104 protein-coding genes, 4 tRNA genes and 1 riboswitch (1 of these 109 cut by a window edge) are annotated in these 112,681 nt (G+C 71.2%); of the genes, 57 read left to right on the forward strand and 51 right to left on the reverse strand.

The window, feature by feature from the left end; all coding sequences use genetic code 11:
- Positions 1–483 precede the first annotated feature (483 nt).
- The gene (locus ABZ454_RS25250; RefSeq protein ID WP_359541112.1) at positions 484–1,272 is read left to right on the forward strand and encodes a S16 family serine protease; all 789 of its coding nucleotides are present in this window, start codon (positions 484–486) and stop codon (positions 1,270–1,272) included.
- A gap of 149 nt (positions 1,273–1,421) precedes the next feature.
- Here the strand turns inward: ABZ454_RS25250 and ABZ454_RS25255 are convergent, their stop codons facing one another.
- The 7 genes from ABZ454_RS25255 to ABZ454_RS25285 all read right to left on the reverse strand — a co-directional run bounded on the left by ABZ454_RS25255 (position 1,422) and on the right by ABZ454_RS25285 (position 6,579).
- A complete protein-coding gene (locus tag ABZ454_RS25255; protein WP_359541114.1) occupies positions 1,422–1,622 on the reverse strand; it encodes a hypothetical protein in 201 nt (66 codons plus the stop codon).
- Positions 1,623–1,637: 15 nt separating this feature from the next.
- Complete coding sequence (locus ABZ454_RS25260) at positions 1,638–2,246, reverse strand: winged helix-turn-helix domain-containing protein (protein WP_359541115.1); 609 nt, start codon at positions 2,244–2,246, stop codon at positions 1,638–1,640.
- Positions 2,247–2,329: 83 nt separating this feature from the next.
- Positions 2,330–3,310 (reverse strand): glycine betaine ABC transporter substrate-binding protein, encoded by a 981-nt coding sequence (locus ABZ454_RS25265; protein ID WP_359541116.1) that lies wholly within the window; start codon positions 3,308–3,310, stop codon positions 2,330–2,332.
- A complete protein-coding gene (locus tag ABZ454_RS25270; RefSeq protein WP_359541119.1) occupies positions 3,307–4,191 on the reverse strand; it encodes an ABC transporter permease in 885 nt (294 codons plus the stop codon). Before ABZ454_RS25270 ends, ABZ454_RS25265 begins: the two co-directional genes overlap by 4 nt.
- Positions 4,188–5,450 carry a betaine/proline/choline family ABC transporter ATP-binding protein gene (locus ABZ454_RS25275; protein WP_356320196.1) on the reverse strand — a complete coding sequence of 421 codons (1,263 nt, stop codon included), beginning with the start codon at positions 5,448–5,450 and terminating at the stop codon, positions 4,188–4,190. The genes ABZ454_RS25270 and ABZ454_RS25275 overlap by 4 nt, the downstream gene beginning before the upstream one ends.
- Positions 5,443–6,090 carry an ABC transporter permease gene (locus ABZ454_RS25280; protein ID WP_356320195.1) on the reverse strand — a complete coding sequence of 216 codons (648 nt, stop codon included), beginning with the start codon at positions 6,088–6,090 and terminating at the stop codon, positions 5,443–5,445. Before ABZ454_RS25280 ends, ABZ454_RS25275 begins: the two co-directional genes overlap by 8 nt.
- A gap of 15 nt (positions 6,091–6,105) precedes the next feature.
- Positions 6,106–6,579, reverse strand: a complete 474-nt coding sequence (locus ABZ454_RS25285; protein WP_356320193.1) for an Lrp/AsnC family transcriptional regulator — start codon at positions 6,577–6,579, stop codon at positions 6,106–6,108.
- Between the two features lie 132 nt (positions 6,580–6,711).
- Here ABZ454_RS25285 and hppD point away from each other — a divergent pair, with 132 nt between their 5' ends.
- On the forward strand, positions 6,712–7,857 hold the full coding sequence (hppD, locus tag ABZ454_RS25290; protein WP_356320192.1) for a 4-hydroxyphenylpyruvate dioxygenase: 1,146 nt from the start codon (positions 6,712–6,714) through the stop codon (positions 7,855–7,857).
- Between the two features lie 81 nt (positions 7,858–7,938).
- Here the strand turns inward: hppD and ABZ454_RS25295 are convergent, their stop codons facing one another.
- Positions 7,939–9,678 carry a tetratricopeptide repeat protein gene (locus ABZ454_RS25295; RefSeq protein ID WP_359541123.1) on the reverse strand — a complete coding sequence of 580 codons (1,740 nt, stop codon included), beginning with the start codon at positions 9,676–9,678 and terminating at the stop codon, positions 7,939–7,941.
- A gap of 97 nt (positions 9,679–9,775) precedes the next feature.
- On the opposite strand from ABZ454_RS25295, the gene ABZ454_RS25300 reads away from it, so the two are divergent.
- The gene (locus ABZ454_RS25300) at positions 9,776–11,143 is read left to right on the forward strand and encodes an FAD-linked oxidase C-terminal domain-containing protein (protein ID WP_359541126.1); all 1,368 of its coding nucleotides are present in this window, start codon (positions 9,776–9,778) and stop codon (positions 11,141–11,143) included.
- Between the two features lie 16 nt (positions 11,144–11,159).
- Here ABZ454_RS25300 and ABZ454_RS25305 read toward each other — a convergent pair whose 3' ends face one another.
- Complete coding sequence (locus tag ABZ454_RS25305; RefSeq protein ID WP_356320187.1) at positions 11,160–11,636, reverse strand: SsgA family sporulation/cell division regulator; 477 nt, start codon at positions 11,634–11,636, stop codon at positions 11,160–11,162.
- A 245-nt stretch (positions 11,637–11,881) separates the two neighbouring features.
- Here ABZ454_RS25305 and ABZ454_RS25310 point away from each other — a divergent pair, with 245 nt between their 5' ends.
- Complete coding sequence (locus ABZ454_RS25310) at positions 11,882–13,519, forward strand: RDD family protein (protein WP_359541129.1); 1,638 nt, start codon at positions 11,882–11,884, stop codon at positions 13,517–13,519.
- A gap of 137 nt (positions 13,520–13,656) precedes the next feature.
- Positions 13,657–14,316, forward strand: a complete 660-nt coding sequence (locus ABZ454_RS25315; RefSeq protein WP_359541130.1) for an RDD family protein — start codon at positions 13,657–13,659, stop codon at positions 14,314–14,316.
- A gap of 298 nt (positions 14,317–14,614) precedes the next feature.
- Here ABZ454_RS25315 and ABZ454_RS25320 read toward each other — a convergent pair whose 3' ends face one another.
- Both ABZ454_RS25320 and ABZ454_RS25325 read right to left on the reverse strand, forming a co-directional pair.
- Positions 14,615–16,945 carry a S8 family serine peptidase gene (locus ABZ454_RS25320; protein ID WP_359541132.1) on the reverse strand — a complete coding sequence of 777 codons (2,331 nt, stop codon included), beginning with the start codon at positions 16,943–16,945 and terminating at the stop codon, positions 14,615–14,617.
- A 156-nt stretch (positions 16,946–17,101) separates the two neighbouring features.
- Entirely contained in the window at positions 17,102–18,700 is a 1,599-nt protein-coding gene (locus ABZ454_RS25325; RefSeq protein WP_359541134.1) for a phospholipase A2, read from the reverse strand.
- A 210-nt stretch (positions 18,701–18,910) separates the two neighbouring features.
- On the opposite strand from ABZ454_RS25325, the gene ABZ454_RS25330 reads away from it, so the two are divergent.
- Entirely contained in the window at positions 18,911–19,546 is a 636-nt protein-coding gene (locus tag ABZ454_RS25330; protein WP_359541136.1) for a hypothetical protein, read from the forward strand.
- A gap of 332 nt (positions 19,547–19,878) precedes the next feature.
- Here the strand turns inward: ABZ454_RS25330 and ABZ454_RS25335 are convergent, their stop codons facing one another.
- Positions 19,879–20,220, reverse strand: coding sequence for a hypothetical protein (locus tag ABZ454_RS25335; RefSeq protein WP_359541138.1), 342 nt, complete (start codon positions 20,218–20,220; stop codon positions 19,879–19,881).
- 370 nt (positions 20,221–20,590) lie between these two features.
- Here ABZ454_RS25335 and ABZ454_RS25340 point away from each other — a divergent pair, with 370 nt between their 5' ends.
- Both ABZ454_RS25340 and ABZ454_RS25345 read left to right on the forward strand, forming a co-directional pair.
- The gene (locus ABZ454_RS25340) at positions 20,591–22,990 is read left to right on the forward strand and encodes an immune inhibitor A domain-containing protein (RefSeq protein ID WP_359541139.1); all 2,400 of its coding nucleotides are present in this window, start codon (positions 20,591–20,593) and stop codon (positions 22,988–22,990) included.
- A gap of 125 nt (positions 22,991–23,115) precedes the next feature.
- Entirely contained in the window at positions 23,116–23,448 is a 333-nt protein-coding gene (locus tag ABZ454_RS25345; protein WP_356320179.1) for a hypothetical protein, read from the forward strand.
- Positions 23,449–23,464: 16 nt separating this feature from the next.
- On the opposite strand, the gene ABZ454_RS25350 is transcribed toward ABZ454_RS25345, so the two are convergent.
- Together ABZ454_RS25350 and ABZ454_RS25355 are read right to left on the reverse strand one after the other, a co-directional pair.
- Entirely contained in the window at positions 23,465–24,049 is a 585-nt protein-coding gene (locus ABZ454_RS25350) for an isochorismatase family protein (protein ID WP_356320178.1), read from the reverse strand.
- A 268-nt stretch (positions 24,050–24,317) separates the two neighbouring features.
- Positions 24,318–25,646, reverse strand: a complete 1,329-nt coding sequence (locus ABZ454_RS25355; protein ID WP_359541141.1) for a nicotinate phosphoribosyltransferase — start codon at positions 25,644–25,646, stop codon at positions 24,318–24,320.
- Positions 25,647–25,757: 111 nt separating this feature from the next.
- Between ABZ454_RS25355 and clpS the strand changes: the two genes are divergently transcribed.
- From clpS to ABZ454_RS25395, 8 genes are all read left to right on the forward strand, one after another.
- The gene (gene clpS, locus ABZ454_RS25360; protein WP_136201957.1) at positions 25,758–26,063 is read left to right on the forward strand and encodes an ATP-dependent Clp protease adapter ClpS; all 306 of its coding nucleotides are present in this window, start codon (positions 25,758–25,760) and stop codon (positions 26,061–26,063) included.
- 55 nt (positions 26,064–26,118) lie between these two features.
- On the forward strand, positions 26,119–26,748 hold the full coding sequence (locus ABZ454_RS25365) for a DUF2017 domain-containing protein (RefSeq protein ID WP_359541143.1): 630 nt from the start codon (positions 26,119–26,121) through the stop codon (positions 26,746–26,748).
- 318 nt (positions 26,749–27,066) lie between these two features.
- Positions 27,067–28,503 carry an amino acid permease gene (locus tag ABZ454_RS25370; RefSeq protein WP_359541145.1) on the forward strand — a complete coding sequence of 479 codons (1,437 nt, stop codon included), beginning with the start codon at positions 27,067–27,069 and terminating at the stop codon, positions 28,501–28,503.
- A gap of 90 nt (positions 28,504–28,593) precedes the next feature.
- Entirely contained in the window at positions 28,594–29,025 is a 432-nt protein-coding gene (locus tag ABZ454_RS25375; protein WP_359541147.1) for a M67 family metallopeptidase, read from the forward strand.
- A 133-nt stretch (positions 29,026–29,158) separates the two neighbouring features.
- Positions 29,159–29,284 (forward strand): putative leader peptide, encoded by a 126-nt coding sequence (locus ABZ454_RS25380; protein WP_359541149.1) that lies wholly within the window; start codon positions 29,159–29,161, stop codon positions 29,282–29,284.
- Positions 29,285–29,406: 122 nt separating this feature from the next.
- Complete coding sequence (locus ABZ454_RS25385; protein WP_356320167.1) at positions 29,407–29,685, forward strand: MoaD/ThiS family protein; 279 nt, start codon at positions 29,407–29,409, stop codon at positions 29,683–29,685.
- Complete coding sequence (locus ABZ454_RS25390) at positions 29,685–30,635, forward strand: cysteine synthase (RefSeq protein ID WP_356320165.1); 951 nt, start codon at positions 29,685–29,687, stop codon at positions 30,633–30,635. Before ABZ454_RS25385 ends, ABZ454_RS25390 begins: the two co-directional genes overlap by 1 nt.
- A gap of 322 nt (positions 30,636–30,957) precedes the next feature.
- Positions 30,958–31,710 carry an MBL fold metallo-hydrolase gene (locus ABZ454_RS25395; protein ID WP_359541152.1) on the forward strand — a complete coding sequence of 251 codons (753 nt, stop codon included), beginning with the start codon at positions 30,958–30,960 and terminating at the stop codon, positions 31,708–31,710.
- Positions 31,711–31,787: 77 nt separating this feature from the next.
- On the opposite strand, the gene ABZ454_RS25400 is transcribed toward ABZ454_RS25395, so the two are convergent.
- Together ABZ454_RS25400 and ABZ454_RS25405 are read right to left on the reverse strand one after the other, a co-directional pair.
- Positions 31,788–33,053: a PTS transporter subunit EIIC gene (locus tag ABZ454_RS25400; RefSeq protein ID WP_356320161.1), complete on the reverse strand. Its 1,266-nt coding sequence runs from the start codon at positions 33,051–33,053 to the stop codon at positions 31,788–31,790.
- Between the two features lie 265 nt (positions 33,054–33,318).
- On the reverse strand, positions 33,319–34,629 hold the full coding sequence (locus tag ABZ454_RS25405; RefSeq protein WP_356320160.1) for a PTS transporter subunit EIIC: 1,311 nt from the start codon (positions 34,627–34,629) through the stop codon (positions 33,319–33,321).
- Between the two features lie 222 nt (positions 34,630–34,851).
- Between ABZ454_RS25405 and ABZ454_RS25410 the strand changes: the two genes are divergently transcribed.
- The 4 genes from ABZ454_RS25410 to rdgB all read left to right on the forward strand — a co-directional run bounded on the left by ABZ454_RS25410 (position 34,852) and on the right by rdgB (position 37,100).
- Entirely contained in the window at positions 34,852–35,085 is a 234-nt protein-coding gene (locus tag ABZ454_RS25410; RefSeq protein WP_018517946.1) for a PTS glucose/sucrose transporter subunit IIB, read from the forward strand.
- Between the two features lie 131 nt (positions 35,086–35,216).
- Entirely contained in the window at positions 35,217–35,954 is a 738-nt protein-coding gene (gene rph, locus ABZ454_RS25415) for a ribonuclease PH (RefSeq protein ID WP_356320159.1), read from the forward strand.
- A gap of 118 nt (positions 35,955–36,072) precedes the next feature.
- Positions 36,073–36,465 (forward strand): hypothetical protein, encoded by a 393-nt coding sequence (locus ABZ454_RS25420; RefSeq protein WP_356320158.1) that lies wholly within the window; start codon positions 36,073–36,075, stop codon positions 36,463–36,465.
- Positions 36,466–36,497: 32 nt separating this feature from the next.
- On the forward strand, positions 36,498–37,100 hold the full coding sequence (rdgB, locus tag ABZ454_RS25425; RefSeq protein WP_359541156.1) for an RdgB/HAM1 family non-canonical purine NTP pyrophosphatase: 603 nt from the start codon (positions 36,498–36,500) through the stop codon (positions 37,098–37,100).
- A 49-nt stretch (positions 37,101–37,149) separates the two neighbouring features.
- On the opposite strand, the gene ABZ454_RS25430 is transcribed toward rdgB, so the two are convergent.
- From ABZ454_RS25430 to bcp, 5 genes are all read right to left on the reverse strand, one after another.
- A tRNA-Leu gene (locus tag ABZ454_RS25430) sits at positions 37,150–37,224 on the reverse strand.
- 15 nt (positions 37,225–37,239) lie between these two features.
- Positions 37,240–38,082 carry an HNH endonuclease gene (locus ABZ454_RS25435; protein ID WP_359541158.1) on the reverse strand — a complete coding sequence of 281 codons (843 nt, stop codon included), beginning with the start codon at positions 38,080–38,082 and terminating at the stop codon, positions 37,240–37,242.
- Complete coding sequence (locus ABZ454_RS25440) at positions 38,079–38,705, reverse strand: HNH endonuclease (protein ID WP_359541160.1); 627 nt, start codon at positions 38,703–38,705, stop codon at positions 38,079–38,081. Before ABZ454_RS25440 ends, ABZ454_RS25435 begins: the two co-directional genes overlap by 4 nt.
- Positions 38,706–38,860: 155 nt before the next feature.
- Positions 38,861–40,357 (reverse strand): glycine betaine/L-proline transporter ProP, encoded by a 1,497-nt coding sequence (gene proP, locus ABZ454_RS25445; protein ID WP_359541162.1) that lies wholly within the window; start codon positions 40,355–40,357, stop codon positions 38,861–38,863.
- A gap of 159 nt (positions 40,358–40,516) precedes the next feature.
- The gene (gene bcp / locus ABZ454_RS25450) at positions 40,517–40,984 is read right to left on the reverse strand and encodes a thioredoxin-dependent thiol peroxidase (RefSeq protein ID WP_356320151.1); all 468 of its coding nucleotides are present in this window, start codon (positions 40,982–40,984) and stop codon (positions 40,517–40,519) included.
- Between the two features lie 127 nt (positions 40,985–41,111).
- Between bcp and ABZ454_RS25455 the strand changes: the two genes are divergently transcribed.
- The 3 genes from ABZ454_RS25455 to ABZ454_RS25465 all read left to right on the forward strand — a co-directional run bounded on the left by ABZ454_RS25455 (position 41,112) and on the right by ABZ454_RS25465 (position 42,323).
- Positions 41,112–41,432, forward strand: a complete 321-nt coding sequence (locus ABZ454_RS25455; protein WP_356320149.1) for a DUF3618 domain-containing protein — start codon at positions 41,112–41,114, stop codon at positions 41,430–41,432.
- A gap of 45 nt (positions 41,433–41,477) precedes the next feature.
- Entirely contained in the window at positions 41,478–41,816 is a 339-nt protein-coding gene (locus ABZ454_RS25460; RefSeq protein WP_356320147.1) for a co-chaperone GroES, read from the forward strand.
- 84 nt (positions 41,817–41,900) lie between these two features.
- Positions 41,901–41,966, forward strand: a riboswitch (guanidine-III (ykkC-III) riboswitch).
- Between the two features lie 36 nt (positions 41,967–42,002).
- Entirely contained in the window at positions 42,003–42,323 is a 321-nt protein-coding gene (locus ABZ454_RS25465) for a multidrug efflux SMR transporter (protein ID WP_359541166.1), read from the forward strand.
- A gap of 16 nt (positions 42,324–42,339) precedes the next feature.
- Here ABZ454_RS25465 and ABZ454_RS25470 read toward each other — a convergent pair whose 3' ends face one another.
- A complete protein-coding gene (locus ABZ454_RS25470; protein ID WP_359541167.1) occupies positions 42,340–44,763 on the reverse strand; it encodes a transglycosylase domain-containing protein in 2,424 nt (807 codons plus the stop codon).
- Positions 44,764–44,934: 171 nt separating this feature from the next.
- Here ABZ454_RS25470 and ABZ454_RS25475 point away from each other — a divergent pair, with 171 nt between their 5' ends.
- The 4 genes from ABZ454_RS25475 (at position 44,935) to ABZ454_RS25490 (ending at position 48,328) form a co-directional block, all read left to right on the forward strand.
- Positions 44,935–45,735 (forward strand): ABC-2 family transporter protein, encoded by an 801-nt coding sequence (locus ABZ454_RS25475; RefSeq protein ID WP_356320214.1) that lies wholly within the window; start codon positions 44,935–44,937, stop codon positions 45,733–45,735.
- Positions 45,728–46,597: an ABC transporter permease gene (locus ABZ454_RS25480; RefSeq protein ID WP_359541169.1), complete on the forward strand. Its 870-nt coding sequence runs from the start codon at positions 45,728–45,730 to the stop codon at positions 46,595–46,597. Before ABZ454_RS25475 ends, ABZ454_RS25480 begins: the two co-directional genes overlap by 8 nt.
- A gap of 29 nt (positions 46,598–46,626) precedes the next feature.
- On the forward strand, positions 46,627–47,601 hold the full coding sequence (locus ABZ454_RS25485; RefSeq protein ID WP_359541171.1) for an ATP-binding cassette domain-containing protein: 975 nt from the start codon (positions 46,627–46,629) through the stop codon (positions 47,599–47,601).
- A gap of 61 nt (positions 47,602–47,662) precedes the next feature.
- Positions 47,663–48,328, forward strand: coding sequence for a DUF1707 domain-containing protein (locus ABZ454_RS25490; RefSeq protein ID WP_359541360.1), 666 nt, complete (start codon positions 47,663–47,665; stop codon positions 48,326–48,328).
- A 40-nt stretch (positions 48,329–48,368) separates the two neighbouring features.
- Here ABZ454_RS25490 and ABZ454_RS25495 read toward each other — a convergent pair whose 3' ends face one another.
- A complete protein-coding gene (locus ABZ454_RS25495; protein ID WP_359541173.1) occupies positions 48,369–49,613 on the reverse strand; it encodes an SGNH/GDSL hydrolase family protein in 1,245 nt (414 codons plus the stop codon).
- Between the two features lie 98 nt (positions 49,614–49,711).
- Here ABZ454_RS25495 and ABZ454_RS25500 point away from each other — a divergent pair, with 98 nt between their 5' ends.
- On the forward strand, positions 49,712–51,127 hold the full coding sequence (locus tag ABZ454_RS25500; RefSeq protein ID WP_359541175.1) for a DUF445 domain-containing protein: 1,416 nt from the start codon (positions 49,712–49,714) through the stop codon (positions 51,125–51,127).
- 183 nt (positions 51,128–51,310) lie between these two features.
- Here the strand turns inward: ABZ454_RS25500 and ABZ454_RS25505 are convergent, their stop codons facing one another.
- Entirely contained in the window at positions 51,311–51,613 is a 303-nt protein-coding gene (locus ABZ454_RS25505; protein ID WP_356320136.1) for a hypothetical protein, read from the reverse strand.
- A gap of 198 nt (positions 51,614–51,811) precedes the next feature.
- Between ABZ454_RS25505 and ABZ454_RS25510 the strand changes: the two genes are divergently transcribed.
- Together ABZ454_RS25510 and ABZ454_RS25515 are read left to right on the forward strand one after the other, a co-directional pair.
- On the forward strand, positions 51,812–53,323 hold the full coding sequence (locus ABZ454_RS25510) for an MFS transporter (RefSeq protein WP_359541176.1): 1,512 nt from the start codon (positions 51,812–51,814) through the stop codon (positions 53,321–53,323).
- Positions 53,320–53,898 (forward strand): TetR family transcriptional regulator, encoded by a 579-nt coding sequence (locus ABZ454_RS25515; protein ID WP_359541178.1) that lies wholly within the window; start codon positions 53,320–53,322, stop codon positions 53,896–53,898. The genes ABZ454_RS25510 and ABZ454_RS25515 overlap by 4 nt, the downstream gene beginning before the upstream one ends.
- Positions 53,899–54,054: 156 nt before the next feature.
- On the opposite strand, the gene ABZ454_RS25520 is transcribed toward ABZ454_RS25515, so the two are convergent.
- Together ABZ454_RS25520 and ABZ454_RS25525 are read right to left on the reverse strand one after the other, a co-directional pair.
- A complete protein-coding gene (locus ABZ454_RS25520; protein WP_359541181.1) occupies positions 54,055–55,953 on the reverse strand; it encodes a protein kinase in 1,899 nt (632 codons plus the stop codon).
- A 194-nt stretch (positions 55,954–56,147) separates the two neighbouring features.
- Positions 56,148–57,311 carry a MarR family transcriptional regulator gene (locus tag ABZ454_RS25525; RefSeq protein WP_359541184.1) on the reverse strand — a complete coding sequence of 388 codons (1,164 nt, stop codon included), beginning with the start codon at positions 57,309–57,311 and terminating at the stop codon, positions 56,148–56,150.
- A gap of 587 nt (positions 57,312–57,898) precedes the next feature.
- Between ABZ454_RS25525 and ABZ454_RS25530 the strand changes: the two genes are divergently transcribed.
- Positions 57,899–58,519, forward strand: a complete 621-nt coding sequence (locus ABZ454_RS25530; RefSeq protein ID WP_356320126.1) for a dihydrofolate reductase family protein — start codon at positions 57,899–57,901, stop codon at positions 58,517–58,519.
- Between the two features lie 335 nt (positions 58,520–58,854).
- Here ABZ454_RS25530 and ABZ454_RS25535 read toward each other — a convergent pair whose 3' ends face one another.
- Entirely contained in the window at positions 58,855–60,459 is a 1,605-nt protein-coding gene (locus ABZ454_RS25535; protein WP_359541364.1) for a cellulase family glycosylhydrolase, read from the reverse strand.
- Between the two features lie 476 nt (positions 60,460–60,935).
- On the opposite strand from ABZ454_RS25535, the gene ABZ454_RS25540 reads away from it, so the two are divergent.
- From ABZ454_RS25540 to ABZ454_RS25555, 4 genes are all read left to right on the forward strand, one after another.
- Positions 60,936–61,436, forward strand: a complete 501-nt coding sequence (locus ABZ454_RS25540) for a GNAT family N-acetyltransferase (protein ID WP_359541186.1) — start codon at positions 60,936–60,938, stop codon at positions 61,434–61,436.
- Between the two features lie 220 nt (positions 61,437–61,656).
- Positions 61,657–62,298, forward strand: a complete 642-nt coding sequence (locus tag ABZ454_RS25545; RefSeq protein WP_359541188.1) for an HAD family phosphatase — start codon at positions 61,657–61,659, stop codon at positions 62,296–62,298.
- Between the two features lie 323 nt (positions 62,299–62,621).
- The gene (locus tag ABZ454_RS25550) at positions 62,622–63,188 is read left to right on the forward strand and encodes a GNAT family protein (RefSeq protein ID WP_359541190.1); all 567 of its coding nucleotides are present in this window, start codon (positions 62,622–62,624) and stop codon (positions 63,186–63,188) included.
- 797 nt (positions 63,189–63,985) lie between these two features.
- Entirely contained in the window at positions 63,986–64,741 is a 756-nt protein-coding gene (locus ABZ454_RS25555) for a DUF5919 domain-containing protein (RefSeq protein ID WP_359541192.1), read from the forward strand.
- A 152-nt stretch (positions 64,742–64,893) separates the two neighbouring features.
- Here ABZ454_RS25555 and ABZ454_RS25560 read toward each other — a convergent pair whose 3' ends face one another.
- The 3 genes from ABZ454_RS25560 to ABZ454_RS25570 form a co-directional block, all read right to left on the reverse strand.
- A complete protein-coding gene (locus tag ABZ454_RS25560; RefSeq protein ID WP_359541193.1) occupies positions 64,894–68,037 on the reverse strand; it encodes a DUF3427 domain-containing protein in 3,144 nt (1,047 codons plus the stop codon).
- Between the two features lie 177 nt (positions 68,038–68,214).
- Positions 68,215–68,727, reverse strand: a complete 513-nt coding sequence (locus ABZ454_RS25565; RefSeq protein ID WP_359541195.1) for a GNAT family N-acetyltransferase — start codon at positions 68,725–68,727, stop codon at positions 68,215–68,217.
- Between the two features lie 95 nt (positions 68,728–68,822).
- Complete coding sequence (locus ABZ454_RS25570; protein WP_359541197.1) at positions 68,823–69,824, reverse strand: SEC-C domain-containing protein; 1,002 nt, start codon at positions 69,822–69,824, stop codon at positions 68,823–68,825.
- An 87-nt stretch (positions 69,825–69,911) separates the two neighbouring features.
- Between ABZ454_RS25570 and ABZ454_RS25575 the strand changes: the two genes are divergently transcribed.
- The 6 genes from ABZ454_RS25575 to ABZ454_RS25600 all read left to right on the forward strand — a co-directional run bounded on the left by ABZ454_RS25575 (position 69,912) and on the right by ABZ454_RS25600 (position 74,856).
- Complete coding sequence (locus tag ABZ454_RS25575) at positions 69,912–70,733, forward strand: class E sortase (RefSeq protein ID WP_359541198.1); 822 nt, start codon at positions 69,912–69,914, stop codon at positions 70,731–70,733.
- A gap of 62 nt (positions 70,734–70,795) precedes the next feature.
- Positions 70,796–70,954 carry a DUF3311 domain-containing protein gene (locus ABZ454_RS25580; protein WP_356321379.1) on the forward strand — a complete coding sequence of 53 codons (159 nt, stop codon included), beginning with the start codon at positions 70,796–70,798 and terminating at the stop codon, positions 70,952–70,954.
- Positions 70,951–72,453, forward strand: a complete 1,503-nt coding sequence (locus ABZ454_RS25585) for a sodium:solute symporter family protein (RefSeq protein WP_356321359.1) — start codon at positions 70,951–70,953, stop codon at positions 72,451–72,453. The genes ABZ454_RS25580 and ABZ454_RS25585 overlap by 4 nt, the downstream gene beginning before the upstream one ends.
- Positions 72,454–72,625: 172 nt before the next feature.
- On the forward strand, positions 72,626–72,961 hold the full coding sequence (locus tag ABZ454_RS25590; RefSeq protein ID WP_359541200.1) for a DUF6412 domain-containing protein: 336 nt from the start codon (positions 72,626–72,628) through the stop codon (positions 72,959–72,961).
- A 127-nt stretch (positions 72,962–73,088) separates the two neighbouring features.
- A complete protein-coding gene (locus tag ABZ454_RS25595) occupies positions 73,089–73,859 on the forward strand; it encodes a YidC/Oxa1 family membrane protein insertase (protein ID WP_359541202.1) in 771 nt (256 codons plus the stop codon).
- A gap of 136 nt (positions 73,860–73,995) precedes the next feature.
- Complete coding sequence (locus tag ABZ454_RS25600) at positions 73,996–74,856, forward strand: fumarylacetoacetate hydrolase family protein (RefSeq protein WP_356321353.1); 861 nt, start codon at positions 73,996–73,998, stop codon at positions 74,854–74,856.
- Positions 74,857–74,907: 51 nt separating this feature from the next.
- On the opposite strand, the gene ABZ454_RS25605 is transcribed toward ABZ454_RS25600, so the two are convergent.
- The gene (locus ABZ454_RS25605; protein ID WP_356321351.1) at positions 74,908–75,387 is read right to left on the reverse strand and encodes a heme-degrading domain-containing protein; all 480 of its coding nucleotides are present in this window, start codon (positions 75,385–75,387) and stop codon (positions 74,908–74,910) included.
- Positions 75,384–76,541 (reverse strand): Gfo/Idh/MocA family oxidoreductase, encoded by a 1,158-nt coding sequence (locus ABZ454_RS25610; RefSeq protein WP_359541204.1) that lies wholly within the window; start codon positions 76,539–76,541, stop codon positions 75,384–75,386. Before ABZ454_RS25610 ends, ABZ454_RS25605 begins: the two co-directional genes overlap by 4 nt.
- Positions 76,542–76,597: 56 nt before the next feature.
- Here ABZ454_RS25610 and ABZ454_RS25615 point away from each other — a divergent pair, with 56 nt between their 5' ends.
- From ABZ454_RS25615 to ABZ454_RS25635, 5 genes are all read left to right on the forward strand, one after another.
- A complete protein-coding gene (locus tag ABZ454_RS25615; protein WP_359541206.1) occupies positions 76,598–77,761 on the forward strand; it encodes an ROK family transcriptional regulator in 1,164 nt (387 codons plus the stop codon).
- Positions 77,762–78,045: 284 nt separating this feature from the next.
- Entirely contained in the window at positions 78,046–79,041 is a 996-nt protein-coding gene (locus tag ABZ454_RS25620; RefSeq protein WP_359541366.1) for a hypothetical protein, read from the forward strand.
- 236 nt (positions 79,042–79,277) lie between these two features.
- Positions 79,278–80,084, forward strand: a complete 807-nt coding sequence (locus ABZ454_RS25625) for an HAD-IIA family hydrolase (RefSeq protein WP_356321345.1) — start codon at positions 79,278–79,280, stop codon at positions 80,082–80,084.
- Positions 80,085–80,211: 127 nt separating this feature from the next.
- The gene (locus ABZ454_RS25630; RefSeq protein ID WP_359541208.1) at positions 80,212–80,769 is read left to right on the forward strand and encodes a hypothetical protein; all 558 of its coding nucleotides are present in this window, start codon (positions 80,212–80,214) and stop codon (positions 80,767–80,769) included.
- A gap of 1 nt (position 80,770) precedes the next feature.
- Positions 80,771–81,523, forward strand: coding sequence for a class F sortase (locus tag ABZ454_RS25635; RefSeq protein WP_359541211.1), 753 nt, complete (start codon positions 80,771–80,773; stop codon positions 81,521–81,523).
- A gap of 514 nt (positions 81,524–82,037) precedes the next feature.
- Here ABZ454_RS25635 and ABZ454_RS25640 read toward each other — a convergent pair.
- Positions 82,038–82,111 (reverse strand) — tRNA-Lys (locus ABZ454_RS25640).
- Between the two features lie 183 nt (positions 82,112–82,294).
- Here ABZ454_RS25640 and ABZ454_RS25645 point away from each other — a divergent pair.
- From ABZ454_RS25645 to ABZ454_RS25660, 4 genes are all read left to right on the forward strand, one after another.
- On the forward strand, positions 82,295–83,623 hold the full coding sequence (locus ABZ454_RS25645; protein ID WP_359541213.1) for a peptidoglycan-binding protein: 1,329 nt from the start codon (positions 82,295–82,297) through the stop codon (positions 83,621–83,623).
- A 25-nt stretch (positions 83,624–83,648) separates the two neighbouring features.
- A complete protein-coding gene (locus ABZ454_RS25650; protein WP_359541216.1) occupies positions 83,649–86,096 on the forward strand; it encodes an SPFH domain-containing protein in 2,448 nt (815 codons plus the stop codon).
- 158 nt (positions 86,097–86,254) lie between these two features.
- Positions 86,255–86,845: a lytic polysaccharide monooxygenase gene (locus ABZ454_RS25655; RefSeq protein ID WP_356321335.1), complete on the forward strand. Its 591-nt coding sequence runs from the start codon at positions 86,255–86,257 to the stop codon at positions 86,843–86,845.
- Between the two features lie 26 nt (positions 86,846–86,871).
- On the forward strand, positions 86,872–88,548 hold the full coding sequence (locus ABZ454_RS25660) for an AMP-binding protein (RefSeq protein ID WP_359541217.1): 1,677 nt from the start codon (positions 86,872–86,874) through the stop codon (positions 88,546–88,548).
- Here ABZ454_RS25660 and ABZ454_RS25665 read toward each other — a convergent pair.
- The 8 genes from ABZ454_RS25665 to ABZ454_RS25700 form a co-directional block, all read right to left on the reverse strand.
- Positions 88,528–90,030 (reverse strand): MFS transporter, encoded by a 1,503-nt coding sequence (locus ABZ454_RS25665; protein ID WP_356321331.1) that lies wholly within the window; start codon positions 90,028–90,030, stop codon positions 88,528–88,530. The two genes, ABZ454_RS25660 and ABZ454_RS25665, sit on opposite strands and share 21 nt — an antisense overlap.
- A gap of 130 nt (positions 90,031–90,160) precedes the next feature.
- Positions 90,161–90,234, reverse strand: a tRNA-Lys gene (locus tag ABZ454_RS25670).
- Positions 90,235–90,335: 101 nt separating this feature from the next.
- On the reverse strand, positions 90,336–91,094 hold the full coding sequence (locus ABZ454_RS25675; protein ID WP_356321329.1) for an IclR family transcriptional regulator C-terminal domain-containing protein: 759 nt from the start codon (positions 91,092–91,094) through the stop codon (positions 90,336–90,338).
- A 173-nt stretch (positions 91,095–91,267) separates the two neighbouring features.
- Positions 91,268–92,119 (reverse strand): ectoine/hydroxyectoine ABC transporter ATP-binding protein EhuA, encoded by an 852-nt coding sequence (ehuA, locus tag ABZ454_RS25680; RefSeq protein ID WP_359541222.1) that lies wholly within the window; start codon positions 92,117–92,119, stop codon positions 91,268–91,270.
- Positions 92,109–92,753, reverse strand: a complete 645-nt coding sequence (ehuD, locus tag ABZ454_RS25685; RefSeq protein WP_359541225.1) for an ectoine/hydroxyectoine ABC transporter permease subunit EhuD — start codon at positions 92,751–92,753, stop codon at positions 92,109–92,111. Before ehuD ends, ehuA begins: the two co-directional genes overlap by 11 nt.
- Positions 92,750–93,484, reverse strand: coding sequence for an ectoine/hydroxyectoine ABC transporter permease subunit EhuC (gene ehuC / locus ABZ454_RS25690; protein ID WP_359541228.1), 735 nt, complete (start codon positions 93,482–93,484; stop codon positions 92,750–92,752). Before ehuC ends, ehuD begins: the two co-directional genes overlap by 4 nt.
- A gap of 19 nt (positions 93,485–93,503) precedes the next feature.
- Positions 93,504–94,406 carry an ectoine/hydroxyectoine ABC transporter substrate-binding protein EhuB gene (gene ehuB, locus ABZ454_RS25695; protein WP_359541231.1) on the reverse strand — a complete coding sequence of 301 codons (903 nt, stop codon included), beginning with the start codon at positions 94,404–94,406 and terminating at the stop codon, positions 93,504–93,506.
- A gap of 259 nt (positions 94,407–94,665) precedes the next feature.
- Entirely contained in the window at positions 94,666–95,622 is a 957-nt protein-coding gene (locus ABZ454_RS25700; protein WP_359541233.1) for a D-2-hydroxyacid dehydrogenase, read from the reverse strand.
- A 216-nt stretch (positions 95,623–95,838) separates the two neighbouring features.
- Between ABZ454_RS25700 and ABZ454_RS25705 the strand changes: the two genes are divergently transcribed.
- Entirely contained in the window at positions 95,839–96,618 is a 780-nt protein-coding gene (locus tag ABZ454_RS25705; protein WP_359541234.1) for a decarboxylase, read from the forward strand.
- A 92-nt stretch (positions 96,619–96,710) separates the two neighbouring features.
- The gene (locus ABZ454_RS25710) at positions 96,711–97,808 is read left to right on the forward strand and encodes an LLM class flavin-dependent oxidoreductase (RefSeq protein WP_359541236.1); all 1,098 of its coding nucleotides are present in this window, start codon (positions 96,711–96,713) and stop codon (positions 97,806–97,808) included.
- A 33-nt stretch (positions 97,809–97,841) separates the two neighbouring features.
- Here the strand turns inward: ABZ454_RS25710 and ABZ454_RS25715 are convergent, their stop codons facing one another.
- Positions 97,842–99,707 carry an EAL domain-containing protein gene (locus tag ABZ454_RS25715; RefSeq protein ID WP_359541237.1) on the reverse strand — a complete coding sequence of 622 codons (1,866 nt, stop codon included), beginning with the start codon at positions 99,705–99,707 and terminating at the stop codon, positions 97,842–97,844.
- Between the two features lie 420 nt (positions 99,708–100,127).
- On the opposite strand from ABZ454_RS25715, the gene ABZ454_RS25720 reads away from it, so the two are divergent.
- Positions 100,128–101,342, forward strand: coding sequence for a M6 family metalloprotease domain-containing protein (locus tag ABZ454_RS25720; protein ID WP_359541239.1), 1,215 nt, complete (start codon positions 100,128–100,130; stop codon positions 101,340–101,342).
- Positions 101,343–101,396: 54 nt separating this feature from the next.
- Here the strand turns inward: ABZ454_RS25720 and ABZ454_RS25725 are convergent.
- The 7 genes from ABZ454_RS25725 to ABZ454_RS25755 all read right to left on the reverse strand — a co-directional run bounded on the left by ABZ454_RS25725 (position 101,397) and on the right by ABZ454_RS25755 (position 107,805).
- Positions 101,397–101,470 (reverse strand) — tRNA-Lys (locus tag ABZ454_RS25725).
- Positions 101,461–102,177, reverse strand: coding sequence for a bifunctional DNA primase/polymerase (locus tag ABZ454_RS25730; protein WP_359541242.1), 717 nt, complete (start codon positions 102,175–102,177; stop codon positions 101,461–101,463). The genes ABZ454_RS25725 and ABZ454_RS25730 overlap by 10 nt, the downstream gene beginning before the upstream one ends.
- A 171-nt stretch (positions 102,178–102,348) precedes the next feature.
- Positions 102,349–102,690: a hypothetical protein gene (locus ABZ454_RS25735; protein ID WP_356321310.1), complete on the reverse strand. Its 342-nt coding sequence runs from the start codon at positions 102,688–102,690 to the stop codon at positions 102,349–102,351.
- A gap of 142 nt (positions 102,691–102,832) precedes the next feature.
- Entirely contained in the window at positions 102,833–104,167 is a 1,335-nt protein-coding gene (locus ABZ454_RS25740) for an AAA family ATPase (RefSeq protein WP_359541243.1), read from the reverse strand.
- Complete coding sequence (locus ABZ454_RS25745) at positions 104,164–105,771, reverse strand: hypothetical protein (RefSeq protein WP_359541244.1); 1,608 nt, start codon at positions 105,769–105,771, stop codon at positions 104,164–104,166. Before ABZ454_RS25745 ends, ABZ454_RS25740 begins: the two co-directional genes overlap by 4 nt.
- Positions 105,762–106,928: a hypothetical protein gene (locus tag ABZ454_RS25750; RefSeq protein WP_356321304.1), complete on the reverse strand. Its 1,167-nt coding sequence runs from the start codon at positions 106,926–106,928 to the stop codon at positions 105,762–105,764. The genes ABZ454_RS25745 and ABZ454_RS25750 overlap by 10 nt, the downstream gene beginning before the upstream one ends.
- Entirely contained in the window at positions 106,834–107,805 is a 972-nt protein-coding gene (locus tag ABZ454_RS25755) for a phosphatase PAP2 family protein (protein ID WP_356321302.1), read from the reverse strand. The genes ABZ454_RS25750 and ABZ454_RS25755 overlap by 95 nt, the downstream gene beginning before the upstream one ends.
- Before the next feature lie 308 nt (positions 107,806–108,113).
- Here ABZ454_RS25755 and ABZ454_RS25760 point away from each other — a divergent pair, with 308 nt between their 5' ends.
- Positions 108,114–108,710: a histidine phosphatase family protein gene (locus tag ABZ454_RS25760; RefSeq protein ID WP_359541246.1), complete on the forward strand. Its 597-nt coding sequence runs from the start codon at positions 108,114–108,116 to the stop codon at positions 108,708–108,710.
- Between the two features lie 173 nt (positions 108,711–108,883).
- On the opposite strand, the gene ABZ454_RS25765 is transcribed toward ABZ454_RS25760, so the two are convergent.
- Positions 108,884–110,248, reverse strand: a complete 1,365-nt coding sequence (locus tag ABZ454_RS25765; protein WP_359541248.1) for a tetratricopeptide repeat protein — start codon at positions 110,246–110,248, stop codon at positions 108,884–108,886.
- Between the two features lie 241 nt (positions 110,249–110,489).
- Here ABZ454_RS25765 and ABZ454_RS25770 point away from each other — a divergent pair, with 241 nt between their 5' ends.
- Positions 110,490–110,969 (forward strand): hypothetical protein, encoded by a 480-nt coding sequence (locus ABZ454_RS25770; protein WP_359541250.1) that lies wholly within the window; start codon positions 110,490–110,492, stop codon positions 110,967–110,969.
- A gap of 107 nt (positions 110,970–111,076) precedes the next feature.
- Positions 111,077–112,003 (forward strand): fused MFS/spermidine synthase, encoded by a 927-nt coding sequence (locus ABZ454_RS25775; RefSeq protein ID WP_356321290.1) that lies wholly within the window; start codon positions 111,077–111,079, stop codon positions 112,001–112,003.
- An 18-nt stretch (positions 112,004–112,021) separates the two neighbouring features.
- Here the strand turns inward: ABZ454_RS25775 and ABZ454_RS25780 are convergent, their stop codons facing one another.
- The gene (locus ABZ454_RS25780; RefSeq protein WP_359541253.1) at positions 112,022–112,573 is read right to left on the reverse strand and encodes a hypothetical protein; all 552 of its coding nucleotides are present in this window, start codon (positions 112,571–112,573) and stop codon (positions 112,022–112,024) included.
- A 90-nt stretch (positions 112,574–112,663) separates the two neighbouring features.
- Between ABZ454_RS25780 and ABZ454_RS25785 the strand changes: the two genes are divergently transcribed.
- A protein-coding gene (locus tag ABZ454_RS25785; protein WP_356321285.1) for a response regulator transcription factor crosses the window boundary here: on the forward strand, positions 112,664–112,681 show its 5' portion. Its footprint extends 693 nt past the window's final position; only the first 18 of its 711 coding nucleotides appear in the window; it begins with the start codon at positions 112,664–112,666; its stop codon lies off the right edge, out of view.

The following is a 112,681-nucleotide window of genomic DNA, read 5'->3' on the forward strand; positions in this document are numbered from 1 at the left end:
CCGGGGCGTCTCCTCGGACGACGAACGTTCGGCGGGTACGCAGCGGACCCGGGTCGATGTTCGTCGTCCTGCGGGGACTCCCCTGCACGCCCCCGGCCCCGGCCGTCTCGCGTCTGCGACGGTCGTGTGGCCGGTGTGCAGACGCGGGCGAGAGCGGGTGGGGGCGTGCAGGGCAGTCCCCGCAGAAAATGGCGTACGACCCGGGTACTAGTGCGTCGTCGGGTGCACACGCCATTTTTGAGGAGTCTGCCCGGAGGGCCCCCACCCCCACCCACCGGACAGAAGCGCCCCGCAGGGGACCCCGCGGGGAACCCGCGCCCAAGCCCGTCCGGCGATTGAGGACGGAACCCGGCACCACGGAACCCCGCACCCCGCAGGGAACCCCGCACCCCGCAGGGGACCCCGCACCCCGCAAGGGGACCCCGCACCCCGCGGGGGACCCGGGGGCCGGGGCCCGGGCGTGGGGCCCGTTATGTTGGGTGGGTGTTCACACCTCGCTCGCGCCCCCGCACCCTCGCCCTGTGCGCCCTCCCGGTCCTCGCCCTCTTCGGCGCCGCCGCCTTCGCGCCGCTGCCGTTCACGCTGGCGCAACCGGGCACCACGGCGAACGTGCTCGGCGACGACCACGGCACCCCCGTGATCAGCATCGAGGGCACCCCCACCCGCCCCGTCAAGGGCCAGCTGAGGATGACGACCATCGTGGCCACCGGGCCCTCCGCCGACGTCGGGATCGGTGACGTGATCGACGGCTGGTTCCGTACGGACCGGGCGGTCATGCCGCGCGACTCCGTCTACCCCTCCGGTGGCTCCGAGAAGGAGATCGAGCAGCACAACCTCGACGACATGACGAAGTCGCAGGACTCCGCGGTCGACGCCGCCCTGCACTACCTCGGCAAGAAGCCGGGCTCGGTCGACGTGACCCTGCACCTCGCCGACGTGGGCGGCCCCAGTGCAGGCCTGTTCTTCGCCCTCGGCATCGTCGACAAGCTGGACGGCGACGGCTCCGGCGGTGATCTCACCGGCGGCCGCACCATCGCCGGCACGGGCACCATCCAGGCGGACGGTAATGTCGGCGCGGTCGGCGGTGTCTCGCTCAAGACGCAGGCGGCCCGGCGGGACGGGGCGACCGTCTTCCTCGTGCCGAAGGCGGAGTGCAAGGAGGCGAAGTCCGAGCTGCCGAAGGGGCTCCGGCTGATCCCGGTCACGACTCTGCAGGGCGCGGTGTCCTCGTTGCGGGCGCTGGAACACGGGGGGAAGATCCCGAGCTGCTGACCGGTTCGTGCGGGTGGTCGTCCGGCTCCGCCGACGACACGTCGTCGATGGTCCGCCAGGCCGTGAAGACCAGCGGGCTCAGCGTCGCGACGAGGTGCACAGTACGGAGATGAGCGCGCGCCCGGTCGTGTTCTTCCCCCCGTCCACGGCTACGCCGTTCGCGGTGCGAGCGGCGGCAGCGCGGTCCGGTCCGGCAGGACGCGCAGGCCGAGTTCGACCATGGTCCATCCCACCTTGGTCCGCAGGGCCCCGCGGGCGGTGCGGCGGTGCGCGAGGCGGAACTCGTCGGCCTGGGCGCGCAGTTCGGCGGAGCGTATGCGGAACAGGTCGAGGTGCGTCTCGGGATGCATGGCGTGGTGGTCCCTTCAGTCGGTGGGGCGCGGAAAGACGTGCAGATGGGTGCGGACGACGGCGGATCCCTCGGTGCCTTCGGGGACGCGTCCGCGGTAGCTGTTGACCAGGTCGTGGACCTTGTCGGCGAGTTCCCTGGAGAGGTCGGGGGTGAGCCGCACCTTGAAGTCGCTGAGGTCGGAGCCCGCGTACCACTCGCGGGACCACTCGTGCAGCGTGCCGAGCCAGGTGTTCAGCTCCTGCGCGTGCATCGTCGCGACCTCGTGGAGGACGACGCCCATGGCGCCGCGTACCTCGGGGTCGGGGTCGTGCAGGAACTCGGGGTCGAACGCGGCGCCCGCGTGCACGGACCGCCACCAGCGCTCCCGCCCCTTGCCGCGCTCCGGGTCGTCCTCGACGAAGCCGTACGCGGCCAGCTGCCGCAGGTGGTAGCTGGTGGCGCCGCTCGACTCGCCGAGCCGGTCGGCGAGGCCGGAGGCGGTGGCGGGACCGAACTCGCGCAGCGCGCTGAGCAGCCGCAGTCGCAGCGGGTGGGCGAGGCCGCGCAGGCTGCGGGCGTCGATGCTGAGGACCTTCGGGTCCGGTGCGGTCGCGGCGCTGTCGTCGCCCTCTGTCTTTGGCATGTCTCAACCATAGAGTTGCAAAGCTCCCTTTGCAACGGGGTTTTGCAAAAACTCTTTGCAACTCGCGCGGCGCGCCGCGTCACTCACCCCTCCTTGATGAACCCCTCCCCGATCAGCCAGTCCTTCGCCACGTCGTGCGGGTCGTCCCCGTCGACGTCCACCCGGGCGTTCAGCACCTGGGCGACCTCCGTGGTCAGCCGTGCGCTGAGCGGGTCCAACAGGTCGGCGATCACCGGGTACTTGTCGAACGTCGGGGTGTGGATGACAGGCGCCGCGTTGTAGTTGGGGAAGAAGTGCTTGTTGTCCGCCAGCACGTCCAGGTTCATCGCCTTGATGCGGCCGTCCGTGGTGAACACCTCGCCCAGCAGGCAGGAGTTGGACTTCGACACCTGGGTGTAGATGATGCCCGCGTCCATCTTCCTGATGTTGGCGGCCGGGAGCGACATCCCGTAGGCCTTCTCCATGCCGGGCAGTCCGTCGTCGCGCGAGGCGAACTCGTTCTCCACGCAGACCGTCACCGCCGACGGGTTCTTCTTCGACAGGGCGGCGACGTCGGAGAGTGTCTTCAGGTGGTACGTGGCGTTGTTCTTCTTGCTGATGGCGAGCGCGTAGGTGTTGTTGAGGGTGGACGGCCGCAGCCACGTCACCCCGTTCTTCCGGTCCGCGTCGCGCACCGCCTTCCACTGGGCCAGCGGGTCGGTGATCGGCTTCGCGTGGCCGAGGTAGGTGATCCAGCCGGTGCCGGTGTACTCGTACTCCGCGTCGGCGTCGCCCTGGATGATCGCCTCGCGTGCGCTGATCGAGCTGGGCAGGTTCGTCCGGTCCAGGACCTCCGCCCCCGCGGCCTTGAAGATCAGGCCGATCATCTGGCCCAGGATGATGCTTTCGCTGAAGTTCTTCGAGGTGACGGTCAGCGAGGCGCCGTCCAGCGGCTGCCCCTGCCCGACCGAGCCGGGCACCACGTCGTCCACCATCGGCGAGCCGCTCTTCAGCCCGCACCCCGCCAGCGCGAGCGCCAGCGCGGCGGCGCCCGCCAGGGCCGTACGCCCCTGTCCTGTCCTCATTGCCCCGCCTCCAGTCCGCGCGGTGTCAGGGCCACCTCGACGAGCGAGGCCAGCCAGTCCACCAGCAGCGCCAGCACCACCGTCAGCACGGAACCGAGGACCAGCACCGGCATGCGCTGCGTCTGGATGCCGGAGGTGATCAGGTCGCCGAGCCCGCCGCCACCGCCGAAGGTCGCCAGGGTCGCCGTGCCCACGTTGAGGACCAGGGCGGTGCGCACGCCGGCCAGGATCAGCGGGACGGCGAGGGGGAGTTCGACCCTGGTGAGGGTGCCCATCGCCGACATGCCGATACCGCGCGAGGCCTCCACCAGGGTCGGCTCGATCGCCTTCAGCCCGGCCACCGTGTTGGAGAGCACCGGCAGCACCGCGTAGATCACCATGCCGGTGATCGCGGTGGACGGGCCGATGCCCAGCCAGATCACCAGCAGCGCCAGCAGGCCGATCGCCGGTGTCGCCTGGCCGATGTTGGCGATCGCGGTGACCACGGGTGAGGCCTTGGTCAGTCCGCGCCGGGTCAGCGCGATGCCCAGCGGGATGGCGATGATCAGCACCCAGAACGTCGAGATGGCCGTCAGCCGCACGTGCTGCCACCACCGCAGCTGGACCGTGTCGCCGGCCAGGGAGTTCTCCGCGATCGAGTCGAGGTCGACGTGGGTGATCCACACGTACGTGACCACCAGCACCACCGCGAGGGCGGCCGGGACCAGGACGAGCTTGCGCCAGGTGAGGCGGCGCGCCGGTCCGGCCGCCGGCCGGGCCGGCTCCTCCTCCTCGTCGCGGAAGGCGTGCCCCTCGACGTCGTGCTCGCCCGGCGGCCGGTCCCGGTCGTACGCGGGGGCCTTCTCGGACGGGCGGCGGCCGGACGGCGGGTCGGTGCTCATGCGCCCGGGCCCCCCTCCAGCTCCTGGACGGTCTGGTGGGCGCGCAGCTCCTCCAGGTCGTGCTGGTGCTCGATGGCGGCGAGCCGGTCGGCCTCCAGGAGCTCGTGCACGGAGTTCATCAGGGTGTGCATGTCCACGACGCCGATGAACTCCCCGCGCCGCCCCGTCACCGCGACCCGCCCGCCGCTGTCGGTCAGCACCGCCTCCAGCGCGTCGTGCAGCGTCGCGTCCCTGGTCACCGTGTCGTGCACCAGCTGACCGGCGCGCGCCAGCGAGCCGCGGGCCCGCATCAGGTCGCCGCGCCGCAGCCACTTGTACGGGCGGTTCCTGCGGTCCAGCATGAGCAGTTCGTTGTGCGACCCGGCGCGCAGCTTGTTGAAGATCGACTGGAGCGGGTCGTCCACCGTCACGGTCGGGAAGTCGGCGATCTCCACCTCGCGCACCCGGGTGAGGTTGAGCCGCTTCAGCGCCGCGCCGGCCCCGACGAAGCCGGAGACGAAGTCGTCCGTCGGATTGGTGAGGATGGCCTCCGGGGTGTCGAACTGCGCGATGTGCGAGTGCTCGCGCAGCACGGCGATCCGGTCGCCGAGCTTGATCGCCTCGTCGAAGTCGTGCGTGACGAAGACGATCGTCTTGTGGAGCTCGTGCTGGAGCCGGATCAGCTCGTCCTGGAGGTGGTCGCGGGTGATCGGGTCGACCGCGCCGAACGGCTCGTCCATCAGCAGCACCGGCGGATCGGCGGCCAGCGCCCGTGCCACGCCCACGCGTTGCTGCTGACCGCCGGAGAGCGCGCGCGGATAGCGGCCGTGGAACTCGCGGGGGTCGAGCCCCACCAGGTCGAGCATCTCCTCGACCCGGTCCTTCACCCGCGACTTCGACCAGCCCACCATCTTCGGTACGAGGGCGATGTTCTCGGCGACCGTCATGTGCGGGAAGAGCCCGGACGACTGGATCGCGTAACCGATCTTCCGGCGCAGCTTCACCGGGTCGATGTCCGTGACGTCCTCGTCGTCGATCCTGATCCGGCCGGACGACGGCTCGATCAGCCGGTTGATCATCTTCAGGGTGGTCGACTTCCCGCAGCCGGAGGGACCGACGAAGATGACCGTCTCGCCCGCCTTGATGTCCATCGACACGTTGTCCACGGCCGGGCTGGGATTGCCCGGATAGACCTTGCTCAGCTCCTCCAGCTGGATGGTGGCGCCGGAGGTGGCGTGGGCGGCCGGTCCCGGTTCGGCCGGCGCCGTCGTCTCAGACACGGGTCCCCCTCGGGATGGTGAGCCGCCCCAGCAGCACGTAGGCGGCGTCGAAGAGCAGGGCGAGGATGACGATGCCGAGCGTGCCCGCGAGCACCGAATTGATGGCGTTGGCGCTGCCCAGCGAGGCGATGCCGCGGAAGATCTCGTTGCCGAGGCCGGGCCCGGAGGCGTACGCGGCGATGGCGGCGATCCCCATCAGCATCTGCGTGGAGACCCGGATCCCCGTGAGGATCGGCGGCCAGGCGAGCGGCAGTTCCACCTTGCGGAGCCGGGTGACCCGGGACATCCCGATGCCCTTTGCCGCGTCCACGAGCGAGGGGTCGACGCCGCGCAGGCCGACGATGGCGTTGCGGACGATCGGCAGCAGCCCGTACAGCGTCAGGGTGATCACCGTCGGCGCCACCCCGAGCCCGACCAGCGGGATCAGCAGACCGATCGCGGCGAGGGACGGAATGGTCAGGACCGTCGCCGTCGAGGTGATCGCCACCGAGGAGCCCCAGCCGCTGCGGTAGCTGACCACCCCGATCAGGACGCCGAGCACGGTGGCGATGACCATGCACTGGAAGACGGCGCTGGCGTGCTGGTACGCGTCGGTGAGCAACTGCTGGTGCCGGTTTCCGAGGTACTCCCAGAAGCTCACACGTCACTCCTCGGCTCAGTCGGTGTCCTGGGCGGCCTGCTCGACGAGCGGGATGACGCGCAGGGGTACGGGGTTCTCCATGACGATGGCCGTGGAGGCGCGGACGATGCCATCAAATCCGACAACCCGGTCGATCACCCGCTGGAGATCGGCGTTGGAACGGGCCACCAGCCGGCAGAGCATGTCACCGTGCCCGGTGGTGGTGTGCAGCTCCAGGACCTCCGGTACGCCGCCCAAGTGGGCCCGTACGTCGGCTCCTTGGCCCTGCTTGATCTCCAGCGTCGCGAAGGCGGTCACCGGATATCCGAGGGCCGCGGGGTCGACGTCGGGGCCGAAGCCGCGGATGACGCCATTCGACTGAAGGCGGTCGAGCCGCGCCTGCACCGTCCCGCGCGCCACGCCGAGCCGGCGCGACGCCTCCAGGACGCCGATCCGGGGCTCGCGCGCCAGCAGCACGATGAGGCGTCCGTCCAGGTGATCGATTGCCACGGTCGGCCTCCGGGGGTGTGGTGATGGTCATCATGTACAGATGGCCCGGCCATCATGGCGAGGTGCTGGACAGATTGACCAGCGAATACGCGAACTGTTGCGCACCTTGCGAACCGGCGGGAACCTTCGGACATGACTGAGACGATGCACAGCACTCCCGGGACAGCGCGGCAGGCCGATCCCTTCCCGGTCAAGGGAATGGACGCGGTCGTCTTCGCCGTCGGCAACGCCAAGCAGGCCGCGCACTACTACTCGACGGCCTTCGGCATGAAGCTGGTCGCCTACTCCGGACCGGAGAACGGCAGCCGTGAGACCGCCAGTTACGTCCTGACCAACGGTTCGGCGCGTTTCGTCTTCACCTCCGTCATCAAGGCGTCCACGGACCACGGCCGCTTCCTGGCCGACCACGTGGCCGAGCACGGTGACGGCGTCGTGGACCTGGCCATCGAGGTCCCCGACGCACGGGCCGCGTACGCCTACGCCGTCGAGCACGGCGCCCTCGGCCTCGCCGAGCCGCACGAGGTGAAGGACGAGCACGGCACGGTCGTCCTGGCCGCCATCGCCACGTACGGCAAGACCCGCCACACCCTCGTCGAGCGCACCGGCTACGAAGGCCCCTACCTCCCGGGCTTCGCCGCCGCCGACCCGATCGTCGAACCCCCGGCCAAGCGGTTCTTCCAGGCCGTCGACCACTGCGTCGGCAACGTGGAACTCGGCCGGATGAACGAGTGGGTCGGCTTCTACAACAAGGTCATGGGCTTCACCAACATGAAGGAGTTCGTGGGCGACGACATCGCCACCGAGTACTCCGCGCTCATGTCCAAGGTCGTCGCCGACGGCACGCTCAAGGTCAAGTTCCCGATCAACGAGCCGGCCGTCGCCAAGAAGAAGTCCCAGATCGACGAGTACCTGGAGTTCTACGGCGGCGCCGGCGTGCAGCACATCGCGCTGGCCACCAACGACATCGTCGCGTCCGTGAAGGCGATGCGCGCGGCCGGCGTCCAGTTCCTCGACACCCCGGACTCGTACTACGACACCCTGGGCGAGTGGGCGGGGGAGACCCGGGTGCCCGTGGAGACCCTGCGCGAGCTGAAGATCCTCGTCGACCGCGACGAGGACGGCTATCTGCTGCAGATCTTCACCAAGCCGGTCCAGGACCGGCCGACCGTCTTCTTCGAGATGATCGAGCGCCACGGCTCGATGGGCTTCGGCAAGGGCAACTTCAAGGCCCTGTTCGAGGCGATCGAGCGCGAGCAGGAGAAGCGCGGCAACCTCTGATCCCTCCTTGACCCCGGGAGCACTTCGACGGGCGGGCCGGACATCCGGCCCGCCCGTCGCGGTGTGCACCCGTGCGAGCTGTCAGCGGCCCGCGGGTGACGGCGCGGCCGACGGCTTCGCCGTGGCGCCCGCGGGCACGGCCTTGGGCGGGACCGCCTCCGCCTGCCGCCCTGTCGGGCCCGCCGCCGGGGCCGCACCCGGGCCCTGCGCGGCCTCCCCGGCGCCGGCCCCGGGCGCCCCCGGGCCGGTCTCAGGACCGGCCGCCGGCGGCGCCTCCTGCGACGGCTCCGGGGCGGGCGGCGCGGCCGGCCGCATGTCCTGCGGCCCGCCCGCCGGGGGCTGCCCCAGCGTGTCCAGCGCCTCCTGGGCCCGGGGGGCGTCCAGCGGCGAGAACCGCGGGTTGGTGCGCAGGGCCTCCTCCAGATGGCGGCGGGCCGGACCGAAGTCCTGCAACGCCCGCTGGACCATGCCCAGGTGGAACTCGTACGCCGCGTTCCGGCCACCCGAGTCGACCGCCCGCTGCGCGTACTCCAGCGCCGCGTCCGGATCGCCCGAGCGGTGCAGCGCCCAGCCCAGCGCGTCGGCCACCGCCGCGCTGTGGTGGCCGCGGCCCCACTCGGCCCGCAGCAGCTCCACGGCCGCGTCCGCGTCGCCGTGGGCGGCCTCGAAGCGGCCCAGCAGCAGGGAGTCGTCCACGCCCCGCGCCTTGCTCAGGGCGAGGGCCTTGCGCAGCTTCGTGTACTGGTCGGCCGAGTCGCCGTCCAGGCCGAGCGACTCGTACAGCTCGCCCAGCTCCAGCAGATAGGCGGGGCGCGGCGACTTCTTCAGCGCCGCCTGGTAGTCGCGCTGGGCCTCGTCGGTCCGCCCGAGGGCCGCCAGCGCACGGGCCCGGCCGGCGAGCGCCGGGTGGTGGGCGGGGTCGGTGCGCAGCGCGGCCCCGTACTGGGCCACCGCCTCCTGCGGCTCGCCCCGCTCCCAGGCGAGCTCGCCCAGCCGGGACAGGCAGGCCGCCTTCTCCGCCGGTGTCCTCGCCCGGTTCGCCGCGTCCTGCGCGGTCGCCAGCGCGTCCTCCCGCCAGCCCCGGTCCCGGTACATCTGCGCCGTCAGCCCCAGCGACGGCACACCCGCACGCAGCTCGGCGAACTTCTCCACCGCCTTGGCCGCCGACGCGGAGTCGCCGAGGCCGTTGTACGCGTCGGCCAGTTCCGGGTACACGGTCCACTGCCCGGGCTGCCGGGACCGTACCGTCTCCCCCCACTTCTTCGCCGTGACGAAGTCGTGCCGGGCGTTGGCGAGCGAGGCGAGACCCACCCAGGCCGCCGCGTTCCCGCGCTCTCCCGGCTGCACGTCCAGGGACCGCTTCAGCGCCTGCTCGGCCCGGGTGTAGTACGCCGCGTCCGAGACCCGCTGCCCCCACTCCACGTACGCCGACCCGAGGACCGCCCACGACCGGGCGTCCGAGGGATGCGTGCCCACCCACTTCCGCCGGTCCCCGATGAGCGCCGTCAGATCGGAGAGCGAGGCGGGGGAGCCCGCGGCCGTCGCGCTCATCGCCCGCGAGACCGCGCCCGGCAGGGGCGGAGCCGCGTCCTGGTCGTCGTCGGGCACCGCGACCACCGCCCCCGTCACCAGCACCGCCCCCGCCACGACACCGAACGCGGCCCTGCGCAGGGCCGTGCGCAGCGAGGCGGGCGGCGGCTCGGTCAGGGACACGGGGTCCGGTGGCAGGTGTGGCGGGGACTCGTAGGGCGGGGCGCAGTCGGTCTCGGGGGAGCGGTCCGGCCGGGGGGCCGTCGGTGGCTGCTGTGGCGTGACGTCCATGCCGATCACTCTGCGTCAGTAATACGAGCACACCGCGCCTTGCGATCGCTGCCGCATACGGGTTCACACCAATGGGCCCGGGTGCCAGTCTTGGATCATGGACGATCTTCTCGAGCTACTGCGCGCGGGCCTGCCGGCCGAGGCCCTGATCACCGATCCCGACATCACCGCGTCCTACGCCAACGACATGGCGAGCTTCTGCGAAGCGGGTGCCCCCGCCGTCGTCACGCTCCCCCGCACCGTCGAGCAGGTGCAGCACATCATGCGCACCGCCACCGCGCTGCGCGTCCCGGTCGTCCCCCAGGGCGCCCGCACCGGCCTGTCCGGCGCGGCCAACGCCTCGGACGGCTGCATCGTGCTCTCCCTGGTGAAGATGGACCGGATCCTGGAGATCAGCCCCGTCGACCGCATCGCCGTCGTGGAGCCGGGCGTCATCAACGCCGTCCTGTCCCGGGCGGTCAACGAGCACGGGCTGTACTACCCGCCGGACCCCTCCAGCTGGGAGATGTGCACCATCGGCGGCAACATCGGCACCGCCTCCGGCGGCCTGTGCTGCGTGAAGTACGGCGTCACCGCCGAGTACGTCCTCGGCCTCGACGTCGTCCTGGCCGACGGACGCCTGCTCACCACCGGCCGCCGCACCGCCAAGGGCGTCGCCGGATACGACCTCACGCGGCTCTTCGTCGGCTCGGAGGGCAGCCTCGGCATCGTCGTCAAGGCCGTGCTCGCGCTCAAGCCGCAGCCGCCGCGGCAGCTCGTCCTGGCCGCCGAGTTCCCCAGCGCGGCGAGCGCCTGCGACGCCATCTGCCGCATCATGGAGCGCGGTCACACACCGTCACTCCTCGAACTGATGGACCGTACAACAGTCCATGCCGTCAACACGATGGCGAACATGGGTCTCCCCGACTCCACCGAGGCGCTCCTGCTCGCCGCCTTCGACACCCCGGACCCCACCGCCGACCTCGCCGCCGTCGCCGCCCTGTGCACCGCCGCCGGAGCCACCGAGGTCGTCCCGGCCGAGGACGCGGCCGAGTCCGAGATGCTGCTCCAGGCCCGGCGGATGTCGCTCACCGCCCTGGAGACCGTCAAGCCGGCCACGATGATCGACGACGTGTGCGTACCGCGCTCGCAGCTCGGCGCCATGCTCGAGGGCACGGCGGCCGTCGCACGGAAGTACGACCTCACCATCGGTGTCTGCGCGCACGCGGGCGACGGCAACACCCACCCCGTCGTCTGCTTCGACCCCGCCGACGCCGACGAGTCCCGGCGGGCCCGCGAGTCCTTCGACGAGATCATGGCGCTCGGCCTCGAACTCGGCGGCACGATCACCGGCGAACACGGCGTGGGCGTGCTGAAGAAGGAGTGGCTCGCCCGGGAACTCGGCGAGGTGAGCGTGGAACTGCACCGGGGCATCAAGCAGGCCTTCGACCCGCTGGGGCTCCTCAACCCGGGCAAGGTCTTCTGAGCCGCCGGCCGGCCCCTCAGCCCTCCCCGTCCTGCGACTCGTCCGCCGGCCACGGGTCGCTCATCCACAGGTCGTCGGCCGGCAGCGGCGCGAGCAGCTCCGCGAGACCCTCGTCGATGCCGAGCCGCCCGGTCTCCGTACCCGGCGCGACGACGCACAGGGTCCGCTCCACCCAGACGGCCACCACCACGGACTCCACCTCCAGCAGGGCGTTGCCGTCGGGCGAGGTCAGCGCCACGCAGATGACGCCGCGCCCCTCGACCTTGGTGGGCCAGATCCGCACGTCCCCGTGCCCGGACGGCCGGAACATGCCCTCGACCAGCAGATCGCGGGCGAACGTCCAGTGCACGGGCGCGTCGGAGCCGATGTGGAAGGCGATGTGCACGGCGTAGGGGTCCTCGGTGCGATACGTCAGCCGGGCGGGCACGGGGATGCTGCGCTCGGGCGACAGGACCAGCTTGAGTTCCAGCTCGCGTTCCACGACGGTGTCCATGAGGTGCGTCCTTTCGGTGCCTGTGGGCCGGTCCCACGACCGCCCGCACAGGGAGAGAGCGCCCTCCCCGCCATCCATTACGCGACTCGGGGAAAAATATTTCGCGGTGACCGGAAAGTGGCCCAAACGCCAGGACCGGCCCGGGGGTACGCGCCTGTCTGATAGATGTGGTCCCTTGTATCGGGACCGACCATCCCCCCATCGCCGGTCGGTCTGAGGCCTCGAAGAGATACGGGACCACGGTGATGAGCGCCCCAACCCCGGCACCCGGTGACGAAAGCCCCCGCGAGGGGTACTACCCCGACCCGTCCATTCCCGGATACGTCCGGTACTGGAACGGCGCTTCGTGGGTGCCCGGCACCAGCCGGCCCGCCCCGCAGCAGGGCGAGCCCCTGCCCGCCTCACCCCCCGAGGAGGACGCGCCGCACGCACCCGCGCCCGTCCCCGCCGCGGTGGACGAGACCGGCCCGGTCTTCTTCGACGAGGAGCCGTACGGGACGAGCCGCCCCGAACCCGCCACCGCCTGGCAGGCCGACGCCTCCCGGCAGACCGGCTTCGGCGGCGAGCGGGACCGGAGGGTCTCCTGGGGCGGCGCGCCGGAACCCGAGGACGGGCCCGCCGACGCCGGTCCGCGGACGCCCGCGGGCGGCTCACCGGACGTCCACGCCGTCGGCGGCGCCGGTCCCTCGGACCGGGCCCCCGCCGACCCGCGCCTCCCCGCACCCGCACCCGCGGACCCCACCGCAGGCGCGCTTCCGGGCATGCGCGACGGCGGCGGCCGGACCCCCGAGAACACCGTCGCCATCCGCGTGAACCGCTCCGGCCGCTCCGACGGCCCCGACCGCTCGGGCGGCGCACCCGGTGACACACCGCGCCCGTCCGCCGACGGCACCGTCGCGATCCGCGCCGCGGGACCGGGCGGCAGGCCGCCGGGCCCGCGCGAGCCGCAGCAGCAGCCCGCCGAGGGCACGATGACGATCCGTGCGATCACCCCCGGCACCGCCCCGGCCGCGCCCGCCGCACCGCACTCCGCCGCGCAGCCCGCCGCGCCCGCCGCCCCGCAGCCTTTCGCGCCCGTCCAGCAGCCCCCTGCGCCCTCCCCTGCGCCCTCCCCGGCCCCGGCCCCGCAGTCCGCGCCCTCCCCGGCCCCGGCGGAGCTCAACAGCCCGCTCACGCCCGGCCCCGGCGGCGGCTCCGCCTCCTGGGCGCAGCAGGTCCATCAGCTGGCCCGGCCCGAACAGGCCGCCCCACCGCAGCCGCAGCCGCCCGCCCACCGGCAACGGCCCGCGTTTGCGCAGCAGTCCCTTCAGCCTCAGCAGGCGCCGCAGCCCGATCAGCCGGTCGTGCCCTGGAAGCCCCCGGTCGACGACCACTTCCAGCAGCTCGCCGCGGCCAGGACGGCCGCCCGCCCGGCGGCCCTCGGCAAGCGGTTCGCCGCCCGGCTCATCGACACGGTGGTGCTCGGCGCACTCGTCGGCGCCGTCGCGGTGCCGCTCGCGGCCAAGGCGACGGACCACGTCAACGAGAAGATCGACGCCGCCAAGCTGTCGGGCGAGACCGTCACCGTCTGGCTGCTGGACTCCACCACGGCCTCGCTGGCCGGCGTGGTCCTCGGCGTCTTCCTGGTGCTGGGCGTCCTCCTGGAGGCGCTGCCGACCGCGAAGTGGGGACGTACGCTCGGCAAGAAGCTGTGCGGTCTCGACGTGCGGGACATCGAGTCCCACGACACGCCCGGCTTCGGCGCCGCTGTGCGCCGCTGGCTGGTCTACGGGGTGCTGGGCCTCCTGGTGATCGGCGTGGCCAACGTGGCCTGGTGCCTGATCGACCGGCCGTGGCGCCAGTGCTGGCACGACAAGGCGGCCCGCACCTTCGTCGCCGGCTGACCGGCGGGCCCCCGGCCTCCCTCCCGGCGCACCCGCACGGCTGACGGCCCATCGGGTGAGGGCCGTCGGGCGGACCCCGTTCCCCCGAACGCACCTGAGCCGTTGCGGGCGCCCACGGGGCGGGGTGCACTGCCCGCATGAGCAACGATCAGCCGACGTCCGGTGAGCCGCCCGAGGACGACCCGTTCCGCAAGAAGCCGCACGGGCCCCAGCAGCCGCCGTCATCCGGCTCGCCCTACGACAGCGCGCCCCCGCCGCCGCCGTACGACCCGGGCCCCTACGGCGGCGGCGGTTACGGCGGGGCGGACCCGCTGGCGGGCATGCCGCCGCTCGCGGAGCCCGGCAAGCGGATTCTGGCGCGGCTGATCGACCTTCTGATCATCTCGATCCCGCTGTACCTGATCTCGCTTCCCTGGGGCGGCGCGGTCGACGTGGCCGACGGCAACAACGACGACAACGTCGGGGACGTCTTCGCCCAGACCTACAGCGGGCATCAGTTGCTCTGGTCGCTGATCGGCCTGGTCTGCTACGTCGCGTACGACACGTACTTCACGCACAAGGACGGCCGCACCCTGGGCAAGCGGCTGCTGAAGCTGCGCGTCGCGATGCTCAACGACGGCAGGGTGCCGGACACCGGCAGCGCGTTCCTGCGGGCCGTGGTGCTGTGGCTGCCGGCGCTGCTGTGCTGCCCGTGCCTGTGGTGGCTGATCAACATCGTGCTGATGTTCACGGACAAGCCGTACCGGCAGGGGCTGCAGGACAAGGCGGCCAAGACGGTCGTGGTGGTCACCAACTAGGGCTTGCAGGCGCCCAGCTCTCATCATGGCCGTGGCTCCTACGGTCTGAAGCGAGGAATGTGGTGGGGGTGGCTGGTGCGCGTAAGTGGCAGCAGACGCCGGGGAGCAGGATTCCGCACCACCGCAGGTGCTGGCCGACACGTCCCGTTGCCGTACGCCCTGTCAGCTGCGACGCCGTCCGGCTTCTCGGGGGAACCGCCCGAGCCACTGGCAAGGAACCCGGATTGGCCTCATTCCTGCGCAACGAGGAAGGGGCGCAGCCCGCGCCGGGGCGGGCTGCGCCGTCAGCTGGGCTGGGTTAGAACTTGAGTGTCCAGCCCTTGAGTGTTCCGGTGGAGCCGGGGGCGGTGTCGGTCACGCGTAGCTGCCACCTGCCGGAAATCGAGATTGGCTCGAGAGTGGTGGCGAAGACCTGGTTCGTGTTGGTGCCAGCAACGTGATCGGCCGCCTTCAGTTGGTAGGAGATGCCCTCTTTGGCAACCAGGTCGAGTTTTAGGTCGCCGACGTTTCCGTGCGTCAGGTTCACCCACACCTGAATCCGGTTCGGCGCGGTGGAGTCGGCGTCGGACGTGATGACCATGTCGGATTCAACAGTGGCGTTGTCCGGGATAGCGACGGCCGTCTGGTTCTGGTAGGTAGGGAAGGCAAGCGTCCACGCCTTGAGGGCGGCGGTCTTCCCGGTGAATGAGTCGGTGACCTCGAGCGTCCAGATGCCGTCGGCTACGTCGTCGGCGGCGTCGATGGTATACGTCTTGTTGAGGGAGGTCTCGTTGTTGATTGTGCCGTCGAACTGCACAGGATAGATCGCGCCGCTTGGGCTGGTTGCGGTAATTCGGAGGTTGCCGACTCTCGGGTGGGTGAGGTACACGGAAACCCGAGTAGCGCTGGAGGCGTGGCCGCCAATGCTCGACACTGGCAACGTGGATTTGGTGGTTGCGGAGTCAGGGAACGAGACGCTGGTGACACTGCTGAAGGGGAAGGCTATTGACCAGTTCAGCAGTGTGCCGGTGGCGTCGGAGTAGCCGTTCTCCAGCTTGAGCTTCCACGTACCCGTAGCGGGGGAGGCGGAGGCATCAGCGTAGTAGGTGTAGCGGAAGGATTCGGAGGTTTGTGGTGCGGCGAGGTTGCTGCTGGCGGGCGAGGCCGCGGGCAAGGCGGATGCATCCAGGCGGTACGTCTTGCCTTGGGGGTCGATAAGGTCGACGTTCAAGTTGCCGCGGCCGAGGCCGGCCACGTCGAACTCCACGCTCATCCGGGAAGGAGCGTTGCCGGGGACAGCTGAGGTGAGGGAACGGGTGACGAAGCCCTTGCCCTTTGCGGGGATGGAGGAGTCCTTCTCGTCCCGTATCTGGTACGGGCGAGGCTTGTTGGGGTCGGGCCTGGGCGCGACGGCCGCTACTGCCCCATCCAGTTGGAGGCGGGGGTTGGGGCCTTCCGTGTAGGTGATGGTCTTCCCGGTGCCGGTGAGCGCCTTGATGAGGTCGCCGAGTGGGGCGGTGGGATTGGCCTGGCGCAGCACGGCCAGGGCCCCGGCAACGTGTGGGGCGGCCATGGATGTGCCGTTCTTGGCGCCGTAGGTGCCACCCAGCAGTGAGCTGGTCACGCCATTGCCGGGGGCGAAGATGTCGACCAGGGACCCACGATTGGTGTACGTGGTGAGCTGGTCGTCGTCAGTTGTAGCACCCACCGTGACAGCGTTAGGGACGCAAGCGGGGGAGTTCACGGCGCTGGTGTAGCCCTGGTTGCCCGCGGCGGCGACAGTGGCGACGCCTTCGCTGTAGAGGATGTTGATGGCGGCGGCGCGAGGGTCGGCGTCGCAGGCGGAGGTGTAGCGTCCGCTGCCGAGGCTTATGTTGGCGGAGATGATGGGCCTGCCGGACTGTTTGTATGCATCGACTTTCTCCAGGGCTGCGAGTTGATCCGAAGCAAACGACAGCGCGCACGAGGCTTCGGATCCGCAGTAGTCGGCAGAGTCGAAGCGCGAGAAGACTTGGATGGCGATGATCTTTGCGCCTGGGGCGACCCCTTGCTTGGGGGCTCCGAATAGGCTCGTGCCGTTGCCTGCGGCTATTCCGGCGACGTGGGTGCCGTGCTCGCAGGCTGTGCCCATGGCGGCGCAGGGTCCGCTTTCGGCGTCGGCGGAGCCGGGGCCTTCTTGGGCGTCAGTGCCGTCGGGGCACAGACTGGTGGAGCCGTAGGTTTCGTCGGTGGAGCTGAAACACGCTTCGTCGGTGACGCGTCCGCCGAGGAAGGGGTGCTTAACGGCGACGCCAGTATCGAGGATGGCGATGGTGGCTCCGGCGCCGGTGGTGCCTGATGCGGCGGTTTTGTCGGCGCCGATGAGCGGGATGGTGGAGTCCAGCGATGGTGGCATGGGAATGTCTTCTGTGACGGACAGGACCCCAGGGGCGGCGGAGAGCTTGGCCAGTCCGACAGTGTCGACGCGGAGTGTAGTGACCGGCGCCTTATTGAAGGAGTGGATCACTTCGCCTGCTTCGGAGGCGGTGGCAAGGTCGCTGCGCGCTGCAGCGACGACGTTGACGCGGATCTCCTTGCCGCCTTCAGCCGCCTTGTAGGTAGCGGAGGAGACGGGGTCGATGTCGCTGGCAGGGTCGAGGCCGTCGGCCACGGCGGGTATGGCGACGAGGCTGAGTGTGGTGACGGCTGAGGCAAGGACGGCAGCCCATATGGGTCTTTTCAAAGCGAATGCTCCTGGTTTGAGGGCACAAAAGGGCCAGCCCGGGGGCGGCGGGGATGCTCCCCGGGCTGGCGCTCAGAGGGCGATTCAGGTGGCGTTGGCGCCGTTCTTCGGGTTGCCGCCACGCTTGACTGCCTGGAGGTAGGTGTAGGCGACGGAGCGGCAGGTGCTCTTGTAGCGGTAGGCGGAGCAGGTGTATGTGGCCATGGTGGTATGGAAGGCGTTGTCTACGTTCGACTTCTTGGAGCGGTCGAAGTAGTACTTGTAGCCCTTATACGTGTTGCCGATGAGGCCGTAGCCGTAGTCGTGCATGTCGCAGGCGCCACGGAAGTCGTAGCCGAACGGCTTGTCCGGGGCGTTCGTGCAATGATCGTGATTGATACCTACGACCCAGTAGCCGGTAGGGAGCTTCTTCCAATAGGGCTGATGCCAGCCGTAGTGGGCAGCCCAAGCGGCGCAGCCGCTTTCGAGGTACCAGAGCCAGTCTGTGGCGCGGTTGCAGTGGCGCGGGTAGGCCTGAGGATCGCTGATCTCGCCAGTGGTGATGTCGGATGCGGGGGGCCGGGTGGCAGTGGGGTCGGTAATCCCCTCGGCGCCGTTGAAGATGGATTCCGAGGCGGGACGGTCGGGGCCGATGGGTTCGACGTTGGGGGAGCCATCGTCGCTGGAGGAGAAGTCGATCTCCCAACTCCCGTTGATGGGGGAGGTGATGTCGGTAACGCGGCCCGTGGAGTCGTAGCTGTAGGAGGCGCCCACATCCGCGGATTCGACCGGGTTGGTCACGTCGCGGAGCAGGCCCGTGGAGTCGTAGGTGTAGCGGGCGACAGTCTGGACGGTGGTACCGGTGGTGAGGTCGATGGACTTGATGCGGCCGGTGTAGTCACCCTTGGTGGTGGAAGTCGCCGTGGTGGAGGCCGCGTAGGTGACTTGGAGTTCTTGGGCGGCTTCTTCGGCGCCGGCGGGGGCGCTGACGGTGGAAACGCGCCCCCTGGAGTCGTAGGTGACGGTGTCGGTGCCGGTGGAGGCAGTGCCGACACCCGTGACGCGCCAAGTGTCGGTTCCGGGGGATTTCTGAGCCCACGTGTAGGTGGGCTTGAGGTCGGCCGATGGGGCGCTGAACGTGTCGTCGCCCTCGGTTGTGGACTTGAGGTCGGCGTTGACGACTTCTTTCATGGTCGTGACCATGACGCCGAGGTGGTCGTTCCACTTGGACGTTTCAGTAAGGGTGGAGCCGTTGGGGGCGGTGTACCTATTGATGCTGCCGCCGTCGGGGGTGGAGAGAGTATCGGTGAGGGCATACTCGGTGTCTTCGTCGACGTTCAGGTCGGTGATGGTGAAGGCGCCGGAGGAGCCGACAGCCTTGCGATTGAGTTGCCCGCCGAGGAATTCGGCTTCCCACCCGTCGCCGTAGACACCGAGGTCGGCGCGAGCGACCGGCGCAGACTGAGGCTTGGCTACACCGTCGACTTCAGTGACGGTGTGTCTTCGGCCCATGAGCCCGGCTGCGGAGTCCGTCTCGTTGATCTGGAACGAGTTGGTTTCCGTGAAGAAGAGCCCGGGGCCGACTTGCTGAACGGTGCCGTCGGCGAGTGGTTGGTCGATGGTGGTGGCGGCGCCGGCGGGTGCCTGCGGAAGCAGAACGGCCGCACTGAGCACGGTCACCAGTAGTAGTGCGCTTTTGCGCATGGGTGCCCCTCGTTGCTAGTCGAATTCGACCATCGGGGTCGGACACTAATGTGACAAAGGCGATTACCACAAGTAGTGAAAAGGGGAGTCAATCAGTCCGTTTTGCAGGCCTGTTGAGTGCTCGTCAACGCACATATCTGAGTACCGAGATGGAGTGCATGAGTACGCGTACTCATGTGTGGTGGCAGACCGCTCCGTGAAAATGTGCTCATGACGCTGAACAGAGTTCTTGCGGGCGCGGGGGTGTCAGCGCTCGCGGTGGTGGCGCTGGCTGCATGTGGCAGCGAGCAGGCCGAGGGAGGTCGGGAGAACGCCGCGAGCCGGGCGGGGGCGCAAGTGCCGGTTACCAGCCACGGCCCGGAAAAGCAGGTGGTGTTCATGAAGATGCTGGAGCGAGTGGGGGCGCCGTGCGTGCCGGACGCGCCGACGACGGCGGATCCGGGTGCCCCGAACCCTGGTGAGCATCCGCCCACGCGGCCAGGTGACCTGTTGCCGGTGGACGAGAATCCGCCCACGGACTTGCCTGCACCCACCGTAACGTCTGGGGAGCCGAAGCTGAATGGGGTGGAGGCGTGCGAGGGGCGTGAGCACGGCAAACGTATTACTCAGGCGCTGAATGGCCTGAATAAGCCCACCGCAGTTCAGGTGAGGCAGAAGCTGAACAAGCTCGGCTACATCGACTCCCGCATCCACGGCCTGAAAGCCGAGCAGGGTGTGGTGCGCTTCTACCTGGACTTGCGAGCTATGGGTGGCCAGCTCGCGATCGAGGGGACTTCGGCTGGTAAGAAGACTACGCTCGACGCGTTTGCGTACCCTGCGGAAGGAACGTTCAAGCCGGGCAAGTAGCGGCACCCGATGGGGCAGCGACGGCTTGGCTGTGCTGATTTCCGCACCTTCGCCCCGTAAGCGCTGGCGCGCTGGTGGCTGCCTCCGCCAGCGAGCCCTGTCGGCCTGCAGGTGCTGGGCGAGCGCTTTTGTTCGAAGTCAGTTGACCATTCGCGCCCGGTCGGCGACAGACCGGACCGGTGCGCGGTCAGGAGCCAGTTCTTGGACGCGCCTCGGGCGGCCCCCGGCCGAAGCTCGTTCGGTTGCAGACCCTGTGCACCCCCCCCATGGGTCACGGTCTCAGACGAACCGGACGGGAAAGCGCGCCAGCATTTTCCCGTCCGTGCCAGCCGTCAGCGCCTCAGCGAATGCTCGCCCACCCGCTCGGACGCGGCGCGTGCGGCAGGGATCCTGGACTGTGCGGTGTCGAGGGTGCGGCCCCCGGGTTCGGCAGCGGCGGGGACGGTGTCGCGGTGTGCGGACACCGCGGCCCTCGTCTTCGCCGCTTTCGCTGTGTTCCTGCGGGTCGGCAGGGGGACGGTGACGGCCACCAGCAGGCCGAGCGCGAGCGCGGCCGTACCGATGACGGCGATGCCGATGCCCGATTCGGTACGGGACAGCAGCAGCATGGCGAGGGTCGAGAAGACGACGGTCACCGAACCGTAGGAGAGCTGTGCAGCAGTAGGTCGCGGCATGGCAATATCCGTCCTCGGGACGTCGGATGGGCAGTCTCTCGACACGCTCTCGCTGTCAAGTGACTCTACGACGGTGAATGCCCGAGCGGAACAGGTAGTAAGCGTAACCTAACCCACGGTACCGGTGCACGGGGGGCGCACGGAGTCACGCCGCGCACCGATGGGGGGTTTGAGCGCGCCGGTCGGGCGGGGAGCGGTCGTCCGGATAGCGGAAACGCGCTCCTGCATAGTGCACTTGGTCTGTTCAAGTCAAGGTCTGTCTTTTATTCCGTAACTCCGGTCGAATGTCGTCACTTGTGACGCGTTACCGCGCGCGGCCCCTTCACACCTCCAAGGCCGTAGCCGCGGGCGCCGGGGAGGACTGCATCACGTGATCATTAAAAGACGGGCGCTTCGCACCGGGGCGGTTGTCGTGGCCATGGCCGCGACCGCCGCCACCGCATCCGCCTTCGCCACCGCTCAGGCGGATGACCAGGCGTCAGGCGCCGCCGCCTCCGCCGTCGACCGCCGGGACCCGGGGTCGGCCAAGGGCGACGCGCACAACCTGGAAGGCCCCTTCAGCAAGCAGCAGGACGCCCAGCGTCAGGCCGCCCTGGAGAAGGTCATATCCGGCGACAAGAAGGTGCTGGCACGCAACGGCTCCAAGGTCGTCAAGCTCGACGACAACAAGTACTCCGAGGTCCAGCGCCAGAAGACCGACAAGATCTTCACCGTCCTGGTGGAGTTCGGTGACCAGGTCGACAACACGACCATGTTCGACCCGGACGGCGCCGGCCCCAAGCCCGCCGTCAAGAAGTACGGGGGCACGCCCGGACCGGCGCACAACAAGATAGCCAAGCCGGACCCCGCGAAGGACAACAGCACCGCCTGGCAGGCCGACTACAACCAGGCCCACTTCCAGGACCTGTACTTCGGCGAGGGGGCCGGCAAGAACTCGCTCAAGACGTACTACGAGAAGACGTCCTCCGGGCGCTACTCGGTCGACGGCGAGGTCTCCGACTGGGTCAAGGTCCCGTACAACGAGGCCCGCTACGGCTCGAACTACTGCGGTTTGACCAACTGCGCCAACGCCTGGGACATGATCAAGGACGGCGTGAACGCCTGGGCCGCCGACCAGAAGGCCAAGGGCCGTACGCCCGAGCAGATCAAGGCGGATCTCGCCCAGTACGACCAGTGGGACCGTTACGACTTCGACGGTGACGGCAACTTCAACGAGCCCGACGGCTACATCGATCACTTCCAGATCGTGCACGCCGGCGAGGACGAGTCCGCGGGCGGCGGCGTCGAGGGCACCAACGCCATCTGGGCGCACCGCTGGTACGCCTACGGCACCAACGCGGGCGCGACCGGCCCGGCCGACAACAAGGCCGGCGGCACCCAGATCGGTGACACCGGCATCTGGGTCGGCGACTACACCGCGCAGCCCGAGAACGGCGGCCTGGGCGTCTTCGCCCACGAGTACGGCCACGACCTCGGCCTGCCGGACCTGTACGACACGACCAACACCGCCGAGAACTCGGTCGGCTTCTGGTCGCTGATGTCGGCCGGTTCCTGGCTCGGCACCGGTAAGAACAGCATCGGTGACCTGCCCGGCGACATGACCGCCTGGGACAAGTTCCAGCTGGGCTGGCTGGACTACGACGTGGCCAAGGCCGCGACGAAGTCCACCCACAAGCTGGGCGTGTCCGAGTACAACACCAGCAACAAGCAGGCGCTCGTCGTCGAGCTGCCGGACAAGGCCGTCACCACCGCCGTCACGACGCCCGCCGAGGGCGCCAAGCAGTGGTGGAGCGACATGGGCGACAACCTCAACAACACCCTGTCGCGCTCGGTCGACCTGACCGGCAAGTCCGCCGCGTCCCTGGACCTCGCGGGCTGGTGGGACATCGAGAAGGACTACGACTACCTCTACACCGAGGTGTCGGACAACGGCGGCACCAGCTGGACCGCGCTCGACGGCACCGCCAACGGCCAGGCCATCCCGCGCGACGCCAGTGACAAGCCGGCCCTGACCGACGTCTCCGGCTCGTACCAGAAGCTGTCGTACTCGCTGAACGCCTACGCGGGCAAGAAGATCGACATCCGCTTCCGCTACACCACCGACGGCGGCGCGGGCGGCGTCGGCTTCGCGGCCGACACCATCGCGGTCAACGCCGACGGCGCCGTCCTCTTCTCGGACAACGCCGAGGGCGACGACAACGGCTGGACCGCCAAGGGCTTCTCCCGGGTGGGCTCGTCCTTCACCAAGGACTACCAGCAGCGCTACATCGCGGAGAACCGCCAGTACGTCTCGTACGACCAGACCCTCAAGGTCGGCCCGTACAACTTCGGTTTCGCCAACACCCGTCCGGACTGGGTCGAGCACTACCCGTACCAGAACGGCCTGCTGATCTGGCTGTGGGACGGCTCGCAGAAGGACAACAACGTCTCGGCCCACCCGGGTCAGGGCCTGATCCTGCCGATCGACGCGCACGCCAAGCCGCTGAAGTGGGCGGACGGCTCGGTCATCCGCAACAAGATCCAGCCCTTCGACGCTCCGTTCAGCTGGTACCCCACCGACGGCTTCACGCTGCACAACGGTGACGTGGCCACGAAGATCAAGCCGCAGCTCGGCGTTCCGGCCTTCGACGACCACAAGGGCACCTACTGGTACAAGGAGAACAAGACCGGAAGCGTGCAGGTTACTGACACCAACACCCGGATCTCGATCATCAGCGAGCCGCTCGACGGCTCCACGATGACCGTCCAGGTGGGTCCCTCGCACAAGTAATTCGGTAAAACAGCAGGTCAAAGCATGATCGGCCGTCGCCCTCTAGCGGGCGGCGGCCGATCGTGTTTAGGTGCCTCTTGTTCGGACTCTTATTGACACGACGTCTCACGGGGGGAGCGCGGAGCATGGCCGGCGGAGGATTCAGCAAACTGCCGAACGGCAGTGTGGTCGTCGCGATCACACTGTCGAGCCCGGCGGGAGGCGTAGGGCCGGACACCCCGGTGCGCGTCCTGGTGCACGCGGCCAACCGGGCCCGCGCACTGACCCGGCTGCGCAATCTGGGCCTGCGCGCCGTCTACCTCCGCGGCAACGCCGAGCCGCCCACCCCGGACGAGATCACCGCCGTCCTGCACCACCCGGACGGCCTGCTGTGGCGCGCGAGACCCGAGCGGGCCCAGGAGCTCTGGCACCCCATACGGGCGCTGCTGAGGCCCGCACAGCCGGCCCCGCAGGGCTGAGCGCCGGGCCGGCGGCTCAGAGCGCGGGCTTGCCGGAGAGCACGACGCCCGCGTCGCGCAGCTCGGCCAGCGCCCGGTCCGTGCTCGCCTCGGCGACGCCCGCGGTCAGATCCAGCAGTACGTGCGTGGCGAAGCCCTCACGGACGGCGTCGAGCGCGGTGGCCCGGACGCAGTGGTCGGTCGCGATGCCGACCACGTCCACCTCGGTGACCCCGTGGTCACGCAGCCACTCGGCGAGCCCCGTCCCGTTCTCGTCCTGGCCCTCGAAGCCGCTGTACGCGGCGGCGTACGCACCCTTGTCGAAGACGGTGTCGATCGCCCCGGAGGCGACCGCCGGGGCGAAATTCGGGTGGAAGCCCACCCCCTCCGTACCGGCGACGCAGTGCGCGGGCCAGGAGTGCTCGAAGTCCGGCTCCGGCGAGAAGTGGTCGCCGGGGTCGATGTGGTGGTCGCGGGTGGCCACCACGTGCCGGTAACCCGGCTGGGCCTCACCGATCAGGTCGGTGATGGCGGCGGCCACATCGGCGCCCCCGGCCACGGCGAGGCTCCCGCCCTCGCAGAAGTCGTTCTGGACGTCCACGACGATCAGGGCGCGGTGCATGGCGGGTGTCCTTCGGTGGGGGAGTGGGCGAGCGGTGGTCACGGGGTGACGGGGGTGACATCGAGCCTAGAGAATGCGGCCCGGCTTAGGGAGGGGGAGCGCCGATCCGGGCGAAACCGAGCGCGCGGGAAAACCATCCTTCGGGGGCGGCCCCGAACCGGACCGGCCGGGCTTCGTCGAGCCCGTGCGGCGACCGAGGACGGGACGACCGCGCCCCGGCCCCCGCACCGGACCGCACCCGCTCACCCCCGTACCGGACCGCACCCGCTCATACGTACTCCGTGGGAATCACCGGCTCTCCACGCGACAGCTGCCTCGCGGACATCGGCAGCCCCGCCCGCGCGGCGATGTGCCGTTCCCGTGCCGCGTCCAGCGGCTCGCGCGCGACCACCTCGCCGCCCCTGACCAGCTCGACCAGCAACTGCCGGCCGGCCAGCTCCGCCGGGACCGGACCGGTGCCGATGACCTCGGCCTCGGCCACCCCGTCCTCGTCCAGCCGGCGGGCCGCCCACTTGCGGCCGCCCTTGGAGGACTTCGCGCCCAGCGACTTCTTCGCCACCGGCCGCAGCTCGTCGGCCGGATCGGCCGAGGCAGCGCGGGCGACCAGCTTGTAGACCATCGAGCAGGTGGGGTGCCCGCTGCCGGTCACCAGCTGCGTGCCCACCCCGTACGCGTCCACCGGCGCGGCGGCCAGCGAGGCGATGGCGTACTCGTCCAGGTCCGACGTCACCACGATCTTCGTCCCGGTGGCGCCCAGCTCGTCCAGCTGCTGGCGCACCCGGTGCGCCACCAGCAGCAGGTCGCCCGAGTCGATCCGTACCGCCCCCAGCTCCGTGCCGGCGACCTCGACCGCCGTACGGACCGCCGTGGTGACGTCGTACGTGTCGACCAGCAGCGTCGTGTCCCGCCCCAGCGAGTCGACCTGGGCCCGGAACGCGTCGCGCTCGGAGTCGTGCAGCAGGGTGAACGCGTGGGCGCTCGTGCCGACCGTCGGGATGTTGTAGCGGAAACCCGCGGCGAGGTCGGACGTGGTGTCGAAGCCGCCGATGTACGCGGCACGCGCCGAGGCCACCGCCGACAGCTCGTGCGTGCGCCGGGCGCCCATCTCGATCAGCCCGCGCCCGCCCGCGGCCGCCGACATCCGGGAGGCCGCCGCGGCGATCGCCGAGTCGTGGTTGAGGATCGAGAGGATCACCGTCTCCAGCAGCACGCACTCGGCGAAGGAGCCCTCGACCCGCAGGATCGGCGAGCCCGGGAAGTAGACCTCGCCCTCCGGGTAGCCCCAGATGTCGCCGCTGAACCGGTAATCGGCCAGATAGGCGAGCGTGGGCCCGTCGACGACGTTCTGGTCGCGCAGGAAGGTGAGCATCTCGTCGTCGAAGTGGAAGTTCTCCACCGCGTCCAGGACCCGCCCGATGCCCGCGACGACGCCGTAGCGCCGCCCCTCGGGCAGCCGGCGGGTGAACGCCTCGAAGACCGAGCGCCGGCCGGCGGTGCCGCCCTTCAGCGCGGCCTGCACCATCGTGAGCTCGTACTGGTCGGTGAAGAGCGCGGTCGACGGCACACCGACCCGTCGCCCAAGGTCCGCTGAGTTCATGCCGGGGATGCTACCCCTATTTCGTCAAAGTGACGAGATGGGGGTGCCGGGCCCGCCGCGCCACCGGCCCCGTTTGTGCGATGCACCCTCCCGGGTGGCAGCATGGGGTAGGTGAGCGTCGCCCCCGTAGAGATCGAACGTCCCGAATCGGCCGAGGACAGCCTCGTCGTCCCCGAGCCCGACGTCCCCTGGGTGACGCTGGTCCACAACGACCCGGTCAACCTCATGAGCTACGTGACCTATGTCTTCCAGGCCTACTTCGGCTACTCCAAGGACAAGGCCCACAAGCTGATGCTGGACGTCCACCAGAAGGGCCGCGCCGTCGTCTCCAGCGGCAGCCGCGAGGAGATGGAACGCGACGTCCAGGCCATGCACGGCTACGGACTGTGGGCCACCCTCACCCAGGACCGCAACTAGCACTCCCGCCCCGCACCCGCTCCCCGCACCGCCCGACCACCATCGGAGAGAACCCATGGCCGGCCACTTCGAGGCCACCCCCGGCGGCGGCGCGGCCGTCGCGCTCGACGAGGTGGAGATCGCGATCCTGCGCTCCCTCGCCGTCCAGCTGCTCGAACTCATCGGTCCCGGCGACGAACCCGCCGAGGGCGCCGACCCGCTCGCCGCCCTCTTCGCCGAGGGCCCCAGCGAACCCCCCTCCGACCCCGCCCTGGCCCGCCTCTTCCCCGAGGCCTACGGCGACGACGACACCGAACTGCGCGAGGCGTCGGCCGAGTTCCGCCGCTTCACCGAGAACGACCTGCGCACCCGCAAGCGCGACGACGCCCTCGTCGTCGTCCGCACCCTCGACGCGCTCACGCCGCAGCCGGAAGGGGCGTCACGCGGCGACTCCGGCAAGGGCGGGCGAGGGGAGGGCGGCACCGCCGTACTCACGCTCACCGCCGACGAAAGCCGCAACTGGCTGGGCTCCCTCAACGACCTCCGGCTCACCATCGGCACCCGGCTGGAGGTCTCCGGCGAGGACGGGGGCGAGGACGGCTCCCTCTACCGGCTGCCCGACAGCGACCCGCGCAAGCCGATGGTCATGGCCTACCTCTGGCTGGGCGCCCTCCAGGAAACACTCGTCGAAACACTGATGCCGTAACGCCACGCGCTCGCGGGACTGCTCCGTGTTCGCTCAACGGACGCTCAAATCCGAATAACGATCGCGTCACCTGATCGGTCTTTTTTGCAGCACCCGGCCCCCGTTGTCCGCTTTTTCCTGTGGTGTGCGCCACATAATGTCCGGTGGATCACCGATGTGTCCGTGATAAATCTTCACGACCACTCGGGGACGCCACCCCTGTTCCCGGGTAGGCGCTACGAGTCGGCGACCGCCGACGGCACTCCATCCGTATCCGGGGGGATCAGGACCTGATCCGCGGCCGAAAGGCGCGGATCAGCGTGGAGAAAGGCGCACCACATGACATCGGCGCAGGTCGACGACAAGGGACAGGGCCCGCACGCGGCAGCCGCGGATGCCACCACTTCCTCCGAGGGCTACCAGCGGGCCCTCGGAGCCCGCCAGATCCAGATGATCGCGATCGGCGGGGCCATCGGCACCGGCCTCTTCCTCGGCGCGGGCAAAGCCATCGCCAAGGCCGGGCCGAGCCTCATCCTGGCGTACGCCATCGCGGGCCTGGTGATCTTCTTCATCATGCGGGCGCTCGGCGAACTCCTCATGTACCGCCCGGTCTCGGGCTCGTTCTCCGAGTACGCACGCGAATTCGTCGGCCCCTTCGCGGGCTTCGTCACCGGCTGGACCTACTGGCTGTTCTGGGTGGTCACCGGAATCACCGAAGTCACCGCAGCGGCCCAGTACATGACCTTCTGGTTCGACATTCCGCAATGGGTGTCCGCACTGATCTTCACGATCATCCTGTACGGCGTGAACCTGATCTCCGTGAAACTCTTCGGTGAACTCGAATTCTGGTTCTCGATGGTCAAGGTCACCGCGATCGTCGGCATGATCCTCATCTGCGCCGGAATTCTCACCCTCGGCTTCTCCGACGCCGGCGACACCGCGTCCGTCACCCACCTGTGGTCCGACGGCGGATTCTTCCCGCACGGCATCAAGGGCACCTTGATGACCCTGCAGATCGTGATGTTCGCCTTCCTGGCCGTCGAGCTCGTCGGCGTCACCGCGGGTGAGTCCAAGGACCCCAAGACCGTCCTGCCCAAGGCCATCAACACCGTGCCGTGGCGCATCGCCGTCTTCTACGTCGGCGCCCTCATCATGATCCTCTCGGTCGTCCCCTGGACCGAGTTCTCACCGGGCGTCTCCCCGTTCGTCGAGGCCTTCGAGAAGATGGGCCTCGGGCTCGGCGCGGGCATCGTCAACTTCGTCGTCCTGACCGCCGCGCTCTCCTCCTGCAACTCCGGGATGTACTCCACCGGCCGCATGCTGCGTGACCTCGCGCTCAACGGCCAGGGCCCGAAGTTCTTCACCCGGCTGACGAAGAGCGGCACCCCCCTCGTCGGCACCACCGTCTCCGCGGCCCTCATGCTCGTCGGCGTCTGGATCAACTACCAGTGGCCCGGAGACGCCTTCACCTACGTCGTCTCCTTCGCCACGATCTCCGGCATGTGGGCCTGGATCATGATCCTGGTCAGCCAGATCCGCTACCGCCGCCTCGCCGACCGCGGCGTCCTCCCGCAGTCCACCTTCCGGGCCCCCGGCGCCCCGTACACCAGCGTCTTCGCCCTCGCCTTCATCGGCATGGTCATCGTCATGATGGGCGTCGACAAGGACGCCAGGATCTCGCTCTACTGCGCCCCGCTGTGGGCCCTGATCCTCGGCGTCTCCTATCTGGTCCTCAAGGCCCGCAACCCCGAGAACAAGGCCTTCACCGGCCGCTGAGCCGCGCGCCCCGAGCCGGCGAGTCCACGATGCGGGCCCCCGCGTACCACTCCTCGGTACGCGGGGGCCCGTCGTCCTATCCTGGGCGCCATGCTGACCCTCACCCAGGCGCTGTACGACCAGATCGTCGCCCACGCCCGCGCCGACCACCCCGACGAAGCGTGCGGCGTGGTCGCCGGGCCCGCCGGGACCGGCCGCCCCGAACGCTTCATCCCCATGCTCAACGCGGCCCGCTCGCCCACGTTCTACGAATTCGACTCGGCCGACCTCCTCAAGCTCTACCGCGACATGGACGACCGCGACGAGGAGCCCGTGATCGTCTACCACTCGCACACGGCGACCGAGGCCTACCCCTCCCGCACCGACGTGACGTACGCCAACGAACCCGGCGCCCACTACGTCCTCGTCTCGACCGCCGACGCCGACGGGGCGGGGCCCTTCCAGTTCCGCTCGTACCGCATCGTCGACGGCGAGATCACCGAGGAGGACGTCGAGGTCGTCGACGCGCTCCCCGCGCCCTGACCCCGTCCACGGCGCCCGCCCGCAGCGGCCGGACAGGGCCGGATACCCGGCCCTGTCCACCTGCCGAACGCCGTCCATCCACCAGGTGAGATCACCTACCGGACCCCGGACCGGGAATCGATACGATGAGCGCATGGTTCCCCATGACGTGAGCGAAAAGACGCCGGGCATGCTGCTCGTGGCGCGCCTGCACGTCGACCTGTGCCGGCTCGCCAGCGCGATCTGTACGAACCACCGGACCGCCCGCCGCGAGGCCTGAGCCGGGCCGAGGCCCGGCGCCGCCCCACCGGACGCCCGCTCCACGCACCGACCCCTGCGCGGGGGCCGAGCCGCACGCCCCACGCCCACCGCCACCACTCCGCTTCGACAGGAGCCCACGCCATGGCCATCGAGGTCCGCATCCCGACCATCCTCCGCACCTACACCGACGGCGCCAAGGCCGTCGAAGGCAACGGGGACACCCTCGCCGACCTCTTCACGGACCTGGAGAGCCGCCATGCCGGCATCCGTGAGCGCATCGTCGACGGCGGCCAGCTCCGCCGCTTCGTGAACGTCTACCTCAACGACGAGGACGTCCGCTTCCTCGACGGCATCTCCACCAAGCTCAGCGACGGCGACAACATCACCATCCTCCCGGCCGTCGCCGGCGGCATGAACTGATGCGCTATGACAGCCCGCTCGCCGCAGTGGGCAACACCCCGCTCGTCCGCCTGCCGCGGCTGTCACCGTCGGACGACGTCCGCATCTGGGCCAAGCTGGAGGACCGCAACCCCACCGGCTCGATCAAGGACCGCCCCGCGCTCCACATGGTCGAACAGGCGGAGAAGGACGGCCGGCTCACCCCCGGCTGCACCATCCTCGAACCCACCAGCGGCAACACCGGCATCTCCCTCGCCATGGCGGCCAAGCTCAAGGGCTACCGCATCGTCTGCGTGATGCCGGAGAACACCTCCCAGGAGCGGCGCGACCTGCTCGCCATGTGGGGCGCCGAGATCATCTCCTCCCCGGCCGCCGGCGGCTCCAACACCGCCGTCCGCGTCGCCAAGGAACTCGCGGCCGAGCACCCCGACTGGGTCATGCTCTACCAGTACGGCAACCCCGACAACGCGGGCGCCCACTACGCGACCACCGGCCCGGAGATCCTCGCCGACCTCCCCTCGATCACCCACTTCGTCGCCGGCCTCGGCACCACCGGCACGCTCATGGGCGTCGGCCGCTACCTGCGCGAACACGTCGACGGCATCAAGATCGTCGCCGCCGAGCCCCGCTACGACGACCTCGTCTACGGCCTGCGCAACCTCGACGAGGGCTTCGTCCCCGAGCTCTACGACGCCTCGGTCCTCACCACCCGCTTCTCCGTCGGCTCCGCCGACGCCGTCACCCGCACCCGCGAACTCCTCCAGCAGGAGGGCATCTTCGCGGGCGTCTCCACCGGCGCCGCGCTCCACGCCGCGATCGGCGTCGGCAACAAGGCGGTCAAGGCCGGAGAAGCGGCCGACATCGTCTTCGTCGTCGCCGACGGCGGCTGGAAGTACCTGTCGACGGGCGTCTACACCGCGCCCACGACACAAGCGGCCATCGAAACGCTGCAGGGCCAGCTCTGGGCGTAGCCGCCCGCGCACCGCACCCGCCCCGGACGCCGGGGGCCAGGACCGACACCGGTCCCGGCCCCCGGCGTCCGCCGTTCCCGGAGGGGCCCGCGGGGGCGGAGGTGAGGACAGCCCGCCCGCCGCGGACGCACCCCGCACACACACCCGAACCCCCCCGCCCGAGGCGCGCGCCCTTCCATCGAACCGGTGACAGGGCAGGTGAGTTCCCCCACAACGACACACTCCGAAGGAGCGACCAGCTCTTTCGCGCCTTACGCTCGACGAACCGCTCAACAGACCGCACGAACCCTCCCCGTTCCCACGTCTCGGAGGTTCACGCTCCATGAAGCTCACCGTCGTCGGCTGCTCCGGCTCGTTCCCGTCCGCGGGATCGGCATGCTCGAGCTACCTCGTAGAGGCCGACGGCTTCAGGCTGCTCCTCGACATGGGTAACGGCGCCCTCGGCGAGCTGCAGCGCCACGTCGGTCTCTACGACCTCGACGCCATCTTCCTCAGCCACCTCCACGCCGATCACTGCATCGACATGTGCGCGTACTTCGTCGTGCGTTACTACCCGCACGACGGCGGACGCCCGGCCCGCATCCCGGTCTACGGCCCCGACGGCACGGAGCAGCGGCTCACCACCGCCCACGCCGACACCCCGTCCGACCACGCGATGAGCGAGGTCTTCGACTTCCACACCCTGAAGCCCGGCTCGTTCGACATCGGCCCCTTCTCGGTGCGTACGGAGAAGCTCCGCCACCCCGTCGACACGTTCGGCATCCGCATCGAGCACGGCGGCGGCTCGCTCGCCTACTCCGGCGACACCGGCACGTGCGAGGCGCTGGACGAGCTGGCGGAGGGCGCCGACCTCTTCCTCTGCGAGGCCTCCTTCGTCCACGGCAAGGAGGACATCCCGGACCTCCACCTCAACGGCCGCGAGGCCGGCGAGCTCGCCGCCCGTGCGCGGGTGGGCCGGCTGGTCCTCACCCACATCCCGCCGTGGACCGACGCCGGCCGCAACCTGACCGACGCCCAGGAGGTCTTCGACGGCCCCGTGGAGCTGGCGGTACCGGGCGCGGTCTACGAGATCTAGGACGCGCTCGCCCCACGCACGACGAAGCCCTCACCTTCCGCCGGGAAGGTGAGGGCTTCGCGCCGTCGTCGTACGGACTACTTGGCCTCGGCCTTGAGGAGCTCCGCGAGCTCCTCGTCGGACTCACGGCCCGGCGTCGGCAGGTTGAACTTGGTGATCGCGAAGCGGAAGACCACGTAGTAGATCACCGCGAAGCAGAGACCGACCAGGACCAGCAGCCACGGCTTCGACGCGATGCCGAGGTTCAGCAGGAAGTCGACCAGCCCCGCGGAGAAGCCGAAGCCGTCCTTCATGCCGAGTGCCCAGGTCAGGGCCATCGAGACACCGGTCAGGACCGCGTGGATCGCGTACAGCACCGGGGCGATGAACATGAACGTGAACTCGATCGGCTCGGTCACACCGGTCACGAACGAGGTGGCGGCGAGCGAGAACATCATGCCGCCGACGACCTTGCGGCGCTCGGGGCGGGCGCAGTGGACGATCGCGAGGCAGGCCGCGGGAAGCGCGAACATCATGATCGGGAAGAAGCCGGTCATGAACTGCCCGGCCTGCGGGTCGCCCGCCAGGAAGCGGGCGATGTCGCCGTGCTTGCCGTCGAAGTCGCCGGCCTGGAACCACGGGAAGGAGTTCAGCAGGTGGTGCATGCCCACCGGGATCAGCGCACGGTTGGCGACACCGAAGATGCCCGCGCCGACCGCACCGGAGCCGACCAGCCACTCACCGAAGTTGTGCAGGCCCGCACCGAGGACCGGCCAGATCAGACCGAAGACGATGCCGATGACCAGGCCCGCGAAGGCGGACAGGATCGGGACCAGGCGGCGGCCGCTGAAGAAGCCCGCCCAGTCGGGCAGCTTCGTCCGGTAGAACTTCTGGTACAGCAGGGCCACGACTATGCCCATCACGACGCCGCCGAGCACACCGGCGTTGACCGGGGCGTCGTTCATGACGATCTTGCCGTCCACGACGCTCGCGACCTGCGGCAGGTTGCTGTCGGTGAAGGTGGCGAGCACCTTCTGGAAGACGAGGTAGCCGGTGACCGCGGCGAGGGCGGTCGAGCCGTCCGACTTCTTGGCGAAGCCGATGGCGATGCCCACGGCGAACAGCAGCGCCATGTTGTCCAGGAGCGCGCCACCGCCCGCGGCCATGTAGCCCGCGAGCTTCGTGATGACGGTCGGGAACGATTCGCGGCCGAGCATGTCGGCGTTGCCGAGCCGGACCAGCAGCGCGGCCGCGGGCAGCACCGCGACCGGCAGCATGAGGCTGCGGCCGATGCGCTGCATGACCGCCATCACGCCGGCGCCCTTCGATTTGGTGACCGCGGGAGCGGTGCCAGCCGTGGACATCAACTTCCTCCATTGGACAAGGCGCCGCCAGGGATACGGGGGTTTCTGGTGGGCGGCGACTCGAGAAACGCGCCGCTGCGGCGGCGCGTGGTCTGGACCACTGAGTGGTGTAGACCAGTTGTAGCACGGTGAGGGTTAGATAAGGAACCTGCAATTTCCGACTACTTCGCAGGAGCCATCACCCACGCACGGTGACATGGCGAAGGCCCCCGGACCGGACGGTCCGAGGGCCTTGGCCGAGCGGGGCGCGCACCCCGCCGAACAGCTACTTCGTGAGATCCCTCTCGATCTCCTCCTCCACCTCGTCGGGCTCACGGCCCGGCGTCTGGAGGTTGAACTTGGTGATAGCGAACCGGAAGATCGCGTAATACAAGGCCGCGAACCCCAGCCCGACCGGGATGATCAGCCAGGGTTTCGTCGCCAGGCTCCAGTTGATGACGTAGTCGATCAGGCCCGCCGAGAAGCTGAAACCGTCCTTCACCCCGATCGCCCACGTCACCGCCATCGACACACCCGTCAGCACCGCGTGGATCGCGTACAGCAGGGGCGCCACGAACAGGAACGAGTACTCGATCGGCTCCGTGATTCCCGTCACGAACGACGTCAGGCCGACCGACACCATCATGCCGCCGACCGCCTTGCGGCGATGCGGCTTCGCGCAGTGGTAGATCGCCAGCGCCGCCGCCGGCAGCGCGAACATCATGATCGGGAAGAAGCCCGTCAGGAACTGACCGGCCGTCGGGTCCCCCGCCAGGAACCGGTTGATGTCACCGTGCACCATCGTCCCGTCCGGCTTGGTGTAGTCGCCGAACTGGAACCAGACGAACGTGTTCAGGAACTGGTGCAGGCCGATCACCAGCAACGCGCGGTTGGCCACGCCGAAGATGCCCGAACCCGCCCAGTCCAGGTCCACCAGCCACTTCGAGAAGCTCGTCAGACCGTCGCCGATCGGCTGCCACACCCACGCGCACAACGCCGCGAAGAGCAGACCGACGAACGCCATGATGATCGGCACGAGCCGGCGCCCGTTGAAGAACCCCAGCCAGTCCACCAGCTTCACCCGGTGGTACCGCTGCCAGAACCACGCCGACATCAGACCCATCACGATGCCGCCGAACACCCCCGGGTTCTGGTACTCCGCCGCCGTCACCTTCGCGTCGCCCGTGACGCACGTACCGAACCACGTACCGCCCGTGGTGAACGTCGAGCCGCTGGCACAGTCCACCGGGAACGCGTGCAGCACCGCGTAGTAGACGAGGAAGCCCGTCACCGCCGCCAGCGCCGTCGACCCGTCCGACTTCTTCGCCATACCGATCGCGACACCCACGCAGAACAGCAGCGGCAGGCCCAGACCCGAGTCCAGCAGCGCACCACCCGCCGCCGCGAACACCTTGGCGATGTTGTCCCAGCCGAGACCCTCGTCACCGAACACGTCCGGCTGGCCGAGCCGGTTGAGGATGCCCGCCGCCGGCAGGACGGCGATCGGGAGCTGAAGGCTGCGCCCCATCTTCTGGAGACCCTGGAAGAGACCGTTCCACCACTTCTTCTGTGGGATCGCTGCGCTGCTTGAGCTCATCGGCGTCCTCCCGGAACAGGCCTCGTTTGGCGGCTGTTGCAAACTGGTGTAGACCAGTTGCGGTACGGTGCGGAGCCCGCCCGGAAGACAGGGCGCCGGTGATCGTCATCATTGGTGATGGTTCGGACACTCGCTCGCGAAGTTGGGCCAACCGTGCGTTACCGTGACGAAACGGACCCAGGGTGGGCCGTCGCACGAACGTGAAGAACCAGGGAGAAGGCCATGGCCAGCAAGGCTGAGAAGATCGTCGCCGGGCTCGGCGGAATCGAGAACATCGAAGAGGTCGAAGGCTGCATCACCCGCCTCCGCACCGAGGTCATCGACCCGAGCAAGGTCGACGAAGCCGCGCTCAAGGCCGCAGGCGCGCACGGCGTCGTCAAGATGGGCACCGCGATCCAGGTCGTCATCGGCACCGACGCGGACCCGATCGCCGCCGACATCGAAGACATGATGTGACCCACCGCTGAACCCGGCCGGACCAACCGCCCGGCCCCCCACAGGCCCCGCCCCACCAGGACGGGGCCTGCGGTCTACCCGGCCCCGCACACCGCGACGACCCCCACCCCGCACCCGATAAAGTCGACGCCATGTCTCGTATCGACGGCCGCACCCCCGACCAGCTCCGCCCCGTCACCATCGAACGCGGATGGAGCAAGCACGCCGAAGGATCCGTACTCATCTCCTTCGGCGACACCAAAGTCTTCTGCACCGCCTCCGTCACCGAAGGCGTGCCCCGCTGGCGCAAGGGCAGCGGCGAAGGCTGGGTCACCGCCGAATACTCCATGCTGCCCCGCTCCACCAACACCCGCGGCGACCGCGAGTCCGTACGCGGCAAGATCGGCGGCCGCACCCACGAGATCAGCCGCCTCATCGGCCGCTCCCTGCGCGCCGTCATCGACTACAAGGCCCTCGGCGAGAACACGATCGTCCTGGACTGCGACGTCCTCCAGGCCGACGGCGGCACCCGCACCGCGGCCATCACCGGCGCCTACGTCGCCCTCGCCGACGCCATCACCTGGGCCCAGGGCAAGAAGATCATCAAGCACGGCCGCAAGCCGCTGACCGGCACCGTCTCCGCCGTCAGCGTCGGCATCGTCGACGGCACCCCCCTCCTCGACCTCTGCTACGAGGAGGACGTCCGCGCCGAGACCGACATGAACGTCGTCTGCACCGGCGACGGCCGCTTCGTCGAGGTCCAGGGCACCGCCGAGGCCCAGCCCTTCGACCGCGAGGAGCTGAACGCCCTCCTCGACCTCGCCACCACCGGCTGCGTCGACCTCACCCGGTTCCAGAACGACGCCCTCGCCCGCACCCTCGGCGAGTAGGAACGCGGGCGGGTAAAGAAGCAACCAAGTCCCCCCGCACCGCGTCGATACGCATACGGGCGCACGGGTCGAACCGTGCGCCCGTCCGCGTATCCGCACCCGGGGAGGGACCCACACCATGGCCGCGCGTCACCGGCACCACCGCACCGCCCTGACCATCACCGCCGCACTCCTCACCGTCACCGCCGCGGCCGGCTGCGGCGCCCTCGACAAGACGCTCGACTGCGTCCGCACCGCCGACGCCATCGCCACCAGCGTCGACAACCTCCGACAGGCCGTCGCCAACGCCTCCAGCGACCCCACCCAGGCCTCCGAAGCGCTCGACGAGATCCAGAAGGAACTGGGCAACCTCGGCGACAAGACCGACGACGCCGACCTCAGCAAGGCCGTCGACGACCTCCAGTCCGGCGTCGGCAACGTCCGCGACGCCATCGACAAGGGCGACGCCACCCCCGACATCACCCCGGTCACCGACGCGGCGACGGAGATCGGCAAGGTCTGCACCCCGTAACCGCCTCACCCCGGCGCGGCGATAATCGACCCATGACCCGCCTCATCCTCGCCACCCGCAACGCCGGGAAGATCACCGAACTCCACGCGATCCTCGCCGACGCAGGCCTCACCCACGAACTCGTCGGCGCGGACGCGTACCCGGAGATCCCCGACGTCAAGGAAACCGGCGTCACCTTCGCCGAGAACGCCCTCCTCAAGGCCCACGCCCTCGCCCGGGCCACCGGCCACCCCGCCATCGCCGACGACTCCGGCCTCTGCGTCGACGTGCTCGGCGGCGCCCCCGGCATCTTCTCGGCCCGCTGGTCCGGCACCCACGGCGACGACCAGGCCAACCTCGGCCTGCTCCTCGCCCAGCTCTCCGACATCGACGCCCCCCACCGCGCCGCCCACTTCGCCTGCGCCGCCGCCCTCGCCCTCCCCGACGGCACGGAACGCGTGGTCGAGGGCCGGCTCCTGGGCACCCTGCGCCATGTCCCCGCCGGTACGCACGGCTTCGGCTACGACCCGATCCTCCAGCCGGAGGGCGAGACCCGCACCTGTGCGGAACTGACCCCGGCGGAGAAGAACGCGATCAGCCACCGGGGGAAGGCGTTCCGGGCGCTGGTGCCGGTGGTGCGGGAGTTGGTGGGGTGACGCGAAGATGCCCGACCCCTCGGGAGGGGCCGGGCATCTCACTGTCGGGTACGCCCGGTCGGATTCGAACCGACAGACACGGCCACCTAAAGGCCGCCGCTCAAACCAGTTGGCGTGCGGGCGCATACCGTTGACTAGCTTACCGCTTCGGGGAGGTCGAGCGGGTGCGATTGGAGAAAGTAGCTGTTTGGCTGTGGCATGAAGGGCAGAGATAGCGAAGGTTCTCGAGCCGGTTGTCCAATCTGTCGCCACTGATGTGATCGATCTCCAGGACGAGCCGGCCTCCCCGCCATGTCTCGCCAGTTCCGCATCTCGCGCATTCCCGAGGAACCCCGACGTCGTCAAGTGCTCGTCTCAGGAACTGCGTACGCGTTCGGTATGCCCCGTCCTCCAGGCGGACGAGGATGCTGGCGGCGGATTTGCGGTGCGAAGAGCGTGTGCCGGCCGAATGGCCTTGGCCGGTGAAGTGGTCGATTGACAGGCCATACGCCTCAATATCCCGTTTCAGGCGGGCGCGAGCGCCGCCGTTGTCTACTTGGCCCAGAGCGCTCAGCACACCGGCGAGGCTTTGTGACTCGACTACCGCGGCGGCCAACTCGTGACGCGGCGTGGAAGGAGTCCCGTATCGGCGCCCGCTGGTGAAGTGGGACGTATCTATCCCGAGTCGATCGAGCTTCCTGCGTACATAGCCGTAGGGGCTGTCGCTTGGTGGCAGGCCCATGTACTCGAACATCTCCCGGATGCTGTGGGAGTGGGCGGCGGCTTCGGCAAGGACCTCTTCCGGGTACGCGTGGTGCTCTCGATCCGGTAAGGCCTCCTCGACGAAGTGGGACGTGTCGATGGCGTAGTGCTGGAGCCGGTCGTGCACGTAGCGGCACGACCTGGTGCCCAGCGGCGCGTCGAGGCGGCGCAGGACGTCGACGAGGCTGGTTGCGGCGGCGGCGGTTCGTGCGAGCAAATCACGGGGGTACTTGCCGCTCATAGCGCCTTCCTGCGCTTGCGGCCGCGGTAAGTATCGGTCGCGGCATGGCAGTTGGGGCACAGGATCCGGAGATTCTCCGGGCGGTTGTCCCACCAGTCGCCATTGATGTGATCCACTTCGAGTCGGAGTGGCTCGTCTTGCCACTCGCCCTTGTTGCCGCAGGCGGCACATTCATCGCCCATCCCCGTTCGGACGAGCTCCCGACGTAGTCGTTGGCCGGGAACCCGCCCGTCCGAGGGGGAGCCGAGCGTCAGGCGGTTTCCCAGCGCCCCTTTGGGGCGACGAGGCGGTGTGCGCACGAAGTGCGATGTGTCGATCCCGAGCGCTGTGATGCGGCGGCTGATATGTGCGTGATTGCCGCCCACCGGATTGATGCCCAGGCGACGCACGACCTCGGCCACGCTCCCGGAACTGGCGGCGAGTTCGCGCAGCTTCTCTTTGGTGTGGCGCCCCCTCGTGTCGGCGAAGTGCGAGATGTCGATGCCCCACTCCGCCATCTTCCTCCGCAGATAGCTCCGGCTCCCCGGCGTAGGCGTCCCCCCGCACCACCGCACAGCATCATTCGCGTTCATCGTCTCGCGCGCTGCCTCTTCGAGCAGTTCGCGGGTATACCGAATCGGCATGTTCCCCTCTGCATCCGGCCGCTCGTTTGCGGCCTCGTACGGAGTAACGAACCGTTTATCGGAGAGTCACGTCCGATATCCGACAAGATGCGGAATGGCCCGCCCCGCTTCGGCGGCAACCGAAGCGGGGCGGGCCATTCTCCGTGCGGGACGGTTCAGAACTTCGGGTCCGGTGTCTGGGCCGCGACCAGGTCCTCCGCCTCCTGGCTCGTCTCCACCGACGGGGGCGAGCCCGCCAGCGGCTTGTTGGCGGTCTCCTTCATGCAGGCCACCGCGATCACGCCGACCAGGGCCGCCGCCATCGCGTAGTACGCCGGCATCAGGTTGGTGCCCGAGACGCTGATCAGGGCCGTGATGACCAGCGGGGTCGTACCGCCGAAGAGCGACGCCGACAGGTTGTAGCCCACCGACAGGGACCCGTAGCGGACGTTGGTCGGGAACAGGGCCGGGAGCGCCGCGGACATCGTGCCGAGCATGCAGACCAGGGAGAGGCCCAGCAGGAGCATGCCGATCGTGATCGCCGGGATGCTGCCCTGGCGGATCAGGAGGAAGGCGGGGAGGGAGAAGATCAGGAAGCCGAGCATGCCGGTCATGAGGAGCGGCTTGCGGCCGAAGCGGTCGGAGAGCTTGCCGACCTGGCTGATGATCAGCATCAGGAAGACCATGACGGCGAGCAGGATGAGCAGGCCGTGGGTCTCGCTGTAGCCGAGTTCGTCGGAGAGGTACGTCGGCATGTACGACAGCAGCATGTAGTCGGTGATGTTGTACGCGCCGACCAGGCAGATGCAGAGGATGAGCGTCGGCCAGTAGTCGCGGAAGATCTTGGCGAGGTCGCCCTTGGCGGTCGTCTCCACGCCGTCGGCGGCCTCGGTGGCGTGAGCGGTGCCCCCCTCCAGTTTCTGGAAGGCGGGGGTCTCGTCGAGGCGCAGTCGCAGGTAGAGGCCGACGAGGCCGAGGGGTCCGGCGACGAGGAAGGGGACGCGCCAGCCCCACGCCTCCATCTGGGTGTCGTCGAGGAGCGCGTAGAGCGCGGTGACCAGGCCGGCCGCTCCGACGTATCCGGCGAGGGTTCCGAATTCGAGGAAGCTGCCGAAGTAGCCGCGTCGTTTGTCGGGGGCGTACTCGGCGATGAACGTGGAGGCGCCGCCGTACTCGCCGCCGGTCGAGAAGCCCTGGAGCATCCGGAAGAAGATGAGGAGGACCGGGGCCCAGACGCCGATGGCGTCGTGGGAGGGGATGACACCGATGGCGAAGGTGCCGATCGCCATCATGATCATGGTGAGGGCGAGGACCTTCTTGCGGCCGATCTTGTCGCCCATGGGGCCGAAGAACATGCCGCCGAGGGGCCGTACGAGGAAGGCGACGGCGAAGGTGGCGAAGGAGGAGAGGAGCTGGGTCGTGTCGTTCCCGGAGGGGAAGAAGACGTGGCCCAGGGTGGCGGCGAGGTAGGAGTAGATGCCGAAGTCGAACCACTCCATGGCGTTGCCGAGGGATGCGGCTTTGACGGCCCTCTTGACCGCCTGGTCGTCCGTGATGGTGATGTCCGTACGGCGCAGCTTGGGGTTCTGGCGTTTGCGGATGGCACGGAAGAGGGCGGGGTGGCGTTTGACCGCGTCGGGGTCGGCCGCCTGGTGGGGGTCGGAGGCCGCCATGGCCGGGGTCCTTTCCTCAGTGGGTGTTCCAGGAAAGGCTTCTGCGCGGACATGGCGGTCGCAAACCGATTCGGCGAAGGATTGGGATGTCCATCACATGATTTCGGCCGTTCGGCCTAGGGCATGGGTGGGGTTTCGGCCGTTTTTCCGGGGATCGGGTCAGATGCCGAGGTCCTTGATGATCTTGGCGACATGGCCGGCGGCCCGCACGTTGTAGAAGGCGTGCTCGACCTTGCCGTCCTCGTCGACGACGATCGTGGAGCGGATGACGCCCTGCACCGTCTTGCCGTAGTTCTTCTTCTCGCCGAAGGCGCCGTACGCCTCCAGGGTCTGCTTGGCGGGGTCGCCCACCAGGGTGACCTTGAGGTTCTCCTCCTCGCGGAACTTCGCGAGCTTCTCCGGCTTGTCGGGGGAGACGCCGATGACGTCGTAGCCGGCGGCGGCGAGGACGTCGAGGTTGTCGGTGAAGTCGCAGGCCTGCTTGGTGCAGCCGGGGGTGAGGGCGCGGGGGTAGAAGTAGACGATGACCTTCCGGCCCTTGTGGTCGGCGAGCGAGACGTCGTTCCCGTCGGCGTCGGGGAGGGTGAAGGCGGGGGCGGTGTCGCCGGGCTGGAGTCGCTCGCTCATGGTTCTCCTCGTTGGTACGTGGGGTGTACGGGACCGAGGGTAATAGGGGTGCCGCCGGGTGCGGGAGCGGTGGAACTGACAGACTGTCGATGAAGGTTTACCGGACGAGGACCACGGAGGCGGCGCAGTGTCGGATGCCAGGACCCCTGCGCAGATCGAGGCGGACATCATCACCAGGCGTGAGCAGCTCGCGGTGGTGCTCGACGAGATCGGAGTGCGGGTGCACCCGAAGACGATCATCGGTGACGCGAAGGCGAAGGTGGCCGGGACGGTGGACCGGACGGCCGGGCGGGCGTTCGTCGCGGTGAACCGGACGGTGTCGGACGTGAAGGCGCAGTTCGTGTCGGAGGAGGGTGCGCCGCGTCTGGAGCGTGTGATTCCGGTGGTGTTGCTCGCGGTGGGCGTGGTGGGCCTGCTCACCGTGTCGGGGCGGCGCAAGAAGCGCTGACCCCGAGGGCGCGCGGTGCGCGGTCGGCCAGGTAGGTTGCGGGGCGTGAGCGAGAACACCGACGACAAGCTGCCCATCCGGATGCTGCACGACCGTGTGCTGGTCCGGTCCGATTCACCCGAGGGCGAGCGGCGTTCCGGCGGCGGCATCCTCATTCCGGCGACGGCCGCGGTGGGTCGCCGGCTGGGGTGGGCCGTGGTGGTCGCGGTGGGGCAGAACGTGCGCACGGTGGAGCCGGGGGACCGGGTGCTGTACGACCCCGAGGACCGTGCCGAGGTGGAGGTGCGGGGCGTGGCGTACGTGCTGATGCGGGAGCGGGATCTGCATGCGGTGGCCGCGGACCGCTTCGAGGGTTCGTTGGACTCGACCGGCCTGTATCTGTAGCCCGTCCGGGCTGGGGCCGTGTGCCGGGGCCCGGATGGCGGTGTGTGAGGCCTGGTGACTGCGGTCACCAGGCCTTTTGCTGTCCCTTTGCTACGGTGGTGTGACCCCGACGAGACGCGCCGTACCGGGATTGCGCAAAGACGACGCACCGTGTTGTCCGTGTGCTGTGTCGTCGGAGGTGCTGTCGTGGCGTGGGTTCTGCTGGTGGTCGCGGGTCTGCTGGAAGTGGCCTGGTCGATCGGGATGAAGTACACCGAGGGGTTCACGCGGCTGTGGCCGAGTGTGTTCACGGGGCTGGGGATCGTGGCGAGCATGCTGTTGCTGTCGCATGCGGCGCGGACGCTGCCGATCGGTACGGCGTACGGGGTGTGGGTCGGTATCGGGGCGGCGGGTGCGGCGGTGATGGGCATGGTGGTGCTGCACGAGCCGGTGACCGCGGCGCGGATCTTCTTCGTCTGTCTGCTGCTGGTGGCGGTGGTGGGGCTGAAGGCGACGTCGGGTCACTGACGTCGCGGGGCGTGCTCTACCGGCGGGTGGGGGCGCGGGTGCCGGGGGAGCCTTCGAGGAGGCCTGTGCCGCTTCCGTTGTCGCGTCCGTCGTTGTCGCCGGCTCCGCCTCCGGCTCCGTCGTCCGCGTCGTCCGTGTCGCCTGCGTCGTCGCCGCCGGTGTCCGTGCCGCCGTTCCCCGTGGTGCCGGCGGGGCCCTCGGTGATGCCGGGTGTGGTCGCGGGGGCGGGCGGGGCGGTGGGCGGAAGGCTGGACGGAGTGTCCAGGGGCGACGCGGCGGACGGGCTCGGCGAGGGCCGGCCGGTGCGGCCGGGTGCGGTGGTGTCCGCGCTGGGCAGTTGGGTCTCGTCCGTGCCGCTCTCGAGTTCGAGGTCGAAGCTCTTGACGGGTGCGCCGAGCAGGGCGGCTTTGGTGTACTGCGCCCAGGTCTGGGCGGGGGCGCCGCCGCCGTTGATGCGCCGCTGGCCGAGGGCTCCGTAGAGCGATTCGTGTGCCCCGGTGGTGGGGTCCTGGCCCATGACGGCGATGACGGTGGCGAGGTCGGGGGTGTAACCGGCGAACCAGGCCGCGGTGTCCTCCTCGGCGGTGCCGGTCTTTCCGGCGGCGGGGCGGCCGGCGCCCTGGGCCGCGGTGCCGGTGCCGCCGTCGACGACGCTCCGCAGGATCGAGGTGGTGGTGTCGGCGGCTTCGCGGCTGACGGCCTGCTCGGTGGTGCGGTCGGGGAGCTTGATGGTCTCGCCGTCCTTGGTGACGTGGTCGACGAGGGTGTGGGCGCCGTGCTCGCCGTGGTTGGCGAGGGTGGCGTAGGCCTCGGTCATGTCGAGGACGCTGGCGGTGGAGGGGCCGAGGGCGATCGACGGGGAGGCGGTGAGGTCGGGGGTGTCTTCGGGGATGCCGAGGTCGGTGGCGGTGGTGCGGACCTTCTCCGGGCCGACGTCCTCGGCCATCTGGGCGTAGACGGCGTTGACCGACTTGTCGGTGGCGGTGCGGACGGGGATGGGTCCATAGCTGACGTCGTCCTCGTTGGCCGGGGCGTATCCGGTGGGTCCGCCGGGCCCCTGGACCATGCGTTTGTTGGTGCCGTCGTACACGGTGTCGGGGGTGATGCGCCGGCCGTCCTGGGTGGTGGAGCGGTTGGCGACGGCGGAGGTGAAGACGAAGGGCTTGAAGGTGGAGCCGACCTGGTAGTCGCGGCGGGTGGCGTTGTTGACGTACTGCTCGGTGTAGTCGATGCCGCCGTACAGGGCGAGGACGCGGCCGGTGGCGGGGTCGATGGAGGCGCCGCCGACGCGGACGTTGCGGTCGGCCTTGTTGCGGGTGCTGGTCTTGGACATGACGTTGGCGTCGACGGCTTCGACGAGGGCGTCCTGGTTCTTCTTCTCCAGCGTGGTGGTGATGCGGTAGCCGCGGGTGGCGAGGGTCTTCTCGTCGAGGATGTCGTTGCGGACGAGGTAGTCCTCGACGGCCTGGACGATGTAGCCGCGCTGCCCGGAGAGGCTGTTGGCGGGCTTGACCGGGCCGGGCACGGGGAAGGCGAGGGCGGCGCGTTCGCCGGGGGTGAGCCAGTCCTCCTTGACCATGCCGCCGAGCACGTAGTTCCAGCGGGCGACGGCCGCGGGCCGGTTCTCGGGGTGGGTCACGACGTCGTAGGCGCTGGGGGCGTTGAGCAGGGCGGCGAGGTAGGCGCCTTCGGCGGTGGTGAGGTCGCCGACGTCCTTGCTGTAGTAGGCCTGGGCGGCGGCCTGGATGCCGTAGGCGTTGCGGCCGAAGTAGCTGGTGTTGAGGTAGCCCTCGAAGATCTGGCCCTTGGACTCTTCGCGGTTCAGCTTGATCGAGATGAAGAATTCCTTGATCTTGCGGACGACGGTCTGTTCCTGGCCGAGGTAGTAGTTCTTGACGTACTGCTGGGTGATCGTGGAGCCGCCCTGTCTGCCCTTGCCGGTGAGGGTGTTCCAGCCGGCCCGGAACATCGCTTTGACGTCGACGGCGCGTTCGGAGTAGAAGTCACGGTCCTCGGCGGCGAGGACCGCGTGCTGGACGGTTCGGGGCACCTGGGCGAGTCTGATGTTCTCCCGGTTGACCTCGCCGTCGCGGGCGATGACGCTGCCGTCCTTGTAGAGGTAGACGTTGGACTGGGCCGTGGCGCTGGCGTTGGCGGGCGGGATGTCGACGAGCTGGTAGCCGGCGATGAAGCCGCCGGCCAGGACCAGGGCGATGAGGAGGATGCCGCCGAGGACCATGCGCCAGGTGGGCAGCGCGCGGCGCCAGCCCGTGCGCTTGGGGCGCTTGGCCTTCTTCTGCTTCTTCTGCTTCTTCGCGCCCGGGTCTCCCGGGGCCCCGGCGCTCTGCTCCGCGGGAGCGGCGGCGTCGGCGGACGGGTCTCGGGGGGTCCAGCCCTGGGGGGTGGGGTCTCCGTTCTGCTGCTGTGGCTCGTCGCTCATGTCGGTGCAGACTCCTCGGCCGCGGTCAGTTCCCCCATAGTGCCCCTTTTCGGGAGATATCCACCGGATCGACCTCCGTAAAGCGGTCGCGGCGGCTGCCCCGGCTGGACTAGGCTCCTGCGCTTTGGTGTCCGCGTGCGGCGGGGCACCCGGATCGTGGGGGGTGGTGGGGTGCGGCTCTATGCGGTGGTGGCGGCGGGAGGGTTCCGGCGCCATGCCACGTACCGGATCGAGACGGCCGCGGGGGTGTTCACCAACACGGTCTTCGGCTTCGTCCTGGCGTACACGTACGCCGCGTTGTGGGACGAGCGCCCGCACCTCGGCGGTTACGACATGGCGCAGGCGCTCACGTACGTGTGGCTGGGCCAGGCGCTGCTGATGACGTGCGTGATGATGGGCGGCGGCTTCGAGGACGAGCTGATCGAGCGGATCCGTACGGGCGATATCGCGGTCGACCTGTACCGGCCGGTCGATCTGCAACTGTGGTGGATGGCCGGCGACTTGGGCCGCGCGGCCTTTCATCTGCTGGGGCGCGGCATCCTGCCGATGGCCCTCGGCTCCCTCGCGTTCGACCTGGCGATGCCCACGTCGCCGGGTGTCTGGGCGGCCTTCCTGGTCGCGGTGACGCTGGGGGTCGTGGTGAGTTTCGCGATCCGCTATCTGGTCGCGCTGTCGGCGTTCTGGCTGATGGACGGGGCGGGGGCGGCGCAGATCGCGTTCCTGGCGGGGATGTTCTTCTCGGGGATGCTGCTGCCGCTGAATCTGTTCCCGGGACTGCTGGGCGAGGTGGCCCGGGCGCTGCCGTGGTCGGCGCTGCTCCAGGTGCCGGCCGACGTGTTCCTCGGCAAGCACACGGGGTGGGGGCTGGTGCGGGTGTACGCGTTCCAGGCGGGCTGGGCGCTGGCGCTGCTGCTGGCGGGGCGGCTCTTGCAGTCGGTGGCGACGCGGAGGGTGGTGGTCCAGGGTGGCTGAGGCGGTGGACGGTGCTGTGGTTCCGGGGCCCGCGGTGGTGTTCGAGCCGCGGTCGCGGGTGGCCGAGGGGGTCCGGGCGTACGGGCTGATCGTGGCGATGTGGCTGCGCTCGACGATGGCCTACCGGGCGTCGTTCGTGATGACGACGTTCGGGAACTTCGCGGCGACGGCGTTCGACTTCGTTGCGATCCTGCTGATGTTCTCCCACATCGACGCGCTGGGCGGTTTCACCCTGCCGGAGATCGCCTTGCTGTACGGGGCGGCGGGTACGTCGTTCGGCCTGGCGGACCTGCTGATGGGGTCGATGGACCGGCTGGGCCGCCGGGTGCGGGACGGCACGCTGGACACGTTGCTGGTGCGGCCGGTTCCGGTGCTGGCCCAGGTGGCGGCGGACCGGTTCGCGCTGCGCAGGCTGGGCCGGGTGAGCCAGGGGGTGCTGGTGCTGGGCTACGCGCTGGTGACGCTGGACATCGACTGGACGGTGGCCAAGGTGGTGCTGGTGCCGCTGATGGTGCTGAGCGGGGCGGCTATCTTCGCGGCGGTGTTCGTGGCCGGTGCGGCGTTCCAGTTCGTCGCGCAGGACGCCTCGCAGGTGCAGAACTCGTTCACCTACGGAGGCGCGACGCTGTTGCAGTACCCGCCGACGGTCTTCGCGACGGACCTGGTGCGCGGGGTGACGTTCGTCGTCCCGCTGGCCTTCGTGAACTGGCTGCCGGCCCTGTACGTGCTGGGCCGGGACTATCCGCTGGGCCTCCCGGACCAGGCGGCGTTCCTGCCTCCCCTGGTGGCGGGTGTGTGCGGGGCGGTCGCGGGCCTGGCCTGGCGCGCGGGCCTGCGGGCGTACCGGAGCACGGGAAGCTGATGGAGCGCGAACGAGAAGGGGCGACGGGCATGGACACGGACTTCATCGAACTCGACGGCGTCGAGAAGGTCTTCGACGTCCGCCGCAGGACGGGATTCCTGCGCCGCGAACGGCGTGAGGTGCGGGCCGTCGACGGGATCAGCTTCCGTGTGGCGCGCGGGGAGATGGTCGGATACATCGGCCCGAACGGGGCCGGGAAGTCGACGACGATCAAGATGCTGACCGGGATCCTCACCCCGAGCGCCGGTGCGCTGCGGGTGGCGGGCATCGACCCCTCCCGGGAGCGTACGAGGCTGGCTCACCGGATCGGTGTGGTCTTCGGGCAGCGCACCACGCTGTGGTGGGACCTGCCGCTGCGCGACTCCTACCGGCTGGTCCACCGGATGTACCGGATCCCCGATGCGCGCTTCCGCGCCAACATGGACCGTTGCATCGAACTCCTGGACCTGGGCGAGTTGTTGGACGTGCCGGTGCGGCAGCTGTCGCTGGGGCAGCGGATGCGCGGTGACATCGCGGCGGCGCTGCTGCACGATCCGGAGGTGCTGTACCTGGACGAGCCGACGATCGGCCTCGACGTGGTGTCGAAGGCCAAGGTCCGTGGTTTCCTGCGGGACTTGAACGCCGAACGCGGTACGACGGTGCTGCTCACCACTCACGACCTGACCGACATCGAGCAGTTGTGCAAGCGGGTGATGGTGATCGACCACGGCCGTCTGATGTACGACGGTGCGCTCGCCGGGCTGCACGAGGTGGGCGGGAGCGAGCGCATGCTCGTCGTGGACCTGGAGCGTGAACTCCCGCCCATCCGGCTGGAGTCGGAGCCTTCGGTGCGTACGGTGAAGGTGGAGGGGGTACGGCAGTGGCTGGCGTTCCCGGCGTCCGCCTCGGCGGCGCCGCTGGTGGCGCGGATCGCCGCGGAGTATCCGTTGGTGGACCTGTCGGTGCGGGAGCCGGACATCGAGGCCGTGATCGCCAAGATGTACGCGTCGGCCCCCGGCCGGTAGAGCGGTGACGTGAGCGTACGCGTTCAATAGGCTGCTCGGTATGACAAGCGAACTTCCGGATATGCGCGCCTCCGACACCGAGCGTGAACGCATCGCCGAGATCCTGCGCGAGGCCGTGGCCGAGGGCCGGCTGCGGATGGAGGAGTTCGAGCAGCGTCTCGACGCCGCCTACAAGGCCCGCACGCACGGTGAGCTCGAACCGCTCGTCCGCGATCTGCCCGCCCCCGGCGCCCCGCCGGCGCCGGTGGCCGCGGGGCAGCCGCGGACGGGCTCGGTGGCCCGCTGGTCCGACCGCGTCGGCATGCCGGCGACGTCCAGCGGCGGCTTCGCGCTCTGGGGCGGGTTCCGGCGCCAGGGGAACTGGACCGTGGGCCGGGTGTTCACGGCGTTCGCGATGTGGGGCGGCGGCCACATCGACCTGCGCGAGGCGAACTTCGAGGACCGGGAGGTGGTCGTCCGCTGCTTCACGATCATGGGCGGCATCCAGGTGACGGTCCCCCCGGACCTGAACGTGGACGTCCGTGGCATCGGCATCATGGGCGGTTTCGGGGAGCACACGAAGGACGACGGGGACCCGGCGCCGGACGCGCCCCGGGTGCGGATCACCGGCCTCGCGCTGATGGGCGGCGTCGGCGTGGAGCGCAAGCGGAGCAAGGCGGAGAAGCGGCGCCTGCGGGACGCCGAGCGCAGGCGGGGACGGCTGGAGAAGGGCGACGGCGGGCGGTAGGACGCGCCGTCAGTCCTTCACCACGCCCGGGCCCTTGCTCTCACAGCGCGTCGGACGACGGCCGGGCGCGCAGCAGGGCGCTCAGGTCCACGAGGGAGCCCAGGCCCTGGTATCCGGCGTCGTTCAGATGCAGGTGGTCGCCGGAGTCGTAGGCGGGCCGCAGCCGTTCCGGCCGCGCCGGGTCGCGGGCCGTGCGGTCGAAGTCGAGGACCTGGTCGAAGATCCCGCCGGCCCGGATCGCCTCGTTGACCCGGGCGCGTACGGCGTCGCGTGCGGGGGTCCAGTTGCGGTGCCCCTCGTACGGCATCAGCGTCGCGCCGATGACCCGCAGTCCGCGGGTGTGCGCGCGCCGCGTGAGGGTGCGCAGGGCCTGCGTGATCCGTGCGGGGTCCGCCTGCTGCGGGGAGGCCTGGATGTCGTTGATGCCGAGGGCGAGGACGACGGTCTTCGCTCCGGCGACGCCCAGGACGTCGCGTTCGAAGCGGTCGAGCCCGCGTGGCCCGGTGCCGTCGCGCAGGAGGCGGTTGCCCGCGATGCCCTGGTTCACCACCGCGTAGCGCCCGTGCAGCCGGTCGGCGAGGACGTCGGGCCAGCGGCTGTTCTCGTCGGTGGTGGAGCCGCTGCCCGCGGTGAGCGAGTCGCCGAACGCCACGAGCGTTCCGGTGGCGGCCCGGCCCCGTACGTCGACGGCGGTGAGGTAGCGCCAGTCCGTGGTGCGGTGGGTGCCCAGCGGGTCCTCGGTGAAGGACGTCTGGTGGCTGTGGGGGTGGACGGTGACCGGGCCCCGGGCGGTGGGGGTGCGCAGGGTGACGACGAGATCGGCGTCGGCGGCGACCGGGACGACGACGGGGTCGCCGACGGTCTGCCGGCCAGGGGCGACGGTCACCGACGGCGCGCCGCGGAACGTCACCGGGCGGCCGTTCACGGTGACGCGGTCGATGAGCAGCGGATGCGTACCGAAGAGGTTGGAGAAGGTGAGGCGGGCCGCGTCGCCGCCGATGCTGGTGTGCACGACGTTACGGATGGTCCGCACGCCCGGGTCCGCGCCCTGCTGCGGGGCCGGCTCGCCGCGGACGGGGGCCGCCGCCCAGGTGGCGAGCCAGAGGCCGGTGGAGTGGGCCGGTGCGGCGGGGGCCCGGACCGCGCCCTGCGGGACCGGGGCGGCCACCCCTTTCGTCCGGGGCCCGGTGAACAGCAGGGAGCCCGCGAACGCCACGAGGGCGGCGAGCGCGGCGGTGCCCGCCACTAGGGCGATGAGCAGGGCGTGACCCTGGCGCCTGGGCATGGACGGTGTGTCTCCTCGTATCTTCGTGGGCCGGACCCATGATGCGGCAGGGCACGGGGAACTCGACGTGCGGCCCGGGAGTAGGTCAGGTAAGGACAATGCGTACGGCTTGCCGGGGGCGACGGTTACGCGGACGGGTGGAGCGGATGGAACGGATCGAAGGCACGACCGAGGACGCGGCGGCCGGCGCGGGCGGTTCGGGGGCGGGGCCGGGGCGACGCGCGGGCGGCCGCCCCTCGGCCCCCCTCGCCTCGTTCGCGTACACCGCGGCGGACGAGGAGAAGCGTCGTGGCGTACGGCGTATGAAGACCACGGCCACCGGCCTCCTTCTGCTGGTCGCGCTCGTGTACGTCCTCGCCACCTGGGCGAAGAACGAGGGGGTGGGCGGCTGGCCGGGCTTCGTCGCGGCGGCCGCCGAGGCGGGCATGGTGGGTGCGCTGGCCGACTGGTTCGCCGTCACGGCCCTCTTCAAGCGTCCGCTCGGACTGCCGATTCCGCACACCGCCATCATTCCCACCAAGAAGGACCAGTTGGGGGCCTCACTCGGTTCCTTCGTCGGCGAGAACTTCCTGTCGGGCGGGGTCGTGCGCGACCGGATCCACTCCCTGGCCATCGGCGGCCGGCTCGGCGCCTGGCTCGCGGAGCCGGCGCACGCGGACCGGGTCACGGCCGAGGCGGCGACCGCGCTGCGGGGTGCGCTGACCGTGCTGCGTGACTCGGATGTGCAGGCGGTGGTCGGTGAGGCGATCACCCGGCGGGCGAACGCGGCGGAGGTCGGCCCCGGCCTCGGCAAGATGCTGGAGAAGGTCGTCGCGGACGGCGGCCACCGCAAGGTGGTGGACCTGGTGTGCGTGCGGGCGCACGACTGGCTGGTGCTGCACGGCGACTCGGTGATGGACGCGGTGCAGGGCGGTGCGCCGGGCTGGACCCCGCGGTTCGTCGACAAGCGGGTCGGCGAGCGCGTCTACAAGGAGCTGCTGCGGTTCGTCACCGAGATGCGCGACATGCCGGGGCATCCGGCGCGCGGCGCGATCGACACGTTCCTGACGGACTTCGCGGCGGATCTCCAGACGGACGCGGAGACCCGGGCCCGGGTGGAACGGCTGAAGTCGGAGATTTTGGGACGCGCCGAGGTCCAGGACGTCATCGCCTCGGCCTGGTCGTCCGTCCGCACGATGGTGATGGCGGCCGCGGAGGACGAGCGGAGCGAGCTGCGGCTGCGGGCCCGTTCCTCGCTGATGGCGCTGGGCGCCCGGCTGGCGACGGACGGGCGGCTCCAGGCGAAGCTGGAGGGCTGGCTGGAGGACGCGGCGGTGTACGTCGTGACGACGTACCGGACGGAGATCACCTCGCTGATCACGGACACGGTGGCCGGCTGGGACGCGGACCAGACGTCGAAGAAGATCGAGGCCCACATCGGCCGTGACCTGCAGTTCATCAGGATCAACGGCACGGTGGTGGGCGCGCTGGCGGGGTTGTTGATCTATTCGGTGTCACGGGCGCTGGGCGGCTAGTGCCGTGACCGGGGAGGTCCGGCCGGTGGGGACACCCGGGGGCCTCGGAGGGAAGCGCTGAGGGGGCCGGGTGCGTATCCGCCCTGTCGATGGTTCGGATACGCACCCGGGTGATGCGGGGGAGTGCCCCTCAGTACGCACCCCGCGCCGCCCGCGTTCAGGCCGCGCGGAAAAACCTTCCGCTCAGGCGGCGCGACGGGTGACGGCCCACGAGGCGGCGGCCATCGTGCCCGCCACGGTGAACACCGCGGGCCAGGCGCCGACCTTCTTCGCCAGGGGGTGCGATCCCGCGAAGGCGGCCACGTAGGCGGTGCTCAGCGCGGCGGCGGCACGCGGTCCTGCCTGCCGGTTCCACTCGTACGCCGCGACCCCGCCCGCGGCGGCGAGGGCGACCCCGCCCAGCGGCCGCTTCCTGGTCCACCGCGCGACGGCGTAGCCGCCGACCAGTCCGCCCGCCGCCACCGCCGCTGCCGGAACCTTCGCCATCGCCGCCACCTCAGCCTTCTCGTAGATCGTCGCCGTGCGCGCGGCGCACCGCCCGTACCGGCTCTCGGCTCCGAGGCTAACGCGGTGTTCCGGCCTCCCGTCGCCGAGGGGGTGCACATCCGTTTACCCTGGGGGTGAACAGGCGTACACCCCCGTCGCCCCGCGCCCTCCTCGCCGCTGAACACCGTACGGAGACACATGCCCGCGGACCTGCCGGACCCAGCCGCCCCCGCGACCCCCGAGGTCCGGGCCCCGCACCCCCGCTTCGCCGTGGCCGTGCTGGCGTTCTGCGGGGTCGTCGTCGCGGTCATGCAGACGATCGTCGTACCGCTGCTCCCGCACATCCCCGAGCTCACCGGCGCCACCCCCGCCGCCGCGAGCTGGCTGGTGACCGTCACCCTCCTCACCGGAGCCGTCTTCACCCCGGTCCTCGGCCGGGTCGGCGACATGTACGGCAAGCGCCGGGTGCTGGTGGCCTCGCTCGCGGTGCTGGTCGTGGGATCGGTGCTGTGCGCGGTCAGCTCTCACATCGAGGTGCTGATCACCGGCCGCGCCCTGCAGGGCGCCGCGATCGCCGTCGTCCCGCTGGGCATTAGCATCCTGCGCGACGAGCTGCCGCCCGAGCGGGTCCTGTCCGCCGTCGCGCTGATGAGCTCCACGCTCGGGATCGGCGCCGCCGTCGGCCTGCCGGTCGCCGCCCTCGTCGTGGAGAACTTCGACTGGCACACCATGTTCTGGGTCTCCGGCGTGATCGGTCTCCTCGACATCGCGCTGGTGCTGCGCTGCGTACCGGAGTCCCCGCTGCGCTCCCGCGGCCGTTTCGACGCGCTCGGCGCACTGGGCCTGTCCGCCGCCCTCGTCTGTCTGCTGCTCGCGGTCACCCAGGGCGCCGGCTGGGGCTGGGGCTCGGCCCGGACGGTCGGCCTGCTGGTGACGGCCGTGGTGGTGGCGCTGCTCTGGGGCGCGTACGAGCTGCGCGTGCCGACGCCCATGGTCGACCTGAGGATCTCCGCGCGCCCGGCCGTCCTGCTCACCAACGTCGCCGCCCTGCTGATCGGCTTCGCCTTCTACGCGAACTCGCTGGTCACCGCCCAGATGGTGCAGGAACCGAAGGCCACGGGGTACGGGCTCGGCGCCTCGCTCGTCGTCAGCGGACTGTGCCTGCTGCCGGGCGGGGTGGCGATGGTGGCGCTGTCACCCGTCTCGGCCCGGATATCCGCCAAGCACGGCCCGAAGGTCAGCCTCGCGCTGGCGGCCGGGATCATGGCCGCCGGATACGGGGTGCGGTACTTCACCAGCCACAGCCTGTGGCTGGTGATCGCGGGCGCCACGGTCGTCGCCGCGGGCACGGCCATCGCGTACTCCGCCCTGCCCGCCCTCGTGATGCGCGGGGTCCCGGTCAGTGAGACCGGGGCGGCCAACGGCCTGAACACCCTCATGCGGTCGATCGGACAGGCCTTCTGCAGCGCGACGGTCGCCGCCGTCCTGGCCAACCTCACCTTCCAGGCGGGCGGCAGAACGGCTCCGACGCTCCACGCGTACCAGCTGGTCTTCGTGATCGCGGCGGGCGCGGCACTCGCGGCCCTGGCCGTCACGCTGTTCCTGCCGGGCCACCGGCCGGCCCGGCCGGGTACGGTCGAGGAGAGCCGCAAGGCGCCGGGCACCCGTACGGCGGGTGTGCGGACGGAAGAACTCCAGGAGGGCGCATGACCGGCGGCCGGGCCATCGCCACGGCCCCCGTCCCCGCCGAGGCGGGCAGCGGCCGGGACGCGATCCTGCGCGCCGCGCGACGGGCGTTCACCCAGCGCCCCTACGCCGAGGTGACGATCCGCAAGATCGCCGCGGACGCCGGCGTCAGCCCGTCCCTCGTGGTCAAGCACTTCGGCCGCAAGGAGCAACTGTTCAACACCGTGGCCGACTTCGGCCCGGAGGCCGCGGAACTCTTCGACGCCCCGCTGGACGTCCTGGGCCGCCACCTGGTCGTCACCCTGGTGACCCGTCGCCGCGCGCTCAAGTCCGACCCCCTGCTGCGGGTCGTCTTCTCCCTCGGCAACCAGGACGAACGCTCCCTGCTGCGCGACCGCTTCCACGAACAGGTCACCGACGCCCTGACCGCCCGGCTGCCCGGCCACGACCGCGCCCTGCGCGCCGAACTCCTGGCCGGCCACCTCCTCGGCCTCGGCGCGACCCTCAGCCTCCACCGCGAGGGAGCGGGCGCGCTCGCCTCTCCGGAACACATCGCCGACCTCTACGCGCCCGCGCTCCAGAAGCTGATCACCGGCTGACCGGGTCTGACCGCCGACCGAGCCGAGCGGCACGCGCGACCGCGCCGACCGTCCGGCCGCCGCTCAGCGCACCGGTCTGACGGAGGCCGGGCCTGCGGTCGGCAGAAGGACGGCGGCCGGGGTGGGAGCCCCGGCCGCCGTCCGTGAAAGGCCCGGTCAGCCCGCCGCGTTGCGCCAGACGGTCACGTCCACGGTCATGTACGTACTGGGGGAGTCCTCGGGCGACTGGCCCTGGTACGTCAGGAGGGCCACGTGCCCGGAGCCCGTGGTGATGCAGACCTGGCGGCCCTTGGAGAGCTTGTTCACGTAGATGCTGTCGGTGAACCGGGTCTCCGCGCGGCAGACGGCCAGCGACCCTTCCTGGCCCGGGTCGAGCCGGACCAGCGTCCCGTCGGTGCCTGCCGCGTCGAGGTGCCCGCCGGTGCTGTAGTAGACCAGTTGGTCACCGCCGCCGTCACCGTCCTGAGGCTTGAGGCCGTCGTCGCCGAGCGTCAGGTTGTATCCGGAGGTGAGGTTGATGCCCGGATACTCGATGGGCTCGGGGTCCGGCTTGGCGGACGCCGCAGGATCGGTACCGGTGTCCGTGCCCCCCTCCCCTTCGCTCGGCGACGAACCGGCCTGCTTCGGCGTGCTGTCACCCTTCGGCGTGCTGCCGCCCTTGGGCGACTCGCTGCCCTGCGAGGACTTCGCGTCGTCCTTTTGGAGGAAGTACGCCGTGCCGCCGCCCGCGACGCCGACGACCAGCGCGACGGCGATCGCGATGGCGGCGACCCGGCCACCGCGCCGCTTCGCGGGCGGCGGCGTCGCAGGCCCCTGGGGCGACAGATGCCCGGGGTGTGTCTGGGCGGCCTGCGCGGGGTACGCGCCGGGGTACGGGCCAGAGGCATGCGCCTGCGACGGCGGAACCGGCTGATAGGGCTGAGCGGCCTGAGCGGGCTGGGTGGGCGCCGCCTGGTGCTGAACCGGGTACGGGGTGTGCGGAGCCTGCGGCGTCTGCCCGGGCGGCGGAGTGACCGGCGGGCCGAACCCCGGAGGCGGCGTGCTCGGGGCCGCGGGGGTCGTGGGCGAGTAGGCGACCGGGGGAGCGACGGCCGGGGCGGCGGTCGGCGGCGGCGGCGTCTGGGCCGGGGCGGGAGCGGCCGCCCGTACGGTGATGTCGGCGGCGACCGGGCTCGGCAGCCAGTCCTCCGGGCGGCGCAGCACCGTCTCCGCGTTCGCGGTCTGGCAGAGCGCGATGACCTCGGCGACCGAGGGCCGGGCCTCCGCGTCCTTGGCCAGGCAACGGCTGACGAGGTCCATCAGCCGTTCCGGAACACCGGTGAGATCCGGCTCCTCGTGGACGATCCGGTAGAGCACCCCGTGCGAGGTCCCCTCGCCGAAGGCCGGGGAGCCGGTGGCCGCGTACGCCGCGACCTGCCCGAGCGCGAAGATGTCGGTGGCCGGGGTGACCCGGCGTCCCGCCGCCTGCTCCGGGGCCATGAACGACGGCGTGCCGATGGTGACCCCGCTGCCGGTGAGCGAGGTCGCGTCGGCCGCGTACGCGATACCGAAGTCGATGACGCGCGGGCCGTCGGCGGCGAGCAGCACGTTCGACGGCTTGAGGTCGCGGTGCACGATGCCCGCCCCGTGAATGACGTGCAGCGCCTCCGCCATACCGGCGATCAGCAGCAGCACGGCCTCGACCGGCAGCGCCCCGTGTGCGACGACCGCGTCGGCGAGCGAGGGGCCGGGCACGTACGCGGTGGCGAGCCACGGCTGCGCCCCGTTGGTGTCGGCGTCGATGACGGGCGCGGTGAACAGCCCCTGCACACGCTGCGCGGACTGCACCTCCTGCGCGAACCGCCGCCGGAATTCGGGGTCTTCGCCGAACTCGGGACGGATCACCTTGATGGCGACGGGCCGCCCGCCGGGCGTGTACGAGAGGTACACCTTGCCCATGCCGCCCGCACCGAGCTTGGCGGCGAGACGGTATCCGGCGATGGTGGCCGGGTCGTCGCCCGCGAGTGGCTGGAAGACCTGGGAGGCGCTGCCCCGGTGTGGCTGCTGACCGCTCATGAACTCATAACTCCCCCGAAGAGCACTGCTGTCGAACCGGCACCCTATCCAAATCCTGACGGGTACAGGACGCGAGGACCAGGGGGCCGTACGTTCTGGTCGGCCGGAGCAGCGTACGGGACGGGCGGGACGGGCGAACGGGCGGTTCGGGCCGACCCGGATGAGGGGAAGAAGACTGCTCCCGGGCCCCCTGCTCAGGGGGCCTTGAGGAGTTCGCGGAGGTGCTTGACGTGCGCCTGGACGTCGCGGGTGAGGGGCGGCGGGTCGACGACGGCCGTGGAGGCGGGGGAGGGTGCGCGGCACGGGCGGCAGAGGCCGTCGACGAGTGCCGCCGAGGGCCCCGGCGAACGGCATTCGGTGCACTCCACCATCAGCCGGGGCCCGGGGGCGCTGGCCGCCTCCGTGGGCGCGGGGGCGCTCGGCAGCCGGGGCGGGAGCTTGTCGTGCAGCCGCCGTCGGACGAACCCGGCGGGCGACCCGATCCGTTGGGGGAGGCCCGAGACGAGCGCGTGCGTGAGGTAGGCCGCGTCCACACCGCGCGCCAGCCAGGAGGCCGCAAGCGCTTCGAGGGCGAGGCAGTCGGCCTCGGAGAGGGCCAGCCGGGGCTCCACGCCCCCGAGTCGGGCGAGGGCGAGGTAGGCGGGGGAGAGCGCGGCGGGGGAGGGGGCGGCGGGACCGGGAAGGCCGGGAAGGCCGGGAAGGCGGGGAAGGTGGCCGGGAAGGCCGACGAGGGCGTCGGGTGTCTCGGGTGTCTCGGGTGTCTCGGCGGCGGCCGGACCGGGAATCGGCACCGGGCCCCGTGCCGCGATTGCCTCCGGCTCGGCTGCCGTCTCGGCCATCGTCTCGGTCGTCGGCTCGGCCGTCGTCTCGGGGACGCGCTGCTGCGGTACGACGACGGGCGGCCCGGCCGCGAGGGGTGACGCGGGAACCACCTCGGCGAGGGGTGCCGCCGCCGCCGCCTGGGCGGAGAGGAACGTGCCCCACCACTCGTTGTCGCGGGCGGTGCGGGACCAGAACGTGTACGTGACCCAGCGGCCCTGCCCGCTGTCGCTGACCCTGCACCGTACGTACCGGAGGTGTCCGGCCACGCCGAGGGCCCTCAGCGCGCTGCCGACGGCCATCTGTCCGTACAGGGGAAGGATCTTGGCCAGCGACTTGATGTCCATGGCGGCACCGTCCGGCAGCCGGTCGACGAACCCGGCGATCTGGCGCTCCCGGGCCGGAAGAAGCATGAAGTCCGCTGGGCCGGGCGGGCGTTGGTCGGGCGCGGAGCGCTTGCCGTAGCCGGGGCGGGCGGTGGGGTGGGGGCGCGGGGATGCGGACGCGCGGAGGGCGGGGCTAGGGTGCTGAGCAGCCACGGGATCAACCCTTTTTTGATCTTGGGGTCAGACCCCGGCCGGTGGTGAATACACCGCGTCGGGGTCGCTTCGTTGGGGGCACCGTAAGCAGCCGCGACGCTGCGCCGCAACTTGGTCACTATTAGTCATACTTGCTGGCCGTGACGGGGAGGGTGGGCGGGAAGGTTTCCCAACCCCCCTTATGTGCCTACCTCTTGAGAAAGACGGCTCGAACCCCGGCCCTCGGATCCCGTCCCCCGAATCCCGGATCTCAAGCGCCGGGCCGGGGCCGGGCCGCGTACACACGAAGGAGTGAGCGGCCGGTCTCGGGTCCCGGGTTTCGGGTTTCGGGTTTCGGGTTTCGGGCTCCGGGGTGTTCCCGGGTCTCGGGTTTCGGGTTTCGGGCTCCGGGGTGTTCCCGGCTCTCGGCTCTCGGGTGCCGGGTGCCGGGTGCCGGGCGTCGGGCTTTGGGCGTCGGGGGGACGTCTCCGGGGTGCCCCTCCGCCCGGAGGCATCGATTCCCGTTGCCTGGCGGGTGCGCCTGTTTGATCATGGCGGCCGACAGGCACCGCGCCCGCGGTGGCCGGCCAATGGACGAAAGGCCCTTCGTGCGCAAGCTCGTGTACTACATCGCCTCCACCCTCGACGGCTTCATCGCCGGGCCGGACGGCGCCGACCCCACCGGCCCGGACGGATTCTGGCCCATCCCGGACGACTACATCGGACACCTGATCGCCGCGTACCCGGAGACCCTGCCGGGACCGGCCCGGGCCGCGCTCTCGATCACCGCGGAGGGGACGCACTTCGACACGGTCGTCGAAGGCCGGCGGTCCTACGAGATCGGCCTGAAGGCCGGCGTCACGAACGCCTACCCGCACCTGCGGCACCTGGTGTTCTCCCGCACGCTGGGCGAGAGCCCCGACCCCGCCGTGGAGATCGTCGCCACCGACCCGGGCGCGCGGGTGCGGGAGCTGAAGCAGGAGGAGGGCAAGGACATCTGGCTGGTCGGCGGCGGCGAGCTGGCCGGTTCGCTGTACTCGGAGATCGACACGCTGATCGTCAAGCTGAGCCCGATGACGATCGGTGCGGGCATTCCCCTCTTCTCCGGCAGGGCCACGTTCGACCCGACCGCCTGGACGCTCACGGACCACAAGATCCTCGACAGCGGGGCGGCGTTCCTCACGTACGAGCGCGCCACGAACACGGTCACCGTCACCGTCGAGGACTGACAGGCCGGGCCCGCGCGCGGCTGTGCCGGAGCGCAGGCGGGTAAGCGGGCGGGCGTTCGTGCGTGCGTGGCGGTGACGGGTGTGCGGGCGGTCGGGTGGGTCGGCGTGCCCGTGCTCGTGCCCGTGTTGGTGCCCGTGCGGATGCGGACATGCGCACGCCGGCCGGCGGAGGCGATGACCTCCGCCGGCCGGTGTCCCGGCGTCGCGGCATCCGGGCGTTACGACGCTGCGCCGTCCCGGTGTCCGGGCTCCCCGGGTTCACGCGACCGACGACCGAGGGCAGACGACCGACGGCCGACGGCCCGACGGCAGACGACCGACGACCGAGGGCCGTCTCAGGCGGTGGCGCAGGTGGCGCCGCTGAGCGTGAAGGCGGTCGGTGCCGCGTTCGTACCGCTCTGGCTGCCGGTGAAGCCGACGGTGACCGAGCCGTTCGCGGCGATCGTGGAGGTGTACGACGCGGGGGCGACGCTCACCGAACCGCCGGTCTGCTTGGGGGTCCCGCCCCACATGTTGGTGACGGTCTGCCCGTTGGCGAAGGCGAAGCCCAGCGTCCAGCCGTCGATGGCGGCGGTGCCGGTGTTGCGGATGGTGATCTCACCCTGGAAGCCGCCCGGCCACTGGCCGACGACCCGGTAGCCGACGGAGCAGCCGGCGCCCGGCGTGCTGCCGCCCTTGGCCGTGGTGACGCTCACCGTGGCCGAGCGTGCCGAACGGTTTCCGGCGGCGTCGCGGGCGTACACGGCGAACGTGTACGCGGTGTCGGCGGTGAGGCCGGTGACGGCGACGCTGCGGGTGGCCGAGGCGGCGACGGCGGTCTCCGTGGCACCGCTGACGCGGACGACGTCGTAGCCGGTGACGGCAACGTTGTCGGAGGACGCGGTCCAGGTCAGGGTGGCGGAGGTGGCGGTGATCGCGGAGGCGGTCGGGGTGCCGGGGGCGGTCGGGGCCTCGGTGTCCTGCGAGGCGCCGCCGAAGACGGTGGCCTCGTGCGAGGTCTGGGCGATGCCGTTGGCGCCGTGGAAGATGCGCTCACCCCACGCACTGAGCCGGGTGGGGTCGAAGCCGATCGTCAGGTCCAGGATCGGGTCGGTGTTTCCGCTCCAGGACCAGGCGATGTAGCCGAGCTTCAGCTGCTCGGCGGCGGCCATCATGGTGTCCTCGTCCGGGTCGCCGTACTGGTCGGCGGGGCCCCCGAACTCCCCGATGACCAGCGGCAGTCCGGCGTCCACGAAGGCGTGCAGGTAGTCGGTGACCTTCTGCGCGGTGTTGTAGACGCTGTACATGTGGATCGAGAAGATCAGGTTGCCGGTCGAGTCGGCGTCGTACACGGCCTGGGCGTTGTCCCGCATGACGCCCTGCCAGTCCTGGCCCCAGTTGGGGGCGTCCACCATGATCGTGTGGGCGAAGCCGGCACCGCGCAGCTTCTGGATCGCGGCGGTCGTGGGGGCGGTCCAGCCGGCCGGGTTGGTGTTGCCCCAGGGCTCGTTGCCGATGTTGATGATGACGTAGTCCTCCTGGCCCGCGAGGACGTCCTTCAGGCTGATCCAGTAGTCGGCGGCGTGATCGAGCGTGCCGGCGGCCGAGTCCTCCCCGTACCCCGTGGTGTCGTGCACCTCCAGGACGCAGATGAGCCGGTTGGCCTTGCACTGGGCGATGACGGCGGCCACGTCCGCCGGGCTGTTCTTGCTCCAGCGGAAGCCGTCGGAGAGAACGACACGGACGGTGTTGGCTCCCGTCGCCTTGATGTCGGCCAGCGACTGGGTCTCGCCGGGGTACCAGGTGTGGGCGTGGTTGACCCCGCGCATGACGAAGTCGTTGCCGTTGCCCTCGACCAGGCGGCCGTCGCTGATGTGCAGCCCGGTCGCGGCGGCGACGGCCTGCGCCGGGGCGAGGCCGCCGAGGGCGAGGAGCCCGAGGAGGGTGGCCAGGACGGTCAGGAGGACGGTGGCGGGACTCTTGTGTGCGGGACTGTTTTGTACGGGGGTCTTCGTCGTGCTTCTTGCTGTTCTCACTGCGGCTCCAGAGGGTGGGCGGGATCAAGAGCTGAGCATCGACAGACGTTCCAAAGCTTCATGGGAGCGCTCCCACAATTTGCGCGCTCCCATGAAGCCATCCAGTCAGGGGCACGTCAAGACATCGGACGGATTCGGCTCGCGGAAGAAGCGCGGGGCGGCGCGGCCGGCCCCGGGACGCGGCTGACGCGGGCCTCGCGGGCGACGACACCCCGGCGTGCGCGGCATGGACGCTCCGTGCCGCGAGCTGACACCCGATGACCTCGCACTGAGGCGGCGCGCGCGGATCGGCTACGGCGGACCCGGCGGCGGGCGCGGGCTGGCTGCTCGCACTCCAGCGGCGGGCGCGGGCTGGCTACTCAAACTCGGGCGGCGGGCGCGGGCTGGCTACCCTGACCGGTATGTCTCCGCTCAGTCTCGCGCCGATCCGCTTCTCCGCAGAGGAGATCGCCGAGGTGGTCGGGCTCTACGCGACCAACCCGGAGTACTGGCGCGCCGCCGGTGAGCACGACCCCGAGAACATCGAGGCCGCCCGGGTCGAAGCCGACCTGCGTGCGGAAGCGGCGATCGAGGGCGGTGAGGTGCTGCTCGCCCGTGATCGTCAGGGGCGCCTCGTCGGGCTGCTCTGTCTGCTCGATCGGCACCCCACGGACGGCCACCCGTGGATCGGGCTGCTCCTGGTGCACGGCGACCACCACCGCAAGGGCATCGGCCGGATGCTGACCGGCCTGCTGGAGGAGCGGTACAGCCGCGAGGACCGGAACGGCATCCGTCTCGCCGTCCTGGAGAACAACCCCGCCGCCCTCACGTTCTGGAGTGCGCTGGGCTGGCAGGAGATCGACCGCCGCGTCGACAGGGAACACGGCCGGCCCTGCATCGTCATGCACAAGCGACTGACCTGACCGGACCTTCCCGAGAACCCGGCCGCCTCAGGGGGCCCGGCGTCCTAGCCCCCCTTGTCCCTCGGGTCCCACCCGGCGGGGGGTGAGGTCTCCCAGCGTCCCGGACCGTTCGACCTGGCCCGGGACGCAACGGCGAACAGCACCGCGTCGTCATAGACCAATGGACAGGGGCGGGCGGGAGTCGCGCGCCCGTCAGGCAGGACGAAGAGGGGGAGTGCGAGTGACCGCGACCTGCGTCATTCTCGACATCGGCGGCGTACTGGAGATCACACCGGAGACGGGGTGGGTGCGACGGTGGGAAGAACGGCTGGGGATGCCGCGCGGCACGGTGCACGAGCGGATGCGTGACGTATGGCAGGCCGGGAGCATCGGGAGCGTCAGCGAACGAGGGGTGCACGAACAGCTGGCAGCACGCCTCGGGCTGGACGCGCCCCAGGTCGAAGCCTTCATGGCTGACCTCTGGACGGAATACCTGGGCACGCCCAACGAGGAACTCATCGCCTACGTACGAGGACTCCGGGGCACGTGCCGTCTCGGCATCCTGAGCAACAGCTTCGTGGGGGCCCGGGAGAGGGAGACGGAGCTGTACCACTTCGACGAACTGGTCGAGCGGATCGTCTACTCGCACGAGATCGGCATCGAGAAGCCGGACCCCCGCGCCTTCGAAGCCGCGAGCGCCGCCCTGGGCGTACCGCCGGAGAGCTGCCTCTTCATCGACGACATCGCGGTCAACGTGGAGGCCGCCCAGGCGGCGGGGATGCAGGCGCACCTGTTCGAGGACAACGCGCGAACGATGACACGCATCGCCGCGCATCTGGCCGCGGGCCCGCAGGCCACCGGCTCGGTACGGCGGGCCGGATGAAGCCGGCCTGACCGGCGCCGGGGAGGCGGCCGGCGCGCGGCCGTGGACCGTAGCCCCGTTCACCGTGCCTCGCATTCGTGCCCCGTACCCCGGACGCATGGCCAGGCTGCCCGAACTGTAGGTTCCGACCGAGTACGACGCGACCGCCGCGTCCGACGAGACCGGCCGAGTCCGACGGGGTTTGACCCCCGTTCCCTCTGAAGGCGGCGCGGTGGAACGGCAGTTCGCGCCCGGCCCGGGTCCGTACGCCGCTGCCCGTAGCCGGCCGCGTACGACGTGTCTCCCGAGTGGTGCCCGCGAACGACGACGAACGGGAAGGTGCCATGACCGACATGTGGACGGGCGAGAAGGTACGCCTGCGCGGCGTCGAGCCCGAGGACTGGGAGGGCTTTCACGACCTGGCCCGGAACACCCTCGACGTGCGCAGTGCCGACCTCGTCGAACCCCCGCGCTCCGCCGAGGGCTTCCGCTCCTGGACCGCCGAGCGGGCTGGACGTCAGCCGGGGGGTGCCGCGTTCCGTCTGGTGGTCGAGGGGCTGGCCGACCGCACCTTCGCCGGGTCGGTGACGGTCGGAGAGACCGACGCCCGTGCGGGACGGTTCCGTACGGGCATCGAGATCGCCCGCGAGCACCGCCGCAAGGGATACGCGGCCGAGGCGATCCAACTCGTCCTCACCTACATGTTCGCCGAACAGCGCCACCACAAGTGCGAGGTCGAGGTCTACGCCTTCAACGACGCCTCCCTGGCCCTCCACCGCAGGCTGGGCTTCGTGGAGGAGGGTCGGCTGCGGGAGCACGAGTACTTCGCCGGCGCCTACCACGACGTGGTGCTGCTCGGCATCACCGCCGACGAACACTGGGCGAGGCATCAGCGGCCTTCGGTGCGGTGATCCGCGGACGGCGAGCACGCTGAGCCCTCGTCGAGCTGAGATGCGATCGGCTCTGCAGGCTGAGCGCCCGCCACCCGCAACGGGGCGTTGTCCGCCACGAAAGGTTGTGGCCAGGGGGTTATGGACCGGCCACCGCGGTGAGTCGATCTGCCTCCCCTCGCCACGAGCACCGTGTGCACCGCACTGCTAAGGGGACGGTGACGAGGTGGGGTTGGGCCGAGGCCGGGGTTGCGCACCCTGGCAGGCTTCCGTCCGCTCGACTGAATGGGCGAGTTCATTTCGCAGCACCGCGGTGATTGCTTCGACGGCTCCTGCGTTCAGGATGCCGAGGTAGACGTACGGTCTGCCGGTGGAAGTCATCGCCGGCCGGATGCTGCGGTAGCTGCGTTCCGGAACGCCTAGCTCTGCGAGGGCTGCCCTCAACCCTTCGCTTGCCGTCAAGGCGGCTGCGTAGCCCTCCCGCCACTGCGGGAGGTCGACGGCGGTCATGGGATGACTCGCACGGTGTGAGGGTGCCTGCGGATCTCTACGGAAGCGTCGGTAGCGCGCGAGTAGTCGCCCGCGCTTCTGGCTGCTTGCCGTTGCTCGGCCCAACTGGAGCAGACACTGCAGTCGGCGAAAGGTTCTGGTGGTGCAGGTGGGACGGAAAATTCGAAGGGTTGGGCGATTGCCCGATTCGAAGTATTCATGGCGGTGAGAATGGCCGCCCCTATGGGACGTATCTCCATGAAGTGCCCGGTCAGTTGGGCGCACTGCCGCTACGGTCCAAGAAGGCCCAAACGTCGCAGGGAGAAGTCTTGAACGCCGCACTACGATCGGCTATGTCGGATGCTCGGCTGTCGCCCCGCAGGCTTGCGGCTCGCATCGGTGTGGCGCCAAAGACTGTAGAGCGATGGCTGGCCGACGCCGAGTTGGTGCCCCACGCGAGGAACCGTACTGACGCCTGTCAGGCGCTGGAGGTGGATGAACAGATGATCTGGCCGAAGGCTGTGCAGGACCGGGTGAAGTCGGGTCACGACCGGGAGCTCGTTCAGTCTTATCCCTACCGGTCTGCCTGCCCGTCGACCGTGTGGGGTGACTTGGTCGAACGGGCTACGGAGCAGATCTACTTGGCCGGATACACGAACTACTTCCTCTGGCTCGAGCAGCCGGCCTTCGTCGAAACCCTTCGCAGGAAGATCGATGCGGGTTGCCGCGTCCGGTTCCTGCTCGGAGATCCGGACGGTGAGGTAACTCGTCAGCGTGAGACGGTCGAGGGTGTTGCCTTGAGCGTATCCACTCGCATCCGGATCACCCTGGAACACCTGGAGCGCCTGGGCGCTGCCGACCGCGTGGAGGCCCGTTTCAGCAGCCATGAGGACGCTGTCAACCACGTGTCTCTATCTGTGTTCCGATTCGATCACCAGGCGTTGGTCACTCCGCACCTTGCGCGGCTTGTCGGTCACGATTCGCCGTTGCTCCACCTTCGGCGTCAGGGCGACGGCGGGATGTTTGACCGGTTCGCCGAACATGCCGAGGAGTTGTGGGGCCGAGGTGTGCCAGTGTCTTCCTGACCGTAGGTGAGTGAGGAACTTGGAGCGCACCCGGGTGGTACCGGGGCTCCTGCTGTCGTCACAGAGTCCCGGTACTGAGCTTGCCGCCTTCAGGGCTGCACGTGCTGGGACGCTCCCTCCGTTTCAGCACGTGCGCCAAGAGGCTTCTCGGCTTATCCGGCTGCGATCGCTGAATAAGTCAGCACATCGGCGGGCATTTCGTGCCGGAGCTTCCAGGTGATTCCCATCGGCTTGCTCCCTGCATGCTTCACGTACTCGGCGGGGCCAAGCAGCATCCACGGTTGCGGACCGGCAATGTCTGTCGTCTTGTAGCGTCGAACGAAGAGCAGCACATGCGTTCCGCCCTCCTTGTGCCTCTGGTAACGCAAACCTGTCGGGGAAGTGTCCGCGATCCGGTGCTGAGACTCCCAGTGAAACTCGAACTCGTTCAGCGCGTAGTCCTTGTAACGCGTCTCGGGAGAAAAATCCTTTTCGTCCTTTTCGAGTGTGATGAGAAGGGCGTCCGTCTGAAGGTTCTCGCACCACCTCACCCCCTCGCGGAAGTGCCCGGGCATGGAGCCGTTCACGGTGGACTGGCCGAGAGCGGGGAGCAGCTCTTCGCGGCTGTACGAGGCGTGAACTGCCAAGGGGAGATCGGCGTGCGGGCCCTCCAGTGGAAGAGGCAGATGGTCGGCCAGGTCGAGGGTGTGAGCCAGCACCTGGCGGACTTCGTCTCGGAATGCATGCTGCGTACGCAGGGTGTCGAAGCCCTCTTGGTAGCTGGTGAAATCGCCCCCCAAGGGCCAGAGGGAGAAGAAGAACATGCGGGCGTACGCCTGCTCTTGAGCGGTCAGTTGGTCATAGGTGGGGGCGTCGTCGATGAGTAGCTTGGTGTACGCCGAGACGCGTGCCGGGTCGTCGACGTGGAGGAAGGCCGATACGCGCTTGAGGAGTGCTGCCTCGCCGGCGGGGGCGTGCGGGTCGAGGAGCTTGGCTCGGCGGAGGAGGCCTGTCCAGGAGTTTCCGCTGCCGCGGTAGAGCTCCTTGAGCTCCCGGCCGCTTTCCCGCAGGTAGTCCGTGAGGCGCGGCTCCGCGTAGGCGGCGACCTCGCGCGCGAGTTGGGCGACGTTGACGCCGATCTGGTTTCGGATGTTGTCGAGGATCAAGGCCTTGGCTTTGGGCTCAAGGATGATCTGGCAACCAGAGGGGAGTTGCGGGAAGTCGTGCTCAATGTTAGCAACGAGCCGGTTGCGCGTCAGGTTGGTCAGGGCGCGAAACTGATCCTCGAAGCGGAATTCCTTACGGTGTTGGCCGATGAAGTCGAGAACGGTGAGTACAGCCTTGTTCTCGGTGCGGCGCAGGCCGCGTCCGAGTTGCTGGAGGAACACCGTGGCGCTTGAGGTCGGTCGGAGCAGGAGGAGAGTGTCGACGTCAGGGATGTCGAGTCCCTCATTGAACAGGTCTACGGAGAAAATGATCTGGAGCTGCCCGCCACGGAAGTCGTCGAGCGCGGCCTTGCGCTCGTGCTGGGGGGTATCACCTGAGAGTGCGACGGCGTTGAGACCAGCGCGCTGGAAGAACTCAGCCATGAACCGGGCGTGCGCCACGGAAACGCAGAATCCCAGCGCCCGCATAGCTCCAGGGTCGGTGACCTTGTCCCTTACCGCCTTGACGACCAGCCTGGCCCGGGCGTCGTTGCCGGTGAGTAGGTTGCCGAGAGCAGTGGAGTCGTACGCTCCCCGCTTCCAGGTCACGGCACTCATGTCCGTGTTGTCTGTGATGCCGAAATAGTGGAACGGACTCAGTAGCTCGTTTTCGAGGGCCTCCCAGAGACGCATCTCCGCTGCAATCCGACCGTCAAAGAACGCATCCTGGACGTTCAACCCGTCCGTCCGTTCGGGGGTGGCGGTGAGGCCGAGCAGCTCCCGCGGGGTGAAGTGATCCACGATCCGGCGGTAGGTAGGCGATGTGCCGTGATGGAACTCATCGATCACGATGACGTCGAAGTGGTCTGGGGCCAGACGCTCCAGGGCGCGGGCGTTGAGGGACTGGACGCTGGCGAAGACGTGATTCCAATCCTCAGGCACTTCGCCGCTGAGGAACAACTCGCCGAAGTTCGCGTCGACCAATACGTTCTGGTACACGCGCAGGGACTGTTCCAGAATCTCCTTGCGATGGGCCACGAAAAGCAGTCGGAGATCTTGTCCGAGCTTGTGGCGCAGGTGCTTGTAGTCCAGGGCAGCCATCACCGTCTTTCCGGTTCCGGTAGCCGCGACGAGCAGATTGCGGGTGCGGCCATGAACCGTGCGCTCGACTTCGAGCCGTTCCAACATGTCGCGCTGGTGTGGGTAAGGGCGGACTTCCAGCCCAGAGAGCGTGATGACGTTGCGTCCCTGGCCCCCGCCGGAACCGCCCGCGTAGGCGAGTGCCTCGTCCAATTTCGGTGCGTCGCTGTCGGGGTCGTACGACTCGAAGGAGCGATCACTCCAGTAGGCGTCGAAAGTCGCTTCGAACTTGCGTAGGACCGACGGGGTGGCGATCGACGAAAGCCGCACGTTCCATTCGAGACCGTCGAGGAGCGCGGCCTTGGAGAGGTTGGAGCTACCGACGTACGCCGTGTCGAAGCCGCTGTCCCGGCGGAAGAGCCAAGCCTTGGCGTGGAGGCGAGTTGAGCGGAGCTCGTAGTTGACCTTCACCTCGGCGCCGAACTCGCGGACCAGTCGGTCGAGGGCGCGACGCTCTGTGGCGCCGATGTATGTCGTCGTGAGGACCCTGATGGGGACGCCGCGCGCGCGTGCCGACATCAGCGATTGCTCAAGCACCCTGAGGCCGTGCCACTTCACGAAGGCGCAGAGCAGGTCCACACGGTCTGCCGTAGCCAGTTCCGCCCGAAGTTCGAACCCCAGGCTGGGGTCCTCGGGGGCGTTGGTGATGAGCGCCGTTTCGGAAAGTGGGGTGGCCGGCCGGATGGCGTACACGCCGGGTGCCTCCTGTTCCGCAACGGCGAGGAGCTGACGAGGTCCGTCGACGACCAGATCAACCCACTCGGTCGAACCCTCCACGGTGTTGAGGGACTCGAGGATGTGGTTTGCGGCGACGACCTGCTCTGCCGGGGTCAGGCCTTGAAGTACGCGACGCACGACCTCCGCAATGTGGCGGGACAAGACGTGAGGCGTCGACTCCGTCCTTACGATCTCGTCGATCGCGCGCCAGCCCGCGGCGTCCAACTGCTTCACGCGTTCTTCGAGACGGCGGGTGATCAGCGTCTCGTACAGACCCGCAACTGGTGCTGCTTCCTGTGCTGCGTGGCTGGGCATGGCAGAGTCCCCCTCTTCGTGCTGCTTATGCACGCAGTTGTATCAAGGGGGACCGACAGATTTGTATGACATGGGCGGGGTCAGAACCCCCGCCCCCCGAACCACGCCCGGCAATCCGGCTGGTTGGGCCCGGGCGGGCGTGCCCCTCGCGCCCCGCCGGGTCCGTCCGGGTGCGGGCTAAAGCGCCCGGCCGGCCGGGGCCTGGCCGGTCAGCTGTCGTACGTAGGCCAGCCCCGGCTTCCCGGACAGGAGCGCCTTCTCTCCCGTCGGGACGAAGCCGGTGCGAGTCAACACCGCCTGGGAGGCGGTGTTGGTGAGCGTGGCCGCCGCGCGGAGCGTCGTCAGGGCGTAGGCCGTGGTGCAGAGCGTGAAGAGCTCGCGGACCGTGGCCGTGGCCAGGCCGCGGCCCGTGGCCTTCTCGGCCAGGCGGAAGCCCAGTTCGGCCTCGCCGTCCACCGCGTCCATCAGGTTGAAGCGGCCCAGTACCTCGCCGTCCTCCGTCGCCAGCACGTGGAAGTGGCAGGCCCCCGTCGCCTGTTCGGCGAGGAGTGCCGCGTGGCGGGCGGCGAAGCCGGTGAAGTAGTCGTCGCCGCGGTCCGGCACCGAGGCCGCGAAGAATGCGCGGTTCTCCTCCTCGAACGCGAGGAGGGCCGGGGCGTGATCGGGGCGCAGGCGCTGGAGTTCGGGCATGGCGGCAGGGTACGCAGACCCGGCGGGCGGGGACACGGGTTAATCGGGGCGGGGCGGGGCGGCCCGCGCATCCCCCCGCCCCGCCCCGCTCGTCGCTACGCGCCCCCGTGGCAGTCCCGGTACGACCGCCCCGAGCCGCACCAGCACGCCGCGCTCCTCGCCGGCGGCCACGGGACCGCGCGGCCGCGGGCCGCCAGGGTCGTCGCGTACTGGGGGAGCAGGTCCGGGTCGGACGGGGAGGCGGCCTCGGAGGCGGCGAACGCCTCGTACGACGGGACCGTGCCCGTCACGATGCCGAGGTTCGGGGTCCCCGTCGCATGCAGGTCGCGCAGGGCCGCCTCCAGCCGGGCCAGGTGGTCGGGGTGCGAGGTGTACTCCGTGGCGAGTCCGGGATAGGCGGTGAGGAGCTCGCGCATCTCGGCCTCCGGCCAGTGCAGCACCGCCACCGGGAACGGACGGGACAGGGCCGTGCGGTACGTGCCCAGTTCCGCGCGGAGGCGGGTGATCTCGGCGCGGAGCTCGCCCGGGTCCGAGGAGCCCAGCGCCCACAGCCGCTTCGGGTCGTGGAGTTCGTCCAGCGGGACGGCCGCCGTGTGGAGCGCGTCGGCCAGCTCGTCCCAGGCGTCGTGCGTGACGCCCATCAGGCGGCGTACCCGGTGCCGGCCGGTGAGCAGTGACTGGGTGGCGTACGGGACTTCCTCGCCCGGGGCGATGAGGAGGGTGAGCGCGGTCGAGAAGTAGTCGTGGGCCGCTTCGAGCTCGTCGTGGGCCTCCAGGGTCTCGGCCGCGATCTCCCAGGGGGCGGCCTCCTGCGGGGCGGCCGCCCGGATGCCGTCGATGATCGCGCGGGCCTCGGCCTCGTGGCCGTACTCCCACAGGTTGGCGGCGCTGAGCGCCTTCACCAGGTGGGGGTGCTCGGTGTCGGGGTCGCTGAGCAGGGAGTCGTAGAGCGCGGTGGCGCGGGTGCGGTCACCGGCGAGTTCCAGATGGGCCGCCGCCTGGAGGAGCAGCGGTTCGTGGTCCTCGGGGTACTGCGCCGCGGTGCGCAGCAGGCGCTCGGCTTCGGTGGTGTGGTCAGCAGGCGTGTCGGGGCGCATGCACCACACGGTACTGCTGGACGGGCGCGGGACGGAGGCCTGTTCCCGCTCTGGTGAGTTACGGCCGCCGGCCCTATCGTGCGGGCCGTGCGCGAGCGGATACGAGAGCGGATACCGGTGGTGGTGCAGCGCGACCCGCGCGGGAGGCGGCTGGCCGCGCGCGGGCTGTGGACGGGCGCGGAGCTGGTGGTGACCCTGGGTGTCGTCCTGCTGCTGCTCGTCGCCCATCAGCTGTGGTGGACCAACCGGCAGGCCCGCGCCGAGGCCGCCGACACCGTGCACGCCCTTCAGCGGGACTGGGGGGAGCCGGAGGGGACGGGCGAGGAGGCCGTGGACCGGCCGCCGGCGGAGGCCTCCCAGCGGCCGGTGGACGACAGCCCCGCCGTGGGAGGGGGCGACGACGCGGGAGGGGGAGACGACGGGGGAGGGCCGGACGCCGCCGCGGCCACGCCCCGCCGGTCCCAGGCGTACGCCGTCCTGCGCATCCCGCGCATCGGGCTGACCGCGCCGGTCGCCCAGGGCATCAGCAAACGCGGCGTCCTGGACAAGGGGTACGCCGGTCACTACCCGGGCACCGCGCAGCCCGGCGGCACCGGGAACTTCGCGCTCGCCGGGCACCGCAACACCCACGGCGAACCGTTCCGCCACATCAACCGGCTGCGGTCCGGCGACCGGATCACCGTGGAGACGCGGGACGCGGTGTACACGTACACCGTCGACAGGACCCTCGCCCGGACGCAGCCCGGCGACAGCGGGGTCATCGCCGCCGTGCCGCGCAGCAATGTGAAGCCGTACGTGGGCTACCGGGCCGCCGGGTCCTACGTGACCCTGACGACGTGCACGCCCGAATTCACCTCCCGGTACCGGCTGGTGGTGTGGGGGAAGCTGACCGGCGTACGCGAGCGCTGACCGTCGCGGACGAGGTCGTAAGGTTCTCCGACGTGCTGAGACGACGTCCGCAGTTGTTGTGGTTGCTGGTTCCCTACGTGCTCTACCTGGGGGCGCTGCCGTTCGTGAACCGGGTCGATCCCGTCGTTCTCGGGCTGCCGTTCCTCTTCTTCTGGCTGCTCGGGGCGACCCTGCTCACCCCCGTCGCCGTATGGCTGACCCGGCGGGGTGACCGCCGGTGAACGCCGCCGTCGCGACCTCCGTCTTCGGCGTCTTCATGGTCGCCACCGTGGCCCTCGGGCTGTTCGCCGTGCGCGGCCGGCGCGGGGGAGAGGGCGGTGGGCTCGCGGAATGGTCGGTGGGCGGGCGCAGCCTCGGGACCGTCTTCATCTGGGTGCTGATGGCCGGTGAGGGCTACACCAGCTTCAGCTACCTCGGCGCCGCCGGCTGGGGCTACAACTACGGGGCGCCGGTCCTGTACGTGGTCGCGTACATGTCCTGCGGGTACGCCGTCGGGTACGTCGTCGGGCCGATGCTCTGGGCGTACGCGCGCAAGCACGGGCTCGTCGGGATCACCGACATGGTGGCGCACCGCTTCGGCCGGCCCTGGCTCGGAGCGCTCGTCGCCGTCCTCGCGACCGTCTTCCTGCTCCCGTACATCCAGCTCCAGATCACCGGCATGGGCGTCGTCGTCTCGACGATCTCCTACGGGGCCATCAGCCTGAACTGGGCCTACTTCATCGCCTTCGCCGTCACCACCGGCTTCGTCGTGGTCAGCGGCCTGCGCGGCAGCGCGTGGGTGTCCGTGCTGAAGGACGTGCTGGTCATCGCCACGCTCGGCTTCCTGGCCATCTACGTACCGCAGCACTACTTCGACGGTTACGGGCCCTTCCTCGACCGGCTCGTCACCGAGAAGAGCGAGTGGCTGACCTTCCCCGGGCACGGGGACAGCGGGCTCGGACAGGCCTGGTTCATCACCACCTCCTTCCTCAACTCGCTCACCGTCGTGATCTTCCCGACCACCGTCGCGGGCTACCTCGGCGCCAAGAACGCCGACGTGCTCCGGCGCAACGCGATGTGGCTGCCCGCCTACAACGTCCTGCTCTTCGTCCCGATGCTGCTCGGCATGGCGGCCCTCTTCGTCGTCCCCGGGCTCGTCGGGGCCGAGTCGAACCTGGCGCTGTTCAAGCTGGTCGTCGACTCGCTCCCGGCCTGGTCGGTCGGGATCATCGGCGTCGCCGCCGCGCTCTCCTCGATCGTGCCGATGGCCGTCTTCATGCTGGTCATCGGCACGATGTGGGGACGCAGCGTGCTCTCGCTCGTGCCCCGCTGGGAGCAGCGGCAGAAGGGCGCGGCCCAACTGGTCGTCGTGGTCGCGGGGGCCCTGGCCCTGCTGCTCACGTACACCGCGCCGAACACGCTCGTACGGCTGTCGCTGATCTCGTACGAGGGCATGGCGCAGCTGCTCCCCATGGTGCTGCTGGGGCTGATGTGGCGGCGGCTGACGTTGCTCGGGGCGATGAGCGGGCTGGTCGTGGGCGTGGGCGTGGTGTGCGGATTCGTCTTCACGGAGAACGATCCGGTGTGGGGCGTGAACGCCGGCATCGTCGCGCTCGGCGCCAATCTGGCCGTGGCGCTCGCGGTGACGTACGCCGGTCCGCCCGAGCACGACGAGCGCCCGGACGACGAGGTGCTCGCGCGGGACGAGATCGAGGGGGAGGAGCTCGTCCCGGCGGGATGAGGGCGGGAGGGGCGCGGCCGGGGGGCCCGCTCCCGCAGCGGGCGGCCGCGTTCCGCGCACCGCTCCCGCCCCGTCGGCTCCCGAGGCCCCTGGAAGCCGATCGTGTATAACGGATGACGGTCGAAGTGCCGCGTCCTCACGCGGCCGCAGGAGAGCGGAAGGGGGAGGGATCATGGACGCACGCGCCATGAACCGCGTGCGCGGCGCCCTCGCCCGTGTGCTGAGGCCCGCCGGGCTCCTGCTCTTCTTCCTCACCGAGGTCCTGCTCGCCGAGGGCGGCAGCCTCTCCGCCGCCGTCGCGCTCGCCGCCACCGCGGCCGCCGGTACCGCGCTCGTCGCCTGCTCGGTCATGAGCGCGCGCTGCGCCGCCCCGGTGCCCCGCACCCGGGTCCGTACCGCCATGCGCGACCGGGAGAAACGCACCGCGTTCCTCCCGCAACGGGACCCCGACGCCAAGGGGCGCCGACGCCCCCGAGCCCCCGGCCACGTCCTCCTGACGGCCGCGTAGGGCTCACCCCTCCCCCTTTTCGTCCGGTACGCGCGCCCCGTGCGCGCGGCCACGGGCGCCCCGCGCGGACCGTCATGCCGAAGCTGATCCACTTCCCGGCACGACGAGGCCTCCGGAGGGCTCATCCATGTCCGCCTTCATGTCCGCATTCGCCAGCCTGGTCGGCGCTCTCGCCGACGCGCTGCACCCCCTGTTCCAGAACGCGTCCACCGCCGCCGCGATCGTCCTGTTCACCGCACTCGTACGACTCGCCGTGCACCCCCTGTCCCGGGCCGCGGCACGCGGACAGAAGGCGCAGCGCCGACTCCAGCCGCAGATCGCCGAGCTGCGCAAGAAGCACAAGAAGAACCCCGAGCGGATGCAGAAGGCGCTCATGGAGCTGCACAAGGAGGAGAAGGTCTCCCCGCTCTCCGGCTGCCTGCCGAGCCTCCTGCAGATGCCGGCCTTCTTCCTGCTCTACCACCTCTTCTCCAGTACGAAGATCGGCGACGACGCCAACGAACTCCTCGGCCACCAGCTCTTCGGCGCCCCGCTCGGCGAGCGCTGGCACGACGCGCTCGCGGACGGCGGGATCTTCGGGGCGCAGGGTGTCGTGTACCTCGCGCTGTTCGCGATCGTCGCCGCCGTCGCCACGTTCAACTACGGACGCACCAAGCGGCAGATGGCCGCCAACCCCGTCGCCCCGGCCGCCGGCCCCGACGGGCAGCCGGTCCCGGGCATGGGGGCGATGACGAAGGTGATGCCGCTGATGTCCTTCTTCACCCTCTTCACCGTGGCCTTCGTGCCGCTGGCCGCCGCGCTGTACGTCGTCACGAGCACCACCTGGACCGCCGTCGAGCGGGCCTTCCTGTACCGCGACATGCCCGCCGCGGGCGCCGCCGTGGCCACGGCGGCGTGATCGCCTGAGCGGACGCGCCGGTCCAGTGTGTGAACAGGGTCTTGCGGAGTGATCGGATGTCTTGGAGGATCGGACAAGCCTGCGATGGCCGCAACCCATCCGACGGGCCCGATCTCGACCAAGGGGAGAAAGACCGTTGAAGCTGCTTCGTGTGGGTACGGCCGGCGCGGAACGACCGGCACTGCTGGACGAGGACGGAACCCTGCGTGACCTGTCGGGGACGGTCACCGACATCGACAGCGCCCTGCTCGCCGACGAGGACGCGATGGCCCGGGTGCGGGCCGCCGCGGCCGCGCCCGGGGAGCTGCCCGCGCTCGACGCCGAGGGGCTGCGGGTGGGCCCGCCGCTCGCCCGGATCGGCAAGATCGTGTGCATCGGGCTGAACTACCACGACCACGCCACCGAGACCGGCGCCCAGATCCCGGGCGAGCCGATCCTGTTCTTCAAGGCGCCGGACACGGTCGTCGGGCCCGAGGACACGGTGCTCGTGCCGCGCGGCAGCGAGAAGACCGACTGGGAGGTCGAGCTCGCCGTCGTGATCGGCCGCACCGCCCGGTACCTGGACTCCGCGCAGGAGGGGCTCGCGCACGTCGCCGGCTACGCCGTGGCGCACGACGTCTCCGAGCGCGCGTTCCAGATCGAGCGCGGCGGCACCTGGGACAAGGGCAAGAACTGCGAGACGTTCAACCCGCTGGGGCCCTGGCTGGTGACGGCCGACGAGGTCGCCGACCCGCAGGCCCTGCCGATGCGGCTCTGGGTCAACGGCGAGCTGAAGCAGAACGGCACGACCGCCGACCAGATCTTCCCGGTCGGCGAGGTCGTGCGCTACCTGAGCCACTTCATGACGCTCTACCCGGGCGACGTGATCAACACCGGGACGCCCGCCGGGGTGGCGATGGGGCAGCCCGAGCCGAAGCCGTACCTGCGGGCCGGGGACGTCGTCGAGCTGGAGATCGAGGGGCTGGGGCGGCAGCGCCAGGAGCTGAAGAACGCCTAAAGATCGGAGGGGTGGGGGCCGTCCGAGACGGTCCCCACCCCTCCGCGCGTGTCAGCCGCTGATCTTCGTCGCGAACTGCTCCAGCGCCTCGACCACCAGGGCGTGGTCCTCCGCCTGGGGCAGCCCCGACACCGTCACCGAGCCGATGACGCCCGCGCCCTCGACCGCGATCGGGAACGAACCACCGTGCGCCGCGTACGTGTCCGGGTCCAGGCGCGAGGCCTCGTCGAACGTCGTCCCCTTGGCCCGGAACCGCGTCCCGACCAGGTACGAGCTCTCGCCGTACCGCTCGACGACCTTGCGCTTGCGGTCGATCCACGCGTCGTTGTCCGCGCTCGAACCCGGCAGCGCGGCATGGAAGAGCTGCTGCGCCCCGCGCCGGATGTCGATCGCGACCGGGGCGTGCCGTGCCCGGGCCAGGGCGACGAGCAGGCCGCCGAGCGCGTACGCGTCGTCGTAGCCGAAGTGCGGCAGCGTCAGCCGGCGCTCCTGGGCGATCAGCTCGGAGATGGTCGGAGCGGTGGGATTCATGCGGGCTGCTCCTCGGTGGCGGGGGAGGGGGCGGACGCGGACGCCGCGGGCAGCGTCACCGTGACGCCGTCGCGGGCCGAGCGGCGGGCGGCCTCCAGGACGTCCAGCGCCGCGGCGGCCTGGAGGGCGGTCACCGGATTCTCGCCCTTCCCGCGCAGCGCGCCGGCGACCGCCGCGTAGTACGCGGGGTAGTCGCCGGGCAGCGTACGGACCGGGGCGCCGCCGCCCGTGAGCGGGGACTCCCCCGAACCCAGCCGGCCCCACAGCGCCTCGTCCTCCACACCCCACGGCCCCTGCGCCGACGGGCGCGCGCCCTCGCGCAGGGCGGCCTCCTGGGGGTCGAGGCCGTACTTCACATAGCCCGCGGCCGAGCCGAGCACCCGGAAGCGCGGGCCGAGCTGGGCCGTCGTCGCGCTCACGTACAGATGCGAGCGGACCCCGTTCGTGTGGGTGATCGCCAGGAACGTGTCGTCGTCGGCGGCCGCGCCCGGACGGCGTACGTCCGACTCCGCGTACACCTGAGCCGCCGGACCGAACAGGACCAGCGCCTGGTCGACGACGTGGCTGCCCAGGTCGTACAGCAGCCCGCCGATCTCCTCCGGGTCGCCCGACTCGCGCCAGCCGCCCTTCGGCTGCGGGCGCCACCGCTCGAAGCGGGACTCGAAGCGCTGGACCTCGCCCAGCTCACCGTCCGCGATCAGGGAGCGCAGGGTGAGGAAGTCGTTGTCCCAGCGGCGGTTCTGGAAGACCGACAGCAGCAGCCCGCGCTCCTCGGCCAGGGCCGCCAGCTCCCGGGCCTCGGCGGCCGTGCCCGCGACCGGCTTGTCCACGACCACCGGCAGGCCGGCCTTCAGCGCGGCCGTCGCGAGCGGGACGTGGGTCTTGTTCGGCGACGCGATCACGATCAGGTCGAGCTCGTCCGCACGCGCCCAGAGCTCGTCCGGAGAGGCGGCGAACCGGACCGAGGGGAACTCGGCGCGCGCCTGATCCCGCCGTTCCTCGTTCGACGTGACGACCGTGTCCAGGACGAGGCCCTCGGTCGCGGCGATCAGCGGGGCGTGGAAGACGGAACCCGCCAGGCCGTAGCCGACGAGTCCGACGCGCAAGGGGGTCCCGGACGTACCGGAGGGCTCGTGAGTCGCGTGGGCAGTCATGCCTTCCACTTTGGCAACGCTGTTGCCAAAGTGCAAGCGCGGGAGACAATGGGTCGGTGAACAGGAGTAACAGCGGCGCGAACCTCCCGGCACTGCGCAGCCACAACGCGGCGCTCGTGCTGGATCTGCTGCGGGCCGCGGGCGAGCGCGGCATCAGCCGGCTCGAACTCGCCGGGCGGACCGGGCTCACCCCGCAGGCCGTCAGCAAGATCACCGCCCGGCTGCGCGGCGAGGGGCTGGCCGCCGAGGCGGGGCGCCGCGCCTCGACGGGGGGCAAGCCGCGGACGGTGCTGCGGCTGGTGCCGGACGCCGGTCACGCCGTGGGGCTGCACCTGGACCGCGACGAGCTGACCGTGGTGCTCGTCGACCTCGCGGGCACGGTGACCGCGAGCCGTACGGCCCCGCTGGACCTCGGCGCCCCGGCGGACGAGGTGCTCGGGGCCGCGGCCGGGGCGGTCGCCGCCGTGCGGGGCCAGGACGCGCTGCCGGTGCTCGGGGTGGGGGTCGCGGTCCCGGGGCCGCTCGACCACCGGGGCGGGGTGCTGCACCGCGTCACCGGGTTCCCGCAGTGGGACGGCTACCCGCTGCGGGACGAGCTCGCCGCGCGGACCGGGCTGCCCGTCGTCATCGACAAGGACACCAACGCCGCCGCCCTCGGGCTCGCCCTCCAGGCGCCGGACCCGGCCGACTTCGCCTACCTCCACCTGGGGACCGGCCTCGGCTCCGGCCTGGTGCTCGGCGGGGCGCTGCACCGCGGGGCCCGTACCGGAGCGGGGGAGTTCGGCCACCAGACCGTCCAGCTGGACGGGGTCCCGTGCGGCTGCGGCGGGCGCGGCTGCATCGAGGCGCTGTGCCTGGCCGCCGTCGACCGGGGCGATGTCGCCGAGGCCGCGCGGGTGCTCGGGACGGGCGCCGCCAACCTGGTCGGGCTGCTCGACATCGACCGGGTGGTGCTGGGGGGACGCACGGTCGCCGCCGACCCCGACGCCTACGTCCGAGGGGTGCGCACGGTGCTCGACGCACGGGCCCGGCGCGACGGGGCCGAGGGGGCGCCCGTACCGGTCGTCGCCGCCGGCGGAGGGGACCGCCCGGTCGCCGAAGGGGCGGCGCAACTGGTGCTCGCCCCGCTGTTCGGCCGCGTGGGGGACGCGGACACGGGCCGGGGCGCGGGCGCCGACCGCCAGCCGGGTCCCGCCGGGGCGTCCGGGGAGCGCGCCTGACGGCACGGGCCGGGCGGGAACTGGGCTGAACGAGCGGTTCCCGGCGGCCGTCCGGGCGGCCCGGCGGCATGTCCGCGGCGGCAGGTCCCGGCGCCCCTGGCAGGGTCGCGGCCGAGACCGGTGAACTCCGGGCCCGGGGCGAGCCGGCCGTGTTCCGCGACGAGCGAAGGCTGCCCCTCATGCCCCCCACACCGCCCCCTTCGGACGCTTCCCCCGAACCCGCCACCCTTTCGGCGCCGCCGTCACCGCCGCCCCCCTCGGCCGCCCGTCCCCGGCACGGCCTCATGCTCGGGCTGGCCGCCGCGAGCGTGATGCCCGTGGTGCTCGGCGGCGCGGCGACCGCGTCCGCCGCCCCGCAACGCGACCCGGCCGCCGGCCTGACCCCGGCGTCCGCGACCGGCTCCGCCGGCCGGCAGCCGTCCTGCGGGAACCCGGCGGCCGCCGACTTCCCGATCGACACCCGCATCCACGGCGGCCCGGACACCTACGCCTCCGGCGGCGGCTACGGCACCTGGTTCCTGGAGCTGACCAACAAGACCTCCGAACCGTGCCGCGCCATCCACCCCGTGCTCGTCCTCACCGACGAGGACCGCGCCCTGACCTCGGACCAGATCCAGCTGGAGTTCTCCGAGCGCGCCCACCCCGGTGTCGAGCACCGCGTCACGTGGGAGACGACCGACCGGGACGAGCACATCGGCGTCTTCGGCGGCGAGGGGGACGACTCCTTCGGCGGCTTCACCGTGCCCGCCAAAGACACCGTGACCGTGCAGGTGCGGCTGGCGTTCACCTCCGACACGGCCCCCGGGCGGATGACCGCGAACGCCGCGATCGTCCAGCGGCGGGGCGCCGGAAGCGGTACGGGCGACGCGGCGAAGGGCGCCGACGGGGAGTGGGTCGGCGAGTCCGAGGACTACCCGTTCAGCGTGGTCGAGGACGACGGGGGCGACGGGACGGACAGCGGCATGACCGACGAACCCGGCGAGTCCCGCGAGGCGGGCAAGGAGCAGCAGGGTGAGACGCCCGGCGACACCGGCAAGGAGGACGACAGCGGCGGCCTGACCGGCCGGGACCCCGGCACACCCGATCCCACGTCCACCACCGGAACCACCCGCCCCGCGCGCCCGGTCGCGCCCGGACGCGACCCCGCGGGGGTCCCGGAACTCGCCAGGACCGGGATCTCCGTCCCCGTACCGCTGCCCGCCGTCACCGTCGCCGGCTTCCTGATCGGCGGCGGAGCCGTCGTGGTGACGGCCCGCCGGGCACGCCGCGCACGCCCCTGAGCGGACGCGCACCCGAGCCGGGGCCGCCCGGCTCGGGCCGGAGCCCCCACCCGGGACCGCACACCGCTCCCCGTCACCGTGTACGCCGCACGCGGCCGCACCGCACGCGAGGGCGATACGTCGTGATCAAGGAGTACCTCCCAGCCGGACGGTCAGCCTAAAATCGGGGCGTCGGCGCTGCACAACGCGGTGCCGCCGGCGTCCCCGCACCTGGCGTACGGCAACTGGAGTCCCACATGGCAGAGCGCAAGCCGATCTCGTCCTGGCTCACCGACATGGACGGAGTCCTCATCCACGAGGGGACGCCGATCCCCGGCGCCGATGCCTTCATCAAGCGGCTGCGGGAGTCGGGGCTGCCCTTCCTGGTCCTCACCAACAACTCCATCTACACGGCCCGGGACCTGCACGCCCGGCTCAGCCGGATGGGGCTCGACGTCCCCGTCGAGAACATCTGGACCTCCGCACTCGCCACCGCCCAGTTCCTGGACGACCAGCGGCCGGGCGGCACGGCGTACGTCATCGGCGAGGCGGGGCTCACGACCGCGCTGCACGACATCGGCTACGTCCTCACCGACCACGAGCCCGACTACGTGGTCCTCGGCGAGACGCGCACGTACTCCTTCGAGGCGCTCACCAAGGCGATCCGGCTCATCAACGGCGGCGCCCGCTTCATCTGCACCAACCCGGACGAGACCGGCCCGTCCGCCGAGGGCCCGCTGCCCGCGACGGGCTCCGTCGCCGCCCTCATCACCAAGGCGACCGGCAAGGCCCCGTACTTCGCGGGCAAGCCCAACCCGCTGATGATGCGCACCGGGCTCAATGCCATCGGCGCCCACTCCGAGTCCAGCGCCATGATCGGTGACCGGATGGACACCGACGTGCTGGCCGGCCTGGAGGCGGGGATGCAGACCTTCCTGGTGCTGACCGGGCTCACCACGGTGCCGGACATCGACAAGTACCCGTTCCGGCCGTCCACGGTCGTCGACTCCATCGCCGACCTCGTCGCCCTGGTCGAGCCCGCCGCGCCGGCCGACGCGGGCTGACCACGGCGAACGCGGGGGAGCGGGCCGCGACGGCCGCTCCCCCGCCGCACTCCAACGGCCCAGTCCCCGTCCCCCTGCGGATGCGGAAAGCCGAGGCACGCGTGAACCTGCCATAAGGAGGTTCACGATGCGTTCCATACCACTCACGTTCTGTGCCGCAGCGGTGGTCGCGGCGACTCTGACGCCCGCTTCCGTCGCACTGGCCGAGTCCGGCGCGAACCACGAGGACTCGCGGTCCCGGGCCACGCTCACGCTCTCCCCGTCCTCCGTCTCCCCCGGCGGCGAGGTCGACCTGGAGGTCGCCGGCTGCAAGGGCAAGGAGGCCAAGGGCAGCTCCGACGCCTTCGTCGCCGACGCGCGCTTCTCGCCCGGTGACGACAGGACGCTCTTCGCCGAGGCCCGCGTCCGTTCGGACGCCGAGCCGGGTGACTACGACGTCCAGGTGGTCTGCAAGGGCGACAAGCACGCCAAGGCGTCCGCCGTCCTGACCGTCGTCCACCGCGGCCGGCCCATGCCCCTCGCCCCGGTCCGCGCGGGCGGCGGAGGCACCGCCGTACTCGCCGGCCAGGCCCAGCAGGACGGTCCCGGCACCGTTCACGCCGTGGTCGGCCTGGCCCTGGCCGCCGTCGCGGCCGTCGCCGTCGCCTTCCGCAGCGTGCGACGCCGCCGCCCGGCCACCGACTGACGTGTCCGCCTCGGACCGCTCGGCGGGGCACGGCAGGCTGCTCACCGGAGTGGCCTGGGCCGTCCTCCTGCTGGGCCTGTGGCTCTGGGGCCGCGGCATCACCGGCGGCTCCGGCGCCAGTTCCGCGCCGACCACCGGTGACGTCGCAGCGGTCGGCCGACCGCTCGGCGTGCCGCTGCCCCCGGCGCACGACCCGATCGAGGGGGTCGCGCCGCGCAGTGTCGAGATCCCGTCGATCGGGGTCCAGGCCCCCGTCGTCTCGCGGGGCCTGGACGAGGACGGGGCGATCGCGCCGCCGTCCTTCGCCACGCCCCAGACGGTCGGCTGGTACGGCGGCGGTGCCGAGCCCGGCGCCCAGGGCCCGGCCCTCTTCGTCGGCCATGTCGACACCGAGACCAAGCCGGCCGTCTTCTACGGGCTCAGCGCGGTCCGCCCGGGCGCCAAGGTCGAGGTGACCCGGACCGACGGCACGGTCGCCGAGTTCACCATCGACGACGTCCAGGTCTTCACCCGCGAACGCTTCGACGCGCGGAAGGCGTACGGCCCCCGCAAGGACGGCCGGGCCGAGCTCCGGCTGATCACCTGCGGCGGTACGTACGACCGGGCGTCGAAGTCGTACACGGCGAACGTGGTCGTCTCGGCCTACCTGACGGGCGAGAAGGCGGGCGGGAAGGCGCGGGAGGAGGCGCAGGCGGCGGGGGCGGCCGCTCATGCGGAGGCGAGCGGGAGGGCGAGCGCGCCGACCGGCGGCTGACCCCTCCGGTACCCGGCCCGGCCGGCCGCCCGGTTCTCCGGGCGCCGGCCGGGCCGTTCCTCGACCGCTGGGCGCGGGCCGCGGGAGTGGCCCGGCGCGGACACGGGAGGTCGGTGGCGTCCGGGTCCGCCGCACGCCCCACTGTAGGTGCGTGAACCGCGGCCAGGCAGTGGAATTCTGACGGTACGTCGATAACCGGTCACCCTCCGCACGCGGACAGATCGGGTGGAGTGCCGTCAACCCGCCTCAACGGAACTTCGGCGAAGCCGTGAGGGCCCGGGCTGGTCCCGGGCCCTGCCCCTGGGTGGCGGCCGTGCGACCGCGCACCGCCGTCGCGTCCCAGGGGGAGTGGCCGCACGGCGGCCACAACGGCCGGTTCGGCATGCGGAGGATGTGCGCGGCCCCGGCGGCTGCCGGTAGCCCGGCGGCGTTGATCCGTACGCGGCGACGCGCGGAGAAGGCGCGAGAACGAACAAGACCCCCTCACGCGTGGTGAGGGGGTCTTGACTCTGCGTGCGCCGCCAGGGACTCGAACCCCGGACCCGCTGATTAAGAGTCAGCTGCTCTAACCAACTGAGCTAGCGGCGCCTGCTGACCTGGAGAACTCTACCCGATCTCCGACCGTGCTCCTGACCATTTCCCGTCGGTCCCGGCCTGTCGGATGGTCGTTTTTTCTCTTCTGTCCGTCAAAATGAGATATGTCGGGAGAGTTGCCCCACTGACGCCCGTGCAGATGCGCCCAAAGATCGTGACGAGTGCGGAGGGAATCGCATGACTGTGCCGGCCTTCGAGGAGTACGTACCCGCCATCGACTGCACCTGTGCGGGGTGCGCCGAGCAACGGCGCACCGCGGCCGCGGGACTGCCGACGCGGCACGGCGGGCATCCGGCCGCGCACGGTGCGCGGCGGGCGATGGTGCTGGTCACCGCAGCCGGAGTGGCGCTGAGCGCCGGTCTCGCGGAGGCGGTGGTCGCGGCGGCCGACCCGGCCCCGGCGACGGACCCGGGGCGGCCGGCCGACGGCCCCGCGGCCGGTCCGCTCGAGCCGGGGCCGGACAGCCCCCAGGGCGGACCGGGGCCGGTGCGGGGCACCGGGACCTCGGGGTCGTCCGCGTCCCCGGGGGGCGCGCCCGCACTGCCCGCGACCACCCGGGCCGACATCATCAACCGCGCGAAGAAGTGGGTCACCGCGCAGGTCCCGTACAGCATGACGGCGTACTGGTCGGACGGGTACCGCCAGGACTGCTCCGGCTTCGTCTCGATGGCCTGGAACCTGCCGGGCAACGAGTGGACCGGCAGCCTCGCCGCGTACGGGACGCGCATCGCCCGGGAGGAACTCCAGCCCGGCGACATCCTGCTCTTCCACAACCTGGCCGACCCCGCGCAGGGCTCGCACGTCACGATCTTCGGCGGCTGGACCGACTACACGCACACCCACTACACGGCGTACGAGCAGACGAAGCCGCACACCCGCAAGCAGACGACGCCCATGGCGTACTGGACCAACTCGGGCAGCTACGTCGCCTACCGCTACAAGGGGCTGACGAGCGGGAGCAGTGGCAGCGCCGGGAGCCTCCCGTCGGCGACGCCGTTCCCCGGTGCCGCGAAGTTCGGCGCGGGCACGAAGAACGACGACGTCACCCGGCTCGGCAAGATGCTCGTCGACCGGGGCGGCAAGGGTTTCTACCAGGTCGGCCCGGGCCCCGCCTGGGGCAGCGCCGACCGCAAGGCGACGCAGGCGTTCCAGAAGGCCCAGGGCTGGAAGGGCGAGGAGGCCGACGGCATCCCGGGCCCTGACACCTGGAGCCTGCTGGCGCGCGCGACCGGCCACGACATCCCCGCACCGGGCGGCTCCCCGTCGGTTCCGGGGTTCCCCGGACGGGGGCAATTCCGGCCGGGTCAGTCCAACGGCCATGTCGACAAGCTCGGCGAGCAGTTGGTGAAGAAGGGATACGGCAAGCACTACCTGTCGGGACCCGGCCCTCGGTGGACCGAGGCGGACCGGCGCAATGTCGAGGCCTTCCAGAAGGCCCAGGGCTGGCGGGGCACGGAGGCCGACGGCTATCCGGGTCCGGAGACCTGGCGGCGACTCTTCGCGTGACACGACGCACATGACGGAGGCGGGAATGCGATCCACGGTGTCGGACAGCTCCGGGAACCCGGAGAACCGGGAGGACCCGGAGTACGGCGGATACGGGGGTTACGAGGAGGAGAGATACGGGACGGTCCCGGTACGGGAGTGGGTGGGGCCGGGCGGAGCGGGCCGGGTCACGGACGCCTGGGCCGCGGCGGGGGAGCGGGCGGGCCTGGCGGCGCCGGAGACGCCGGCCGGGTTCGGGGTGCCGGCGGGCGCGCCCGGATCGTCGGTGCGGACGGGGGCGGACCCCTCGGTGGGCTCGGCGGGCTCGGCTGTTGAGGTCGCGGCGGAGGCCGGCCCGTTCAGGGGGACGGCGTCCGGTCCGTCCGTGACGGTGGGGGAGGGCCCGCCCGGTGGGGCGGTGCCCGGTCCGTCGGTGACGGTGGGGGAGGGCCCGTCCGGCGGGACGGCGTCCTGTCCGTCGGTGACGGTGGGGGCCGGTCCCTCCGGCGGGACGGTGTCCGGTCCGTCGGTGACGGTGGGGGCCGGTCCGGACTCCGTGGTCGACCTCGTACTCGACCTGGTGGCGGACGAGGGCGAGCGCACGGGCTCCGCCCTCGGCGCGACCTCGGCCTCGGTGTCGGTCCTGGCGTCCGCGTCCGCCTCCGCGTCGAGCCCGGACCAGGACCTGGCGGTGGCGGCCCCGGGCCAGGCGGCGGCGGTGGCCCCGGAGCCGTACCCGGCCCCGGCGGAGAGTGCTCCGGTGCCGGAGGCCCCGGCGTCGGACCCGGACCTCGGCCCGGTGCCCCGGCCGGCCGGCGCGTCCGGTGCCGAGGTGGCATCGCCGCAGCCGCGCGACGCCCGGCCGGACGCCCGCGATCTCCTCCCCGCCCCCACGCGGGAAACCGCACGGGAGACCGCGCGGGAAGCCGCACAGGTAACCGGGCGGGAACCAGCGCAGGCGACCGGGCAGGACGCAGCCCGGGCGACGGGGCAGGAAGCCGCACGCGCAACCGCGCCGCAGCCCGAGTCCCTGTCCGGCGGCCGGCCGGTGGCCCCGGTGCCGGCCGCCGTCGCCGAGACGGGGGTGCTCGTCATGGCGGGCGCCGGATCCGGCACGTACGGATCGCCGTCCGACACCGCCCCCGCGGCTCCCGCCCCCCAGGCCTCCGCGACCTCCGCGTCCGACACCGCCCCGGCCACGCTCGCCCCCCAGGGTTCCGCTCCCGAGACCTCCGCCCCCGTTCCCGGCCGGGAGAACGCGCCGCTCACCGCCTCCGTGCCGGGGCCGGGGTCCGCTCCCGCCTCCGCCTCCCCGGCGTTCACCCGCGAGGACACCGGCGAGTTGCGTGCCGACCCCCGCGTGGACACGGGCCGGCACCAGGCGGTCATCGCCAACGAGCGCACCGCCTCCATCCCCGTACACCTGCTCTTCCGCGAGGAGCCCGACGCCGATCCGGACGCCACGGCCCTGCCCGCGCTGCCCGCCACCGTCGTACGGCGGCCGCCCGGCGAGCAGCCGGCCGGTCTGCGGCGGCCGCCGGCGCCGAGGACCGCGCAGGTGCGGCCCCCGACCCGGCCCGCGCCGGTCGCCGACCCCCGGCTCCACGAACGGCCGGGGCCGTCCCTGCCCGGCTGGCTCGCGCTGCTCACCGGCTTCGGCGGGATCGCCGCGATCGGCGCGGGCCTGTGGTGGACCGGGGCGTTGCCCGCCCGGGTGCTGGCGCGGATCGGGGCCGGCCCGCGGCCGTACGACGGACTCGGCACCGGCACCTGGGCGGGGCTCACGCTGCTGGCGACCCTGGTGCTCTTCGCGTTCGGCGGCCTGAGCCGGGGGCGGGTCGGGTACGCGTGGGTGCTCACGCTCTTCGGCCGGTACCGGGGCACCGTGCGGCGGACCGGGCTCATGTGGGTCAGCCCGCTGCTGCTGCGCCGCCGGGTCGACGTACGGCTGCGGCACTGGCGCAGTGAGCCGCTCCCCGCGATGGACGCCAACGGCACCGCGCTGCGGGTCGTCGTCCTCGTCGTGTGGCGGGTCAAGGACACCGTGCGGGCGGCGCTGGGGATCGAGGACCACGAGGAGTACCTGCGGGAGCAGGTCGAGGCGGCCATGGCGCGGGTCCTGTCCCAGCTGCCCGCCGACGCCTTCCACGAGGACGCGCACACCCTGCGCAACGCGGAGGCGGTCGGGGACGCGCTGACCAGGATGCTGAAGGCGGACTGCGAACCGGTCGGCGTCGAGGTGTACTCCGCGCAGCCGACCGGGATCGAGTACGCGCCGGAGGTGGCGGCGGCCATGCGGCGCCGCCGGATCGCGGCCATCGACGCCCAGCACCGGGACAGCGTGCTGACGTCGGTGGTGGACGCCGTGGACGACACCGTCAGCCGGCTGACCGCCCGGGGCCTCGTGGAGCTCGACGACTACGAACGCAAGTCGCTGGTCAAGGACTTGACGGTGGCCTTCTACACCGGCCGCAGCGGAGGGGACAGCGCCTGAGCCGTCCTGCCCGGCGCCTCGGAGACAAACGGAACGCCTCTCTCATTGGTCTGGACATGTTCATGCTACGTCCATAACCTAGGCCTTGGTCTAGACCGCAGGACCCGCGCGTAGCAGTGCTCATGGAACCTCCCCCACATCTCCGAGGAGCGGCAGCAATGCGTAAGAAGACAAGTGCGGCCCTGGTCGGCCTGGCGGTAGCGGGCGTCTCGATGTTCGCGACCAGCAGTGCCGGCAGCCACGGCTACACGGACAACCCCATCAGCCGCCAGAAGCTCTGCGCCAACGGCACGGTGACGGGCTGCGGCAACATCCAGTGGGAGCCGCAGAGTGTCGAGGGCCCCAAGGGCTTCCCGGCGGCCGGCCCCGCCGACGGTGCGATCTGTTCCGCCGGGCACGGAGAGTTCGCCCAGCTCGACGACCCGCGCGGCGGCAACTGGCCCGCCACGCGCGTCACCGCGGGGCAGGGCTTCAGCTTCCGCTGGCAGTTCACCGCCCGGCACGCCACGACGGACTTCCGCTACTACATCACCAAGAACGGCTGGGACCCCACCAAGCCGCTCAAGAGGTCCGACCTGGAGTCGCAGCCCTTCATGACGGTGCCGTACGGCAATCAGCAGCCGCCGTCGACCCTGACCCAGCAGGGCACCATCCCCACCCAGAAGACCGGGAAGCACATCATCCTGAGCGTCTGGAACATAGCCGACACGGCCAACGCGTTCTACTCGTGCTCGGACGTTCAGTTCTGACGCTCGGTCAGTTACCGTGCGGCACCATGGGGAGCGCAGGCACCGTCGCGGAGCTTGTTCAGCGTCAATGGGGCGACCACCGGCCCGGGTTGAGGCATGAGGACACCGTCCTCAGTCACCACCAGGTCGCCTCGGGCGCTGCCGCACGGGCCGCGCTCCTGGCGGACCTGCTGCCGGCGGGCAGCGCGCCGCACCTCGGGGTGCTGCTCGACAACACCCCTGAATTCCCGCTGTGGTTGAGCGCGGCGGCCCTGGCCGGGGCCGCCGTCGCGGGCATCAACCCCACCCGTCGCGGGGCCGAACTGGTCCGCGACATCCTGCACACCGAGTGCCGGGTGCTGATCACCGAGCGCGCCCACCTGCCGCTGCTCGACGGCCTCGCGCTGCCGGGCGTACGCGTCCTGGTCACCGACACCGACGCGTACACCGCGCTCCTCGCCCCCTACGCCGGGGCGCGGCCGGGCGACACGGTCCTCGGCCGGCCCACCCCCGCGACCCGGATGCTCCTGTACTTCACCTCCGGGTCCACCGGCGCGCCCAAGGCCGCCATCTGCACCCAGGGGCGGCTGGCGGCGGCCGGACGGTCGCTCGTCGACCACTTCGGCCTCGGGGGCGAGGACGTCCACTACGTCTGCATGCCGATGTTCCACGGCAACGCGGTGATCGCCGACTGGTCCCCGGCCCTGTCCGCCGGTGCCGCCGTCGCCCTGCGCCGCCGCTTCTCGGCGTCGGGCTTCCTGGCCGACGTGCGCGCGCACGGCGCCACGTACTTCACCTACGTCGGCCGCGCCGTGCAGTATCTGCTGGCCACTCCCGAGCGCCCCGACGACCGCGAGCACCCCCTGCGGATCGGCTTCGGCACCGAGGCGGGCGCCGTGGACGCGGCCCGCTTCCGGGAGCGGTTCGGGGTGCGGCTGGTCGAGGGGTACGGCTCGTCGGAGGGAGGCGCGGCGATCCAGCGGACCCCGGACACCCCACCGGGTGCGATCGGCCGGGCGTCGGACCGTGACGATCTCGCGGTCGTCGACCCTTCGAGCGGCCGGGAGCGCGTTGCCGCGGTCTTCGACTCCGGTGGCCGCCTTCTTAACGGTGAGGCAGCGATAGGGGAGTTGGTGAACCGTGGCCGGACCCCGTTCGAGGGGTACTGGCGCAACGAGGCGGCGGACGCCGCCCGGGTGCGCGGCGGCTGGTACTGGACCGGCGACCTCTTCTGCCGCGACGCCGACGGCTTCCTGTACTTCGCGGGCCGTACGGAGGACCGGCTGCGCGTCGACAGCGAGAACCTGGCCGCCGCGATGATCGAGAACATCCTGGCCCGCTGGGCGGACGCGGCGGCCGTGGCGGTCTACGCGGTGCCCGACCCGGCCGCGGGGGACCAGGTCATGGCGGCGCTGGCGCTGCGCGACGGGGCGCGGTTCGACCCGGAGGCGTTCGCCGCCTTCCTCCGGGCCCAGCCCGACCTGGGCACGAAGATGGCTCCCCGGTTCGTGCGCGTCGTCCGGTCGATGCCGGTGACGGCGACGAACAAGGTGCACCGGGCCGGGCTGCGCCGCGAGGGGTTCTGGTCCGGGGGACCCCTGTGGTGGAACGGTGACGGCGGGGCGTACGTACCGTTCGGCGAAGAACGGCTCGCCGCGCTGCTGACCGAGTACGAGGAGCACGGGCGCCGTGACCTGCTGTCCTCACACGGCGGAGGGGTCTGAGACGGCGGTCCGCCGCAGGTGCGTCAGCGCCAGCACCGCGCCCGCCAGCAGGAGCAGCGCACCGGCCACCGAGGCGTACTGCATGCTGTGCACGAAGGCGTCCCGCCCCAGCGCCACCAGTGAGCCGTCGCCGGTGGACAGGGCCCCCGGCAGCGTCTTGCGGGCCGCCTCCGGAGCGGAGTCCGGCATGTCCGCGGTGTACACCGCGGTGGCCACCGCACCCAGCAGCGCCATCCCCATCGCCCCTCCGAACTCCTGGCCCGTCTCCAGCAGCGAGGCCGCCGAGCCCGCCTTCTCCGGCGGACTGGTGGACAGGGCCAGGTCCGAGACGAGCGCCATCACGGTGACGATGCCGCTGCTCATCACGGCCGAGCCGATGAGCAGGACCGCCAGGGAGTCCGTACCCGACAGGGCGAGGACACCGAAACCGGCGGCCGCGATGACGAAGCCCCCACAGATCACCCGGGCGCGGTCGGTCCGCTGGGCGATCGCGGTGGCCGCCGGCGCCGCCGCACCGACCGCCAGCGACGGAGCGAGGCTCCACAGCGAGGCCTCCATCGTGCTCATCCCGAGCACCGACTGCAGGTACTGGGTGGTGAAGAAGGACGACCCCATCATGGCGAACGCGGCCAGCGCGTTCAGGCCGATCCCGGCGGCGAAGTTCCGGTCGCGGAACAGCTCCCGGCTGATCAGCGCGTCGGTGCGGGCGCGCTGGCGGCGGACGAAGACCCAGCCGACGGCGAGCCCGGCGGCGATGATCAGCCCGTTGGGCAGATCCATCCCCTCGGCGGCGGTCTCCTTGACCCCGTAGACGACCGGCAGCACGGCCCCCATCGACAGCGGCACGCTCAGGAAGTCGAAGCGCCCCGGAGCGGGGTCCTTGAACTCGGGCACCAGGACCGGCACCAGGATCAGCAGCAGCAGCATCGCCGGCACGTTGATCAGGAAGACCGAACCCCACCAGAAGTGCTCCAGCATGATGCCGCTGAGCACCGAGCCCAGCGCGATCCCGCCCGCCATGGCACCGGACCAGATGCCGATGGCCCGGCCGCGCTGCCGCTCGTCGCGGAACATGTTCCGCACCAGGCCCATGGTCGAGGGCATCAGGGTCGCGCCGCCGATCCCGAGCAGCGCCCGGGCCGCGATGAGCATCTCCGGGCTGGTGGCGTAGGCGGCGCCGACCGATGCCGTGCTGAACGCGACCGCACCGAACAGCAGGAGCTTGCGACGGCCGATCCGGTCACCGAGCGAGCCCATCGTGATCAGGAGACCGGCCAGGGCGAAGGCGTACACATCGAAGATCCAGAGCTGCTGGGTGGCACTGGGTGCGAGGTCCCGGTCGATGGACGGGATCGCGAAGAAGAGGACGGAGATGTCCATCGAGACCAGGAGGAGAGGGAGGAGCAGGACCACGAAGGCGGTCCACTCCCGACGGCCGGCGAGTTCGCCGGGTTCGGCGGTGGTGCTCGGAGAGTTCGTCATGACAGTGAATATACGAGCGTCTAAAACAACTGTCTAGTACGTATGTGTAAAACGTTTGTACATCAGCGCGGGCAGCACACAACACACGAGGCGGTCCCCGTTGAACGGAGACCGCCTCGTGTGTTGTCTGTGCGCCGCCAGGGACTCGAACCCCGGACCCGCTGATTAAGAGTCAGCTGCTCTAACCAACTGAGCTAGCGGCGCCTGCTGACACGAAAATAATACCTGGTCCCGGGGGGTGCTGATGACACGCGCCGCGGACCCCCGCGGGCAAGGCCCGCGGAGGCCGGAACAGGCCTGCCGGCCTACAGGGCCAGCGACAGCAGCACCGGCGCCGCGCGCCGGTTCAGCGCGTCCGCCGCCGCGCGCAGCCGGTGCGCGTCCTCGACCGGCAGCGACAGGGCCAGGCATCCCGCCGCCGCTCCCGCCGTCAGCGGCACCGCGGCGCACACCGTGCCGACCGCGTACTCCTGGAGGTCGAGCACCGGGACCGTCGCCGGCTGGCTGTCCAGCTTGGAGAAGAGGACCTTCTCGCTCGTGATCGTCCGCGACGTCAGCCGGGCGGTCTTGTGCCGCGAGATGTGGTCGCGCCGCCCGTTCTGGTCGAGCTGGGTCAGCAGGCACTTGCCGATCGCCGAGGCGTGCGCCGCCGACCGGAAGTCCACCCACTCGTTGACCGCGGGCGTCTGCGGACCGTCGGCGAACTGGGTAACCCGGATCTCGCCGTCCACGTACCGGCTGATGTAGACCGCCGCACCCACCGAGTCCCGCAGCTGGGCCAGTGTCTGCTGGAGTCTGGCCTCCAGGGCCTGCCGGCGGGCCGCGCCCGAGCCGAGGAGCAGCAGCGAGGCGCCGATGACGTACGCGCCGTCGGTGATCTGCTCGACGTACCCCTCGCGGCGCAGCGTCAGCAGCAGGGAGGCGAGGTGCCCGAGGGGCAGTCCCGTCTCCCGGGCGATCTGGGTGTCCGTCACGCCGTTGCCGTGCTTGGAGACCGTTTCGAGAACACGAAGGGCGTACTGCACCGAATGGAACGGCGCGGTCGGTTCGGGCTTCAACGCCACGGTTTCCCCCTACCAGGTTGTGACCGCAAGCTGTTCGCTGTGGCACCACGATAGCCGCCAAGGGGCCGTTCAGGGGCGGCTGTTGGCTACTGGCTGGTGCGCCTCGGCGCTGTCAGCTGGGGCGCACCCGTCCGGCATGTGCCAGAGTCAATGGCGATCCACGGATGCCGAGGTCACAGCACCGCGTTGAGGAATTCGCGAGTACGTTCGTGTTCGGGATCCGAGAAGATTTTTTCCGGCGAACCCGACTCCACGACCCGCCCCGCGTCGAACATCAGTACCTTCTCCGACACGTCCCGGGCGAAATTCATCTCGTGGGTCACGCACAGCATGGTGATGTCGGTGTTCCTGGCGATGTCGCCCAGCAGTTCCAGCACGCCCGCCACGAGCTCCGGGTCGAGCGCGGACGTCACCTCGTCCAGGAGCAGGATCTCCGGCTCCATCGCCAGCGCCCGCGCGATCGCGACCCGCTGCTGCTGACCGCCGGACAGCTGCGAGGGGTGCGCGTCGGTCTTCCCGGACAGGCCCACGAGGTCCAGGAGCTCCCGGGCCCGGCTCTCCGCCTTGTCGCGGTCCATGCCGAGGACGTGGACGGGGGCCTCGGTGATGTTCTGCAGCACCTTCATGTTCGGGAAGAGGTTGAACTGCTGGAAGACCATGCCGATCCGCTTCCGCGCCTCGCGCAGGTGCTTCTCGGAGGCGGGCTTCAGCGAGCCGTCCGGCGCGGCCATGTGCGACACGGGGTCGCCGTTGACCCGGATCACGCCGTCGCTGACCTTCTCCAGCGTCATCAGCAGCCGCAGGATCGTGGTCTTGCCCGAGCCGCTCGGCCCGATCAGGGTGACGTGCTCGCCGCGCTCGACCGTGAAGTCCAGCTGGTCGAGGACGACGTGGTCCCCGTACCGCTTGACGACCTTGTCGAAGCGGACGAGGGGGTGTCCGGCGCCCTGGGGGGCGGGGACCGCGACGGCGTCCTGGGAGGCCGTGGCCGGGGTCTTCTGCAGGGGGAGAGGTTCAGTGGCCAAGGCGCTTCTCCAGCTTTCTCATCAGCAGCGAGGTGGGGTAGCTCGCGACCAGGTAGACCAGTCCGGCGAGTGTGAACACCTCGGTGTACGCGAAGTGGTCGCCCCCGTACTTACGGGCTTCGAAGACCATCTCCTGCACCGTGATCACGGCGAGGAACGGGGTCTCCTTGAACATCGAGATCGCGTAGTTCCCGAGCGCGGGCAGTACGTTGCGCACCGCCTGCGGCAGGATCACGGCGGTCCAGGTCCGCCGGGCCGGCAGCGACAGGGCCCGGCAGGCCTCCCACTGGCCCTTCGGCACGCCGTCGATGCCGGCGCGGTAGACCTCGGAGGTGTACGCGGCGTAGTGGACGCCCAGCACGGCGATGCCGATGGTCAGCGGCTCGACCGAGGTGAACAGCGCCGCGGCGCCGACCAGCTGGACCAGCAGCGGGGTGGAGCGGACGAACTCCGTCACCACCCTCACCGGCACGGTCACGAAGCGGGTCGGGGCCCGTCCGGCGACGGCGATCGCCAGCCCGAGCACCGCGGCGACGAGCGTGCCGAGCACGGTGGCCAGCAGCGTGACCTCGAATCCCCGCAGAAGCAGCGGCAGCGCGTCGCCCGCGGCGTTCCAGTCGAATCCCTCGTTCACCGGGCACCTCCGGCGGAGGGGGCGGTCACGGCGCTGCGCGACTTCAGCAGGCTTCTTCCGCCGGTCGCCAGACCGAGCCGCCGTTTGGCGGACCGCTCCAGCAGGTTCATCAGCAGGGTCAGCGCGTAGGCCAGTACGAAGTAGCAGACGAGCAGGGTCACGTACGCGGTGAGGGTCTCACCCGTACGGCTGCGCAGCTTCTCGATCGCGGTCATGAGGTCGGCCGCCGAGATCAGCCACAGCAGGGGCGTGCACTTCAGCAGCTGGATCAGCAGGTTGGTGAAGGACGGGATCATCTGCGCCCACGCCTGCGGAAGGATCACCTTGCGCATCCGGTGCAGGGGCGTCATGTTCAGGGCGACCGCCGCCTCGTACTGGGCCCGCGGTACGGAGTTGATCGCCCCGCGCACCACCTCGGCCCCGTACGCGCCGTAGTTGAGGCCGAAGGCGAGGACACCGCAGAGCAGGGGCGTCAGTTCGTAGCCCGTGAGCGGCGGCATCGCGTAGTAGAGCCAGAACAGCTGGACGTACAGCGAGGTGCCGCGGAAGAACTCCACGACCACGCGCGAGACGCCCCGCGACACCAGCAGGCGGCTGACCGACATCAGGCCGAGGACGAACGACAGGAACAGGGCCAGCAGCGCGCCCAGGACGGTGGCCTCCAGGGTCACCCACAGGCCCGAGCGCAGTTGGGGCAGATCGTCGGCGAAGGCGGAGAAGAAATCACTCATGCGGTGGGTACCGTTCCTGTCAGCCCTTGCACAGATCGGCCGTCTTCAGGGTGGCGGGCGGCAGTTCGGTGGCCCCGAAGCCGTAGTCCCGGAGCAGCTCCACGTAGCGCGACCGGTCGGAGACGATCTTCTTCAGCTCGCGGTTGAACGCGTCCCGCAGTTCCTCGTTGCCCTTGCGGAAGACGGCGCCGCCCGGGCTGTACTGCTTCACCCCGTCGAGCTCCGGCAGGAAGGCCTCGGTCACCTCGGTCTCCGGGTTGTTCTTCGCCAGCCAGCGCAGCGAGATGCCGGTCAGCAGGAACGCGTCGACCCGGCCGCCCTTGACCGCGTCCGCGCCGTCCTGCGGCTTCTGCAGCGACTTGATCTTGTCCTTGGCGATTCCGGCGCCCTCGGCGTACGAGCCCTCGACCGCACCCGCCATCACGCCGACGGTGATCCCGGCGGCCTTCGCGGACGCCAGGTCGGTCACCTTCCTCGGGTTGCCCTTCTTCACCATCAGCGCGGTCGGCGAGATGAACTCAGGCTCCGAGAAGAGGGCGTTGGCGCAGCGCTCGGGGGTGATCGCCATACCGGCGCTGACCACGTCGTACTTGCTCGCCTGCAGGCCGGGGATCAGTCCGTCCCACTCGGAGAGGGTGGGGCGCAGCTCGTCCACCCCCAGCGCCTTGAAGATCTCGCGGTGCAGGGTGGGCGCCTCGCCCTTGAGCTCCTTGCCCTCCATGTAGCCGTACGGGGCCTCGTCCGCGTACGCGACCCGGACGAATCCCTGCTTGCGGAGCTTGTCGAGCGCGCCTTCGCCGTCCGCCGAGTCGGCGCCGGTCTTGCTGCACGCGGTGAGGAGGCCGGGGACGACGAGCAGACCGCCCACGGCTGCCGATCGGTTGAGAAAGCCTCGGCGGGACAGGTGAGGGAAGTCAGCCATGGTTCGCGGTCTCCTGGGGTATTCGAACAGTCCGGACAGGGTTGACGCCTGCCCGCTCCCGTACGTCTATGCAGGAAGGGGTTTCATGTAACCGAACGGTGGCCGGAGGGTGACCCTCCCGTGTCCCGGTGGGGGCGGAGTGTGACCGGTCGCGTGCGGGGCGTAGGACGGTGGGCGATAAGGAGCTTGACGGGGCATTAGGGAAAGATGCCCGCCTCGGGGTGATGAAGTGGTCCGGAAACGGCCCCGGTCGGGGTCGCTAGTCCTTGTCCGCGCCGGGGATGTAGCCGAGCCGTTTGTCCACCACGTTGGGCAACGGCTCCCCGGCCGACCACCGTTCGTACATTTCGACGAACTGCTCGCCCAGCCGGTCCCGCCAGCCCGCCGCGTCACCGCTCATGTGCGGCGACACGATCAGACCGGGGGCATCCCACAACGGGCTGTCCGGGCCGAGCGGTTCCCGCTCGAACACGTCCAGCGCCGCTCCCGCGATCCACCGCTTGCGCAACGCGCCGACGAGATCGTCCTCGACCACCATCGGGCCGCGCCCCACGTTGATGAACCGGGCCGAGGGCTGCATCAGCCCGAAGAACCGGCTGTCGAACATCCCGCGCGTCCGCGGGGTCAGCGGCGCCGCGCAGATCACCCAGTCAGCCCGGGCGGCCAGCCGGTCCAGATCCCCGGCGCCGTGAATCGTGCGCCGGGCCGTGCGCCCCACGAGCGCCACCTCGACGCCGAGCGCCATCAGCAGCCGGGTGATCTCCCGCCCGACCGGACCGGCGCCGACGACGACCGCACGCGACCCCGCGACCCGGGCGGTCTCGCGGTGGTGCCACCGGCGGCGCCGCTGGAGCTCCAGGGTGGCGGGGAGGTCCTTGGCGAACGCCAGCACCAGGCCCGCCACGTACTCGGACATCGGCTGTTCGAAGACGCCCCGCGCGTTGGTCAGCACGGTGTCGCTCGCCACCAGCTCCGGGCAGAGCAGCCGGTCCACGCCCGCGCTCGCCGTGTGCACCCAGGCGGGGCGCGGCCCGCCGCCGGGCCAGGCGGCCCGTACCGCGTCCGAGGTGAAGTCCCAGACCAGCAGGACGTCCGCATCGGGAAGCGCTCCGGCCAGGCCGGCGGCGTCGGTGTGCCGGACCCGCACCCGCCCGGTCAGCGCGCCGAGGCGCGGCGGCGGATCGGCGTCCAGGACGAGCAGGACGGGCTCCGGCATGGGGGCGTTTCCTCCGGGTCGGCCTGGGGTCGGCTGGGGCGGCGGACGCCCCACGCTCGCAGCCGCGCCCCACCCCGTCAACACGCCGGGCGGTGGCCGGGGCGGATGGGGGAATACTGGAAGAGAACCGGGGAAACCGGTCAGTGCCGCGGGCCGTCGGGCCGCGGCCGGTGTGCCGCACCGGACAGGCAGCGGTACAGGACAGGAAGGGTGGACATGACGACCGTCGGATTCCTCTACCCGGGCCACTTCGCGGAGGACGACTACCCGCGCATGGAGATCCTGCTCGACAGCACCATCAGACTCGTCGTCCGCCACACCGAGAGCCCCGACGACGCCTACCGCGAGGACGCCCTGCGCGAGCTCGGCGACCCCGGCCGGCTCGCCGCCGGCGTCGAGGAGCTCCAGCGCTCCGGCGTCCAGTCCGTCGTCTGGGCGTGCGACGGCGGCAGCTTCCTGTACGGCCCCGAGGGCGCCCACGACCAGGTGATGGCCGTGGCCAGGGCGGCGGGCGTGCCCGCCTCCAGCACCTCCATCGGATTCGTCCACGCCGTCCGGAAGCTGGGCGCCGCCCGGGTCGCGGTCGCCGCGACCTATCCCGAGGACATCGCCGCCCGCTTCACCGCGTTCCTCGGGGCCGCCGGTGTGGAGGTGGTCGCCACCCAGGCGGCCGGTGCGGCCGGCGCCGGTGAGGCCGCGGCCTGGGAGGTCGACCGGGTGAAGGAACTGGCCGCCGCGGCCGACCGCCCCGACGCGGACGCCGTCCTGCTGCCGGACACGGCCCTGCACACGGTCGGCCACCTCGTCGAACTGGAGGAGTTCCTCGGCAAACCCGTCCTCACCGCGAACCAGGTGGCCGTCCGGGAAGCCCTGCGGCTGGCCGACCGCCCGGCCTGGGCGCCCCGGCTCGGCACGCTCTTCGAGGCCCGCGAAGCACCGCCGGCTCCGGTGGAGTGGGGGAGCGGCCGGGCCTACGCGCACGGCAAGCGGCGCTGAGGGAGAACCCCCGTCCGGAATAAACGGAGTCAACCTCCTGTTGTGTGCTGCGGACCGAAGGACATCACGAGCACCACCGGAGAGGTCAGGACGTGGACGAGATTCGAGGCGACGAGATCCGTGGCAAGGCGGAGGGCACGGCTCCCGTGCCCCTGTCGGTGCTCGACCTGGTGACCGTGGGCCAGGGCCGCACCGCGACCCAGGCCCTGCGCACCGGTGTGGAGATCGCACAGCTCGCCGAACGCCGAGGCTTCCACCGCTACTGGGTCGCCGAGCACCACTCCATGCCCGGCGTCGCCTCGTCCTCGCCGGCCGTCATCCTGGCCCACACCGCCGCCCGCACCGAGCGCATCCGGCTCGGCTCCGGCGGCGTCATGCTGCCCAACCACGCCCCGCTCGTCATCGCCGAACAGTTCGGCACCCTGGAGGCCATGGCCCCCGGCCGCATCGACCTCGGCCTCGGCCGTGCCCCCGGCACGGACGGCGCCACCGCCGCCGCGCTGCGCCGCACCGACCGGCTGAACGAGGGCGCGGACGACTTCCCGCAGCAGCTCATGGAGCTGACGCGCTTCCTGGACGACGACTTCCCCGACGGCCACCCCTACGCCCGCATCCACGCGGTCCCCGGCCCCGTCCAGGCCACCTCCGAGGGCGGCGTCCAGTCCCCGGGCCGCCCGCCGCTGTGGCTGCTCGGCTCCTCCGGCTTCAGCGCCCGGCTGGCCGGCATGCTCGGCCTGCCCTTCGCCTTCGCCCACCACTTCTCGGCCCAGAACACCATTCCGGCCCTGGAGCTGTACCGCGAGTCCTTCAAGCCGTCCGCGGTGCTGGACGCCCCGTACGCCCTGATCGGCGTCGCCGCCCTGGCCGCCGACGACGAGCGCGAGGCCCGCCGCCAGGTGCTGACCGGCGCCCTGTCGATGCTCCGCCTGCGCTCGGGCCGCCCCGGTCTGGTCCCGACGCCGGAGGAGGCGGAGGCGTACGCCTTCAGCCCGATGGAGCGGGAATTCGTCGACAGCTGGCTCGTCAACATCGTCCACGGCACCCCGGACGAGGTCCGCACCGGTCTCGACGACCTGGCCAAGCGCACCGGCGCCGACGAGCTGATGATCACCGCCAACGCCCACGGCGGCGAGGCCCGGCTGCGCAGCTACGGCCTCATCGCGGACGCGTACGGTCTGCCGGGGGCCTGACGGGCCCGAGGGGCCCGGGGACCGGGGGGCCGCTCAGGCCTTCAGGGCCCGGGCGCCGAGCAGCTCCGCGATGCGTTCCGGGGCGACGGCGCGCGAGTACAGCCAGCCCTGCCCCGTGTCGCAGCCGATCCGGCGCAGCCGCTCCGCCTGGCCGGCCGTCTCCACGCACTCCGCGGTGACGGTCAGGCCCAGGCGGTGCGCCAGCTGGACCATGGCCTCGACGATCGTCTCGTCGGCGGGGCTGGGGTGCGTGCCGTCCTCGTAGCGGAAACCGCGGACGAACGCGCCGTCCAGCTTCAGCACGGAGACCGGCAGACGGCTCAGATAGGCGAGGTTGGAGTAGCCGGTGCCGAAGTCGTCGATGGCGATCCGCACGCCCATGTCGCTGAGCGACTGCAGGGCCTGCAGCGGCCGGCCCGCCGATCCCATCACCGCGGACTCGGTCAGCTCCAGTTGCAGCAGCGCCGGGTCCAGACCGGTCTCCGTCAGGATCTCCGCGACATCCGTGACCAGGTCGGAGTCCCAGACCTGCCGTACGGCGACGTTGACGCTGATGAACAGCGGCGGCTCGTCCGGGTGGTCGAGCTGCCACCGGCGGGCCTGCCGGCAGGCCGACCGCAGCACCCACCGGCCGAGCTGCACGATCGAGCCGTCCTCCTCGGCGATCGCGACGAACCGGTTCGGTGAGAGCATGCCGAACTGCGGGTGGTTCCAGCGCACCAGCGCCTCCACCCCCCGTACGACACCGTCGGCCATGCACACAAGCGGCTGGTACTCGATGGTGAACTCACCGCGCTCGACGGCCGGGCGGAGGTTGGACGACAGGGCCTGCCGGGTCATCCGGTGGGCATTGCGCTCGGGGTCGAAGAGGGTCCAGCGGGCCTTGCCGTCCGCCTTCGCCCAGTACAGCGTCGTGTCGGCGGCCTGCATCAGGCCCGTGGCCGACGTGCCCGCGACGGGCCGCTCCACCACGCCGATCGACGCCGAGACCGAGAGCCGCTGACCGGCCAGGTCGAAGGGCTGCTGCAACGCGGCGAGCACCGTGCGGGCGAGGTCGGTCAGCTGCCGCGTACCGGTCGACTCCTCGACGAGGATCGCGAACTCGTCCCCGCCCAGGCGCGCCACCAGATGGGCGCCGCCGGGATGCGGGCCCTCCCGCTCGGCGCAGTCCGTGAGCCGGCCGGCCACGGCGGCCAGCAGCCGGTCGCCGATCCGGTGGCCCAGAGTGTCGTTGACGGCCTTGAAGCCGTCCAGATCGAGGTAGCAGAGCCCGATCCGGCCCCGTCCGGGCATGCTGTCGTCCTGGTACGGCGTGGCCTCCAGGACCGCCGAGAGCCGCTCGAAGAACAGCGTCCGGTTGGGCAGCCGGGTCACCGGGTCGTGCATCTGGAGGTGGCGCAGCCGCTTCTGGAGCTCACGCCGGTCGCTGACGTCGGCGACGGAGAGCAGGACCTGCCCGGGCGCGGCCCCCGCTCCCTGCCCCGGGGCCTCGGCCATCGGGACGACGGTGATCTCCGCCCACAGCGAGCGCCCGTCGGGGTGCTTGAGCCGCCGGGTGCAGCGGAAGCGGGTGCGCCGGCCGTGGAGCACCTCGCGGTACGCGTGCCAGGTGCGGCCGTCGGAGGCGAGGTCGACCAGATCGGATGCGGACTGGGCGGTCAACGCCGCCGCACCGACCCCCGCCAGCGCCGCCAGTGCCTCGTTGGCGGTGACGATCAGGCCCTCGTGGTCGACGACGGCCATCGGAAGCGTGGCGGCGCGGAACGCGGCCCGGTAGTCGTGCGGCTCGCGGGACGGCCCGGCGAGGGGCCACGTGTCGTCACGCTCCGTGAGTACGGGTGGTGGGGAAGAGGGCGCTGTGCCTGCCGCGGGCCTGGGCCCTTCGGAGGTTCCGCTCACCGTTCGCTCCCGCCGTGCAGTTCTGTCCCGGAGACCTCTGGTCGGACTGGCCCGCCGCGTGGTGCGCCGTTGTCAGAGGCGGAAACCGCGCAGGAATGCGAGGTGAAGCATAGAGGCTGGCACCTCGGCCGTTCCAGCGCCCCGACCGTTGTGGACCCCGCGTCCGGTGCACTTGAGCCATTCGCCGGGTGATCCGGTTTGCCCGTGACTGATTGTTTCTGCGCGGCTCTGCTCTCTCCCGTTGTATCGGTGATCGATTGTGACTGTCCGTGCAGCATGCTCCGCCCATTCGTCCGCTGACCCGACTGGGGCAGCTCAACAGGACGTACCTCCCCGAGCGCCCCAAGGTGGTCAGGAGGGTCCTGGAGCCCGCACCCCGCACCGGAGGTACATGTGCCGCGTCAGCAAGGGCCCGGAGGGATGGAGAGACCGAGTCCGCGCGCGCTGGCGGCCGGGCTGATCTCGCTCCTGGCGCTCGCCGCCACCTCCCTCGTCGCCGGCCCCGCCGTCGCCGCCACCGGCGAGGCGGGCCCCTGCGCGCTCCCGCGCACCGATGTCCACCACTCGCTCGGCCTGGACGACTGGAACGGCGCCTATCCGCGCCCCGACCACCCCCTCGACGCGGTCATGGTCTTCCTCTCGTTCCCCGACGCCCGGCCCCTCACCACCCCCGCCGAACTCGTCGCCGACCACTTCCCCGCCACCAGCCGGTTCTTCCAGCGCGCCTCGTACGGGAAGTTCACCCTGCGCCCGCATCCCCAGCGGCACTGGCTCAAGATGCCCAAGGCGTCGTCCTGGTACGGGATACAGCGCGACTGGGACGACGGCCGGCGCAGCGCCTACCTGCGCGACGCGATCGACGCGGCCGACCCCGAGGTCGACTTCTCCAAGTACGACATCGTCTACCTCGTCGCCGACCCGGACGCCCCGGGCGTCGACTCCGACGCCACCAAGGTCGTCAACTTCGACCGGCCCCTGCACGCCGACGGTACGGACATCAAGCGCGTCGTCACCGTCTTCGAACAGCACCCGCCCGACCACAACGTCCTCGCCCACGAGACCGGACACGTCTTCGACCTGGCCGACCTCTACCACCGGCCCTCGGACGGCACGGGGGACTGGGACACCTACGTCGGCGACTGGGACGTCATGGGCAGCCAGTTCGGCCTCGCTCCGGACCTCTTCGGCTGGCACAAGTGGAAGCTGGGCTGGCTCGACGACCGGCAGGTGACCTGCATCCAGAGCGACCGGGACGTCACCCTGGAGCCGATGGCGGCCGTACCCGTGCCCGGCGCGTCCCTCGGGACCCGGCTCGCCGTGATCAGGACCGGCGAGGGCAGCGCCGTGGCCGTCGAGGCCCGCGGCGCCACCGGCAACGACGCCGCCACCTGCACCGAGGGCGTGCTGCTCTACCGCGTCCGCAACGGGACGCCGTCGGGCGGCGGACCCGTCGACGTCCTCGACACCCACCCCGACACCGACGCCTGCTGGGACCGCTCCGTCTACCCGCCGCTCGCGGACGCCCCGCTGAGGGTCGGTGAGACGTACTCCATCCCCGGCGGCCACACCACGATCGAGGTCGCCGACCGGACACCGTCGGGCGCGTGGACGGTCCGGATCACCACGGGGACGTGAGACCACAACGACGAAGAAGCCCCCTCGCTCTCGCGAGGGGGCTTCTTCCGTCTGTGCGCCGCCAGGGACTCGAACCCCGGACCCGCTGATTAAGAGTCAGCTGCTCTAACCAACTGAGCTAGCGGCGCCTGCTGACGTCGTAGACATTAGCACCCTGGTCCGCAGGAGGAAAAATCGAAATCCGGGGCGCCTGAGCGGGTACCGAACGGGCGACCCGGACACAGGCCCAGAGCAGGACGTCCGGCCCCGGGAGCCAGGGGCTGCGGGTGTCGGGGGCGACCACCCAGCGGGGCCCCGAAGCCGTCGGATCGCAGGTCAGCGGCGGGACCGTCACCGCGTCCCCGGCGCCGTGACAGAGCAGTGGGGGCACCTTGGGGCCGCTGCCGTCCGTCCCCAGCGGGTTCCGGGCGGCCCGGGACCCCGGGCCGGACCCCCACTCCTCCCAGTCCAGCAGCGAGGGCAGTCGCTGGGCGGTGCCGGGGGAGGCGAACAGCAGCATCCGGCCGCGGTGCGTGGCGACCGGGCCGGAGCCGGGACCGTCGGCCCACAGATGCTCCAGCATCCGGCGCCCGAAGAGCGTGGGCACGTTCACCACGTCGAAGGCGGAACCGCACGGCAGGACCCCGGGCGCGCCGGGGTGCGACTCCCACTGGGCCAGAGTGCTGCGCGGGTACGCCGTGGCCCCGGCCAGCCAGGCCGCGCCGGCCGCGGTCACCTGGGCCGTCTGATGCCCGGCCCGCTCACGCAGGACGGTGAGGATGTCGGCGTCCTCACCGGCGTGGTGGGTTCCGTCGCCGTGAAGCAGGGTCGTCTCGTCTGGCAGCCATGCGGTCATATGCACAGGTCTACCCGGAGTGATCAACCGGATTCCGAGAGTTGCCGGAAATCGGGACGGGCCGGGGTGGGAAGGAGTATCTTGCGCACCTGGCATATGCCAATGGTCGTACCCGGAGTCACCGCCAGGCCGGTGGCCGCCGGCGGGAGGCGCGCACGGAGACCGCCGGCGTCAGGATCTCGGGTCGTTCAGCAGGCTGCGGCCGAACTCCACCATCTTCACCGCGTAGTCCTCGGTCCACTCCGCCCGCCGCGCGATGTCCGCGGTCGTCAGCCGGTCGAACCGGCGCGGATCCGCCAGCTGCGCCGCCGCGATCGCCTGGAACTCGACCGCCCGGTCCGTCGCGGCGCGGAAGGCCAGCGTCAGCTCGGTGGCGCGGCCCAGCAGCTCCTTCGGATCGTCCATCGACTCCAGGTCGAAGAAGTGCTCAGGATCGGCGACGGCCGCCGACGGCTCGAAGAGCAGGGGTGCGGGGCGCAGCCGCTGCTGCTCGTTCCGCTCGGGTTGTGCCATGTGCTTCGTCCTCCTCCGGTGGGGCCCGACGGCCACCCTCCATTGTCCAGCCCGCCGCAAGGGCGCCTGGCCGTGTCCGCGAAGTCCAGGGGGCGTGCGCAGGCCCGCTTCCGATCCGTCGTGCCCCCACGCGCCCCCGCCGTCAACGTCCCCAGCGCACCCGGTGTTCCGCCAGGTGCGCCAGCACCGCGTGATTCGCCTCCCAGCCGTCCGGGAACTTCACCGTGACACCCAGCTGGACCGGCTCCGTCGACGGGTGCTCGTCCAGCAGATCCGCCACCCCCTCGCGGCACACCACGACGCAGGCGTGGCGGTGCCGGGAGGCCAGCACGCACAGCCGGCCCGTCTCCAGATGGAACGCGGTGGCGTCCGGGCGGCCGGACAGCGGGTGCAGGACCACCGTCACGTCGAACTCACGCCCCTGGAGCCGGTTCGCGGTGTCCACCGCCACGCCCATGACCCCGAGCTCGGCGAGCGCCGCCCGCACCGCGGCCGCCTGGTCGCGATGGGCCGTGCCGACCGCGACCCGGTCCGCCGTCACCGGCGCCGGGTCCGGGGAGCGCTCACTGGTCGCCGCGCCGCCCCGGTCCAGCAGCCGGCGCACCACCAGGGCCACGGCCCGTACCGCCTCCGGGTCGGTGCGCGGGGTGTGCCGGGCCGGGAGCTCCAGCAGACCCCAGCCCGACTCCGCCGCCTCGTCCAGCACCCGGTCCGCCGCCGATCCGTCGGACGCGACCCCGAACGACAGCCGCCGGTCGCCGTGGTCCGTACCGCTGCGGAACGGGGTGTACGGGTAGAACGCGTCCGACACGAGCGGCGCGGCCGAGGCGGGCAGCCGCCAGGAGACCGGCAGCCGGTGCTGCGGCAGCTCCGGGTTGTGCGCGAGCAGGGTGGTGACCGCGCTGGCCGACGGGTCGTAGCTCAGCCCCGCCCACTGGTCCGCGCCGACGATCGAGAACGGGTCCAGCTGGCCCGGGTCGCCGACGAACAGCGCCCGTTCGAAGAGCCCGGCCACGGCCAGCAGCGCGTCCGAGCGCATCTGGTACGCCTCGTCGACGATCGCGTGCCCCCACGGCTCGACGTTCTTCACATGGGCCCACTTCGCCGCGGTCGAGATGACGACGTCCAGGCCCGCCAGATCCGCCGCCTTCGCCGACTTCCGCACGTTGGCCAGCCCGTCCAGCACCTTGTCGTACGGGTCGGAGTCGTTGCTGTGCAGCCGGCCGACCGGCAGGGCGGGGTCCTTCTCGGCGAGCCGGACCACCAGGTCGTCGACCTGGGCGTTCGTCTGCGCGACCACCATCAGCGGCCGGCCGGCCGCGGCGAGCTCCAGCGCGGCGCGCACCACCAGGGTCGACTTACCCGCACCCGGCGGGGAGTCCACCACGATGCCGCGGGCCGTGCCGTTCACCGTGTCGTCCAGGATCCGGGCGGTGGCCAGGCCCGCCGCCGCGCCGGGGTCGAATACGGCCGTCACAGCAGGTCCTCCGTGGTCACGGGGTCGGGGAGCTCGGCGGCGGCGGCGCCGCCCGGCGGGCCGCCGTGGGTCCACGGCGTCTCCTCGGGGTCCGGCAGCTGCGGGCCGCCGCGCTGGTCGTGCTCGAAGAGCGTCCAGGCGATGACGTCCCCGGGTTCCGGCACGGAACCCGGGGCGGGCTCCTTGCCGCGGCCCATCCGGTCGGTGATCCGCAGCACCAGCGAGGGCGCCGGGCCGTCCTCCGCCGGGCCGTAGCCCGCGAACTCGGCGGTCTGCGGCTTGCCGTCCAGCGAGCGGTAGACCTTCACGCGCTCCCCCAGATGCGGCTGCTCGGCCGTGCGGACCGTGACCAGCGGACGTGGCGAGGGACGCTTGGACTCGCTGTACGCCATCTCCACCGCGGTCACCTCGCCGAGGAACGCCTCGCCCGCCAGCCGCCGGCCCGCCAGCACCAGCGGATCGTCCAGCGCTTCCTGGGCCTCCAGTTGCGCCTGCGCCGTCTCCCGGGCGGCCAGCTTGCGGGCCGCCGTCACCGCGTCGTCCCGGCGCGGCTGCGGCGGCTCACCGGCCCGCACCCGGTCGCGGTGGCCGGTGAACGACCAGCGGTCGCGGGTCCAGCGGTCCTCGGCCCTCGCCCCCTCGGGCAGCTCCCGCAGCAGGTCCAGGCCCCGCCACACCGCGTCCCAGGTCGGCCGCAGCACACCGGCCAGCAGCCCCCGGATCTCCCGCTCGGCCGCGGCCAGTCCGGCGAGCCGGGCATCGGCCGTCAGACCGTCCTCGGCGGCGGCCAGCGAGGTGCGTGCCCGGTCGTACTTCTCGATCGCGGGGGCCAGCAGCCGGTTGTCGAAGTCCGGGTCGGTGGCCGGGCCGGCCGGCGGGCACAGCAGCTGACCACCGGTGTCCCTGGCCAGCTCGGCGCGGAGCGCGGCCTCGGCCCCGGACTCGCCCGCCGGGGGGTCGATCCAGGCGAGCAGGGCGCCCAGGTGCTGGTCCTCCAGGGAGGACTGGCCGGTCGCCCAGTGCCGGTTCAGGAGATCGGTGCCGGCCAGCAGCAGTGAGGAGCCCGGCACCCGGGCCCGCTCGCCGTAGTGCGTCAGCCAGCGGCCCAGCAGCGGGACGCGGGCGGGCGCCGGATACGGGGTATCGGGGTCGTCCTCGGCGGTGCGCCGGAACCGCATGGAGCGGCCGAGCAGCCGGATGAACTCGACGCCCGCCCGGCTCGGCACGATCAGCTGCGGCGCGTCCGTGCAGAGCTCGGTCTCGACCTTGACCTTCCGGCCGGTGCCGGGGTCGGTCTCGCTGCGCTCGGCGGGCTCGACCACGTCGGCGTACGACTCGATGTACGGCAGGACCGTCTCGGCCAGTTCGGCGAGGAACGCGAACCGCAGGTCCCGGTCGCGCGGCTGGGCCACGGCCAGCAGCCGGGGCGCGTCGCGGTCCGTGCCGACGAGCGCGCCGAGCGGGGCGCCGGCCTCGCCCGCGGTGGTGAGCGGCACCAGCACGAGCGGCCGGTCGCCGAGGTGGCGGTGGCGGACGGTGGCCATCGGCTGGGCGCGGCCGCTCTCCACGGCCTCCAGCCGGGCCAGGGTGCCGATCAGCGACATGCGGTGCGACCCTCCAGAGCCTCGGCGCGCAGCGCGGCCGCGCGGAGCAGGGCGGCGACCGTCGGGTCCGCCGGATCGCCCTCCTTGCCGGCGGCCGCCGCGAGCACCCCGGCGACCGTGGTCAGCCCGCCGAGCTCCCCTCGCACGCTCCGCCCGAGGGCCTCGACCGCCCCGGCGGCGCGGGCCTTGGCCCGGCAGTGGAAGGCGAGCTCGCAGGCGGCCAGGCACTCCGGTGCGTAGGCCGCCGTGACGGACTCCACCGCGGTGTCCAGTTCCTCGGGGGAGCGTTCCGGGTCGAAGGTGGTGCCCTCGGGCAGCGCCGCCGCGATGTCCTCGATCCGGGTGAGCCGGGTCAGCTGCCGGCGGGTGACGGCGCGCTGCTTGCGCACGTCGACGACGGAAGCGGTCGGCAGGTTGGAGAAGTCCTTGGGGCAGACGAGCAGCACCCGGTGGCCGACCTCCGCGCCCTCGGTCACCGCGGCGACCCGCTCCAGCGCCAGTACGTACACGGCGGACTGGCGGGCGGCCGCGCCCACCTTCGCCGCGTCGGCGGAGCCGTCGATCATGGGGAACGACTTGATCTCGACGACCGTCCAGGTGCCGTCGGGGTGGACCACCACGGCGTCCGGCTCCAGATAGGCCGGGGACCCGGCCACCTCCAGGGCCAGCATCGGGTGGTCGAGCAGGGCCCAGCCTCCCGACCCGGTCGCCTCGCGCAGGGCGAGCGCGGTGCGGGCGGCGCGGCCCTCGGGGCCCGCGGCCGTCAGATCGGGGACCAGGACCTCCCTCGGCGGTTCGCCGGGGACGCCGAACCGCTCGTGCAGCAGGCGCATCAGCTCCGTGCCCCCGTCGGCCTTGACCCTGGCCTCGAAGGCGTTGCCCCGCATGAAGGCGAACTGGGACTGGCCGAAGGCGGCCGGTGAACCGAGCGCGGTGGCGAGCGCGCCCTTGTCGACCCCGGCCCCGTCGAGCAGGGCGCGCCGCTTGCAGCCGGGGTTGGCGGCCAGGGCGGCCAGCGCGCGGGCGTCGAGCGGGCGGGGGGCGACGGCCGGGCCCCTCAGCTCAGCGAGCCGCCGACGCAGCGTCACCGCCCGCGGTTCTTCCCGCGGAGGCCCGGACGTCGGCCGGGGCAGCCGGGCCGGCCGGTGCTGCTGCATCGGTGGGATCTGCGGAGGAGGTCCGCTGGCCGGGGATTCGCTCACCTGCGGAAGTCTTGCATCCGGCACTGACATCCGGGGACTTCAGGGCGGGGGACAGTCGTGCGAAGCGGGTCAGGACCGCGTGCTTGACCCGGTCGGAGAGGCGCGAGACGTGCTTGGCCAGCAGTGCCCCGACGCCCATGACGGCGGCGCCCGCGACGGCGTCCAGGAAGTAGTGGTTGGCGGTGCCCATCACCACGATGACGGTGATCAGCGGGTAGGCGATGCCCGCGGCCCGCAGGAGGGGGTGCCTGGCGTGGCGCCAGAGGAGGATGCCGCACCAGAGCGCCCAGCCGACGTGCAGGCTCGGCATCGCCGCGTACTGGTTGGTCATGCCGCCCATGCCGCGCGGCGCGCTCGCCTCGGCGCCCCACCAGCCGTACGAGCTGTACTGGGCCATCGTGTCGACGAAGCCGTGGCCGGCGGCCAGCAGCCGAGGCGGGCAGGTCGGCATCAGCGTGAACCCGACGAGGCCGAGCATCGTGGAGGTCATCAGCCAGGTCCTGGCCTGGCGGTAGGCGGCCGAATGCCGCCGGAACATCCATATCAGGACGGCCGGGGTGACCAGGTAGTGCAGGGACGCGTACGCGAAGTCGGCGGGTATCCCCAGGGAAGGGTGCGCGGTGAACAGCCGGTTGAGCGGGTGCTCGGCATTGAGGAAGAGGGCCTTCTCCAGATGCAGGATGCGCAGCCCGTGGTCCACGGCGGTGGACACGTCGCCCCGGACCAGGAGTCTGCCGCCCGAGTAGGCTGCGTACACCAGGGCCAGGAGCGGGAGCTCGGTCCACCAGCGGGGCCGGTGGCGCGGCACGGGCGCGGTGGTGGCATGCGGCATCCGGAAGTTCTCCATCGTGTGTTCATGCGGCCGACGGCGGGCGTTCAACCGTACGGTGCGGACCGGCCACGGTTCGCCCGGGGGCTTTCGGCGCCCCTCAGCTGCTCGGATTCGTCTGTGGTCAGTGGGACGCCGATGCGGCCCCACGGGTTGCCTCCCGCGAAGGTACGCGATGATGGAAATCCGGACGATCCGTTCCCCCCGCTCCGCCCGCCGCACCGTTGCGTCCCGGACGGAATCGTCCCCGCCGATGTCCAAGATCTCAGATCCCGCATCTCAGGTCTCAGTTTTTCAGGGAGAGCCGTCACATGGCACCGCGCATCCTGCTGGCCCGGCACGGCCGGACGGAATGGTCCGTCAAGGGCAATCACACCGGCAGGACGGACATTCCGCTGCTCGACTCCGGGCGCGAGGGGGCCAAGCTGCTCGGTGAGCGGCTGCACCGCGGGCCCTGGGCGGACCTGCCCGGCCTGGAGGTCCGCACCAGCCCCCTCGTGCGGGCGTCCGAGACGTGCGCGATCGCCGGGTTCGGCGAGCGGGCCGAGCCGTGGGACGCGCTGATGGAGTGGGACTACGGGGCGTACGAGGGCATGACGCCCGCCGAGATCAAGGCGATCCGCCCGGACTGGTTCATCTGGCGCGACGGGGTGCCGGACGGGGAGACCCTGGCCCAGGTGTCGGCCCGCGCCGACGAGGTCGTCGAGTGGGCGCGCTCGGCCGACCGCGACGTGCTGGTCTTCGGCCACGGCCACATCCTGCGGGTGCTGGGGGCCCGGTGGCTGGGCGAGGACGCGTCGTTCGCGGCGCGCATCCGGCTGGACCCGACCTCCCTGTCGGTCCTGGGCTGGGCGTACGGGGCCCCGGCGCTGGAGCGGTGGAACGACACGGGGCATCTGGAGCGGTAGCCCGCGGTGCGCCTGCGGGGCCTGCCCGTCTGCGCCCGGCCGGCGGTTGAGGGCGGGACCGGTGCGCCCGTTTCCGGGCGGGGGCCCTCGTCCTCAAGCGCCGGCCGGGCCGGGTGCGGCCGGACGGGAGAGGTCCCGGCCGGGCCGGGTGCGGCCGGACGGGAGAGGTCGTCCTAGGCGCCTGCCGCGGTCATCGTGTGGCGGTCCAGGAAGTCCTTGACGTCCACCGACGCCCGGCCCCGGGGGCGCAGGACCGTCGCCGCGTCCGCCAGCATCGACCGGATGCGGGAGGACTGGACCTGGTCCAGCAGGTCCAGCACCCGGTGACCCGTCGCCGCGGCCTCCTCCGTGAGGCCCGCCCGGGCCAGGTCCGAGGTCAGCTCCGCGCGGTACAGCGCCAGATTCCGGGTGAAGTGCGGGTCCTGCAGCCGTGTCGCCCGGCGCGCGTGGCGAGCGGCCCGCGACCAGTCGCCCAGCGCGGACCAGCACTGCGCCTCCAGTATCTCCAGCTCCGCCTCCCGGAAGAAGGTCATCCACTCCGGGTCCGCCTCGGACGGCCCCCGTCCGAACGCGGTGTGGGCCCGGCCGAGCGCCCGCTCGCAGCCGGTACGGTCCCCGAGCCCGGCCCGGCCCCCCGCCTCCCGCAGGGCGAGCAGCGCCAGCAGCCGCGGCGAGCCCAGTGGCTGGGCGGCCCGCTGTCCCGCCTCCGCCGCGCGGACGGATTCGCGCGGCCGCCCCATGTCGCGTGCGAGGAACGACGCGTTGCAGAACGCGTGCGCCTCCAGCGCCGGGTCCCCGGCCAGCCGTGCGGTGGCCAGCGCCTCCGCGTAGTGCGAGCGGGCGTCGTCGAACCGGCCGGAGTCATGGGCCAGCCAGCCCACCGAGATGGCCAGCTCACCGGCACCCGCGTGCAGCCGGTCCGCCGTGGAGCGGCGGGTCGCGGTGCCGGAGTCGAGCAGCGCGTACGCCGCCCGCAGCGGTTGGGAGGCCCGGCGGTAGAGGCCGTCACCGCCGTGCCGGTCGTCGAGCAGGCGGATCTGCCGCACCGCCTTCTCGACGGCACTCACCTCCGCCTCGCCGACCCGGCGCTGCGCGGGCACGGAGGGGGCGGCCGGGCCGCCGAGGCCCAGGCTCAGGGAGGCGGCCGCCAGCGCGGTGGTGCCGCTCGTCATGAATGCGCGACGCAGCACGTCGCTCTCCTCGTCGGTGTCGCTGCCGAGCACGAGCAGCGGGGAAGTCGGGGGGGCCGGGACGTCCCCGGCGGTCCGGGCCCCCCGGCCGCGTACCGATTCACGCGGTGAGAAGCCCAGGTCCGCCAGGTTCGCCCCGGGGAACATGTGCAGGAAGACCCGCTCGTACGCGTAGTTGGGACAGCGGATCTCGCCGGACTCCACGCGTCCGATGTACCGGGCGTCGCACGCGACCTGCTCGCCGATCTCGCGAGCGGACCTGCGTACCGCGGCAGCGAACTCCCCGGCGGAGCGCTGTCCGCGCAGCCGCCGGAAGGCGAGGTTGGGAACTGCCCGTGTCGACACCATGGCGGGGCCCTCTCTGGTGCGAGCCGGGCGCCTGTTTCCGGTGTCCCGGCGGAGCAAGAACGTACCTGCTGTGACAGGGCGCACACACTGCGTTTGCCAACAAAAGGGGCATCTCACCCACGATCCGCCATGAACTGCCACCCTTTGCGGCGGTGCTGCACCGTAGCCCTTGACGCCGTCGGCGCGTTGGTCCATGTGGAGACGGAGTCCGGCTCCGCCCGGCGATGAGAGGAGAGGTCCCTTGTTGCACCTCGGCACGGAGAGCGGCTCGCGAACGAGCGCGACGACAGGGACGACGGCGGCCGCCACGGCGACGGCCGGCACCACGGAAGGCACCGAGGGGCCCGGCGCCCCCGGAACGCCCCCCGCACCCGAACCCTGCGATCTCGTGACGGTCCCCGCCCGTCAGGGCTTGGAGGCCGTCGACATCCTGCGGCGCGGCGCCGACCAGGAGGCCGTGGGGCCGGTCCTTCACGACGGGGCCTGCGCCACCCTCGGCTTCCTGGTGCCTCCCGGCACCGCTCAGGCCTGGGACGTACCGGGCAGTGCCTGTACGCAGACCGACGGCCGCGGGCTGCGCCTGGCCGCCGAGCCGCCGGTCAAGGGCAGCGGCTGGCTGCTGCCCCCCGCCGACGACACCCCGGTCACCGACCCCGTCGTGCTGCGGGCCGCGCTCGACCAGGCCGCCCGCCTGATCGAAGCGGCCGACAACTGCCGCTGACCACCGTCGGCTCATAATGGCCGGAGGGCGGGCGCCTTGATCAGCCCGTCACGGCCGGTCCCCGACCGGTCCCGGACGTGATGAGCAGTGGGCAGGGACGAGGGGCAGTGGCACGTCGAGGAGCGGCCGGCGGCGCGGGCGACCGCAAGCAACGTCCGGACCGCAGGACCGACCGGAAGGCGGCGCGCGGCTCCGAGCGCCCCGGGGGCGACGTCAGCGAGCCGGTGGACGGCGGGCTCGCCGAGCTGGTGCCCGACCGGGAACGCCGACGGGCCTGGACGCTGACGATCGACGGCGCTCCGCAGTCCCATGTGGACCTGGACGATCCGACGTACCTCTCGTTCGAGTACCAGCGCCGGATCGGCCACATCGCCGACCTGGTCGCGCCCCCCGGCCGGCCGCTGCAGGTCGTGCACCTGGGCGGCGGGGCCTTCACCCTCGCCCGCTACATCGCCGCGACCCGCCCCCGCTCCGCCCAGCAGATCGTCGAGGTGGACGCCGCGCTCGTCCAACTGGTGCGCCGGGAGCTGCCGCTGGACCCGCAGGCCAGGATCAGGGTCCGCGCCACCGACGCCCGCGCCGGGCTCGGGAAGATCCAGGACGGCTGGGCCGACCTCGTCATCGCCGACGTCTTCAGCGGGGCCCGCACCCCCGCCCACCTCACCAGCACCGAGTTCCTCGCCGAGGTGCGCCGGGTCCTGAGGAGCGGGGGGAGTTACGTGGCCAACCTCGCCGACGGGCCGCCGCTGGCGCATCTGCGCGGCCAGATCGCCACCGCCGCGGCCGTCTTCCCCGAACTGGCGCTCGCCGCCGACCCGACCGTGTTCCGCGGCCGCCGCTTCGGCAACGCCGTCCTGCTCGCCTCGGACGTGGCGCCGAAGATCGCGGAGCTGACCCGCAGGGTGGCGACCGATCCGCACCCGGGGCGCGTCGAACACGGGCGGGCGCTCGCCGACTTCACGGGCGGAGCGGCCGCGGTGCACGACGCGGACGCCCGGCCCTCACCGGCGCCGCCGCCGTCCGCCTTCGACTGACCCCGGTCACGGACTCCCTCACGACTTCACGATGTCGACCAGGGGCGGATGGTCGTTCCAGGTGCAGTAGACCGACACCGTCGTGCCGTCGTCCTTGGTGAAGTTCACCCGGATCCACGTCGTGTTCGTCCAGACCTGCACGGACCAGCCCTGCTCCGGAGTCGCCGACACGAGCTTCGCCGAGTCCGCGCCGAACTCGAAGACGATCCGGCCGCCGTCCGTCCCGTAACTCTTCGCCGTGCCCGACGCGGTGGCCGTGGCCGTGGACGTCGGCCGCGGCGTGCCCACCGGGGTGCGCGACGGCGTCCGGGACGGGGTCGGGGACGGCTTCGGGGTGGTCCGGGGCCTGGCGGCCGGCGTCTTCGACGCGGGCGGCCGCGGGCGGTGCGTCGAGGACGACAGGGTCTCGACGGCGTCGCGGTCGCTCCGGGCGCCCGCCGCGATCGGCACCGCGCGCGGCGGGTCGTACGCCGTGCCCGCCATCACGGTGTGCACACCCCACCACGACAGCGTGACCGCGGCGCCGGTGGCGAGCGACCACGCGAGCGCGTGTACGAGACCTCGTTGCATTGGGCACATCCTGCACCACGGCCCCCGGCGGTGTCCCGGCTACCGCCACCGGCCGGACCGCGACGGGCCGGATGGCGTACGGTGCCGCCCATGCCAAGTGTGCTCGTG

This window comes from Streptomyces sp. NPDC005803, assembly GCF_040630435.1.
In the GTDB taxonomy this organism is placed as follows: Bacteria; Actinomycetota; Actinomycetes; order Streptomycetales; family Streptomycetaceae; genus Streptomyces.

Bases quoted from the DNA above. Each gene is read 5' to 3' on its own strand.
- ABZ454_RS25255 (WP_359541114.1), bottom strand. From the start codon at position 1,622: ATGCATCCCGAGACGCACCTCGACCTGTTCCGCATACGCTCCGCCGAA.
- ABZ454_RS25260 (WP_359541115.1), bottom strand. From the start codon at position 2,246: ATGCCAAAGACAGAGGGCGACGACAGCGCCGCGACCGCACCGGACCCG.
- ABZ454_RS25265 (WP_359541116.1), bottom strand. From the start codon at position 3,310: ATGAGGACAGGACAGGGGCGTACGGCCCTGGCGGGCGCCGCCGCGCTG.
- ABZ454_RS25270 (WP_359541119.1), bottom strand. From the start codon at position 4,191: ATGAGCACCGACCCGCCGTCCGGCCGCCGCCCGTCCGAGAAGGCCCCC.
- hppD (WP_356320192.1), top strand. From the start codon at position 6,712: ATGACTGAGACGATGCACAGCACTCCCGGGACAGCGCGGCAGGCCGAT.
- ABZ454_RS25295 (WP_359541123.1), bottom strand. From the start codon at position 9,678: ATGGACGTCACGCCACAGCAGCCACCGACGGCCCCCCGGCCGGACCGC.
- ABZ454_RS25300 (WP_359541126.1), top strand. From the start codon at position 9,776: ATGGACGATCTTCTCGAGCTACTGCGCGCGGGCCTGCCGGCCGAGGCC.
- ABZ454_RS25305 (WP_356320187.1), bottom strand. From the start codon at position 11,636: ATGGACACCGTCGTGGAACGCGAGCTGGAACTCAAGCTGGTCCTGTCG.
- ABZ454_RS25310 (WP_359541129.1), top strand. From the start codon at position 11,882: ATGAGCGCCCCAACCCCGGCACCCGGTGACGAAAGCCCCCGCGAGGGG.
- ABZ454_RS25315 (WP_359541130.1), top strand. From the start codon at position 13,657: ATGAGCAACGATCAGCCGACGTCCGGTGAGCCGCCCGAGGACGACCCG.
- ABZ454_RS25325 (WP_359541134.1), bottom strand. From the start codon at position 18,700: ATGCGCAAAAGCGCACTACTACTGGTGACCGTGCTCAGTGCGGCCGTT.
- ABZ454_RS25330 (WP_359541136.1), top strand. From the start codon at position 18,911: ATGACGCTGAACAGAGTTCTTGCGGGCGCGGGGGTGTCAGCGCTCGCG.
- ABZ454_RS25335 (WP_359541138.1), bottom strand. From the start codon at position 20,220: ATGCCGCGACCTACTGCTGCACAGCTCTCCTACGGTTCGGTGACCGTC.
- ABZ454_RS25345 (WP_356320179.1), top strand. From the start codon at position 23,116: ATGGCCGGCGGAGGATTCAGCAAACTGCCGAACGGCAGTGTGGTCGTC.
- ABZ454_RS25350 (WP_356320178.1), bottom strand. From the start codon at position 24,049: ATGCACCGCGCCCTGATCGTCGTGGACGTCCAGAACGACTTCTGCGAG.
- ABZ454_RS25355 (WP_359541141.1), bottom strand. From the start codon at position 25,646: ATGAACTCAGCGGACCTTGGGCGACGGGTCGGTGTGCCGTCGACCGCG.
- ABZ454_RS25365 (WP_359541143.1), top strand. From the start codon at position 26,119: ATGGCCGGCCACTTCGAGGCCACCCCCGGCGGCGGCGCGGCCGTCGCG.
- ABZ454_RS25370 (WP_359541145.1), top strand. From the start codon at position 27,067: ATGACATCGGCGCAGGTCGACGACAAGGGACAGGGCCCGCACGCGGCA.
- ABZ454_RS25375 (WP_359541147.1), top strand. From the start codon at position 28,594: ATGCTGACCCTCACCCAGGCGCTGTACGACCAGATCGTCGCCCACGCC.
- ABZ454_RS25380 (WP_359541149.1), top strand. From the start codon at position 29,159: ATGGTTCCCCATGACGTGAGCGAAAAGACGCCGGGCATGCTGCTCGTG.
- ABZ454_RS25385 (WP_356320167.1), top strand. From the start codon at position 29,407: ATGGCCATCGAGGTCCGCATCCCGACCATCCTCCGCACCTACACCGAC.
- ABZ454_RS25390 (WP_356320165.1), top strand. From the start codon at position 29,685: ATGCGCTATGACAGCCCGCTCGCCGCAGTGGGCAACACCCCGCTCGTC.
- ABZ454_RS25395 (WP_359541152.1), top strand. From the start codon at position 30,958: ATGAAGCTCACCGTCGTCGGCTGCTCCGGCTCGTTCCCGTCCGCGGGA.
- ABZ454_RS25400 (WP_356320161.1), bottom strand. From the start codon at position 33,053: ATGTCCACGGCTGGCACCGCTCCCGCGGTCACCAAATCGAAGGGCGCC.
- ABZ454_RS25405 (WP_356320160.1), bottom strand. From the start codon at position 34,629: ATGAGCTCAAGCAGCGCAGCGATCCCACAGAAGAAGTGGTGGAACGGT.
- ABZ454_RS25410 (WP_018517946.1), top strand. From the start codon at position 34,852: ATGGCCAGCAAGGCTGAGAAGATCGTCGCCGGGCTCGGCGGAATCGAG.
- rph (WP_356320159.1), top strand. From the start codon at position 35,217: ATGTCTCGTATCGACGGCCGCACCCCCGACCAGCTCCGCCCCGTCACC.
- ABZ454_RS25420 (WP_356320158.1), top strand. From the start codon at position 36,073: ATGGCCGCGCGTCACCGGCACCACCGCACCGCCCTGACCATCACCGCC.
- rdgB (WP_359541156.1), top strand. From the start codon at position 36,498: ATGACCCGCCTCATCCTCGCCACCCGCAACGCCGGGAAGATCACCGAA.
- ABZ454_RS25435 (WP_359541158.1), bottom strand. From the start codon at position 38,082: ATGAGCGGCAAGTACCCCCGTGATTTGCTCGCACGAACCGCCGCCGCC.
- ABZ454_RS25440 (WP_359541160.1), bottom strand. From the start codon at position 38,705: ATGCCGATTCGGTATACCCGCGAACTGCTCGAAGAGGCAGCGCGCGAG.
- proP (WP_359541162.1), bottom strand. From the start codon at position 40,357: ATGGCGGCCTCCGACCCCCACCAGGCGGCCGACCCCGACGCGGTCAAA.
- bcp (WP_356320151.1), bottom strand. From the start codon at position 40,984: ATGAGCGAGCGACTCCAGCCCGGCGACACCGCCCCCGCCTTCACCCTC.
- ABZ454_RS25470 (WP_359541167.1), bottom strand. From the start codon at position 44,763: ATGAGCGACGAGCCACAGCAGCAGAACGGAGACCCCACCCCCCAGGGC.
- ABZ454_RS25485 (WP_359541171.1), top strand. From the start codon at position 46,627: ATGGACACGGACTTCATCGAACTCGACGGCGTCGAGAAGGTCTTCGAC.
- ABZ454_RS25490 (WP_359541360.1), top strand. From the start codon at position 47,663: ATGCGCGCCTCCGACACCGAGCGTGAACGCATCGCCGAGATCCTGCGC.
- ABZ454_RS25495 (WP_359541173.1), bottom strand. From the start codon at position 49,613: ATGCCCAGGCGCCAGGGTCACGCCCTGCTCATCGCCCTAGTGGCGGGC.
- ABZ454_RS25500 (WP_359541175.1), top strand. From the start codon at position 49,712: ATGCGTACGGCTTGCCGGGGGCGACGGTTACGCGGACGGGTGGAGCGG.
- ABZ454_RS25505 (WP_356320136.1), bottom strand. From the start codon at position 51,613: ATGGCGAAGGTTCCGGCAGCGGCGGTGGCGGCGGGCGGACTGGTCGGC.
- ABZ454_RS25510 (WP_359541176.1), top strand. From the start codon at position 51,812: ATGCCCGCGGACCTGCCGGACCCAGCCGCCCCCGCGACCCCCGAGGTC.
- ABZ454_RS25515 (WP_359541178.1), top strand. From the start codon at position 53,320: ATGACCGGCGGCCGGGCCATCGCCACGGCCCCCGTCCCCGCCGAGGCG.
- ABZ454_RS25520 (WP_359541181.1), bottom strand. From the start codon at position 55,953: ATGAGCGGTCAGCAGCCACACCGGGGCAGCGCCTCCCAGGTCTTCCAG.
- ABZ454_RS25540 (WP_359541186.1), top strand. From the start codon at position 60,936: ATGTCTCCGCTCAGTCTCGCGCCGATCCGCTTCTCCGCAGAGGAGATC.
- ABZ454_RS25550 (WP_359541190.1), top strand. From the start codon at position 62,622: ATGACCGACATGTGGACGGGCGAGAAGGTACGCCTGCGCGGCGTCGAG.
- ABZ454_RS25560 (WP_359541193.1), bottom strand. From the start codon at position 68,037: ATGCCCAGCCACGCAGCACAGGAAGCAGCACCAGTTGCGGGTCTGTAC.
- ABZ454_RS25565 (WP_359541195.1), bottom strand. From the start codon at position 68,727: ATGCCCGAACTCCAGCGCCTGCGCCCCGATCACGCCCCGGCCCTCCTC.
- ABZ454_RS25570 (WP_359541197.1), bottom strand. From the start codon at position 69,824: ATGCGCCCCGACACGCCTGCTGACCACACCACCGAAGCCGAGCGCCTG.
- ABZ454_RS25590 (WP_359541200.1), top strand. From the start codon at position 72,626: ATGGACGCACGCGCCATGAACCGCGTGCGCGGCGCCCTCGCCCGTGTG.
- ABZ454_RS25595 (WP_359541202.1), top strand. From the start codon at position 73,089: ATGTCCGCCTTCATGTCCGCATTCGCCAGCCTGGTCGGCGCTCTCGCC.
- ABZ454_RS25605 (WP_356321351.1), bottom strand. From the start codon at position 75,387: ATGAATCCCACCGCTCCGACCATCTCCGAGCTGATCGCCCAGGAGCGC.
- ABZ454_RS25610 (WP_359541204.1), bottom strand. From the start codon at position 76,541: ATGACTGCCCACGCGACTCACGAGCCCTCCGGTACGTCCGGGACCCCC.
- ABZ454_RS25620 (WP_359541366.1), top strand. From the start codon at position 78,046: ATGCTCGGGCTGGCCGCCGCGAGCGTGATGCCCGTGGTGCTCGGCGGC.
- ABZ454_RS25625 (WP_356321345.1), top strand. From the start codon at position 79,278: ATGGCAGAGCGCAAGCCGATCTCGTCCTGGCTCACCGACATGGACGGA.
- ABZ454_RS25630 (WP_359541208.1), top strand. From the start codon at position 80,212: ATGCGTTCCATACCACTCACGTTCTGTGCCGCAGCGGTGGTCGCGGCG.
- ABZ454_RS25645 (WP_359541213.1), top strand. From the start codon at position 82,295: ATGACTGTGCCGGCCTTCGAGGAGTACGTACCCGCCATCGACTGCACC.
- ABZ454_RS25650 (WP_359541216.1), top strand. From the start codon at position 83,649: ATGCGATCCACGGTGTCGGACAGCTCCGGGAACCCGGAGAACCGGGAG.
- ABZ454_RS25655 (WP_356321335.1), top strand. From the start codon at position 86,255: ATGCGTAAGAAGACAAGTGCGGCCCTGGTCGGCCTGGCGGTAGCGGGC.
- ABZ454_RS25660 (WP_359541217.1), top strand. From the start codon at position 86,872: ATGGGGAGCGCAGGCACCGTCGCGGAGCTTGTTCAGCGTCAATGGGGC.
- ABZ454_RS25665 (WP_356321331.1), bottom strand. From the start codon at position 90,030: ATGACGAACTCTCCGAGCACCACCGCCGAACCCGGCGAACTCGCCGGC.
- ehuC (WP_359541228.1), bottom strand. From the start codon at position 93,484: ATGAGTGATTTCTTCTCCGCCTTCGCCGACGATCTGCCCCAACTGCGC.
- ehuB (WP_359541231.1), bottom strand. From the start codon at position 94,406: ATGGCTGACTTCCCTCACCTGTCCCGCCGAGGCTTTCTCAACCGATCG.
- ABZ454_RS25700 (WP_359541233.1), bottom strand. From the start codon at position 95,622: ATGCCGGAGCCCGTCCTGCTCGTCCTGGACGCCGATCCGCCGCCGCGC.
- ABZ454_RS25705 (WP_359541234.1), top strand. From the start codon at position 95,839: ATGACGACCGTCGGATTCCTCTACCCGGGCCACTTCGCGGAGGACGAC.
- ABZ454_RS25720 (WP_359541239.1), top strand. From the start codon at position 100,128: ATGGAGAGACCGAGTCCGCGCGCGCTGGCGGCCGGGCTGATCTCGCTC.
- ABZ454_RS25730 (WP_359541242.1), bottom strand. From the start codon at position 102,177: ATGACCGCATGGCTGCCAGACGAGACGACCCTGCTTCACGGCGACGGA.
- ABZ454_RS25735 (WP_356321310.1), bottom strand. From the start codon at position 102,690: ATGGCACAACCCGAGCGGAACGAGCAGCAGCGGCTGCGCCCCGCACCC.
- ABZ454_RS25745 (WP_359541244.1), bottom strand. From the start codon at position 105,771: ATGTCGCTGATCGGCACCCTGGCCCGGCTGGAGGCCGTGGAGAGCGGC.
- ABZ454_RS25750 (WP_356321304.1), bottom strand. From the start codon at position 106,928: ATGCAGCAGCACCGGCCGGCCCGGCTGCCCCGGCCGACGTCCGGGCCT.
- ABZ454_RS25755 (WP_356321302.1), bottom strand. From the start codon at position 107,805: ATGCCGCATGCCACCACCGCGCCCGTGCCGCGCCACCGGCCCCGCTGG.
- ABZ454_RS25760 (WP_359541246.1), top strand. From the start codon at position 108,114: ATGGCACCGCGCATCCTGCTGGCCCGGCACGGCCGGACGGAATGGTCC.
- ABZ454_RS25765 (WP_359541248.1), bottom strand. From the start codon at position 110,248: ATGGTGTCGACACGGGCAGTTCCCAACCTCGCCTTCCGGCGGCTGCGC.
- ABZ454_RS25780 (WP_359541253.1), bottom strand. From the start codon at position 112,573: ATGCAACGAGGTCTCGTACACGCGCTCGCGTGGTCGCTCGCCACCGGC.